101 protein-coding genes, 2 tRNA genes and 1 CRISPR repeat array (2 of these 104 running past the window's edge) are annotated in these 112,079 nt (G+C 64.6%); of the genes, 47 read left to right on the top strand and 56 right to left on the bottom strand.

The window, feature by feature from the left end:
• The 5 genes from ACTG4K_RS08365 to ACTG4K_RS08345 form a co-directional block, all read left to right on the top strand.
• Window positions 1-323, top strand: the 3' portion of a protein-coding gene (locus ACTG4K_RS08365) for a GNAT family N-acetyltransferase (protein WP_439113740.1). The gene continues 292 nt to the left of window position 1, outside the view; 323 of the gene's 615 nt are visible here — the last part of the coding sequence; its start codon lies beyond the left edge, outside the window; its stop codon occupies window positions 321-323.
• 10 nt (window positions 324-333) lie between these two features.
• Window positions 334-1,521 (top strand): vWA domain-containing protein, encoded by a 1,188-nt coding sequence (locus ACTG4K_RS08360; RefSeq protein WP_439113739.1) that lies wholly within the window; start codon window positions 334-336, stop codon window positions 1,519-1,521.
• 8 nt (window positions 1,522-1,529) lie between these two features.
• The gene (locus ACTG4K_RS08355; RefSeq protein ID WP_439113738.1) at window positions 1,530-3,587 is read left to right on the top strand and encodes an autotransporter assembly complex protein TamA; all 2,058 of its coding nucleotides are present in this window, start codon (window positions 1,530-1,532) and stop codon (window positions 3,585-3,587) included.
• A 6-nt stretch (window positions 3,588-3,593) separates the two neighbouring features.
• Complete coding sequence (locus ACTG4K_RS08350) at window positions 3,594-7,811, top strand: translocation/assembly module TamB domain-containing protein (protein ID WP_439113737.1); 4,218 nt, start codon at window positions 3,594-3,596, stop codon at window positions 7,809-7,811.
• An 88-nt stretch (window positions 7,812-7,899) separates the two neighbouring features.
• Window positions 7,900-7,974: transfer RNA gene (locus tag ACTG4K_RS08345), tRNA-Arg, on the top strand.
• A 1,049-nt stretch (window positions 7,975-9,023) separates the two neighbouring features.
• Here the strand turns inward: ACTG4K_RS08345 and ACTG4K_RS08340 are convergent.
• The 9 genes from ACTG4K_RS08340 to ACTG4K_RS08300 all read right to left on the bottom strand — a co-directional run bounded on the left by ACTG4K_RS08340 (window position 9,024) and on the right by ACTG4K_RS08300 (window position 16,497).
• Window positions 9,024-11,978: a DUF927 domain-containing protein gene (locus tag ACTG4K_RS08340; protein WP_439113736.1), complete on the bottom strand. Its 2,955-nt coding sequence runs from the start codon at window positions 11,976-11,978 to the stop codon at window positions 9,024-9,026.
• On the bottom strand, window positions 11,948-12,271 hold the full coding sequence (locus tag ACTG4K_RS08335) for a hypothetical protein (RefSeq protein WP_439113735.1): 324 nt from the start codon (window positions 12,269-12,271) through the stop codon (window positions 11,948-11,950). Before ACTG4K_RS08335 ends, ACTG4K_RS08340 begins: the two co-directional genes overlap by 31 nt.
• A 9-nt stretch (window positions 12,272-12,280) precedes the next feature.
• On the bottom strand, window positions 12,281-12,508 hold the full coding sequence (locus ACTG4K_RS08330; protein WP_439113734.1) for a hypothetical protein: 228 nt from the start codon (window positions 12,506-12,508) through the stop codon (window positions 12,281-12,283).
• On the bottom strand, window positions 12,505-12,723 hold the full coding sequence (locus ACTG4K_RS08325) for a helix-turn-helix transcriptional regulator (RefSeq protein WP_439113733.1): 219 nt from the start codon (window positions 12,721-12,723) through the stop codon (window positions 12,505-12,507). The genes ACTG4K_RS08330 and ACTG4K_RS08325 overlap by 4 nt, the downstream gene beginning before the upstream one ends.
• A gap of 123 nt (window positions 12,724-12,846) precedes the next feature.
• A complete protein-coding gene (locus tag ACTG4K_RS08320; RefSeq protein WP_439113732.1) occupies window positions 12,847-13,455 on the bottom strand; it encodes a hypothetical protein in 609 nt (202 codons plus the stop codon).
• 327 nt (window positions 13,456-13,782) lie between these two features.
• Complete coding sequence (locus tag ACTG4K_RS08315; RefSeq protein WP_439113731.1) at window positions 13,783-14,079, bottom strand: hypothetical protein; 297 nt, start codon at window positions 14,077-14,079, stop codon at window positions 13,783-13,785.
• Window positions 14,080-14,188: 109 nt separating this feature from the next.
• Entirely contained in the window at window positions 14,189-14,494 is a 306-nt protein-coding gene (locus ACTG4K_RS08310) for a HigA family addiction module antitoxin (RefSeq protein WP_439113730.1), read from the bottom strand.
• 19 nt (window positions 14,495-14,513) lie between these two features.
• Window positions 14,514-14,792 (bottom strand): type II toxin-antitoxin system RelE/ParE family toxin, encoded by a 279-nt coding sequence (locus ACTG4K_RS08305; protein WP_439113729.1) that lies wholly within the window; start codon window positions 14,790-14,792, stop codon window positions 14,514-14,516.
• A gap of 499 nt (window positions 14,793-15,291) precedes the next feature.
• Window positions 15,292-16,497 (bottom strand): tyrosine-type recombinase/integrase, encoded by a 1,206-nt coding sequence (locus tag ACTG4K_RS08300; protein WP_439113728.1) that lies wholly within the window; start codon window positions 16,495-16,497, stop codon window positions 15,292-15,294.
• 146 nt (window positions 16,498-16,643) lie between these two features.
• Here ACTG4K_RS08300 and ACTG4K_RS08295 point away from each other — a divergent pair, with 146 nt between their 5' ends.
• Window positions 16,644-17,192, top strand: coding sequence for a DsrE family protein (locus ACTG4K_RS08295; RefSeq protein WP_439113727.1), 549 nt, complete (start codon window positions 16,644-16,646; stop codon window positions 17,190-17,192).
• A 37-nt stretch (window positions 17,193-17,229) separates the two neighbouring features.
• Here the strand turns inward: ACTG4K_RS08295 and ACTG4K_RS08290 are convergent, their stop codons facing one another.
• Window positions 17,230-18,840: an ABC transporter permease gene (locus ACTG4K_RS08290; RefSeq protein ID WP_439113726.1), complete on the bottom strand. Its 1,611-nt coding sequence runs from the start codon at window positions 18,838-18,840 to the stop codon at window positions 17,230-17,232.
• 120 nt (window positions 18,841-18,960) lie between these two features.
• Between ACTG4K_RS08290 and ACTG4K_RS08285 the strand changes: the two genes are divergently transcribed.
• The gene (locus ACTG4K_RS08285; RefSeq protein ID WP_439113725.1) at window positions 18,961-20,088 is read left to right on the top strand and encodes an ABC transporter ATP-binding protein; all 1,128 of its coding nucleotides are present in this window, start codon (window positions 18,961-18,963) and stop codon (window positions 20,086-20,088) included.
• 69 nt (window positions 20,089-20,157) lie between these two features.
• Here the strand turns inward: ACTG4K_RS08285 and ACTG4K_RS08280 are convergent, their stop codons facing one another.
• The 9 genes from ACTG4K_RS08280 to ACTG4K_RS08240 all read right to left on the bottom strand — a co-directional run bounded on the left by ACTG4K_RS08280 (window position 20,158) and on the right by ACTG4K_RS08240 (window position 27,192).
• A complete protein-coding gene (locus tag ACTG4K_RS08280) occupies window positions 20,158-21,435 on the bottom strand; it encodes a hypothetical protein (RefSeq protein WP_439113724.1) in 1,278 nt (425 codons plus the stop codon).
• Window positions 21,386-22,585: an MbnH family di-heme enzyme gene (locus ACTG4K_RS08275; protein ID WP_439113723.1), complete on the bottom strand. Its 1,200-nt coding sequence runs from the start codon at window positions 22,583-22,585 to the stop codon at window positions 21,386-21,388. Before ACTG4K_RS08275 ends, ACTG4K_RS08280 begins: the two co-directional genes overlap by 50 nt.
• A complete protein-coding gene (locus ACTG4K_RS08270; RefSeq protein ID WP_439113722.1) occupies window positions 22,582-23,580 on the bottom strand; it encodes an MbnP family copper-binding protein in 999 nt (332 codons plus the stop codon). The genes ACTG4K_RS08275 and ACTG4K_RS08270 overlap by 4 nt, the downstream gene beginning before the upstream one ends.
• Window positions 23,581-23,719: 139 nt before the next feature.
• Window positions 23,720-24,133 carry a hypothetical protein gene (locus ACTG4K_RS08265; RefSeq protein WP_439113721.1) on the bottom strand — a complete coding sequence of 138 codons (414 nt, stop codon included), beginning with the start codon at window positions 24,131-24,133 and terminating at the stop codon, window positions 23,720-23,722.
• Between the two features lie 3 nt (window positions 24,134-24,136).
• Window positions 24,137-24,631, bottom strand: a complete 495-nt coding sequence (locus ACTG4K_RS08260) for a copper chaperone PCu(A)C (protein ID WP_439113720.1) — start codon at window positions 24,629-24,631, stop codon at window positions 24,137-24,139.
• Window positions 24,628-25,269 carry a hypothetical protein gene (locus ACTG4K_RS08255; RefSeq protein ID WP_439113719.1) on the bottom strand — a complete coding sequence of 214 codons (642 nt, stop codon included), beginning with the start codon at window positions 25,267-25,269 and terminating at the stop codon, window positions 24,628-24,630. Before ACTG4K_RS08255 ends, ACTG4K_RS08260 begins: the two co-directional genes overlap by 4 nt.
• Window positions 25,270-25,346: 77 nt before the next feature.
• A complete protein-coding gene (locus ACTG4K_RS08250; protein WP_439113718.1) occupies window positions 25,347-25,736 on the bottom strand; it encodes a DUF2946 family protein in 390 nt (129 codons plus the stop codon).
• A gap of 149 nt (window positions 25,737-25,885) precedes the next feature.
• Window positions 25,886-26,371, bottom strand: a complete 486-nt coding sequence (locus ACTG4K_RS08245) for a copper chaperone PCu(A)C (RefSeq protein ID WP_439113717.1) — start codon at window positions 26,369-26,371, stop codon at window positions 25,886-25,888.
• 416 nt (window positions 26,372-26,787) lie between these two features.
• Entirely contained in the window at window positions 26,788-27,192 is a 405-nt protein-coding gene (locus ACTG4K_RS08240) for a DUF2946 domain-containing protein (RefSeq protein ID WP_439113716.1), read from the bottom strand.
• A 134-nt stretch (window positions 27,193-27,326) separates the two neighbouring features.
• Here ACTG4K_RS08240 and ACTG4K_RS08235 point away from each other — a divergent pair, with 134 nt between their 5' ends.
• Window positions 27,327-27,971 carry a glutathione S-transferase gene (locus tag ACTG4K_RS08235; RefSeq protein WP_439113715.1) on the top strand — a complete coding sequence of 215 codons (645 nt, stop codon included), beginning with the start codon at window positions 27,327-27,329 and terminating at the stop codon, window positions 27,969-27,971.
• A 19-nt stretch (window positions 27,972-27,990) separates the two neighbouring features.
• On the opposite strand, the gene ACTG4K_RS08230 is transcribed toward ACTG4K_RS08235, so the two are convergent.
• From ACTG4K_RS08230 to ACTG4K_RS08205, 6 genes are all read right to left on the bottom strand, one after another.
• Window positions 27,991-28,743, bottom strand: coding sequence for a lysophospholipid acyltransferase family protein (locus tag ACTG4K_RS08230; RefSeq protein WP_439113714.1), 753 nt, complete (start codon window positions 28,741-28,743; stop codon window positions 27,991-27,993).
• Window positions 28,740-30,083, bottom strand: coding sequence for a dihydroorotase (locus ACTG4K_RS08225; RefSeq protein ID WP_439113713.1), 1,344 nt, complete (start codon window positions 30,081-30,083; stop codon window positions 28,740-28,742). The genes ACTG4K_RS08230 and ACTG4K_RS08225 overlap by 4 nt, the downstream gene beginning before the upstream one ends.
• Before the next feature lie 115 nt (window positions 30,084-30,198).
• A complete protein-coding gene (locus ACTG4K_RS08220; protein WP_439114026.1) occupies window positions 30,199-31,161 on the bottom strand; it encodes an aspartate carbamoyltransferase catalytic subunit in 963 nt (320 codons plus the stop codon).
• Entirely contained in the window at window positions 31,158-31,673 is a 516-nt protein-coding gene (gene pyrR / locus ACTG4K_RS08215) for a bifunctional pyr operon transcriptional regulator/uracil phosphoribosyltransferase PyrR (RefSeq protein WP_439113712.1), read from the bottom strand. The genes ACTG4K_RS08220 and pyrR overlap by 4 nt, the downstream gene beginning before the upstream one ends.
• Window positions 31,670-32,077, bottom strand: a complete 408-nt coding sequence (gene ruvX / locus ACTG4K_RS08210; protein ID WP_439113711.1) for a Holliday junction resolvase RuvX — start codon at window positions 32,075-32,077, stop codon at window positions 31,670-31,672. The genes pyrR and ruvX overlap by 4 nt, the downstream gene beginning before the upstream one ends.
• The gene (locus ACTG4K_RS08205) at window positions 32,074-32,664 is read right to left on the bottom strand and encodes a YqgE/AlgH family protein (RefSeq protein ID WP_439113710.1); all 591 of its coding nucleotides are present in this window, start codon (window positions 32,662-32,664) and stop codon (window positions 32,074-32,076) included. Before ACTG4K_RS08205 ends, ruvX begins: the two co-directional genes overlap by 4 nt.
• Window positions 32,665-32,725: 61 nt before the next feature.
• Between ACTG4K_RS08205 and ACTG4K_RS08200 the strand changes: the two genes are divergently transcribed.
• On the top strand, window positions 32,726-34,213 hold the full coding sequence (locus tag ACTG4K_RS08200; protein WP_439113709.1) for a cryptochrome/photolyase family protein: 1,488 nt from the start codon (window positions 32,726-32,728) through the stop codon (window positions 34,211-34,213).
• 75 nt (window positions 34,214-34,288) lie between these two features.
• Here the strand turns inward: ACTG4K_RS08200 and ACTG4K_RS08195 are convergent, their stop codons facing one another.
• The 6 genes from ACTG4K_RS08195 to ACTG4K_RS08170 form a co-directional block, all read right to left on the bottom strand.
• On the bottom strand, window positions 34,289-40,591 hold the full coding sequence (locus ACTG4K_RS08195; protein WP_439113708.1) for an Hpt domain-containing protein: 6,303 nt from the start codon (window positions 40,589-40,591) through the stop codon (window positions 34,289-34,291).
• Window positions 40,592-40,640: 49 nt separating this feature from the next.
• The gene (locus tag ACTG4K_RS08190) at window positions 40,641-42,890 is read right to left on the bottom strand and encodes a methyl-accepting chemotaxis protein (RefSeq protein ID WP_439113707.1); all 2,250 of its coding nucleotides are present in this window, start codon (window positions 42,888-42,890) and stop codon (window positions 40,641-40,643) included.
• Window positions 42,891-42,954: 64 nt separating this feature from the next.
• Complete coding sequence (locus ACTG4K_RS08185) at window positions 42,955-43,488, bottom strand: chemotaxis protein CheW (protein ID WP_439113706.1); 534 nt, start codon at window positions 43,486-43,488, stop codon at window positions 42,955-42,957.
• Window positions 43,489-43,532: 44 nt separating this feature from the next.
• Window positions 43,533-43,898 (bottom strand): response regulator, encoded by a 366-nt coding sequence (locus ACTG4K_RS08180; RefSeq protein WP_439113705.1) that lies wholly within the window; start codon window positions 43,896-43,898, stop codon window positions 43,533-43,535.
• On the bottom strand, window positions 43,898-44,293 hold the full coding sequence (locus ACTG4K_RS08175; RefSeq protein ID WP_439113704.1) for a response regulator: 396 nt from the start codon (window positions 44,291-44,293) through the stop codon (window positions 43,898-43,900). Before ACTG4K_RS08175 ends, ACTG4K_RS08180 begins: the two co-directional genes overlap by 1 nt.
• A 103-nt stretch (window positions 44,294-44,396) precedes the next feature.
• The gene (locus ACTG4K_RS08170) at window positions 44,397-44,570 is read right to left on the bottom strand and encodes a rubredoxin (RefSeq protein WP_304831625.1); all 174 of its coding nucleotides are present in this window, start codon (window positions 44,568-44,570) and stop codon (window positions 44,397-44,399) included.
• Between the two features lie 158 nt (window positions 44,571-44,728).
• On the opposite strand from ACTG4K_RS08170, the gene thiD reads away from it, so the two are divergent.
• Both thiD and hemL read left to right on the top strand, forming a co-directional pair.
• Entirely contained in the window at window positions 44,729-45,670 is a 942-nt protein-coding gene (thiD, locus tag ACTG4K_RS08165) for a bifunctional hydroxymethylpyrimidine kinase/phosphomethylpyrimidine kinase (protein WP_439113703.1), read from the top strand.
• 52 nt (window positions 45,671-45,722) lie between these two features.
• Window positions 45,723-47,021 (top strand): glutamate-1-semialdehyde 2,1-aminomutase, encoded by a 1,299-nt coding sequence (hemL, locus tag ACTG4K_RS08160; protein ID WP_439113702.1) that lies wholly within the window; start codon window positions 45,723-45,725, stop codon window positions 47,019-47,021.
• A 336-nt stretch (window positions 47,022-47,357) separates the two neighbouring features.
• Here the strand turns inward: hemL and purH are convergent, their stop codons facing one another.
• The 3 genes from purH to dusB form a co-directional block, all read right to left on the bottom strand.
• Window positions 47,358-48,956 carry a bifunctional phosphoribosylaminoimidazolecarboxamide formyltransferase/IMP cyclohydrolase gene (gene purH / locus ACTG4K_RS08155; RefSeq protein WP_439113701.1) on the bottom strand — a complete coding sequence of 533 codons (1,599 nt, stop codon included), beginning with the start codon at window positions 48,954-48,956 and terminating at the stop codon, window positions 47,358-47,360.
• Window positions 48,957-49,020: 64 nt separating this feature from the next.
• Window positions 49,021-49,254, bottom strand: coding sequence for a helix-turn-helix domain-containing protein (locus ACTG4K_RS08150; RefSeq protein WP_439113700.1), 234 nt, complete (start codon window positions 49,252-49,254; stop codon window positions 49,021-49,023).
• Window positions 49,251-50,288, bottom strand: coding sequence for a tRNA dihydrouridine synthase DusB (gene dusB, locus ACTG4K_RS08145; protein ID WP_439113699.1), 1,038 nt, complete (start codon window positions 50,286-50,288; stop codon window positions 49,251-49,253). The genes ACTG4K_RS08150 and dusB overlap by 4 nt, the downstream gene beginning before the upstream one ends.
• A gap of 138 nt (window positions 50,289-50,426) precedes the next feature.
• Here dusB and ACTG4K_RS08140 point away from each other — a divergent pair, with 138 nt between their 5' ends.
• Window positions 50,427-50,912, top strand: coding sequence for a YqaA family protein (locus ACTG4K_RS08140; RefSeq protein ID WP_439113698.1), 486 nt, complete (start codon window positions 50,427-50,429; stop codon window positions 50,910-50,912).
• Between the two features lie 62 nt (window positions 50,913-50,974).
• Entirely contained in the window at window positions 50,975-52,147 is a 1,173-nt protein-coding gene (locus ACTG4K_RS08135) for an MFS transporter (protein ID WP_439113697.1), read from the top strand.
• Here the strand turns inward: ACTG4K_RS08135 and ACTG4K_RS08130 are convergent.
• Together ACTG4K_RS08130 and ychF are read right to left on the bottom strand one after the other, a co-directional pair.
• On the bottom strand, window positions 52,132-52,905 hold the full coding sequence (locus tag ACTG4K_RS08130; protein WP_439113696.1) for an RNA pseudouridine synthase: 774 nt from the start codon (window positions 52,903-52,905) through the stop codon (window positions 52,132-52,134). The two genes, ACTG4K_RS08135 and ACTG4K_RS08130, sit on opposite strands and share 16 nt — an antisense overlap.
• 2 nt (window positions 52,906-52,907) lie before the next feature.
• Window positions 52,908-53,999: a redox-regulated ATPase YchF gene (gene ychF, locus ACTG4K_RS08125; RefSeq protein WP_439113695.1), complete on the bottom strand. Its 1,092-nt coding sequence runs from the start codon at window positions 53,997-53,999 to the stop codon at window positions 52,908-52,910.
• Between the two features lie 100 nt (window positions 54,000-54,099).
• Between ychF and ACTG4K_RS08120 the strand changes: the two genes are divergently transcribed.
• The 15 genes from ACTG4K_RS08120 to cas2 all read left to right on the top strand — a co-directional run bounded on the left by ACTG4K_RS08120 (window position 54,100) and on the right by cas2 (window position 71,238).
• Window positions 54,100-54,855, top strand: coding sequence for a LytTR family transcriptional regulator DNA-binding domain-containing protein (locus ACTG4K_RS08120; RefSeq protein WP_439113694.1), 756 nt, complete (start codon window positions 54,100-54,102; stop codon window positions 54,853-54,855).
• Between the two features lie 204 nt (window positions 54,856-55,059).
• Window positions 55,060-55,923 (top strand): FAD binding domain-containing protein, encoded by an 864-nt coding sequence (locus ACTG4K_RS08115; RefSeq protein WP_439113693.1) that lies wholly within the window; start codon window positions 55,060-55,062, stop codon window positions 55,921-55,923.
• A gap of 21 nt (window positions 55,924-55,944) precedes the next feature.
• Window positions 55,945-56,430 (top strand): (2Fe-2S)-binding protein, encoded by a 486-nt coding sequence (locus ACTG4K_RS08110; protein ID WP_439113692.1) that lies wholly within the window; start codon window positions 55,945-55,947, stop codon window positions 56,428-56,430.
• 25 nt (window positions 56,431-56,455) lie between these two features.
• Window positions 56,456-58,867 (top strand): aerobic carbon-monoxide dehydrogenase large subunit, encoded by a 2,412-nt coding sequence (locus ACTG4K_RS08105; protein ID WP_439113691.1) that lies wholly within the window; start codon window positions 56,456-56,458, stop codon window positions 58,865-58,867.
• A gap of 139 nt (window positions 58,868-59,006) precedes the next feature.
• On the top strand, window positions 59,007-59,651 hold the full coding sequence (locus ACTG4K_RS08100) for an SRPBCC family protein (RefSeq protein WP_439113690.1): 645 nt from the start codon (window positions 59,007-59,009) through the stop codon (window positions 59,649-59,651).
• A 112-nt stretch (window positions 59,652-59,763) separates the two neighbouring features.
• On the top strand, window positions 59,764-60,702 hold the full coding sequence (locus ACTG4K_RS08095; RefSeq protein ID WP_439113689.1) for an AAA family ATPase: 939 nt from the start codon (window positions 59,764-59,766) through the stop codon (window positions 60,700-60,702).
• Window positions 60,699-61,880 (top strand): VWA domain-containing protein, encoded by a 1,182-nt coding sequence (locus tag ACTG4K_RS08090; protein WP_439113688.1) that lies wholly within the window; start codon window positions 60,699-60,701, stop codon window positions 61,878-61,880. Before ACTG4K_RS08095 ends, ACTG4K_RS08090 begins: the two co-directional genes overlap by 4 nt.
• A gap of 16 nt (window positions 61,881-61,896) precedes the next feature.
• Window positions 61,897-62,865 carry an XdhC family protein gene (locus ACTG4K_RS08085; RefSeq protein WP_439113687.1) on the top strand — a complete coding sequence of 323 codons (969 nt, stop codon included), beginning with the start codon at window positions 61,897-61,899 and terminating at the stop codon, window positions 62,863-62,865.
• A 6-nt stretch (window positions 62,866-62,871) separates the two neighbouring features.
• Window positions 62,872-63,552, top strand: coding sequence for a nucleotidyltransferase family protein (locus ACTG4K_RS08080; protein WP_439113686.1), 681 nt, complete (start codon window positions 62,872-62,874; stop codon window positions 63,550-63,552).
• 13 nt (window positions 63,553-63,565) lie between these two features.
• On the top strand, window positions 63,566-64,258 hold the full coding sequence (locus ACTG4K_RS08075; RefSeq protein WP_439113685.1) for a TIGR02466 family protein: 693 nt from the start codon (window positions 63,566-63,568) through the stop codon (window positions 64,256-64,258).
• 302 nt (window positions 64,259-64,560) lie between these two features.
• On the top strand, window positions 64,561-65,685 hold the full coding sequence (locus tag ACTG4K_RS08070; RefSeq protein ID WP_439113684.1) for a hypothetical protein: 1,125 nt from the start codon (window positions 64,561-64,563) through the stop codon (window positions 65,683-65,685).
• A complete protein-coding gene (locus ACTG4K_RS08065) occupies window positions 65,682-66,683 on the top strand; it encodes an XdhC family protein (protein ID WP_439113683.1) in 1,002 nt (333 codons plus the stop codon). The genes ACTG4K_RS08070 and ACTG4K_RS08065 overlap by 4 nt, the downstream gene beginning before the upstream one ends.
• A gap of 194 nt (window positions 66,684-66,877) precedes the next feature.
• On the top strand, window positions 66,878-69,958 hold the full coding sequence (gene cas9 / locus ACTG4K_RS08060) for a type II CRISPR RNA-guided endonuclease Cas9 (RefSeq protein ID WP_439113682.1): 3,081 nt from the start codon (window positions 66,878-66,880) through the stop codon (window positions 69,956-69,958).
• A 5-nt stretch (window positions 69,959-69,963) separates the two neighbouring features.
• Window positions 69,964-70,893 (top strand): type II CRISPR-associated endonuclease Cas1, encoded by a 930-nt coding sequence (cas1, locus tag ACTG4K_RS08055; protein ID WP_439113681.1) that lies wholly within the window; start codon window positions 69,964-69,966, stop codon window positions 70,891-70,893.
• A gap of 18 nt (window positions 70,894-70,911) precedes the next feature.
• Window positions 70,912-71,238 (top strand): CRISPR-associated endonuclease Cas2, encoded by a 327-nt coding sequence (cas2, locus tag ACTG4K_RS08050; protein WP_439113680.1) that lies wholly within the window; start codon window positions 70,912-70,914, stop codon window positions 71,236-71,238.
• Between the two features lie 70 nt (window positions 71,239-71,308).
• A CRISPR array of direct repeats spans window positions 71,309-72,202; the repeat unit is 36 nt; unit sequence AGTCTAGACGATTGGGATATGAGCTCTGGCCGGAAC.
• Between the two features lie 205 nt (window positions 72,203-72,407).
• Here the strand turns inward: cas2 and ACTG4K_RS08045 are convergent.
• On the bottom strand, window positions 72,408-73,298 hold the full coding sequence (locus ACTG4K_RS08045; protein WP_439113679.1) for an MOSC domain-containing protein: 891 nt from the start codon (window positions 73,296-73,298) through the stop codon (window positions 72,408-72,410).
• Between the two features lie 112 nt (window positions 73,299-73,410).
• Here ACTG4K_RS08045 and ACTG4K_RS08040 point away from each other — a divergent pair, with 112 nt between their 5' ends.
• From ACTG4K_RS08040 to ACTG4K_RS08025, 4 genes are read left to right on the top strand one after another with little or no spacing between them, the layout of a single operon-like run.
• Window positions 73,411-74,586, top strand: a complete 1,176-nt coding sequence (locus tag ACTG4K_RS08040; RefSeq protein WP_439113678.1) for an FAD-dependent monooxygenase — start codon at window positions 73,411-73,413, stop codon at window positions 74,584-74,586.
• 46 nt (window positions 74,587-74,632) lie between these two features.
• Entirely contained in the window at window positions 74,633-75,346 is a 714-nt protein-coding gene (locus tag ACTG4K_RS08035; protein ID WP_439113677.1) for a DsbC family protein, read from the top strand.
• Between the two features lie 31 nt (window positions 75,347-75,377).
• Window positions 75,378-75,869, top strand: a complete 492-nt coding sequence (locus tag ACTG4K_RS08030) for a DUF3429 domain-containing protein (RefSeq protein WP_439113676.1) — start codon at window positions 75,378-75,380, stop codon at window positions 75,867-75,869.
• A complete protein-coding gene (locus ACTG4K_RS08025) occupies window positions 75,866-77,740 on the top strand; it encodes a M61 family metallopeptidase (protein ID WP_439113675.1) in 1,875 nt (624 codons plus the stop codon). The genes ACTG4K_RS08030 and ACTG4K_RS08025 overlap by 4 nt, the downstream gene beginning before the upstream one ends.
• 74 nt (window positions 77,741-77,814) lie before the next feature.
• On the opposite strand, the gene ACTG4K_RS08020 is transcribed toward ACTG4K_RS08025, so the two are convergent.
• The 4 genes from ACTG4K_RS08020 to ACTG4K_RS08005 all read right to left on the bottom strand — a co-directional run bounded on the left by ACTG4K_RS08020 (window position 77,815) and on the right by ACTG4K_RS08005 (window position 82,203).
• Window positions 77,815-79,254 carry an aldehyde dehydrogenase family protein gene (locus tag ACTG4K_RS08020; RefSeq protein ID WP_439113674.1) on the bottom strand — a complete coding sequence of 480 codons (1,440 nt, stop codon included), beginning with the start codon at window positions 79,252-79,254 and terminating at the stop codon, window positions 77,815-77,817.
• Between the two features lie 408 nt (window positions 79,255-79,662).
• Window positions 79,663-80,958: a phenylacetate--CoA ligase PaaK gene (gene paaK / locus ACTG4K_RS08015; protein WP_439113673.1), complete on the bottom strand. Its 1,296-nt coding sequence runs from the start codon at window positions 80,956-80,958 to the stop codon at window positions 79,663-79,665.
• Window positions 80,955-81,395, bottom strand: a complete 441-nt coding sequence (gene paaI / locus ACTG4K_RS08010) for a hydroxyphenylacetyl-CoA thioesterase PaaI (RefSeq protein ID WP_439113672.1) — start codon at window positions 81,393-81,395, stop codon at window positions 80,955-80,957. The genes paaK and paaI overlap by 4 nt, the downstream gene beginning before the upstream one ends.
• 1 nt (window position 81,396) lies before the next feature.
• Entirely contained in the window at window positions 81,397-82,203 is an 807-nt protein-coding gene (locus tag ACTG4K_RS08005) for an enoyl-CoA hydratase-related protein (RefSeq protein WP_439113671.1), read from the bottom strand.
• Between the two features lie 186 nt (window positions 82,204-82,389).
• Between ACTG4K_RS08005 and ACTG4K_RS08000 the strand changes: the two genes are divergently transcribed.
• The 3 genes from ACTG4K_RS08000 (at window position 82,390) to ACTG4K_RS07990 (ending at window position 83,977) form a co-directional block, all read left to right on the top strand.
• Window positions 82,390-83,178, top strand: coding sequence for an enoyl-CoA hydratase (locus ACTG4K_RS08000; RefSeq protein ID WP_439113670.1), 789 nt, complete (start codon window positions 82,390-82,392; stop codon window positions 83,176-83,178).
• 78 nt (window positions 83,179-83,256) lie between these two features.
• Window positions 83,257-83,333: transfer RNA gene (locus ACTG4K_RS07995), tRNA-Met, on the top strand.
• A gap of 83 nt (window positions 83,334-83,416) precedes the next feature.
• Window positions 83,417-83,977, top strand: a complete 561-nt coding sequence (locus ACTG4K_RS07990; protein ID WP_439113669.1) for a YaeQ family protein — start codon at window positions 83,417-83,419, stop codon at window positions 83,975-83,977.
• Window positions 83,978-83,990: 13 nt separating this feature from the next.
• Here ACTG4K_RS07990 and ACTG4K_RS07985 read toward each other — a convergent pair whose 3' ends face one another.
• From ACTG4K_RS07985 to ACTG4K_RS07975, 3 genes are read right to left on the bottom strand one after another with little or no spacing between them, the layout of a single operon-like run.
• Window positions 83,991-84,584: a carboxymuconolactone decarboxylase family protein gene (locus ACTG4K_RS07985; protein WP_439113668.1), complete on the bottom strand. Its 594-nt coding sequence runs from the start codon at window positions 84,582-84,584 to the stop codon at window positions 83,991-83,993.
• Between the two features lie 58 nt (window positions 84,585-84,642).
• A complete protein-coding gene (locus ACTG4K_RS07980; protein WP_439113667.1) occupies window positions 84,643-86,172 on the bottom strand; it encodes an FAD-binding domain-containing protein in 1,530 nt (509 codons plus the stop codon).
• A gap of 12 nt (window positions 86,173-86,184) precedes the next feature.
• Window positions 86,185-86,751, bottom strand: coding sequence for a lipocalin family protein (locus tag ACTG4K_RS07975; RefSeq protein ID WP_439113666.1), 567 nt, complete (start codon window positions 86,749-86,751; stop codon window positions 86,185-86,187).
• Window positions 86,752-86,884: 133 nt separating this feature from the next.
• Here ACTG4K_RS07975 and ACTG4K_RS07970 point away from each other — a divergent pair, with 133 nt between their 5' ends.
• The 3 genes from ACTG4K_RS07970 (at window position 86,885) to miaB (ending at window position 89,171) form a co-directional block, all read left to right on the top strand.
• Entirely contained in the window at window positions 86,885-87,250 is a 366-nt protein-coding gene (locus ACTG4K_RS07970; RefSeq protein ID WP_439113665.1) for a hypothetical protein, read from the top strand.
• An 86-nt stretch (window positions 87,251-87,336) separates the two neighbouring features.
• Window positions 87,337-87,702: a hypothetical protein gene (locus tag ACTG4K_RS07965; RefSeq protein WP_439113664.1), complete on the top strand. Its 366-nt coding sequence runs from the start codon at window positions 87,337-87,339 to the stop codon at window positions 87,700-87,702.
• Window positions 87,703-87,818: 116 nt separating this feature from the next.
• Window positions 87,819-89,171: a tRNA (N6-isopentenyl adenosine(37)-C2)-methylthiotransferase MiaB gene (miaB, locus tag ACTG4K_RS07960; RefSeq protein ID WP_439113663.1), complete on the top strand. Its 1,353-nt coding sequence runs from the start codon at window positions 87,819-87,821 to the stop codon at window positions 89,169-89,171.
• A gap of 165 nt (window positions 89,172-89,336) precedes the next feature.
• Here miaB and ACTG4K_RS07955 read toward each other — a convergent pair whose 3' ends face one another.
• Both ACTG4K_RS07955 and ffh read right to left on the bottom strand, forming a co-directional pair.
• Window positions 89,337-89,951 carry a hypothetical protein gene (locus ACTG4K_RS07955; RefSeq protein WP_439113662.1) on the bottom strand — a complete coding sequence of 205 codons (615 nt, stop codon included), beginning with the start codon at window positions 89,949-89,951 and terminating at the stop codon, window positions 89,337-89,339.
• A gap of 46 nt (window positions 89,952-89,997) precedes the next feature.
• Window positions 89,998-91,368 (bottom strand): signal recognition particle protein, encoded by a 1,371-nt coding sequence (gene ffh, locus ACTG4K_RS07950; RefSeq protein WP_439113661.1) that lies wholly within the window; start codon window positions 91,366-91,368, stop codon window positions 89,998-90,000.
• Window positions 91,369-91,551: 183 nt separating this feature from the next.
• Here ffh and ACTG4K_RS07945 point away from each other — a divergent pair, with 183 nt between their 5' ends.
• The 8 genes from ACTG4K_RS07945 to ACTG4K_RS07910 all read left to right on the top strand — a co-directional run bounded on the left by ACTG4K_RS07945 (window position 91,552) and on the right by ACTG4K_RS07910 (window position 102,087).
• Window positions 91,552-92,352 (top strand): cytochrome C assembly family protein, encoded by an 801-nt coding sequence (locus ACTG4K_RS07945; protein WP_439113660.1) that lies wholly within the window; start codon window positions 91,552-91,554, stop codon window positions 92,350-92,352.
• A 12-nt stretch (window positions 92,353-92,364) separates the two neighbouring features.
• Entirely contained in the window at window positions 92,365-92,613 is a 249-nt protein-coding gene (locus ACTG4K_RS07940; RefSeq protein WP_439113659.1) for a PP0621 family protein, read from the top strand.
• Between the two features lie 24 nt (window positions 92,614-92,637).
• The gene (locus ACTG4K_RS07935) at window positions 92,638-94,431 is read left to right on the top strand and encodes a sensor histidine kinase (RefSeq protein WP_439113658.1); all 1,794 of its coding nucleotides are present in this window, start codon (window positions 92,638-92,640) and stop codon (window positions 94,429-94,431) included.
• Window positions 94,432-94,464: 33 nt separating this feature from the next.
• Window positions 94,465-95,955, top strand: a complete 1,491-nt coding sequence (locus ACTG4K_RS07930) for a sigma-54-dependent transcriptional regulator (RefSeq protein WP_439113657.1) — start codon at window positions 94,465-94,467, stop codon at window positions 95,953-95,955.
• Entirely contained in the window at window positions 95,945-96,565 is a 621-nt protein-coding gene (ampD, locus tag ACTG4K_RS07925; protein WP_439113656.1) for a 1,6-anhydro-N-acetylmuramyl-L-alanine amidase AmpD, read from the top strand. Before ACTG4K_RS07930 ends, ampD begins: the two co-directional genes overlap by 11 nt.
• Window positions 96,566-97,027: 462 nt before the next feature.
• A complete protein-coding gene (locus ACTG4K_RS07920; RefSeq protein WP_439113655.1) occupies window positions 97,028-99,922 on the top strand; it encodes a ribonucleoside-diphosphate reductase subunit alpha in 2,895 nt (964 codons plus the stop codon).
• 143 nt (window positions 99,923-100,065) lie between these two features.
• Window positions 100,066-101,238 carry a ribonucleotide-diphosphate reductase subunit beta gene (locus ACTG4K_RS07915; protein ID WP_439113654.1) on the top strand — a complete coding sequence of 391 codons (1,173 nt, stop codon included), beginning with the start codon at window positions 100,066-100,068 and terminating at the stop codon, window positions 101,236-101,238.
• Window positions 101,239-101,466: 228 nt separating this feature from the next.
• Window positions 101,467-102,087: a histone gene (locus ACTG4K_RS07910; RefSeq protein WP_439113653.1), complete on the top strand. Its 621-nt coding sequence runs from the start codon at window positions 101,467-101,469 to the stop codon at window positions 102,085-102,087.
• 105 nt (window positions 102,088-102,192) lie between these two features.
• On the opposite strand, the gene ACTG4K_RS07905 is transcribed toward ACTG4K_RS07910, so the two are convergent.
• From ACTG4K_RS07905 to ACTG4K_RS07875, 7 genes are all read right to left on the bottom strand, one after another.
• Window positions 102,193-103,080, bottom strand: coding sequence for a carbohydrate kinase family protein (locus ACTG4K_RS07905; RefSeq protein WP_439113652.1), 888 nt, complete (start codon window positions 103,078-103,080; stop codon window positions 102,193-102,195).
• An 18-nt stretch (window positions 103,081-103,098) separates the two neighbouring features.
• On the bottom strand, window positions 103,099-104,454 hold the full coding sequence (locus tag ACTG4K_RS07900) for a DUF3426 domain-containing protein (protein WP_439113651.1): 1,356 nt from the start codon (window positions 104,452-104,454) through the stop codon (window positions 103,099-103,101).
• Between the two features lie 117 nt (window positions 104,455-104,571).
• A complete protein-coding gene (gene prmA, locus ACTG4K_RS07895; protein ID WP_439114025.1) occupies window positions 104,572-105,456 on the bottom strand; it encodes a 50S ribosomal protein L11 methyltransferase in 885 nt (294 codons plus the stop codon).
• A gap of 31 nt (window positions 105,457-105,487) precedes the next feature.
• Entirely contained in the window at window positions 105,488-106,837 is a 1,350-nt protein-coding gene (accC, locus tag ACTG4K_RS07890) for an acetyl-CoA carboxylase biotin carboxylase subunit (RefSeq protein ID WP_439113650.1), read from the bottom strand.
• Between the two features lie 14 nt (window positions 106,838-106,851).
• Window positions 106,852-107,310 carry an acetyl-CoA carboxylase biotin carboxyl carrier protein gene (gene accB / locus ACTG4K_RS07885; RefSeq protein WP_439113649.1) on the bottom strand — a complete coding sequence of 153 codons (459 nt, stop codon included), beginning with the start codon at window positions 107,308-107,310 and terminating at the stop codon, window positions 106,852-106,854.
• A gap of 281 nt (window positions 107,311-107,591) precedes the next feature.
• Window positions 107,592-108,119, bottom strand: a complete 528-nt coding sequence (locus tag ACTG4K_RS07880) for a TlpA disulfide reductase family protein (RefSeq protein WP_439113648.1) — start codon at window positions 108,117-108,119, stop codon at window positions 107,592-107,594.
• 2 nt (window positions 108,120-108,121) lie between these two features.
• Entirely contained in the window at window positions 108,122-108,742 is a 621-nt protein-coding gene (locus tag ACTG4K_RS07875) for a hypothetical protein (RefSeq protein ID WP_439113647.1), read from the bottom strand.
• A gap of 76 nt (window positions 108,743-108,818) precedes the next feature.
• Here ACTG4K_RS07875 and mpl point away from each other — a divergent pair, with 76 nt between their 5' ends.
• Complete coding sequence (mpl, locus tag ACTG4K_RS07870) at window positions 108,819-110,261, top strand: UDP-N-acetylmuramate:L-alanyl-gamma-D-glutamyl-meso-diaminopimelate ligase (RefSeq protein WP_439113646.1); 1,443 nt, start codon at window positions 108,819-108,821, stop codon at window positions 110,259-110,261.
• Between the two features lie 44 nt (window positions 110,262-110,305).
• On the opposite strand, the gene ACTG4K_RS07865 is transcribed toward mpl, so the two are convergent.
• From ACTG4K_RS07865 to ACTG4K_RS07855, 3 genes are all read right to left on the bottom strand, one after another.
• On the bottom strand, window positions 110,306-110,626 hold the full coding sequence (locus ACTG4K_RS07865; protein ID WP_439113645.1) for a hypothetical protein: 321 nt from the start codon (window positions 110,624-110,626) through the stop codon (window positions 110,306-110,308).
• A 77-nt stretch (window positions 110,627-110,703) separates the two neighbouring features.
• Window positions 110,704-111,768 (bottom strand): hypothetical protein, encoded by a 1,065-nt coding sequence (locus ACTG4K_RS07860; RefSeq protein ID WP_439113644.1) that lies wholly within the window; start codon window positions 111,766-111,768, stop codon window positions 110,704-110,706.
• A gap of 171 nt (window positions 111,769-111,939) precedes the next feature.
• Window positions 111,940-112,079: the final stretch of a 3-deoxy-7-phosphoheptulonate synthase gene (locus ACTG4K_RS07855; protein ID WP_439113643.1), read on the bottom strand. 994 nt of this gene lie beyond the right edge of the window; 140 of the gene's 1,134 nt are visible here — the last part of the coding sequence; the start codon falls outside the window, past its right edge; its stop codon occupies window positions 111,940-111,942.

Below are 112,079 nucleotides of genomic sequence, written 5' to 3'. Positions count from 1 at the left end.
CCACCTGGTACCGCCAGGCCGTGCAGCGCAGCGCCCTGAACACCGAATGCAAGGCCTTGCTGCTGACCCACGCATTTGAGGCGTTGGACTGCATCGCAGTGGAGCTCCGCACCCATTTTATGAACCACCAAAGCCGCCGAGGCATTGAACGGCTGGGCGCCAAGCTCGACGGTGTGCTGCGCAGCCACCAGATCAACCGCCACGCCGACGCACCGGGCACCCTGCGCGACACCTGTGTTTACAGCATCACCGCCGCCGAGTGGCCCACAGTGAAAGCGCACCTGACGCACCAGCTCGGCAAGCCCCGCGCGGGTGCAGCCTGAGGAAACCGCCATGCTGATCGACTTCTTCTACACCCTGCGAGCGGCCAAGCTGCCCGTGTCGGTCAAGGAATACCTGACCCTGCTGGAAGCCTTGGACGCCGACGTGGTGGGGCCGCGCAACCCCGACGCGTGCACCATGGACGACTTCTATTACCTGGCGCGCACCGCGCTGGTGAAGGACGAAAAACACTTCGACAAATTCGACCGCGCCTTTGCCGCCTATTTCAAAGGCGTGGAGATGCTGGCCGATTTCACCAAGCCCATCCCGGCCGACTGGCTGCGCAAAGAGATCGAGCGCATCCTGTCGGACGAACAAAAAGCCAATGCGCCCAAGATGGACTGGGACGAGCTGATGGAGACGCTGAAAAAGCGGCTCGAAGAGCAGAAAGAGCGCCACGAAGGCGGCAGCAAGTGGATCGGCACCGGCGGCACATCACCCTTCGGCCACGGCGGACAGAACCCGCAGGGCATCCGCATCGGCGGCAAGGGCGGCAACAAGAGCGCGGTGAAGGTGTGGGACCAGCGCGCTTACCGCGACTACGATGACACCCAGGAGCTGGGCACGCGCAACATCAAGGTGGCGCTGCGCCGCCTGCGCAAGTTTGCGCGCGAAGGCAACGACCTGGAACTCGACCTGCCCGACACCATCCGGTCCACGGCGGCCAACGCGGGCTGGCTCGACATCAAGATGATTCCCGAGCGGCACAACAACGTGAAGGTGCTGCTGCTGATGGACGTGGGCGGCACCATGGACGACCACATCCAGCGGGTCGAGGAACTCTTTTCAGCGGTGAAAAGCGAGTTCAAACACCTGGAGTTTTATTACTTCCACAACTGCGTGTACGACTTCATGTGGAAGAACAACCGCCGCCGTTATGCCGAAAAATTCCCCACTTGGGACATCTTGCGCAAGTACAACAAAGACTACAAACTGATCTTTGTGGGTGACGCGACCATGAGCCCGTATGAAATTTTGCAGCCGGGCGGCAGCGTGGAATACAACAACGAAGAAGCCGGCGCCGAGTGGCTGCAGCGCCTCACGCACACATTTCCCAAATTTGCCTGGATCAACCCGGAACCCCAGGGCGTGTGGCAGTATCGACAGAGCATCAGCGTCATACAACAGCTCATGGGCCAGCGCATGTACCCGCTGACCCTCAAGGGCCTGGAAGACGCCATGAGAATGCTGTCGAAATAAGCCATTGCATGAACCTTTTCTTTCAAAGCCGTGTGGTTGCCACACGGCTGCTCCTGCTGGCGCTGGTATGGCAGCTGCACGCAGCAGCGCTGGCCCAGACAGACCCGCCTGCGCTGGCCAAGCCGGTGGACACCGCAGCGCCGGTGCTGCCGGTCGATGCCCGCAATGGCACGGCGGTCGACACCACCGTGGACGGCACCACCACGCAGCGTCGCCGCAACGACCAGCCCCGCACGCCCGCCGAACCCCGGTTTGACATTGACCTGCAAGCCACACCCGAGCTGAGCGACTTTTTGCTCAGGCACCTGGAGCTGCAGCGTTTTCGCACACTGCGCGACCTGGACGCCAACGAGCTGGAACGCCTGCTGGAAGCTGCACCGAAGAACCTCCGCGATCTGCTGGGCACGCTCGGCTATTTCGCCCCGGTGATCGAAATCAGCCTCACGCCGGCCGCCACATCGACGGCGCCGGAGCCTGCGGTTGCCGAAAGCGGCCGGGGCAAGCTGGGCACGGTGACGGTACGGGTCGAGCCTGGGCCCGTCACACGGGTGGCTTCGGCCAACGTGTACTTCAAGGGCGACATTGCCACCGCCCCCGGAGCGGCCGAACAACGCGAAGCCATTCGCCGCAGCGGCACGCTGGCCACTGGCGTGGCCTTTTCACAGGCCGACTGGGACCGTGCCAAAACCACCGCGCTGCGCCAGCTGACCGCCCAGCGCTACCCGGCGGGCCGCATCGAGAACAGCCTGGCAGACATTGACGCGGCCAACCAAAGCGCGAATCTTTATATCGAGCTCGACTCGGGGCCTTTGGTACAGGTGGGTGGTGTTCGGGTGGAAGGTATCGAACGCTACGACCCGACCACGGTGGAGCGCCTGGTGCGGCTTGCCGGGCTCACCCCTGGCAGCGACTACGACCTTGAAAAACTGCAGGCAGCCCAACAGCGCATTGCGGAGAGCGGCTATTTCGACTCGGTGTTTGTGTATGTGGACCCGTCCAGCGACGGGCAAGCGGCCCCTGTGGTGGTGCAGGTGCGCGAGAGCAAGCGCAAGACGCTGGTGCTGGGCGTGGGCGGCAGCACCGACAAGGGCGCTCGGCTGTCCATTGAGCACACGCACCACCGCGTGCCTGGCATTGGGTGGCGGGCCTTGAACAAACTTCAGCTGGAACGTGACGACCAGCTGGCCAGTACGGTCTGGAGTGCCCCGGTGGACGAGCGGGGCTGGCGCTGGATCAGCAGCGGTCAGGTGGCGCGCCAGCTGGATGGCTTCAACACCACAACCAGCCAGCGCTTGCGTGCCGGCCAGGCCCAGGACACGGCCGACCTCGACCGCAGTTTTTTCTTGCAGTACGACCGCGCACGGGCGGTGAACAGCGCGTTGCGCAGCCTGTTGCCCGCGCCGGCCGAATCGTCGGTGTCGGCCAACTACGCCTGGACACGGCGGCGCTTCAACGACCTGGTGTTCCCCGAGTCGGGCCAGGGCCTGAGCGTGGAATTGGGCGTGGGCACCACGCTGGGCGACGCCCGGCTGCCATTCACCCGGGCACAGGCCCGCTGGCTGGGCTACTGGCCCATCAGCACGCTCAGCGGTGAACCACGCACCGCGCCACTGGGTGAAGCCCGCCCTGCCGAAGAGGACACCGGCCGAGCCGGCCGGTTGGCGCTGCGGCTGCAGGGCGGCGCGCTGTGGGCCAAACAAAATGCCCCGGTGCCGGAAACCCAGCTGTTCCTGACCGGTGGCGACACCACCGTGCGCGGCTACGGCTTGCGGGACATTGGCGTGCCCCAAATCGACGGCAGCGTGTCACCCGGCCGCTACCTGGCCGTGGCCAGCCTCGAATGGCAACGCCCGGTGTGGCGCAACGGCACGCGCTCACCCTGGGAAAGCGTGGTGTTTGTGGACGCAGGCGCGGTGGCCAACATGCCGGGCGACCTGCGCCCAAAATGGGGCGTGGGCGCGGGCATGCGCTACAACAGCCCGGTGGGCCCTTTGCAGGTGGACCTGGCCTACGGGCTGGACAGCAAGCGCCTGCGGGTGCACCTCAACGTCGGCTTCAGCTTCTGACGCAGCATGAACAGCGCCCCCCAAAAAGAAGCCAACACCACCACGGCACCCGTGGCCACCGCGCGCCGCCGGCCGCTGCGCGCGGGGCTGCAAGCGATCGTCTCCACGGCCCGCGGCGTGGGTTGGCTCGGTGTGTGGCTGCCCGGCGCCTTGGTGGCGCTGCTGCTGGCGGCTGCTGTGGCGCTGTGGTTGTGGGCGGCCACCCCCGGCTCACTGGCCCAAACCCTGGCCTGGGCCCAAAGCTACACAGCATCCCGCGCACACAGCACGGGCGTGCTGCAAGCCACCGATGTGCAGGGCAGCCTGCGCGCCGGCGGTCAGGTGGGGCAGCTGGTGTGGTCGCGCGACGGTTTGACGGTCAAGGCCACCCACGTGCGCTTGAGCCTGAGGCCTCGCTTGTGGATCGACGCCGCGCTGGGCCGCGGCCTGCATGTGGATGCGCTTGACATCGCGCTGCTGGACATCACCGACCAGCGCCTGCCCAGCCCCACCGAACCCCTGCAGGCATTGACCCTGCCGCTGGCGCTCACCCTGCCCTGGTCGGTGGACGAGCTGGTGCTCAACAGCGCACAGCCCCTGAACTTGCGTGGCGTCAAAGGGGTGTACCGCTATGGCCGCACCGACGCACCGCTGGCACCCGGCGTGTTGGACGCGCACCGCCTCACGCTGGAGTCGCTGCAGGTGGCGGGCGGGCGCTACCGACTGCAAGCGGCACTGGGCGCGCAAACGCCCATGCCGCTCACGCTCAACGTGCAGGGCGACGTTCAAACCAGCGTGCCCGGCGGCAGCAGCGTCACCCTGCAAGCCACCGCGCAAGCCAGCGGTTTCCTGGGCGGGCTCAGCGCCACGCTGGACGTGACCGCCCGCGTGCACCCGCAGACGGGCACGTCCACCCTCACCACGCCCACACTGGTGGCGCATGCCAAGGTCATGCCGTGGGCCACGCAGCCCCTGGCCCAAGCCGATGTCACGGCGCACCAGCTCAACCTGGCCACCCTGTGGCCGCAAGCGCCTGTGACCGCGCTCTCGGGCACGCTGCAGGCGCAACCCAATGGCGAAGCCTGGCGCGCGCGCGTGCGTCTGACCAACACCCTGAGCGGGCCTGCCGATCGGCAGCGCCTGCCACTGCAAAGCTTGCAGGCCGACGTGGAGCAGCAAGGCACCCGCTGGACCCTGTCCAACCTCGACGCCCAGCTCGGTGGCGGGCGCCTGCAGGGCGGTGCGCAGCTGCAGCTGGGCAGCCCGGCCACACCATCGGCACCGCGCAGCACCGCCACCACACCCTCACCACCCCCGCCAGCGGCCGACAGCTGGCAGGGCGACCTGCGCCTGAGCGGCATCAACCCCGCGCTGTTGTGGAGCACGCTGGCGCCCGCCGCGCTGGACGGCACCCTCACCGCCCGCACGGCCGACGCCGGCAACAGCCAGGCATCGATCGACCTGAACGCGCTCATCCAGCCGTCGGGCCGCCAGCCCGCCGGTGCGCAGCTGGCCGGGCTGCGCCTGCGCGAGCTGCGGATACAGGGCCGCTGGCAACCGACAGCGGGTGACCCCACCCAAGGACGGCTGGACCTGCTCGACGCCCAGATCCGGATGGCCGACGCGCAGCTGCAAACCAGCGGGCAGTTCGACACCACCAGCCGCCAGTTCAAGGGCCAGCTTGCACTGCAGGCGCCCGGTGCGCAGGCGCAGTGGCAGGGCCTGCTGGCCCACAGCGCCGGCGAAGGCAACAGCCGCCTGCAGCTCGACGATGCCGCCCGCCTGCTCACCTGGGTGCGCAGCCTGCAAACCCTGCCCGGGGTGGGGCCACCGCTGCGGGCCTGGCTGGACACCCGACCTGCCCTGGCCGCACAAGGCAGCGCCAACCTGACGGCACAGTGGCAAGGCGGCCTGGGCGCACTGGGCTACCCCGCGCCGGTGGCTGCGGCCGCCGCCGCGGCACCGCTCCCCAGGCTGCAAGCCGTGCTCACGGTGCCGCAGTTGGTGCTGCAGCCCGGCACCCGCAACAGCGACAGCAACGGCCAAAGCACCGCCACAACCGCCAGCATTACCCTGAGCGCCTGGCGGCTACAGGCCGAGGGTCGGCTGGACGATCTGCAACTGAGCGCACAGGGCACGGTGACCCAGGCCCCCTGGAGCGGCGCGCTGGACACCCAGGGTCAGCTGAAAATTGGCAGGCCAGGCGAAGCCGACTGGCAAGCGGGCCAGCTCAACCTGAACCACCTGCAACTGCGCGTGAGCGATGCGTCGCGCAACGACCGCACCACCGACTGGAACCTGCAAAACACCCAGCCCCTGGCCTTGCAATGGCAAACCACCGCGACCGGCCTGCGCCTGGACGCGGGCGCTGGCCGCCTGCAACTGTTGCCGGCCGTGCGCCGTACCGCCAGCACCCAGACGCCCGCCCCCGACCTGGGCACCACGCCGCTCAGCGTCGTCTGGGACAGCCTGATCTGGCAAGCCAACACCCTGCAAACGCGCGGGCGCCTGAGCGACCTGCCACTGGCCTGGGTGGAGGTGCTGGGCACCGCCGAAGGGGCCAAAAACGGCCCCCTCACCCGAGCCGGCCTGGGTGGCAACCTGGTGTTTGACGGCCAATGGGACGTGTTGTTGCCGGCCGACGACAGCACACCGCTGCGCCTGTCGGCTTCGCTGCAGCGCAGCCGCGGCGACCTCACGGTGCAAACCGACGGTGCCCAAACCAGCAACGGCCATCGCCTGCAAGCCGGCATACAACAGGCGCAGCTCAGCCTCCGCGCCCAGGGCAGCACCGTGCAGGCCAGCCTGCGCTGGGCCAGTGAACGCCTCGGCCAGGCCTCGGCCGACCTCAGCACCGAACTCAACCTGCGCAACGCTGCAACCAGCGACGCGGGTGCGCTCGACCACTGGTGGCCCGCCAGCGCCCCCCTGCGCGGTACGGCCACCGCGCAGTTGCCGCAGGTGGGCGTGTGGTCGGCACTGGCGCCGCCCGGCTGGCGTATGCGTGGCACCCTGCAGGCCAACGCCGCCTTGGCCGGCACACGCGGCGCGCCCCAGTGGAGCGGCACCCTGAAGGCCGACGAGCTGGGCCTGCGCTCGGTGGTGGACGGCTTTTCTTTCTCCAACGGCCAACTGCGCGCCATCCTGGCTGGCGACAAAGTCACCATCGAACGCTTCAGCCTGCAAGGTCCACGCGGTGCCGCGCAAGGCGGTACGCTGGAAGCCACCGGCACCGCCGAGTGGCGGGCCGTGGAAGGCAGCCTGTTGCGCCAGCCATTCATCGAACTCAAAGCCACTGCGTCCAAGCTGCGCGTGTCCAACCGCGCCGACCGCCGCCTCACCCTCTCGGGCCAGCTCAACGCCCAGCTCGCCGGGCCCCGTCTGCAAATACGCGGCCAGCTCACCACCGACGCCGCGCTCTTTGTGCTGCCCGACGAACTCGCCCCCACCCTCAGCAGCGACGTGGTGGTGCGCGGCACCTTCAGCGCCCCAGAGGGCACCGACACGGTGCGGGTACAACCCGACGTGCTGATCGACCTGAACCTGGGAGACCAATTTGAAGTGCGCGGGCGCGGGCTGCAAACCCGCCTGAGCGGCCAGCTCAGCGTGCGCAGCACACCGGCCGTGCCAGCGCCCAGGGTACTGGGTGAAGTACGCGCTGTCAGCGGAACCTACCGTGCCTATGGCCAGCAACTCAGCATCGAAACCGGTGTGCTGCGCTTCACCGGCCCCTACGACGACCCCACACTCGACATCCTGGCCGTGCGCCCCCAGCAAGGCACCGGCGGGCAGCGCGTGGGGGTTCAAATCAGCGGCAGCGCCCAAAGCCCAAGGGTGCGCCTGTTCTCAGACCCCGAACTGCCCGATAGCGAAAAACTCGCCTGGCTGGTGCTCGGCCGCCCCGCCACCGGCGCTGGCGCTGAGGCCGCCGTGCTGCAGCAAGCCGCCATGGCCTTGCTGGCCCGCAACAGCAGCGGCACCGAAGGCGGGCTGGCCAGCACACTCGGCCTGGACGAACTCGGCTTTAGGGGCCAGGCCACCAACGCCGACGGCACCACCGCAGCGGCAGCACTCACGCTGGGCAAACGCATCTCCAACGACCTCTACCTGGCCTACGAACGCAGTCTCGCCGGCACGATGGGAACCGTTTCCATTTTCTATGACGTGTCACGCCGGCTTACGCTGCGCGCCCGCGCGGGCGAAGAAAACGCGGTCGACCTGATCTTCACCGTGCGCTACGACTGACCGCGCACCCAGGCTCGCCGTCCAGCGCATCAACGCGCCTTTACAATCTCGACTCCCTTTGCCCGGCACCACCCGGGCAAAAAAGCGTGCCGCCATAGTTCAATGGATAGAACGAGTGCCTCCTAAGCGCTAGATACAGGTTCGATTCCTGTTGGTGGTACCACATTCAAAGCCGGAAGGGTTCAAAGCCTTCCGGCTTTTTTTGTTTTCCCCTATGAGGAGCGGGTTTAACAGTGCATTAACGTCCATCAAAGTCTAGCAGCATCCGGGGGTACATGGGGGTATATCTGGGGGTATGAAATTGGAATCTGGGGGTACATCACCAGCGCCCACCAACACCCCAGCCAGGGCAACCCCCTCCCCCTCTCAATTACGCGGTGTTGCGCACCAAGGTATGCGGGCGGTCTAGGGCGCGGCCCGGCTAGACTTTTTCACCCCCCGCCCCCTGTTGATGCGTAAGTGTTTACCCTTGTTCGGCATCGAATGTTCAGCACCAGGCAACCCAGCAATGCCAGGCGGGCGACTCAACTTCACCCCCTAGGGAAGCCCGTGCAACAGTCCACCATTGCGCAGCGAATGACCCGCACCAGCGCAGGCCAGGAAGAATCTAGACCGGGGGGTGCTTCGCACACCAGGGGCACAAGTTAAGCCCGCAAACGGGTTAAGGTGCTTTTTTTGCGTTGCCAGCCGTTTTTCTGAGGGGGCCGAATTACCCCCACAGCAAACCCGGCCGGGAGTACCTACAGGGGGTGGCAACCCAATATCACCCCCCTACAGCGGCCGGGCAACTTACCCGCCAGCGCCGCCGAATCCACCCGCACCAAGCCAGGCCGGGGAGTACCTTCACGCTGTTTCCTTCCGGCTCTCGTTCTTTTTTAGTGGGGGCAGTGGGGGCAAACTGGAAAAACACTCGTAAGTCGTTGTCACCATTGGAGAATTCTGCCCCCACTACCACTGGGGGCAGACTCGTTTTCAGTGGGGGCAGTGGGGGCAACTGAATCCAGCAACGTGCGCAGGCTTCCGGCCCTTGGTTGATGTACCCCCATCGCTGCCATTTGTACCCCCTTGGTTTGGTGTCTGGTGCCCCCAGCTCAGGCAAACCCAGCGCGAAAAAAACTCCCGCACCGCCGCCCATCGGCGGCCCGCCAGGCGCTCACGCCGTGGCCACTGCCGCCCACCCGGCCCGGATTGCACGGGCTCGGGCTGGGGGGCTCACAAATCAAGCTCAAAGATTCGGGCCGTTATGCGGTAACAGCGGGTGTTGCCCAGCCCAGGCAAGCGGGCTTTGCAGTCAAAGGCCCGGCCCTTGTCGGGGGTCAAGCATTCATGTTCCAGCAGCACGCGGGCCACGGCTTGAGGGTCGAAGCCTTGGCAAATTTCGCCCTTGAAGGTTTCAGCCAGCACAAAAAATTCCACCGTCACACCTTCACCCATGGCCGATGGCATCCGGTCGCCGTAGTCCGTGGCGTGGTCGCTGTTGGTCTTGATCGGTTCGCCCCTGTCGTTCAACATGCGGCGGAAGCCTGCCCGGTGCAATGTCTTGGTGTTGTGGTCGTCGGCTGCTCGGTGCCACCAGGTGAAGCGGCCTTCACCGTGCGCCTCAAGGAAGCGCCGCACCTGTCGCAGCATGGCCACCGCTTCACCGTTGCCGATGCCACCACGGGCCGCAAGCCAGGCGTTAAAGCATTCACGGGCGGCCCGGTCGCTCTCACCCGGTGCCCAGCCTGTCAGCCCCGCCGCTGTCGCCAGCTCACCAGCAGCGCCCACCAGGGCAAAGCGTGCGCCCACCCGTTCAACCTGCCCGCCTGCAGCCTCGGGCACGATCTGCAGCGCCAGGGCGTTGGATGCATCGCGGGTGCGGGCCTTGATGGTGTCCGCGTTGTCGGTCAGCCACTGCAGCCAGGCGCGGCCGGTGGCACCGTACACGCTGCCCGCTTGCCCGGTCAGGTAGCGGGAAAAGTTAGACCCGCCTTCGTGGTCGTGAAGGTTCTCAAAAGCGCCCATGCCCTGCCCTGCATCGGCTGGAATGTCCGCCATGCGCACTTCTTGCCCGGTGCGGGCTCGCTTCATGCCTTCCGCCATGTGGTCAGCTAAACCCAGCTCACCAGCGCTCAGGAACAGCAAGCGCCAGGACAGGCGGGCGCGTGGCGTGCCCGTGCGGGTGGCGCGTGCCTTGCTCTGTTCGTTCGCCAGCATGTAAGCGCATTCGCCCGCCGTCTTGGGGTCAACTTGCGCCAGTTCGTCCAGGATCAGAAGGCCGTCGCAGTGCTGCGCCGCGATGGCTTCCAAGGCGTTGTCGGTGGTGCGCCAGCGCTGCAGGTAGGAAGGCCCGCCGTAAACGCTGGCGGCTACCTTGAGGGCCGTTGTCTTGCCGCTTGAACTGTCGCCCCGGAAGTGAAAGCCCCCGCTTTCCATGCCAGCCGGGCGCATCAAAGGCCCGGCAAAGGCACACGCCAAGGCGAACACCAGGCGCGAATTTCCCGCACAAGGGGCCGCGATGCGTTGCGCCCATTGCTCGGGCGTGCCCTTGCTTCGGAAGGTGTTTTCCATGGCGCTCTCACTCTGGAAAACAACCCGCTCCGATTCGTCCCCGATGGTTTCATGTGGCAACACAAAGGCCCGGCCATGCCAGCCGATGCGGTCTGTACAGGTGGCGAACTCTGCAGGCTGGCGGGTTTGTATGTACTGCGTCAGCAGGTTGCGGGCGCGTGGGCTGGGGGCAATGCAAAGGCCCATACCCAGCAGCGCGGCCCGGTATTCGCCGCCGTCGCCCGACAACATGCGGGCGGGCATGGCCCATTGCTTGGGCTTGCCCACGGGGTCGGCAAAGGTCAGCAGATAACCCCACCCCTGCCCGTCTTGATCTCGGGTGCGGGCTTGCACATCCAAACGGCTGCACACCCATTCGGGCGCGGTCGGTTTGCCGTCTCGGTCAACCCCTTGAAAAAACACGCCGCCATCGGTCACGCTGAAACGGTCCCAATCGGGCGGGGCTTCGGTGTGGGGCTCGCTGGTGCCGTCAGGCGGGCCGCCAGCGCCGCCGCCGTGGGCTGGCCTTGCCTTGCCCTTTGCCGGGCTTGCCGGGCTCGCTGGCGCGGCTTGCGTGGCTGCGTGGGCATCTATCCCCGCCGCCACAATGCGCCGCACCGCCTCAAGCCCAGCGGCCCCGCCGTGGTGCTGGTGCAAGTCGTTGAAGTCGCTGCCCCCATCGGGCAAGCCATCGGGGAACAGCGCCAGGCCATGCACCGCACGGGCCGCCGCCGTGGCCTTCACGCGGCCGGGGTTGGTGCCTGTTGCGGCTTCGGTGTCTCGGTCGTCATCACCACACAGCACCAGCAGCGCAGCCGGGTACAGCTTGCGCAGGGCTCGGGCTACATGCTGCAGGTTGCCTGCATCAAAGGCCACTGCCACGGGGTGCCCGGTGGCTTGGTGCAATGTTGCCGCCGTGGCCACACCTTCAGCCACCAGCAGCACGGGCGGGGCGGCCGTGGTGGTGGTGGTGGTGGTGTCGCTGGCCACCGTGCCCACCATGTGCCACAGCCCCGACTTGCGCCCACCCTTCAGAAACAACTTATCGGGGCCGCCGTCTGCAGGTTTGGCGGGTGCGATGCGCTGCAGGTTCCACAGCTTGCCCGCCGCATCGGTCATGGGCACCAGCAGCCAGCCACCAGGCGCAAAGCGCACGCCGTAGGCTTGCACCCCCTTGCGCACCAGGTAAGGGCTTTCGCCGGTTTCGCTGGCGTCTTGCCATTGCGCCGCCGCTTGCTGGGCTGCAGCCGCGTGCGCCGCATCGGTGCGGGCTTTTTCTTCTTGCTGGCGCTGTGCCCGCTCACGTTCACGCCGCACCAGTTCATAGGCGCTCGGGGGCTCAGGGGCTTGCGCACCCTTGGGCAAGGTGAAACCGTGTTGTTTGGCCAGGTGCAACAGCGTGGCAATGCCCACACCGCCCCCCGCCTTGATGCTGCGCCAGGTGCTTTTTGTGTCTTGGGCGTTGTATCGGTCGGGATCGCTGGCGCTCCATTGCTCGAACAGGTCGAAGCCGGTGCCGTCTGGGTATTCGCTTTTGATGGCCATGCCCACCCGTGCCCATTCGTCACGCTGCAGGTTTGCGGGTAGGTGCGCCAGGGCGGCCCGGATCAGCTCGGGCGTGATGTTGGTTGGTGGCATGTGGGGGTGAATAGATCGGGCTGGGTGCGTGGGCGGTGCAACAGGACATAGGTGCGCACCTGTCGCGTGCGGCTTCCGTTCGCGCATGGCACGGTGCGCCAGCCATAGGCCAGGCCGTAGCCCATGCCCAACAGCTCGGGGCGCGGCATGTCCGACAACACCTTGGAAATGCACCCGGTGTCACACACCGCGTCAATTTCCTTTTGTGTGCTGTGCGGGTGCTGTTCCAGGTAGGCAGCAACCCGCACGGCTTGGGCGGGGCGGTCGTCGGGTTGCGGGGTTGGGGGTGCCACCTTTGCAGCCTATGAGGCTTCCGGCCCAAGGGCCGGGCCTTCAGTCAGCGTTTCACCGGTTCTCGGATCAACAACCCGGATACGCATCTTGCGTGTCAGTTCGACCCGCACCACCCGCCCAAATTGCGCCTGATAGGGCTTGATGGTGCGCTTCCATATTGGGTCAGGCGCTCGGGCGGTCAGCACCTTGCGGGCCTCCTGCAACAGCCGCTGTTTTTCATCGGGGCCGTGCATCATTGCCCCCCGGTTTGCAGGCGCTGGGCTTGCCATGTGGCAATGTCCGATTCACGCCAGGCCACCGCACGGGCAGAAAGGCGGATACAGCGGGGGAAGGTACCCGCTTTCATTCCGGCGTAAATGCTGGATTTTCGCAATGCTGTCAAAGTTTCGACGGCGGGTAGTCGGAGATACTTTTCAGGCTTCCGGGGCTGCTCGTTTGCGTTGGTTTGCACTTCTTACGCTCCATGTTGGTTGAACATGGGCGCGATGATTCAGCACGGCGCGGGCAGTGTCTATGTACAAAATCGCCTGAAGCATGGCTCGATTTCGTACATGGATAAGGCGCTCTGGTCGGGCTAGAGACAGTAGCCGTCAGCTTTGAGCCATGGGCGGATTTCCTTCATGAAGAGCCTCAGGGCTCTATCTGGCAGAGTCATTCCCCCCGCCAGAAAGACAGCATCACATAGGTCGCGGAAGCGCCCGGAGTTTGAGGGCGCAACACCGGCAGGCTTAAGGCTTTGAGCGATGCAGCGTATGAAGTCCGCTTGTCGCTCGGTCATAGGCGGAGCGCCCGCCTTTCCGACTCCGATAATGCCTTTTTGAACATGGGCGGCGGCTTGTTGCAGGCGGGGCAGCACGAAGCCCCCAAGGTCGAACTGTTCCGGTTCTGCACCAGCTTCCACCGCATCAAGAATTGCAGGCCTATCCGGCTCAAAGTAAGCGCCATCCAAAGCAAGTCGATCACCAAAGGGCAGGCCTTCAATCTCTTCCGCCAGCTTCTTTGCCATGGCTTCGATTCGCGCAAGTGCCTTTGCACGCCGTGTAGGCGTCAAGTCGTTTGGATAGATGCTTGAACGCCACTCCGCAATGAATTTAGCTTGCTGCGATAGCTTCACCTCTACTTGCTCTGAGATTTCGAACTCAGCACAACGTCGCCGCAACAGCTCGGGGCCTGTTTCGATCATGTGTGCAACCCTTCCGGTGCGGCCTTCGAAAGGTGCCAGCGCCAGGCCGGTGAAGGTGTCCGGCTTTTTGCCCTCGGGGATCAGCCTCGGGCTAGGCGTGGCGACACTCTCAACCCTTGCGGGTTTGCTCCATGAGGAAGATTGCAGCCACCCCCCATTCAGGGGGAACCGGCCCATCCTTACTGGCCAGGCGTTCCAGTGAGTGAGTGGGCATATCGGCCGGCACGCTTTGCGCAATGATCACAATCCGGTGCAGCCACGGCAAAAAGCCGGGTTCACGCGCACACGCAGGCCAGAAGGAAGCATCGTTTGCACTGCTTTCGGCTCTCATGCAGCCGCACCCCACCAGGCCGGGCCGTACACGGTCGCCCCGGCTTTTTTTATGTCGAAGGGGTTGACCTCGGAGTCAGTCAGTGCACCGTGAACCACTCGATTCAAGTCATGCACGCGCACCGCAACACTTCGGCGCACCAACTCGCTATCAATCGAATTGCCCAGCGTGCCCAGTACACGGGTCAACTGTTCGATTTCATCGCAAGCATTGGTCAGCAGGGCTACCCGTCGCGGCTCTAGGTAAACGTCGCAGGGTTCCGGGTTGGATGTGTTTACAGTCTGTTCAGCCATTGTCGAAGCCTCTTTTCGGTGGTGGTCAGGCGGGGCCGGTGTTCGTACCACCAGGCCCCGCCGCCTTTTGTGCCCAGCAAACACCGCCGCTGGGCATGGCGGGATGGGGTCAGGCGGGCACCAGGGCGGGCCGTATGCGCAGCGGTGCGGCCTTCAGCAACTGGCGGGCCTGCCATTCGTCGTAGGCGGCCTGTTGCACCAGCCACAGCCGGGCCGCGCCGCCATTGCCTACCCCTAGCCATACTTCCAGGCGCAAGGCCAGCGCAGGCGACACGGCCGCGTGCCCGTTCAGCACACGGGACAGGGCCACACGGGACACACCCAACTGTTCAGCGGCTTGCGTCACGCTCAAGCCCAGGGCGGGCAGCACGTCATCACGCAAGGTCAGGCCGGGGTGCGGGGGGTTCTTCATCATGGCGGCTCTCCGGTGTCGGTCAGTGGTAATCGAGATAGTCGAGTAGCACCGCGTCAGTGCCCTCAAAGGTAAAAGTCATCCGCCAGTTGCCGTTGACGGACACGGCCCAATGGTTGGCCAGGTTGCCGTGCAAGGGGTGCAGCCCCCAGCCGGGCAGGTTCATATCGGCGGGCACGTGTGCCGCGTCAAGCCGCGCCAGCAGGCGGGCCAGCTTGGGCGCGTGGGCGGCCTGAATGCCTGCCTTGGTGCCCCGCTCGAAATAGGCTTGCAGGCCCTTATGACGGAATGACTTGATCACGATTCAAAGTGTATAGCGTTGCGTTACAGGATGCAAGAATATCCCAGGGTGTCGGGACCGTTTCGCGCCGTTCGCCTGCCCGGAAGGGGGGCACCAGGGGAAGCCCTATCGCGCTGCATTCCGGCAAAGTGCGCAAGCGCTCGGGGCTGTGCTTATAGGTATGGGCGGGTATGGGCGAAATATGAATTCTGGCAACGTGAACACGTATGAACACCGCCAGCCACCAGGGCAAACAGCCCAGCCGGGGCCGCGATGGCGTGGCCAGCAGGCCAGCAGGTAGGCCGTGAAGGGCTCAACATGGGGCGGCTTTTGTATGTGAATGAATGAATTTTTTTCATCATATAAGAGTGCCCCCACTTTGCCCCCATCCTGCCCCCATCCTGCCCCCACCGCCCTACCCACCGCCAGGCCGCGCCGTTGCTGGGTTTTTGGGTTTTGCCCCCACTGCCCCCACGGTTTGGCGGGGAATGGTGGTGAAGGGAAGCGCCGGGCGCTCACGTCAGGCGGCCCGCTTGGGCATTTTCAGCACCTTGCCCGCCTTGCGGCCGTCTAGGTAGTCCGCCCACCACTGCAACAGCTTTTCGCGGTCTTGCATGTAGGTTGATCGGTGGTAAGCGGCCCGCACGCCGTTGCGTTCAACGTGGGCAAGCTGGCGCTCGATTACGTCAGGGTTCCAGCCGCATTCATTGGCCACGGTCGAAAACAAGGCCCGGAAGCCATGCGCCGTGGCGCTGCCTTTGTAGCCCATGCGGGCCATGGCCGAATTGAACGTGTTTTCGCTCAGGGACTTGCCGGGGTAGTAGGGGGAAGGAAACACCAGCTCCCGCCCACCGCTCAGGGGTTGCATGATGCGCAGCACCTCAACAGCTTGCCGGGACAGGGGCACGCGGTGTTCGGTGCGCATCTTCATGCGCTCGGCTGGGATGGTCCATAGCGCGGCCTCAAGGTCGAACTCTGCCCAGCACGCGCCGCGCACTTCACCGGGGCGGGTGGAGGTCAGCATCAACAGGCGCAAGGCCCGCACGGTGTGGGCGTCGCCTTCATAGGCTTCCAACTTGCGCAGGAACTCGGGCAACTCACGATCAGACAGGGCGGGCCGGTGGTTCACCTGTCGGGGCTTGAGAATTTCCGATGGCACCAGGTCAAGCATGGGATTCGATTCGATGCGCTCATGTGTCACAGCCCATCGGTAAATCGCCTTCACGCGCTGCAGCACCCGCGCCGCTTGGTCGGTTGCGCCGCTGGCCTCAACAGCCTTGATGGCGGCCATAACTTCACCGGGCCGGATGCTGGCCAGGGGGCGGGCACCCAGCGCCGGGAAAATGTGACCCTCAAGCGAAGCCCGCACCCTGTCACTGGTGACGCTTGCCCAGCGGCCCGACTGGTGCGCCAGCCAGTCACGCGCCACAGCTTCAAAGGTGTTTGCGGATTCGTAAGCGGCCTTCACCTTGTCCGCCTTGCGCAGCGCCCCCGGATCGTCGCCCGCCTGCAGCGCCGTGCGGGCCTCTCCCGCCGCATCGCGGGCGGCCTTGAGGGTCACAGCCGGGTACACCCCCAGGGCCAGGAGCTTTTCCTTGCCCCCGTGGCGGTATTTCATGCGCCAGTACCGGCCGCCCGCCTTGGTCAGTTCCAGGTAAAGCCCGCCGCCGTCAAAGTGTTTGCCGGGGTCGGTCAGGGTTCGCAACTTTGCATCGGTCAGTTTCACGGGGTATCCTTGAAGGTCTGGGGGTACATTTGGGGGTACATTTTGCACCGATCAAACCAAACCCCAGCATTTACGCGCCCTGCAGCGGCCTTTTTGGTTGCTGTTGGTCCACATTCGACCCGCAAGGGTCCACTGGGAGACACCGCATGCACACCGCCCCTCCCCGCCGTTTTCGCCAGTCCACAGCCCTCGTTTGCTGCCTAGCAGCCATTGCCGGCATGGCAGTGTTGGCGCCCAGCGCGCAAGCGCAAGCCCAATTTGTGCAAACGCCTTACAAAAACCCCAAGGCCTTGTTTGACATCTACCTGGACAACCCAGCCAAGATGGGTGCGGCCTTGTACTGGATTCGCTCGTTCATGAACCCGCTGACCGAAGCGCCCTACAGTTTGTTCAACGAGGACATGAGCGTGATCGTGGTGCTGCACGGCACCGAGCTGGTGACGGTGGCGAAGAAGAACGAGGAAAAATACGAAGAGGTGGTGCAGCGCATGCGCTACTACGCCGACCAGGGCGTGAAATTCAAGGTGTGCGGGCTGGCGCTGCAAGACTTTGGCTACACCCTGGCCGACATGCAACCCTTTGTGGAAGTGACCCCCTCGGCCATGACCGAGCTGGTGCACTGGCAAAACCAGGGCTACGGTCTGATCACACCGGTGGTGACCGAAAAACGTTTGTCCATCGAAGACATTCGCTGAACAGCGGCGCACAGGCCCATGTCAAAGCGCGCAGCGCCTATGCGCGCTGGCGCAGCGTGCGGCTCAGCAGCATCACAGGTACCAGACCCACCAGCACCAAGGTGAGCGCGGGCAGCGCGGCTTCGCCCAGGCGCTCGTCGCGCGCCAGTTGGTAGGTCACCACGGCGAGGGTGTCGCTGTTGAACGGGCGCAGCACCAGCGTGGCGGGCAGTTCCTTCATCACGTCCACAAACACCAGCAGCGCGGCGGCGGCGGTGGAGCGTCTGAGCAGCGGCCAGTGCACGCGGGCCGCCAGGCCGAAACCGGTGGTGCCCAGCATGCGGGCTGAATCGTCCAGGCTGGCCGGTATGCGCGCGTAACCGCTTTGCACCGACTGCAAGGCCACCGCCGTGAAACGCACCAGATAGGCCCACACAATGCCCAGCGCCGTGGCCGTGATCCAGTAGCCCACGCTGGACTCGGGCCGCACCATTTGCACCCAGCCCACCGGCAACAAGATGCCCACCACAATCACCGCGCCCGGCACCGCGTAGCCCAGGCTGGCCAGCTGCACCACACCGCGGGTGACTGCGCCAGGGCGCGCACGCACCGCAAACGCCAGCGCCAGCGCCAGTGCGGTGGCCAGTGCCGCGCTGAGCCCGGCCAGCCACACGCTGTTGCGCGACCACTGCACAAAGGCGGTCCAGGGCAGATCGTCCCAGCCACCGATGAGCGGGCGCAGCATGAAGAGCACCGGCAGCACAAAACCAAACAGGATCGGCAGCACACACACCAACACCGCCAGCGTGGCACGCCCGCCATGCAAGCGCACCGGCTGGGCTTCGGAGCTGCCCGCGCGCTGGCCGCGCAAGGAAGCAAAACGCATGCGCTTCTGTGCCCGGTGCTCCAGCCACAGCAACAGCGCCACGGTGGCCAACAGCATGGTGGCCAGCTGGGCGGCCGCGGCCCGGTTGTCCATGGCCAGCCAGGCTTTGTAAATACCAGCGGTGAAGGTCTGGATGCCGAAGTAGCTGGCCACACCAAAGTCGGCCAGGGTTTCCATGAGCGCCAGCGCCACGCCCGCCGCCACGGCCGGGCGCGCCAGCGGCAAGGCCACCTCGCGGATGCGGCGCGACAGCGGCGCACCCAGCAGGCGCGCCGCCTCCATCAGCTGCGCGGCGCGCTCGGTCAGCGCGGTGCGGGCCAGCAGGTACACATAGGGATAGAGCGAAAAGGTGAACACCCAGACCGCGCCGGGCGTGTTGCGAATTTCAGGAAACACGCGCCCGCGCCAGCCGAACGCGTCTCGCAGCCCCACCTGCAGCGGCCCACTGAACTGCAGAAAGTCGGTGTAGGCGTAGGCCACCACATAGGCCGGCATGGCCAAGGGCAGCAGCAGCGCCCATTCAAAAATGCGCCGGCCAGGGAAGTCAAACAGCGTGACCGCGCTGGCCGTGCCCATGCCCACCACGGCCACGCCCGCCGCCACGCTCAGGCACAGCAGCACGGTGGTGAGTGCGTACTCGGGCAGCACGGTTTGCGCCATCTGGCTCAGCACGTCGCGGGCGGCAGCGTCAAACTGCAGCCACGACCCGCCCAGCGACAGCACCGGCAGCGTGAGCACCAGCGCAAACAGCATCAAAGAAGCCAGAGCCAACCAGCGCAGCATGGGCAATAGGGAGTGAGTAAGTGACCGCCGGTGCGGGCAGGCCACCAACCAACAGGGCGCTGGAAGGCGGTTGACCCACATCAACACAAATGAGAATTGTAGTTATCTACAATAAGACCCATGTTCCTGAACGTCTCCCACCTCAGCGTGCAATACCCCGGTCAGCCGCAAGCGGCGGTGGATGGCGTGTCGTTGGGGCTGCGCGCAGGCGACATTGGCGTGCTCATTGGCCCGTCGGGCTGCGGCAAAACCACCCTGCTGCGCGCCGTGGCCGGGCTGGAACGCGCCAGCAGCGGCAGCATCACGCTGCAAGGCGAAACCGTGAGCGACGGCCAGCACCACATGCCCGCCGAAGAACGCCGCATTGGCATGGTGTTTCAAGACTACGCGCTGTTCCCCCACCTTGATGTGGGCCGCAACGTGGCCTTTGGCATCCACCGCCTGCCCCGCGCCGAGCGCGACCACCGGGTGGCCGAAGTGCTCAAGCTGGTGGGCTTGGACGGTATGCAGGCCCGTTTTCCGCACGAGCTGTCGGGTGGGCAGCAGCAGCGCGTGGCCCTGGCCCGTGCGCTGGCGCCCAACCCGCGCCTGCTGTTGCTGGACGAACCGTTTTCCAACCTGGACGTGGACCTGCGCGAGCGCCTGGCCCACGAGGTGCGGGCCATTTTGAAAGCCGCCGGGGCCACAGCGCTGTTTGTCACCCACGACCAACTGGAAGCGTTTGCCATTGGGGATGTGATCGGCGTCATGCACGAAGGCCACCTGCACCAGTGGGACGACGCTTACGCGCTCTACCACCGCCCGGCCACCCGCTTCGTGGCCGAATTCATTGGCCACGGCGTGTTTGCACCCGCGCAAATACGGCTGGTGGGCAACGAAGTTTCGGTGCAGACGCCGCTGGGTGCCCTACAAGATGTGGACGAATGCCCGCTGCCCAGCGCCTACGAGGCGGGCCTGTGCGACGTGCTGTTGCGGGCCGATGACATCGTGCACGACGACCACGCGCCGGTGAAGGCGCAGATCATCCGCAAGGCGTTTCGCGGCTCTGAATTTCTCTACACCCTGCGGTTGACCAGCGGCGAAACGCTGATGACCCACGTGCCATCGCACCACAACCACGCGGTGGGCGAATGGATCGGCATTCGCGCCGAGGTGGACCACGTGGTCACGTTTGCGCGCGGGGCCAGCGCCACCTCGGCGCCAGCCCCAGGTGTGGTGCGCCCTCCGGCCGACCTGATAGGGCATTGACGGCTGGCCATCAGATGCGGCGCTGTCGCGGTCGATTTTCAACGCCTGTCCACTGCTGCTGTTTCTGCGTCAACGGGCGCCGACAGGCAGGGTGGCGTGCTTGAGAACCAGCCGCAAGGCGGCAAACGACACACGGGTTCCGGCCACCGATTCGCGGCCAGCCTCCAGACGAATGTCGGCCCAATCCGTCGGGCTGTAGCCCAACATCAAGGTGTGGCGGCTGGATGGCGCGTACGTGTTGAGCTGCGTTTCGCTGGCCAACAGGCTGGCGCCAGCTCCGTTCAGCCGGTGCGAAGCACTCAAGCGCTCGCCGCGCCAACCCAGTTCCCACCGGGGACGCACATGCCACAGCGCCTCCAGCCAGCCCCCTCGGTTGCTCCCTCGGTAGTCAGCCAGTCCGTTGGCCGATTCGATAACACCCGTCTCATGCCGAAGCCAGCCAGCAGCGGTCAGGGTCACGGGCCAGGGTTGCTGGGCATCCAGGCCACGCCAGCGCCAGCTGGCTGCTGCCAACTGGCTTCGGCCACTGAAACACGCCACTTGGCTTAACGCGGCGTCGCACACCGGCGCGCTGTGGCTGTGCTCAGCCGTGCCGCCGATTGCGCTGCCACGCCCTTGGAGCTCGAAACGAGCGGCCACAGCATTCACCGCCCAAGGGCCGTGCGTCCAGCCTGCATGCAAACTGGGAACCACGCCTCCGTGTGCGGCCCCCGGAAAAACCTGGCCGCGCCACAGCCCGGCATCCACGTGCCAAGTGGATGTGCCCACGTCACGGCGCCAGCCCAGCTGCAGTCCGTCGTCGATCCACTGGCCGTTGACGGCCATGCGAGCGGCCAGCGGAACGAGGCCGAAGCGGTCCAGATGACCCGCACCGCCCAACACAGCACCCATGGCGGGTTGTTGTCGACCGGCGCTGAGCAACCACACAGCATCATCGGTGTCGCGTCGTGCCTGAAGCCAGGCCGCCTCCACATGAGCCACATCGCTGCCGTGCTTGCCCAGCACCAGTTGAGCGCCCCAGGTGTCGTCGAGCCTCGCCGCCAGACCCACCGTTGCGTGCTCCAACTGCGTGCCACGCAGCGCCGGTCCGGCATCGCCCTGCAGCAAATGGCCAGCCAGGCGTGCGGATGGCAGCACCGCGTCAGCGCTCAGGTAGCGCACGGCGGCAACGGCTTCAAACACCACGCCAGGTTCGGCGGGCAAGACATCATCGGCCTCACCGTGCGCAAAGACCGGGCAGGCACACACCAACAGCCCGGCCAGCAAGGCGCCCCGCGCGGCAGGCAGACCTATGGCCTCAAGGTTTGGCGAACGGATCAGAGAACTTGGGGTTGTGAATGAAGTCATGGTCGGTCAGGGTTTTGAGGAAGGCGACGATGTCGGCGCGCTCCCGGGCATCCAGGTTGATCAGCGTGATCAGGTCGCTCTTGTTGGGGTTCTGGCGGCCATCACCCGCGTGCGGGCCGCTGGTGATGTGGCGACCGCCTGCAGCGTAAAAGTCGAGCACATCGTCCAGCGTCTGGACGCTACCGTCGTGCATGTAGGGCGCGGTCACCTCGATGTTGCGCAAACTCGGCGCCCGGAACAGACCCCGGTCGCCGGGCTTGTTGGTGAACTCGAACAAGCCCTGATTGCCCTCGGGAAAATTGCCAGTTCCCCCAATGTTGTACAGCCCGGTGTTGTGAAACGGGGTGTCCAGCACCTGGGTAGACGCATGCACCACCTGGTCGTTGAAGTTGAAGCCCGCGTGGCAGTGAAAGCATTCGGCCTTTTCGCCAAAAAACAGGGTCTGGCCGCGTTGCTCGGCAGCGGTCAGGGTTTCCTGCCCCCGCTGGCTGCGGTCAAACTTGCTGTTGCCCGACATCAGCGTGCGCTGAAACGCCGAAATGGCCCGCCCGATGTTGCCCCACGACAGCGCACCAGCCTCAGACGGAAAAGCCGCGGCGAACATAGCCTGGTAACGCGGGTCTGCGTTGATGCGCCCCAGCACCTCGGCCTGGTTGTGGTCGTTAATGCCCATTTCCACCGGGTTCTCGCCAAACAAAGGCACCTGCAATTGGGCCTCCAGGCTCAGCAGCGAGGGGTTGACCCAGGTCAGCGTGGGGTGGTAGGCCGCATTGGCCAGGCTTTGCGCGTTGCGGGGGTGCAACTCGCCGGTGGAGCCGCGTGACACGGTCAGCCCGTCGGTGAAAGCCTTGCTTTGGTGGTGACAACTGGCGCATGCCTGGGTGCCATTGCCCGACAGACGCTTGTCGTAAAACAAAAACCGCCCCAGCTCTGCCTTGGCTTCGCTCATGGGGTTGCTTTCGGGCACCCGAGGCGCCGGGAAGCCACTGGGCAGCGCCCAGGCCCATGCACCCGGTTGGCCACCCCCCAGGGTGGTATCCACCACGGTGGTACCGCCGCCTCCACAACCAGTGAGCGTCGCCGCTGCCAGCGCAGCAGTGAGGCCCGCCAGGCCGAGCAGCGTGTGAATCAAACGCTGCCCGTTTTTCATTTGGCGGCCACCTTGAACACCGTTTGGGCCGCACCACCCGCAATGGGCAGACCGTAGTTGCTGGCATCACCCACCTTGCCAATGGTGAAGGCAGCACCTGCTGCTGCCGCGCCGTCGAAGCCGATTTGCAGCGCCTTGAACACGCCCGTGCATTCAAAGTCGGTCAGGCCAGACATGCAGCCCGTGGGGCCAGACACGTTTTGGGTGGCATCGTTCTCGGCCAATAGCGCACGCACATCGACGTTGATTTTTTGCGTCTCGGGGTTGAAGGCCGCAAAGCGAACAGTGGCCCGGTTGGGTTCGCTGCACGTGTCCACCCAACCCGCTGACGGGTTGGTGCCCGTGCAGTTGGTGGAACCCAAATGCATGTTGAACACCGATGCGGCCCACTTGCCAGCTGTGTCGGCAGCGGCATCGGCCAGCACATCGGTCAGCTCGATCTTGGCAAACTTGCGGCCACCCGCCCAAGCCCAAGCCATGCCGGGATGGACGGCGTTGTTGATGACGGCAGGGGTTTTGTCCAAGGCCGCCGTCTGGTCGGTGTGGTTCAGTGCGAACGGCACGCCCAGCGCCATGGTCACGCCCACATAGTTGCCCACAGGCACCATGCCTTTGACGCTGGGATTGGTATCCGTGGTTCCATTGCAAGCGCCAGTTTTGTCTTCCAGGTCGATCAGCGTGACGCGATCTGTGCCCACAGTGGCGTTCCAGTTGTTGTTGGCGGGCAGGGTCACGGGCACTTCCACACCGTCGGCCCGAATCAGGGCCAAGTTGCTGACGTAGAAGCGTGCATCGCGCAAACGGCCATTGGCGTTGGTGGTGCCCAGGTCGGCAATGGACGCGGTGGCACAAGACACGGCTGTGCTGCCCGCCACGGTGGCAAATTCAATCGCAACGGCTTGCGGGCCAGACGGCACGGCATCGCCGCCACCGCAAGCAGACAAAAGTCCCGCGCCAGCCAAAGCGGCGGCCAACAAGGAAAACGTGTTTTTCATGGACATCTTTCAAAAAAATACATCGAACGCGAACCGCCCAGGCGCACGCCAGCGCGCTGGCAAGCGGCCCAACGGAGGGAAATGGACGGGGAGATAGAAAGAGAAAGGGGAAAAGGCCGGCGCAACAAGTCGCCAGGCTTCAAGTCCGCGGCGGTGCCCGCATGGGGGCCATCAGCAGCACCCGCTCGGCGCGGTCGCTGGGGGGGTTGGTGGACTGGCGTCCCATGCACAAGCGGTCGGCAGGCTGGGGCGCGCCATGGCGCAGCGCGGGCGGTTGAGAAACCAGGGCCAGGTGCGCGCAGGCCCACACACAAGGCTGCACCCAACCTGGTACAGCGGGTTCAGCAGGGGCATCCGGCGCGTGCTCATCCAGCACCACCCATTGCATGCCCTGCGGCGTGCAAATTTGCACCGCAGCCTGCCCCGCCCACACCGGCACCACCCACGCGCCCAAAGTGCCGTGCAGTGCAGAAAACAGCGCGCACAGCCAAAGCAGGCGCAACCAGCGCCGTACCTGGGTCGCCGGCATGCGCAAAAGGCGCAAAGACTGCATCCCTCAGTGCTTGTGTTCGCCCGCTGGAGAGGCTGCGCCACTTCGCCTTGGCGTCTGCACCCAGACCATCACCTCGTGCACACCGGCCCGCTCAAAGCGCAGCTTGACTGGAAAGCGATCGCCATCCTTCAGGGGTGCTTTCAGGTCCCACAGCATCAGGTGGTGTCCATCTTGGGCGCCGTGGCGCAGCTTTACCTCGGACTTGGCGGGCAAATCCACCGTATCGACCGCGCGCATGCGCATCACGTCGCCATCGGTTTGCATGCGGTGAATTTCCACCCGAGCCGCCACGGGTGTGCTGGCCGAGAGCAGGCGGTCGTTCTGTGCACCCCGGTTTTTGATGGTCCTGAAATACACCGCACCGGTCTTCAAGCCCGGTGCGGTGGGTGTGGCGTAGGGATGGTCGACGCGCAATTCGCCCGCCTTGAAGTCATGTGCTCCAACAGGCGCAATGAGCCCAAAGCCCAACAGACCCAGCACCATGAGGCGCCTGTTCACGCCGCCGCCCCGAGGGGTGCCACGTTGGCAGCCCATGCACTGGCCAGGCGGCCCGGTGCAGCGGCTGACCACTCGCGCACAGCGCGGACCGGTCGGCCCTTGCGGCTGCGTGGGGGCAGCAGTTGCGCGAGCGCACGGCACACCGTTTCGGTCTTGGCGTCCACCAGCAGCGCCACCTCGCGCAGCGCTGGCAGGGCCTGTCGGATCACATCCGCTTCACCGGACTGGGCGTGGTCAAGCGCGGTCAGGTCCAGCCCCATGAGCGCCAGCAGGTGAGCCAGCCGCTGCAACACGCTTCCGGTGCGCAGCTGCGCCATGTCCTGGCTGCGGTGCAAGTGCTGCAGCAGGGCCTGCTGCAGCAATGGCTGGGGCAAGCCGTCGGGTGCACGGGGCACAACCTCCAGCTGGCAGGGCGTAAAGGCGCTGGCGCCGAGTTGGTAGGGCTGGTCACACAGCGACTCGGTACCGATCAGGTCACCGGGCAGAGCCAACTGCACCGGCTGACAAAACGGGCCACTGTGGCGATCCAGTCGCACCATGCCTTGAACCACGCGCCAAACCGGGCCGAATTCACCGGCCACAAAAACAGATTGCTGGCTGGCACAAACCAGCTCGACGGAAGAAAACACCGATGTCATGCATTGCTCCTGAGACGGGGCCGGCATGGATGCCAGGCCACTGAACCTGCGAACCCAAGCGGGGTCGCAACGAAGGTTCAGCCCAGCAGCGGGGGGCCACGGGCGCCTGGGCTGAGCGCGTTCAGCACAGTCCGCGCAGCGGCCAAGTAGGCAGGAGTGGCCCACACAGCATCGCCTGCCGGCACGGCGGGCAAGCTGGGCAGCAGCGGGGCAAAGCGCTCCGCCGCCAGGGCGCAATGCCCGCAATGGTCCAGCGCATGCTGCACATCGTCTGTGTGACCCGGTTCGGTCAGCGCACCTTGATCGGCCAGCTGCACCCAGTGCATGCCCTGAGCGCTGCAAACCTCGACCCAGTCGCCGGCCCCCCGCGTGCTGGCCAACGCGCGCGAGAGCGCGGGCGCCAGCACGGCGAGCAGCATCGCGGCCAGCAGGCCGCGCGTCAAGGTGCGCATCAATGGGGAAGACATGCGTGCGTCAGCAGATCAGGACAAACAACATTCGATCGCCGCAGGGTGAGCGGCCCCAGCCCAACCACCGGCATGGCGGCATCGCCAGGTAAGTTTTTTTGCACGGAGAGAAGCCTGTCCAATGCCAACAAAGGCACCGAGCAGTGCGTTCAATGCTTGTGGCTGCCGTGGCCCATGTCGTGCTTCATGGGCGCGGGGCCATTGCCGCCACCCAACGCGGTCACGGGTACCTGGATCTCTTGCGTGAAGCGCTTCTTGCCAGCGTCTTCAAAAACCAGCGTGAGCGGCACGCTGTCGCCGCCCTTCACTTGCTGCTTCAGGTCCATCAGCATCACGTGGTAGCCGCCCGGCTTGAGCTCCAGGGCGCGGCCTGCGGCCAAGTCCAGACCGGGAACCTGACGCATTTTCATCACGTCGTTTTCCATCGCCATTTCATGGATTTCAACCACGCCGGCCACAGGCGACTGTGCCGCCACCAGGCGGGCGTTGGCCGATGGCGTCAGGCGCATGAAGGCGCCCGTGGCTTTCTGGGTGGAGACGGTGCCGCGCACCCAGGCGTCTTCCACCTTGACGGTGGTCTGGGCCCAGGCGCTGGCGGTAACGGCGAGCAAGGTGGTGATGAGCAGTTTTTTCATGGGGACTCCTATTGCAATGGAAAAAAGAAAGGGAAAGGGAAAGGGAAAGGGAAAGGGAAAGGGAAAGGGAAAGGGAAGGGGGACGAAGCAACTCAGCAGGTCTTTTCTGCGAGCCACTTTTTGACCTCCAAGGCGCCATCGTCAGCCATCTGTTTGCGCCAACGGCGCCCCAGGAGCCTGCGCGGCAAATGGCATGAGAGCGAAACGGGCAGGAAAAGCGCCCCATTTGGCCCTGCTTTTGAGGACGGTGGCCGTTGCCACAGCCGGAAAAACAGGGACGAAGTGGGACTTTTCCCCATCCGTTGCAGCCAATGCGCCTCTGCCGCGCAGGCTCCTAGAAAGGCCATGAGGCATGGGGCCTCCTGAAAATCGTGAAACACACGCAGCACCCGCAGGGGTGTGCGACCGTGGTGATTTCAGGCGGCGAGAGGAGGCGCACGGGCGTGGGCCACAGCCCAGACACCCGCCAACGAGGCTGCATAGAAAAAGGCAGGGGGGCGCTCCATCTGGCGCGGCTGTGGAACGGCCACGCCAGCCGACGGCGGCAGGCCTGCAGCGCCACCGTGCAGGCTGCACCAGGCGCAGTGCTGGGCGGCGTCAGACACCGGCGCACTGTGCCCGCTGTTCTGCGGGTCTGCGGCGTTTACACCGGTGTCGGCCTTGACCCACACCATGCCGCTGGTGCTGCACACCTCGACCCATTGGGCGCCGCCAGACGAGGCCACCACCGCCTGCGCCAGCGTAGGCGCCAATGCGCTCAACACCATGGCCAGCATGGCCAGCCAGGTGGTGAATCGGCGGTGAACGCGGGTCAAAGACATCAATACAGTGTATCAGCGTGCGCCTTTTTGCAAGCCCTGCGGGCCGTGTTGCCTGCGCGACGGCTGCACCCGCCGGGCCAGCACTACCATCACGCAACCCATCCACCGACCCAACCAACCAACGGAGACAACCGATGCTCACACTCTGCGGCTTCGCGGCCAGCAACTACTACAACAAGGTCAAACTTGCCCTGCTCGAAAAAGGCGTGCCGTTTGAAGAAGAGCTGGCCTGGGTCGGCCAGACCGACACAGCCGCCAGCCCCCTGGGCAAGGTGCCCTACCTAAAAACCGACGAGGGCACGCTGTGCGAGTCCACGGTGATGCTGGAATACATGGAGGCCAAGTACCCGCAGCATCCGCTGCTGCCGGCCGACCCGTTTGCCGCCGCCAAGGTGCGCGAACTGCTGCGCTACCTGGAACTGCACCTGGAACTGGTCGCGCGCAACCTGTACCCCGAGGCCTTTTTTGGTGGCAAGGTGAGCGACAGCGCCAAGGAAAAGACGGGCCAGCAGCTGGAGAAAAACGTGGCGGCCTTCGCCAAACTGACCCGGTTTTCACCCTTCATTGCGGGCGACACCTTCACCTTGGCCGACTGCGCCGCACTGGTGCACCTGCCACTGGTGAGCAGCGCCACCAAAATCGTCTACGGCCGCGACTTCCTGGCCGAGCTGCCGGTGCGCGACTATCTGAAACGCTTGGGCGAGCGACCCACGGTGCAGCAAGTGGGCGCGGACCGTAAGGCCAACACCGAACTGATGCTCCAGCGCATGAAGGCTTGAGCAACTGGGCCTCGTGGGCTCAGCGCGGTGGCGGGTCGTGCTGCAGCAGCCGGTCCACCTCGTTGCGCAGGTCTTGCGCCCAGGCCCGGCGGTCACGGCCGTTGTGGGTTTGCGGCTCGCCATAGGCCACCATGGCATGCAGGCCACTGGCGCGCAGGGTGGTCCAGATGGAAGCGATCAGCGTGGTGTCGCCAATGAACACCGGGGCGTCGCTGCGCTGACCGCTGGCGCCGTCCACAAACCGCAGCGCCACCGGCACAACCGGTGCGTGGACCTTGATGGCGGCCTGAAACAGGTTGGCATGAAACGGCAGCAGCGTGCGGCCGTCGCCGGTGGTGCCTTCCGGAAACACGGCAAGGGTGTCGTGCGCCTGCAGCCGCTCGGCCATGTGGTGCACCACGCGCATGGCATCGCGGCGGCTTTCGCGTTCAATGTAGAGCGTGCCGGCGCCGGTGATCAGCGCGCCCAGCACGGGCCAGCGCTTCACGTCGGCCTTGGACACAAAGCGGGCCGGCTGAGCGGCATTCATCACCAAAATATCGAGCCACGACACGTGGTTGGCCACCAGCAGTGCCGGGCCTTCGCCGGGCGGGGTGCCGCGCACCACCAGTGCCACACCCATGATGTGCAGCATCTGGCGCGACCACTCTCGCACGTGCAGATGGGTTTGGGCGGGCGTGAGCTGGGCGAACTCGCTGCGGATGATCCACAGACCGCGCACCACGTGGCCCAGCGCCCGCACCGCGCGACCCGTGGCGCGCAAACGGCTCACGCGGTGGCCGCCTGTTCGGTGCCCGCAGCCTGGTGGGCCAGTTGCCCACCCACCAGCGTGGCACGCACCGACACCGGCATCTCGTGCCCTTCAAATGGCGTGTGTTTGCCCTGGCTGCGCAGCGCGCTGCGCTGCACCGTCCAGCCCTGGCTGGGGTCAAACACACACAAATCGGCCACACCACCCACCGCCAGCCGCCCCACGCTGGCCTGCAACGTGCCCAGGCTCGCACCCAGCACGGCCTGCGGCCCGCTGGTGAGCACAGCCAGCGCCTGCATGAGGCTGCGGCCGTCTTGCTGCGCCCATTTGCACGCAAGGCCCAGCAACAACTCGACCGCCGTGGCGCCGGGCTCAGCTTCGGCAAAGGGGAGAATCTTGGCGTCGCTGTCCACTGGGTTGTGGTCCGACACCAGGGCGTCGATGGTGCCGTCGGCCAGGCCGGCACGCAGAGCATCGCGGTCGCGCTGCTGGCGCACCGGGGGCTGCAGGCGCAGCCGGCTGTCGTAAAAGCCGATGTCCACGTCGATCAGGTGCAGGTTGTGCACGCTCACATCGCAGGTCACGGGCAAGCCTTCGGCCTTGGCCTGACGCACCAGGGCCAACCCGCCCGCGCTGCTGATGCGGCACAGGTGCACCCGCGCGCCCGGGCTACCCGCAGGCTTGCCTTGCACGGCGCGCATGAGTTCAAACAGCGTGTGCAGCGCAATGGTTTCGGCCGCCGCCGGAATGCCCGATAAACCCAGCCGCGTGGCCAGCGGCCCGCTGGCGGCCACACCCTTGCCGAGCCAGAAATCTTGCGGGCGCAGCCACACGGTGTAGCCAAAAGTGGCGGCGTACTGCAGGGCGCGCTGCAGCACCTGCACATTGACGATGGGCACCTCGGCTTGGCCGAAACCAATGCAGCCGGACTCGGTGAGCTCGGCCATTTCGGTCAGCACCTCGCCCTTGAGCCCGCGCGTGAGCGCGCCCAGCGGAAACACACGCGCCAGGTGCAGTTTTTCGGCACGGAACTTGAGCATGTCCACCAGGCCGGGTTCGTCCAACACCGGGTCGGTGTCGGGCGGGCACACCAGCGACGTGACGCCACCGGCCACGGCAGCGGCCATTTCGCTCTCCAGCATGCCGGCGTGTTCCTGGCCGGGCTCACGCAAACGCACCGACAAGTCCACCAGGCCTGGCGCCACCACGCAGCCACCGGCATCGATGGTGCGGTTGGGCTGGAAGTCGGGCGTGACCTGGCCAATAGCGATGATGCGCCCAGCGGCAATCGCCACGTCGGCCTGCTCGTCGCGCCCGGTGGCCGGGTCCATGACGCGGCCGTTTTGGATCAGGATTTTCATAGGTTGAACGCTCTCTCTGAAAGTATGCTGCCACAGCGCAGGGCCGCCCCAAGCAAGGCCCGACCCCTCGGGGGGCAGCGACGCGCGCAGCGGTGGAGCGTGGGGTTGGTCATATTCATGCGTCGTGACTGGCCACGATCCCCATCACCGCCATGCGCACCGCAATGCCAAACGTGACCTGCGGCAAGATGACGCTCTGCGGGCCATCCACCACGGCCGAATCGATCTCCACGCCCCGGTTGATCGGGCCCGGGTGCATGACGATGGCATCGGGCTTGGCCCAGCGCAGGCGCTCGGGCGTGAGGCCAAAGCTCTTGAAGTATTCCTGGCTGGACGGCAGCAGCGCACCGCTCATGCGCTCGTTTTGCAGCCGCAGCGTAATCACCACGTCGCAGTCTTTGATGCCTTCTTCGAGCGTGTGGCACACACGCACCCCCATGTGCGACATATCGCTCGGCACCAGGGTGCGCGGGCCGACCACGCGCACGTCCGGGCAGCCCAGCGTGGTCAGCGCGTGGATGTCTGAGCGCGCCACGCGGGAGTGCAGCACGTCACCGACGATGGCCACCGACAGCTGGGTGAAGTCTTTTTTGTAGTGCCGGATGGTGTACATGTCCAGCAGACCCTGTGTAGGGTGCGCGTGGCGACCGTCGCCCGCGTTGACCACGTGCACATGCGGGGCCACATGCTGGGCAATCAGGTAGGGCGCGCCCGACTCGCTGTGGCGCACCACAAAAATGTCGGCGGCCATGGCGCTCAGGTTGGCGATGGTGTCCAGCAGGCTCTCGCCTTTGGAGGCGGACGACCGCGCAATGTCGAGGTTGATCACGTCGGCGCTCAGGCGCGTGGCGGCAATCTCAAACGTGGTGCGGGTGCGGGTGCTGTTTTCAAAAAACAGGTTGAACACGCTCTTGCCGCGCAACAGCGGGACCTTTTTCACCTCGCGGCTGCTCACGCTCACAAAGTTGCCTGCGGTGTCCAGGATGTTGGTCAGGATGTCGCGCGACAAGCCTTCGGTGGAAAGCAGGTGAATGAGTTCACCGTTTTTGTTGAGCTGGGGATTGCGTGGCACGATCAGGCTTCCTTTCTTTCCAGCACGAAACTCAGGCGCCCGCTTTCCTCGCGTGCGAGTTCAAGCGACTGGTCTTCGGGCAGATTCAGTGTGGCAGCGCACACATTGGCCTCTATGGGCAATTCCCGCCCGCCACGGTCCACCAAGACGGCCAGCTTCACGCTGGCGGGGCGGCCATAGTCGAACAGCTCGTTGATCACGGCCCGCAAGGTGCGACCGGTGTAGAGCACATCGTCTACCAGCAGCACGTGGGCTCCGTTCACGTCAAATGGCAGCACGGTCTGCGCGCTGAGCGCCAGACCGCGCTGGGCAAAGTCGTCGCGGTGCATGCTCGATGAAATCACGCCAGCGTCGCCCTCCAGCCCCAGGTCTTTTTGCAGACGCATGGCCAGCCAGGCTCCGCCCGAGGTGATACCCGCCAGATACAGCGGCTGCGGCGTGACCGCCATAAGCTTTTTCACGCCACGCAAGAGCTCGGCGTAGAGCGCTTCAGCGTCCAGCTGGATCGATTGGGTCAAGACAAACTCCTCAAAAACTGTTCCAGAATGATGCAGGCCGAGGCGGCGTCGGCGTCTTTCGCGCCCAGCGCATGGGCTTCGGTGGTGCTGTAGCGCTCGTCCACCTCAAACACCGGCAGGCCATGGCGCCCACGCAGCTGGCGGGCAAACTTCAAGGCACGGGCGGTGTTTTCATGCGCTGCGCCATCGGGGTGATAAGGCACACCCACCACCAAAGCGTCGGGCTCCCATTCCTGAATGCGCGCAGCAATGGGCACAAACCGGGCATCGCCCACTGCCTGGATGGTGGCCTGCGGCGTCGCGGTGCTGGTCAGGCGGTTGCCGCTGGCCACGCCGGTGCGTTTGAGGCCAAAGTCAAATGCCAGAAAGCGCTGGCAGGTGGACGGAACATCCACCGCCATCATGCGTGACCAGCATCGGGCGACAGCATCCAGGGCTGCAAACCCAGCAAGGCCATGGCCCGCTCGTAGCGCTCGGACACGGGCGCGTCAAAAATCACGCTCGGGTCGGCCTCTACGGTCAGCCAGCTGTTTTCGGTGATCTCGGATTCCAGCTGCCCCTGCGCCCAGGAGGCGTAGCCCAGCGTCACAAACACCTTGCGCGGGCCAGCGCCAGACGCCATGGCTTCGAGCACATCTTTGGAGGTGGTCATTTCAAGGCCGCCGGGAATGGACAGCGTGGAGGCGTAAACCGACTCGCCCTCGCCGCCTTCAATGGCTTCGTGCAGCACGAAGCCGCGCTCGGTCTGCACCGGGCCGCCTTGAAATACCGGCTGCAAGGCCAGGTCGTCGCGGCCCATGGGCAGGTCCACTTTTTCAAACAGCCGGGGTAACAAAATGTCGCTGGGTTTGTTGATCACCAGGCCCAGCGCCCCACGTTCGCTGTGTTCGCACATGAACACCACGCTGCGGCCAAATAGCTCATCGCTGAGACCGGGCATCGCAATCAGAAAGTGATTGGTCAGATTGATGGGGGCAAAATCAGCAGACATGCGGTGATTTTATGCCGCCCACCCCGCTGCGCACGGCCGTGCCGGCATTCAATTGACTTGCATGAACACCTACACCAAAGGGCTGATGTGGTTCCGGCGCGATCTGCGCGCCCAAGACAACGCCGCGCTGTACCACGCGCTCAAGGTGTGCCGCCAACTGTGGTGCGTATTCGTGTTCGACACCGACATTCTGAACCCGCTGCCCCGGGCCGACCGGCGCGTGGAGTTCATCCGCGAGTCGCTGGTGGAGCTCGATGCCAACTTGCGCGCGCTGGGCCGTGCGAACGGCGCAGAAGGTGTGGGCCTGATCGTGCTGAACGACCAGGCGCTGAAAACCATTCCAGCGCTGGCCAAGCAGCTGCAGGTGCAGGCGGTGTTTGCCAACCACGACGATGAGCCCGCCGCGCTGGCGCGCGACGCCCACATTTTTGGCGCTCTGGCACACGCAGGCATCTTGTTTCACAGCCACAAAGACCACGTCATCTTTGAACGGCGCGAAGTGCTGACCCAAGCCGGTCACGCCTTTGGCGTGTTCACGCCCTACAAAAACGCCTGGTTCAAGCAGCTCACGCCCTACCACCTGAAGCCCTACCCGGTGTCGCGCTACGCCAAGTCGCTGGCGGCCGTGCCTGCGCAATGGGCAATGCCTGTGCCGCCGCTGCGCGACATCGGGTTTGAGAAGACCAACCTGAGCCAGCTCCCCATGCCCACCGGTGAAAGCGGCGCCCACCAGCTGTTCGAAGACTTTGTACAACGCATCGACCGCTACGACGAAGCCCGCAACTTCCCCGCCGTCAAAGGCCCCAGTTACCTCAGCGTGCACCTGCGCTTTGGCACCATCTCCGTGCGGCAGGTGGCCTCTGTGGCCTACCAGATGCACCTGCAAGGCATGGCCGGCGCCAGCACCTGGCTGTCCGAGCTGATCTGGCGCGATTTCTATCACCAGGTGCTGGCCAACTTTCCGCATGTGGTGGAAAAGGCCTTCAAGCCCGAGTACGACCACATCAAGTTCGAACACGGCAAACACGGCAAAGCGCTGTTTGCCGCCTGGTGCGAAGGGCGCACCGGCTACCCGCTGGTGGACGCCGCCATGGCGCAGATCAACCAAACCGGCTACATGCACAACCGCCTGCGCATGGTGGTGGCGAGTTTTCTGGTGAAAGACCTGGGCATCGACTGGCGCTGGGGCGAGCGCTATTTCGCCGAACACCTGATCGACTTTGACCTAGCCGCCAACAACGGCGGCTGGCAGTGGGCCAGCTCCAGCGGTTGCGACGCCCAGCCCTACTTCCGCATCTTCAACCCCGTCACGCAGAGCGAAAAGTTTGACCCGCACGGCAAGTTCATCCGCCGCTACCTGCCGCAACTGGCCGCGCTGCCCGATGCCGCCATTCACGCCCCCTGGAAGGCCAACGAAATCGAAATGGCCGAAGCCGGCGTGGTGCTGGGCACCCACTACCCAGCGCCCGTGGTCGACCACGCCGAAGCGCGCGAACGCACGCTGCTGCGCTACGCGGTGGTCAAAAAACCGGGGGCAACGCCGAAATGAAAAAACCCCGGTCGCTATGCCGGGGTTTTTGTTGTGAGGCGCCCTCCAACCTGAGAGGCATGCCAAGAAGCGCCCTCAGGCTTCGGCGGCGATCTTGGCGTAATGCGCAATCAGCGCCAGCAACTCGTCTTCCGAGTACGGCTTGCCCAGGTAGTGGTCCACGCCGAGTTCACGCGCGTGCTCGCGGTGCTTCTCGGCAATGCGCGAGGTGATCATGATCACCGGCAAGGCCGACAGACGCGGATCGCTTCGGATGTTGCGCACCAGATCGAAGCCATCCATGCGCGGCATTTCAATGTCGGACAGCACCACCGTGGGCCGCTCTTGCTGCAAGCGCTCGAGCGCCTGCAAACCGTCGGCGGCCAGGGACACGCGGTACCCTTCGCGTTGCAACAAACGCTGCGTCACACGCCGCATGGTGATGGAATCGTCCACCACCAACACCAGCGGTACCGCGTTGACCGCCATGTCCAGCGGGGCCTGCGCATCGCCCACAACAGGCGGTGCTTGGCGCTGCTGGCTGGCCACCCATTCATGCACCTGCGCGCCGTATACCGTGGCCAGCGCCACCGGGTTGTAGATCAGCGCCACCGCGCCAGAAGCCAGCACCGACATACCCGCCAGGCCCGGCAAACGCGACAGCTGTGGCCCCAGGTTCTTCACCACCACTTCCTGGTTGCCCAGCACCTCGTCCACATGCATGGCCACCCGCTGGGCGGCGCTTCGGAAAATCACCACGGGCAAGGTGCGGCCCTGGGCTTCCAGCGACTGTGCCGACGACTGCAGCAACGCACCGGCCCAGTAGAAAGGCACCTCTTCGCCACCCACCGTGAGGGTGCCCTTGGCGTAGGCCTGAGCCAGCTCGTCGCTGCTGACACGACGCACCAACTCCACCAGGTTCGACGGCACACCCAGCGTGAGCGGGCCCGCGCGCACCATCACCACCTGGGTGACAGCGGTGGTCAGCGGCAGCACCAGCTTGAAACTGGTGCCCTGGCCCGGCTGGGTGTGGGTTTCAATACGGCCGCCGAGCGCCACCACGTCGGTGCGCACCACATCCATACCAATGCCGCGCCCAGCCAGCTCGGAGACCTCGCGCGCGGTGCTGAGCCCGGCAGCAAACACCAGCTGGGCAGCTGCGTCATCACTGAGCTGGGCACCGGGCAACACAAAACCCTGGGCCTCGGCTTTTTCGCGCAGGCGCGGCAGGTCCAGACCGGCACCGTCGTCGTGGAACACCACCGACACATCGTTGAGTTCTTGCGCCAGCCGAATGTCGATGCGTCCTTCAGCCGCCTTGCCTGCCGCCAGCCGCACTTCAGGCGATTCAATGCCGTGCACCACGCTGTTGCGCAGCAGGTGCTCAAAGGCGGCGGTCATGCGGTCCAGCACGCCGCGGTCCATTTCAATGTGGCCACCAGTGATGTCCAGCCGCACCTGCTTGCCGGTTTCTTTGGATGCCTGGCGCACCACGCGGTACAGCCGCTCGGAAATGCCTTCAAATTCAACCATGCGCGTGCGCAGCAGGTCGCGCTGCAGTTCGCGGGTCTGGCGTGCTTGCGCCACCAGGCCGTCTTCGGTGCTTTCGACCGCGCGCTGCAGGTTGCGTTGCACCGTGGCCACGTCGTTCACCGACTCGGCCATCATGCGGGTGAGTTCCTGCACACGGGTGAAGCGGTCAAATTCCAGCGGGTCAAACGACTGGTCGGCATCGCGCGCCTGGGCCAGCCGCGATTGCATCTGGGTTTCGGCTTGCAGCTCGATGTCGCGCAACTGCTGGCGCAAGCGGTCCAGGTTACCGGTCAGGTCTTTGAGCGAGCCGCGCAGGGTCACCAGCTCGGACTCCATGCGCGAGCGCGTGATCATGACCTCGCCGGTCTGGTTGACCAGGCGGTCGAGCAGTTCGGGGCGCACGCGCACCGCAGCGCCGGCACGCACCTGCACCGGCATGGGCGCACGCGGCAACGACAGACCCGAAAGGCCTTGACCCTGAACAAGCTCACGGTCCACAGCCGTCGGCACTGGCGCTGCGGGGGTCGGTGCATCCACCGCAGTGGTCAGCAATGGTTCCACACCCGGCTGCGCCTGCTCGGGCGCGCGCTGAACCACGCCGTGCGACTCGGGATCGGTCCGGCGCAACAGTTCAAAGCGGGCATTGATGGCGTCAAACGCGGCCTGCAGCGGATCCAGGTCGGCGCTGCGCTGCACATCAGCTCCCAACCGCTCGGCTGCGGTTTCCATGCGGTGGGCCATTTCGCCCAAACGCAAGGCGCCCGCCAACCGGGCGCTGCCTTTGAGCGTGTGCAGGTTGCGCAGCACCTCGGAACGGGCACTGCCGTTGTCCGGGCGCGCCACCCATTGGCGCAGGGCACCGCCCAGCTGAGGCAACAGCTCCAGCGCCTCGTCGGCAAAAATCGGAAACAGATCAACGTCAATGGTGTCCAGCGCGTCGATGTCGTCGTCGATGTCTTGCACCGGGCCGGCCGGCAAGCGCGGCTCGGGCAAGCCAGCAAACTCGGTGGCAGGCTCGCCAAACACCGAGTCCTCAAACGCGGGGGGCGCCAGCGGCTGCGCTTCGGCATGGGGCGCCGCCAGCTCTTGCGGTGCGGCCAAGGGCTCAGCGCCCCACTGGGTAGAAAACTCAAAGTCGAGGTCGGTCGCGGGCACCTCATCCGGTGCGTCAGTGGCTTGCGGCGCCAGCCCGTCTGGCAGCGGCTCGTGCACCAAACGGTACAGCGCATCCAGCAGTTCGGGGTTGGGCTCCTTTAGGAATCCCGCCGCAAACTGGTGCAGCAGGCGCCGAATTTCTTCAGACGCGGCCACAAACAACTCGGCCTGTTCGGCGCTGGCGGGCCAGCCAGCCCGCTGGTGCAAGCCTACCGTTTCAATGGCGTGTTCCAGTGCGCGGGCCATGTCGGACAGCGACTGAAAGCCCACCGTGGCCGAACTGCCGGCCAAGGAATGCGCCAGCGCTTCGGCCTGCGCCGGCACGCGTTTGTGGCGCTCAAGTGCCCATTCGGCCAACTCGGTCCCTAGGCGGCGCGACCATTCGTCGGCTTCGTTGAGGTACACGTTGTAGAGCTTGAGCCCAATGCGCAAAGACCCAATGACCCGGGTTTGCTCGTCGGGTAGGTCACCGTAAGCCGAACCGGTCACCTCGGTTGCGGCACCCATGGGCCGCTTGATCGGCTCGGGGAAGCCATCTGCTGCATCGGGCTCAGGCCGGGCTGATGCACCCAACGCAGCGTCCATCCCTAGCGGCTCTTGCGCCGAATATTCATCGCCCAGCGCCATCGCTGTGGCGTCCGTCGGCGACCCGGTCGGTCGTTCGGCGGGGAACGCCAGGGCATCGGCATCCAGGTCGAAATCGAAGTCCACATCGGCGAGCGCGGACTCCGCCTCTGTTTCGGCGGCCGTGGACAGGCCATCGTCAAGGTCCAGCGACAGACCGTCCAGCACCGAGGCCAGATCACCCATCGGTTCATCGGCCCCTGCAGCGGGCTGTTCTGCCGCTGCCTCGGTTGCGGTGCCTGCTTCAACGTCTTCGGGCTCCGGCGTGGCGGGCTCCACAGACTGGGCGCGCGATGACAGGGCTGCCAGGCTCCCGAAGTCGATTTCTTCGAACATAGGCTGTTCTTGCACCTGGCCTGCCACCTGGACAAACAGCACGTCGGCGCCGCCATCGTCGCCATCGCCAAAAGGCGATGTATCGACAAAATCGGCGTGCCCGTGGCTGCGGTCTTCTGCTTCTGCTTCTTCTGCAGGCATCTCATCGTGGACCGGAAGTTCAAAGCCCATGTCTGGCGGCGCTGTTACCGCTTCGGTAGCCTCGGCCACGCCAAAGGCATCCGTGTCGACGGTCGGCACATCGGCGACCGGTGCCTGTGCCGCCTGAAGCACCGACGGCAAGGCCAGTGGCAGGTACTGGGCCTGGTGACGCCAGGCTTCGGCGCTGGCGCGAAACGGCTGTGCGCTCCATGCCGTATCGGTTCGGGCTGCAATGTCTTCCACCCAGCGCGACAGCGCGCCCATGGCCTCACCGGATACCCTGAGCATGTCGGGATGCGCGGGCTGCTGCTCAGCCAGCACGGCGTTGACGACTTGCTCCATGGCCCAGGCGGCTTCGCCAAACTCGCCCAGCCCCACCATGCGCGAGCTGCCTTTGAGCGTGTGAAAGGCGCGGCGCAGCGTGGTGAGGTGCTCCAGATCAGCAGGCTGCATGTGCAGCAAGCCCACTGCGTCCAGGCCATTGCCCACCACTTCGCGGGCCTCTTCCAGGAAGATATCCAGCAGGTCGTCTTCTTCGTTGTCTTCGCTGACCAAGGTGTTGGCCAGCGGCGCGCTGGCAGGCGGTGCGGTGTGAGACAGGTCAAGCAGCGCCTGGGCGCCTGCGGCTGCGTCGTCGCGCACCACGGCCTGGGCCGCATCGCGGGCAGCACGCGCTACACCGGTTTGCTCGGCCAGCGAGGCCTGGGTAGCCAGGCTGTCCAGCTGCTGACTCAGATCGGCCAGGTTCATACCGTCCTGAACCCCATCCACCACCCGCTTCACGCCGGCACTGATGGCTTCGACGTCCTGACGGGCCGGTGGCCGAGTCGCCTCAGAGGTCGGGGTGCGGCCCATCAGCGGCAGCAACTCGCCTTTTTCTTCGTCAAACACAAACAGCTTTTTGGCCAGCGCAGGCTGGTAGTTCAGCATGTCGACCAAAAAGCTCAAGGCGCTCAGGTTGTTGCCCAGCTGCTGGAAAGTGCCGGCCTCGCGGGCCAGGGCTTCGTCCACTTCGGTGTCCAGAATCTGGTCTACCGTGGTACGCATGCGCGCCACGGCCTGCACCGCCTGGTCCAGACCCAGCACGGACAGCACGCCGCGCATTTGCGCCAGCTGCGACACCGCCACATGCAGGCACCCTTTTTCTTGTGGGGCGCGGAAAAACTGGTCGAGCGATTTCTCAGCCTCACCCAGCGACACCTTGAGCTCGCCCACCACACTGCCCATGGTCTGGCGGTCACTCACGTGGCGGTAAAGCTGCTCCATCCAGGGGGCGAGTGGCTGCGCGGGCGCGCCGGCCAGCACATGCTCCAGGCGCGCGGCGAGCGCCTGGGTGCGCTCGGTCATTTCAGCGTCGTTCGGATCGAAGTCTTCAAACGCCGCTTCCAGATACAAGGTGGTCGTGGCCACCTCCATGGCAAGCTCGGGGCGCACGCCGCGGGGCTCGTGGGCGGCTTGATCGGCCGCCGTCAACAACGCCTGCGCCAGCGCGGCACCGGCCGGGTGCAGCTTGAGCAGCGAGTCCCCAATCAGGCCGAACTGGTCAACCGCCTGGCGCGCACGGCTGGCGTCACCGCCTGAGTACAGCGACCAGGCTTCCTTGGCTGCGTTGATGCGCTTGCGCGCCTGCGCCAGGATGGCCGGGTCGTAACGACCCAGCGTGGCCAGCTGGTAGTCCACCGCCTCGGCGGCCTGCAACCCAAAGGCCTCACGCACCACCACCAGATGCGGGGTCTTGGCCGGTGTGGCGCCGTGGGCTTGCGCGCAGAAAAAAAGCAGGTCATGCAGCAAAGTCTCAGACACCTGGTTTTGACCCTGCGCAAACGAGGCAAACTGCAACAAAACGCGCGAAGCGGCGCGCTTGACATACACATCGGTCGGCAGCAACTGGTTGGCCACCGCCTCGAAGTAGGCCGCCGCGACACGCCAGAAGGTCTGCGCGCGCGACTCGCCAGCGCCAGCCGACAGACCCGCACTGAGCTTGGCCAGCTGCTGCGCGCCCGCCGGGCTTTGTGTTTTGACGACCAGCAAAACCAAGCGGTCGAACAGCGATCGCAAGGGCGCATCGCAGCGCAAGGGGTTGGTGTTGGCGGGGGCGGCCACATCCACGCCACGCTGCTCATAGGGCCACAAGTCGGCCGGGTGCACCCGCTCCGCGGCGGCCAGTTCCTGCACGTCGCGGTACTGTGCAAACAGCGCCACCGGCTGCACCGGCTTGTTGTTGAGCACCGACTCCAAGTACTCAATGAGTGCGAAGCTGGCCTGCTGAACCTTGCGCGCGGCCTCTTCGTTGCACACCAAGGGGCGCTGCACAAAACGCTGCACCGCCGCTTCCATGGCGCGCAGCACCTGGGCGGGTGCACCCAGGCCCACCATTTCCAAGGCGCCCACGGCCTGGTGAATCTGCTGGCGCGCCACGCGCAACGAACTGGGGTCTACCGCTTCCAAGTCGTTGTTGCGCGATTGCTCGGTCTCACGGACGAAGCGCTTGATGGCTTTGTTCGCTGCGTCCAGTGATTTGCGCAACTCGTCAAACACCCAAGCCAGCGGACCGAGGTCGGCGAGCGGGGTGTCCGTCTGCGAACTGTCGGTTCGGGTGGTGTCCTGCATATGGGTGTGAGGTTGGGGCTCGAACGGGCGCTAAAAGGATTTAAGGGCGTCAGGCAATCTTGAAACGGGCCACCGACTGGCGCAACTCCTCCGCCATGACCGACAGCTCACGCACCTGCTGGGCCGTAGAGCGGGTGCCTTCGCCGGTCTGCTCGGTCACGGCAAAAATGTGCTGAATGTTGCCCGCCACCTCGTTGGCCGAATCGGCTTCGCGGGACGTGGCGCTGGAAATCTGCTCAATCAGCTCAGCCAGGCGGCGCGACACCCGGTCAATTTCAGACAGGGCGGTACCGGCGTTGTCCGACAGTTTGGCCCCTTCGACCACACCCTGCGTGGAGCGCTCCATGGCGGCCACCGCATCTTGCGTATCGGTCTGAATGGCCTTCACCAGCGCCGCAATCTGACGGGTGGCATCGGCAGAGCGCTCAGCCAGTCGCTGCACCTCTTCGGCCACCACCGAGAAGCCACGCCCGGCTTCGCCAGCAGACGCGGCCTGAATGGCAGCATTCAAAGCCAGCACGTTGGTCTGTTCGGTAATGTCAGAAATCAGCTCGGTGATTTCACCAATTTCCTGCGAAGACTCACCCAGGCGCTTGATGCGCTTGGAGGTTTCCTGGATCTGGTCCCGAATCGCGTTCATACCGCCGATGGCGTCTTGCACCGCCTGCAAACCCGACTCAGCCGCCTGCAGCGACACACGGGCCACTGCAGCCGACTCTTGCGCCTGACCAGACACCTGGTTGATGCGCTGCGCCATGTCCACCACCGACTGACCTGTTTCGCGAATTTCGCGCAGCTGTTCGTTCGAAGCCGCCAGCAGCTCAGTGGACGTGCTTTCCACCGCCGATGTGGTTTGCGCCACCCGTGTGGCCGTGGCCTGCACGTTGCCCACCAGCGAGCGCAGCTCTTCCACCGTGTAGTTCACCGAGTCGGCAATAGCGCCGGTAATGTCTTCGGTCACCGTCGCTTCTTGCGTCAAATCGCCCTCGGCCACGGTTTGCAATTCGTTCATCAAACGCAAAATGGCCGCCTGGTTGGCATCGTTGACGCGCTTGGCATCTTGCTCCTGCGACTCGGCAGCCACGCGCTGCAATTCCGCCACACCTTGGCGCTGGCGGCTGTCCAGCAGCTGCACGTAGGCCAGACCGGCACCGCAAGCCAGCGCAAACAGGGCCGACACCAGCAGCGCCACCAAGGCAGCACCGCCCAGACCCGAGCGCGAAGACAAGTCGCCTTGCAAGGTCTGCAAGCCCAGACGCAGCGGCTCGCTGTCGGCAATGATGCTGGCCTGCGCCTCTCGCGCTGACACCAGGCCCTGCAGGTTGCCCAGAATGGCGCCAGCTTCGGTTCGGGTTTCTTCGTAAAGCGCCAGCAGCGCGTCCAGACGCTCACGGATCTGCGCGTCCCTGGCCGGCGCCAAACGCAGCTCTTCGCTGCCCTTGAGCAGACCCTCGGTGATTTCCTTGAAAGTGTTCAGATCTTTGCCTAGCAAAAACACCGCCTCGGGGCTCACACCCTCCATGGTCAGGAACTCGTTGGCCGATTTGCCGATGCGCTGCGTCAGCATCACCAGCTGGCCCGACGCAGAGATTTCAGCGGCTGGCGCGTTTTGCTGCAGCTTGAGCGAGGAGATGGTCTCTGCGATCTCCAGCAAGTCAGAGGACTGGCGGTTGATGGTGCGCAAGGCATTGCCCACCTGGGTCAGGATGGCTTGCTGGCCCAGCACCGCCGCTGCGTTGCGCTCGGCGGCTTCCACCTTGGGCCGCAGCGCCTCCAGCTGGCCGGCGTACTGAGGGCCAAGCGAGTCAATGGAAAGATCGGCATCGCCCGCTTGCAGGCCACGCAGGTTGCGCGCCAGCACGTCTGAACTCTCCCGCACTTCGGGGAACGCTGATGGGCTGCCAATCAGGGCCTGCGAAACGCTCTTGGCCAAGCGCTGCGACTGCATCAGGGCCTGACCACTGGCGGCCACCTGCTGGCCAATTTTTTCCGTCTGGCTCAACGCGAAAAAAGTGAAGCCGCCCAGCACCACCAGACCAAAGGCCAACAAGGAGGCCAGGGTTCGCTGGTGCTGCTCAGCGGGTTTGCGACCCAGCAGGGGCAGGGCCACCAGGCCTGCCTGCGAAGGCAGGTCCTCGTCACCCGCCATGCGGCTATCGGCGAAACCACCAGCAGCAAGGGTGGGTGCCAGGCGAGCGGCGGCAAGTTCGGCAAGCTCCTGATCGGTGGCGCCGCTCAGATCGGGTTCGTCCCCGGCTTTTTTCTTGAACAGTCCCTGGATTCGATCAAGCATGGCCATGAAAAAAACCTTCCAACAGAAAACAAAGTACGTATCACCGGCCTCGGCCGACGGCGTTCAACCGTCAGGCAGCGATGGCCAGGAATTCAGGTTCGGCCGCGAGTGCCTGCAGATCCATTTCCTGCCAAGGCAGTCCCTGATGATCCACCAGGCAGCGGGAGAAATAAGGGGGCGCACCCGCAGGGGCTTCACCCAGGGCACTGAACATGGCGGGGTTGCGCAGGCCCAGCAAGCGGTCAATCCACAAAACGGCATTGACACCCAGAGCGGCATGCAGACTGACGAGCCGCGACTCCGATGTGATGCGGTCGGCCAACGGCGCCAAATCGGAAGATCGGTCAACCAGACGGCCTAGATCGACGACGCCGTGCAGACCGCCACGCAAACTGGCCACGCCCGCGTACCACGGTTTGGTGTAAGGCACCGCCTGCACCGAAGCCCAGGGAAAAATCTCACCCGACTGGACCAAGGGGAGCAGGTAGCGCTGACCATGCGCCTCCACGGCGAGCCAAGAGGCCGTGGCAGCCTCAGATTTGGCTGCTGTCAGACGCTGTGCCAGCCGTTCCTGCAAATCCCTAAGTGACTGTCGGTTGGCCATGCTGGGTATTTATCGGGTCGCTTGCAAGAGAGTGGCGGCGCCGCTCAACCCAGCGCCCGGATCTTGGACAGCAGCTCTTCAGCGCTCACCGGTTTCGTGACGTAATCACGCGCACCTTGGCGCATACCCCAGACACGGTCGGTTTCCTGATTTTTGCTGGTGCACATGATGATGGGAATACTCGAATACTGCGGGTCACGGGCAATCGCCCGCGTCAACTGAAAACCATTCTGACCCGGCATCACCACGTCCATCAAAATCAGTTCAGGCTTTTCCTCCCCTAACCGACGAAAGGCCTCTTCCGCATTCTCGGCGGTGCGCACGCTGTAGCCGTTTTTACCCAGCAGGTCCGACAAAACCATCAACTCGGTCTTCGAGTCGTCCACGATCAGCACTTTCTGGATGGGCATCAAACGGCTCCGTTGAGGTTGGCGCCAAACCGCTGCACCGCGCGCAACAGCTGGTCTTTGGTGAAGGGTTTGGTGAGGTATTCCTGTGAACCGACCATGCGGCCGCGCGCCTTGTCGAATACGCCGTCTTTGGACGACAGCATCACCACGGGAATGCTGGAGAAACGGGCATTGCGCTTGATGATGGCGCAGGTCTGGTAGCCGTCCAGCCGGGGCATGAGGATGTCGCAAAACACGAGATCGGGCTGGAAATCGTTGATCTTGGACAAAGCGTCAAAGCCGTCGTCGGCCAGCAGCACCTCGTGCCCGCCCTGCTTGAGAAAAATCTCGGCGCTGCGGCGAATGGTGTTGCTGTCGTCAACCACCAAAACTTTCAGTGCGGGTGTCGTGCTCACGGTGGGGTTGCTCCAGAAAACGGGTCAGGACAGGTGCCAGACACCAGGCGCCTTCGCCCGGTGCCCGAACCACGAAGACGCACCACCGCTTGGCGAGCCAGCGTCAGATTTGCACCATTTCGAAATCTTCTTTGCGCGCGCCGCACTCAGGGCAGGTCCAGTTCATGGGCACCTGAGCCCAGGGGGTGCCGGGCGCTACGCCGTGCTCCGGATCACCGGCGGCCTCGTCGTAAATCCAGCCGCAGATCAGGCACATCCAAGTCTTGGTTTCGGTCATAGTTATAGGGGTCATTGTCATAGAATGCAATCATTGTATCGACCCCTATAAGCCGCCCGCAGGCCGCTTGCAGGTCATTCATGACCGGTTGTCCGCTGGTTTTTCTTAGCATGCAGATCGGCGGCGTTCTGGTGCCCGCCCTGCTTTTCACCCCGCCCATGTCCGACACCCCTGAATCCCTTTCGCCGTCCCCGGCCGGTGTCCCCAGCGAAACCAGCCTGCCTTGCGTGATGGTGTTCAACGCCAACGACTCCAGCGGTGCCGGCGGCCTCAGTGCCGACATCACCGCCATGTCCAGCGCGTCGGCCCATGTGCTTTCTGTGGTCACGGGCGCCTACATCCGCGACACCACAGAGATCCATGACCACGTGACCTTTGACGAAGAGGCCGTGGGCGACCAGGCACGCTGCGTGCTGGAAGACATGCCGGTGCAAGCCTTCAAAGTGGGCTTTGTGGGCAGCCCGGAAAACCTCAGCGTCATAGCCGCGATCACGTCTGACTACGCCGACGTACCCGTGGTGACCTACATGCCCGACCTGTCGTGGTGGGACGAACTCGCTATTGAAACCTACCTGGACGCCTGCGCCGAACTGCTGTTGCCCCAGACCACCGTGCTGGTGGGCAACCACAGCACGCTGTGCCGCTGGTTGCTGCCGGAATGGGAAGGCGACCGCGCCCCTAGCCCACGCGAGATTGCGCGCGCCGCCGCCACCTATGGTGTGCCCTACACGCTCGTGACGGGTTTCAACGCGGCCGACCAATATCTGGAGAGTCACCTGGCTTCACCCGAAACCGTGCTGGCGACAGCCCGCTACGAACGCTTTGACGCGACCTTTGCCGGCGCAGGCGACACGCTGTCTGCGGCTTTGTGTGCACTCATTGCGGGTGGGGCCGACTTGCAATCGGCCTGTGCCGAGGCATTGACCTACCTGGATCAGTGCCTGGACGCCGGGTTTCAGCCCGGCATGGGCCACGCCGTTCCCGACCGCCTGTTCTGGGCCCACGATGACGATGACGACGACGAAGCCAGCGGCGCCGCGCCACCATCCGAAACCGCCCTGGATGTGAGCGACTTCCCACTGGACACCACCCGACACTGACCGGCGCGGGAACACCCCACGCCCCAGCCCCACGCCTTGAAGAGAACACCCTATGACCGATCGCAACCAAGAACTGTTTGAACGCGCCAAAGCCCTGATTCCCGGCGGCGTGAACTCCCCCGTACGCGCTTTCAAGGCGGTGGGTGGCACACCGCGCTTCGTGCAGCGCGCCCAAGGCGCCTATTTCTGGGACGCCAACGGAAAAAAATACATCGACTACATCGGCTCCTGGGGCCCGATGATCTTGGGCCATGGCCACCCGGCGGTGGTGGACGCGGTGCAAAAGGCCGTGCTGGAAGGGTTTTCGTACGGTGCGCCAACCGAACGTGAAGTGGAACTGGCCGAAGAAATCATCAAGCTGGTGCCGAGCATCGACATGGTGCGCCTGGTGAGTTCGGGCACCGAAGCGGGCATGAGCGCCATCCGCCTGGCGCGCGGTGCCACCGGCCGCAAGAAAATCATCAAATTCGAAGGCTGTTACCACGGCCACGCCGATGCGCTGCTGGTGAAAGCCGGCTCGGGCCTGGCCACGTTCGGCAACCCCACCAGCGCCGGTGTGCCACCCGAAGTGGTGCAACACACCATCGTGCTCGAATACAACAACGTCGAACAACTGGAAGCCGCCTTCATTGAGCACGGCCCCGAAGTGGCCTGCCTGATGATCGAACCGATCGCCGGCAACATGAACTTCGTGCGCGCCAGCGTGCCGTTCATGAAGCGCTGCCGCGAGCTGTGCACGCAGCACGGTGCGCTGCTGGCGTTTGACGAGGTGATGACGGGCTTCCGCGTGGCGCTCGGCGGCGCGCAGAGCGTGTACGCCCAGCTCATCCCCGGCTTCGAGCCCGACATGACGGTGATGGGCAAGGTGATCGGTGGCGGCATGCCGCTGGCGGCCTTCGGTGCCAAACGCGCGGTAATGGAACAGCTGGCTCCACTGGGCGGCGTGTACCAGGCCGGTACGCTGTCGGGCAACCCGGTGGCCACGGCCTGTGGCCTGGCCACGCTGAAAGAAATCCAGAAGCCCGGCTTTTATGAGGCGCTGTCGGCGACCACGCAGTCGCTGGTGAGCGGTCTGACCGCCGCTGCCACCGCAGAAGGCGTGACGCTGTGCGGTGACAGCCAGGGCGGCATGTTTGGCTTCTTCCTGTTCGATCAACTGCCACAGAATTACGCCAAGGTCATGACCACCGACAGCCCGCGTTTCAACACCCTGTTCCACGGCCTGCTGGACCGCGGCGTGTACATCGCCCCCGCGCTGTACGAAGCGGGCTTTGTAAGCGCGGCGCACACTGCGGAAGACATCGCGGCCACCGTGGCGGCGGCGCGTGAGGTGTTCAAGCAGCTGGCTTGACCACTCCCTCGTTTCATTGAAACGGCTGGAGTCTGCTCCGGCCGTTTTTGTTTGGGCTCGCCGCGTGTGGCGCGTTCACCTCGCGCAAGAACTTCCCTCCTCGCCTATCCACCCGTCAGCGGGGCTGGGGCTTGGGCTGCCCTGGCGCAGGCTCGACTCGCGGTTGCCTCAGACATCGGGTGCATGTCCGGTGTCGATGAAGTGAAAGTCGCGCACCCGGGCAGACGCCCGCGAGCGAGAGCTGGAGAACGGGCGCCCCAAGCCCCAGCCCTCCTGCAACAGCAGGCCGAAAAAAAAGGGCTCACCAGGAGCCCCTTTTCGGAAAGAGCACAGAGCTCAGTGGCGGAAATGACGAACGCCGGTGAACACCATGGCCACGCCGCGCTCATTGGCCGCGTCGATCACTTCTTGGTCGCGCATCGAACCACCGGGCTGGGCCACGCAGGTCGCGCCCGCGTCTACCACCACGTCCAGACCGTCGCGGAACGGGAAGAACGCGTCGCTCGCCACGACGGTACCTTGCAGCGACAGCTTGGCCGCCTCGGCCTTGATGCTGGCGATGCGGGCCGAATCCAGGCGACTCATCTGGCCAGCGCCCACACCCATGGTCATGCCGTTCTTGCAGAACACGATGGCGTTGGACTTCACGTACTTGGCCACCTTCCAGGCGAACAGCAGGTCCTGCAGTTCAGCAGGGGTCGGCTGCTTGACGGTGACGACCTTGAGATCGGCCAAGGCCAGCTCGTGGTTGTCGGCGGTCTGCAGCAGCAGGCCCGACCCCACGCGCTTGGCGTCCATGGCGTTGCGGCCCTGGTCCCAGGCGCTGGCGCCACCGGCCGGCAGTGCGATCTTCATCAGGCGCACATTGACCTTGGGCTTGAAGACTTCCAGCGCTTCGGCGGTGAAATCGGGCGCCATCAGCACCTCGACGAACTGCTTGACCACGGCCTCGGCCGCGGCCTTGTCCACCGTGCGGTTGAAGGCGATGATGCCGCCGAAGGCACTGGTCGGGTCGGTCTGGAAGGCCTTGGCATAGGCCTCGTGCGCATCCTGGCCCACGGCCACGCCGCAGGGGTTGGCGTGCTTGACGATCACACAGGCCGGCGCCTCGAAGCTCTTGACGCATTCCCAGGCGGCGTCGGCGTCGGCGATGTTGTTGTAGCTCAGCTCCTTGCCCTGCAGCTGCACGCCAGTCACCAGCGCGCCGGGGGCCGGGTACAGGTCGCGGTACAGCGCGGCCTGCTGGTGGCTGTTCTCGCCGTAGCGCAGGTCCTGCACCTTGATGAACTGGCCGTTGGACTGGCCGGGGAACAGGTTGCGGGACGGCATGTAGCTTTCGCTCAGCTTCTCTTCCTCGAACGTCACGGACGACAGGTAGTCGCTGATGGCGCCGTCGTACTGGGCGATGCGGTTGAAAGCAGCGACCGACAGCGCGAAACGCAGTTTGTCGGACAGCTTGCCGGAGGCCTTGAGCTCGGCGATCACGGCGGCGTACTGGCCGGCGTCGGTGACCACGCCCACATCCTTCCAGTTCTTGGCAGCGCTGCGCACCATGGCCGGGCCACCGATGTCGATGTTTTCGATCGCGTCGGCCAGCGTGCAACCGGGCTTGGCCACGGTGGCTTCAAACGGGTAGAGGTTGACGATCAGGATGTCGATGGTGTCGATACCGTGCTCTTTCAGCGCAGCCATGTGCTCGGGCACATCGCGCCGGGCCAGCAGGCCGCCGTGCACCTTGGGGTGCAGGGTCTTGACGCGGCCGTCGAGCATTTCCGGGAAGGCCGTCACTTCAGCCACTTCCGTGACCGGCAGGCCTTGCTCAGCCAGCAGCTTGGCGGTGCCGCCGGTGGAAATCAGGGCCACGCCCAGGCCGTGCAGGGTCTGGGCCAGTTCGACGATGCCGGTTTTGTCGGAGACGGAAATAAGTGCGCGCATGGGATGGTTCAGCGTTAGGGAAAAAGAATGGAGCCAGAAGAAAACCGCAGCAAGCGGCCGGGCTTCACAGCAGGTTGTGTTCGAGCAATTTTTTGCGCAGCGTGTTGCGGTTCAGGCCCAGCCACTGCGCCGCGCGCGACTGGTTGTTTTGCGCCTGTTCCATCACCACTTCGAGCAGCGGTTTTTCAACCGCTTTCACGAGCATGTCGTGCAGGCCCGCGGGGTCGGTGCCATTAAGGTCCTGGAAGAAGTCTTCCATGCTGGCACGAACACAGTCGTGCAGGTTGTGCTTGCTCATGCGGCCAGTTTCCAGTTGTCTTCTCGGGTCATTGTGTGTTCTGGTGCAGAAGCCCAGGCGTCGAAATGCTCACGCACGCAGTCCAGCTGGGCCTGCGCGGTCGTGAGCGTGTTGATTTGGCGGCGGAACACGGCCGCTGCGCCAGCAGGCAAGGGCAGTGCCTGCGCATACCAGCCCAGGTGCTTGCGCGCACTGCGCACGCCGGTGAACTCGCCGTAGAGGCTGTAGTGGTCTTCCAGGTGGTCGAGCAACCAGGCTTTCACGTCCAGCAGGTCGGGGGGCGGCAGCGTGTCGCCGGTGGCGAGAAAGTGCGCGATCTCGCGGAAGATCCAGGGGCGGCCCTGGGCCGCGCGGCCGATCATGAGGGCATCTGCGCCCGTGCGGGCGAGGACGTCGCGGGCTTTCTCAGGGCTGTCGATGTCGCCGTTGACCACCACCGGGATCTTCACCAGGCTCTTGATGTGTGCCACAGTGTCGTGCTCGGCAAAACCTTTGTACCCTTGCTCTCTGGTGCGGCCGTGCACCGTCAGCATCTGCACGCCCGCGTTCTCTGCCGCCAGCGCGATGGCCGGCGCATTTTTGCCCTCGGCGGACCAGCCAGTGCGCATTTTCAGCGTCACGGGAACACCCTGCGGCGTACAAGCGTTCACCACGGCTTGCACGATCTCGATCGCCAACGCTTCGTCCTGCATCAGCGCAGAACCCGCCCATTTGTTGCACACCTTCTTGGCCGGGCAACCCATGTTGATGTCGATGATCTGCGCACCACGGTCGATGTTGTAGCGGGCCGCATCGGCCATCATCTGAGCGTCGGTCCCCGCAATCTGCACCGCGATCGGCCCAGGCTCGCCACTGTGGTCGGCCCGGCGGGATGTTTTCAAGCTGTCCTGCAGGTCGGGGCGCGAGGTCACCATTTCGCTCACCGCATAGCCCGCCCCCAGCCGCTTGCAGAGCTTGCGGAACGGCCGGTCGGTCACGCCCGCCATGGGCGCGACAAACAAAGCGTTGGGCAGGGTATACGGACCCAATTGCATGGCGATGGGAGAATGGGTGGTGGTGCGCAGCAGCGCGGAGCCCAGTAAATCCTGGGCGGAAGGATGGGCATTGTATCTGCCTGTTTTTTCAGCAGACGATATGCTGCACCACGCCTTTGTTGAGACCCCTTCCCGAACATGCCCGACTGGATCGTTTCCCTGCTGCAACTGCTCGCCCTGCCCGAGGTCGGTCTGAGCACCGTGTTTGTGGTTGCCTTCATTTCGGCCACACTGCTGCCCATGGGCTCCGAGCCGGCGGTGTTTGCGCTCATCAAACTCAGCCCCGAACTGTTCTGGCCCGTGATCTTTGTGGCCACCGCCGGCAACACGCTGGGCGGCGCCGTCAGCTGGGCCATGGGTCTGGGCGCGCACAAAGTGGTGGACAAAGCCCGCCACACCCACACCCCGCACCCGCGCGCGCTGCGCTGGCTGGAGCGCTTTGGCCCCAAGGCGTGTCTGTTGTCGTGGCTGCCGGTGGTGGGAGACCCGCTGTGCGCCGTGGCCGGCTGGCTCAGGTTTCCGTTCTGGCCCTGCGTGGCCTACATGGCGGTGGGCAAGTTGGCCCGCTACCTCACCATGACGGGCGCGCTGCTCTGGGTGTTCCCGGGGGGACTCCCGCTCTGATGCACCCACCGCTTCCGGGCGATACTCGAACGCCCCACGCCCCACGCCACGCGCCCGCCCACATGACCCCCCCCCCACGCGACGCTGCCCTGCCACGCGCCCTCTGGGCGCTGATGATGGGCAATTTCGTCATCGGCACCGGCGTCATGGTGGTGCCGGGCACGCTGAACGACATCAGCCAGTCGCTGGGTGTGTCCATTCCGCAGGCCGGCCAGCTCATCACGGCCGGCGCCATTTTGATGGGCCTGGGCGCGCCCACCTTTGCCACCCTGGTGGCCGGCTGGGACCGCCGACGCCTGCTCACGCTCTCGCTGGTCTGGTACGCACTGCTCATGGGCATCTGTGCGCTGGCGCCGAGCTACACCGCCTTGCTGCCGCTGCGGGTGCTCGCCGTCATTTCGCCCGCTATCTTCACACCGCAGGCTGCCGCCTGCGTGGGTTTGCTGGTGCCGGCCTCGCAACGCGGGCGGGCCATCACGTTTGTGTTTCTCGGCTGGTCGGTGGCGTCGGTCATGGGCATGCCACTGGCGGCCTGGATCGGTGGCACGCTGGGCTGGCGCTGGGCCTTTGGTCTGGTGGCGCTGATGTCGGCCGCCAGCGCCGCCTGGGTCTGGCGCGACATGCCCAACGGCATCCGGCCGGCGGCACTCTCGCGCCAGGCCTGGGGCCAGACACTGGGCTCACCCGCCTTGATGCTGGCGGTGGGTGTCACGCTGCTGTCTGCATTTGGCCAGTTCACCCTGTTTTCTTACTTTGCGCCGTACCTGGTGCAAACGCTGGGCATCGGCGGCGGCACCTTGTCGCTGCTGTTTTTGTGGTTTGGCGCGTTTGGTCTGGCGGGCAACGTGGCGCTGTCGCGCTGGATCGACCGCATCGGCGCCGCGCGCGGCGCCCTGCTGATGATGGGCGGCATGGCGCTGAGCCTGCTGCTGTGGCCCCTGGGCCGCGCCGGCCTGTGGCAGCAAGCCTTGGTGCTGGTTCCCTGGGCCATTGGCTGCTTTGCTGCCAACTCGGCCCAGCAAGCCCGGCTGGTGCACATGTCACCGGCGCTGGCACCGGCCACAGTGGCGCTCAACACCTCGGCCATGTACGCCGGCCAGGGCATGGGAGCTGCGCTCGGCGGCGTGATGATTGCGCAGGGCCAGATGCTGCGCCTGCATGAGGTGGGGCTGGTGGTGATGCTGGCGGCCATGGCGCTGAGCGTCTGGGCCGCTCAGGTTCAAAAGCGCTCGTAAGGCATCAGATAGCGCCACTCGCCCACTGGCAGGCCGGCCAGGCCGATGCGGCCCAGCCGCAGGCGCCGCACGGCCTTGATCTTCAGGCCGGCGCGTTCGCACAGGTGCTCCACCTGGCCCGGCAGGTTGCCCTTGATGGCCAGGCGCAGCCGCAGCTCGCTCTGCCAGCTGGCGCGCGCCGTGGGCACCGTCCAGCCGTCAAAAAACAGCGCTTTCGACAAAGACTTGAGCACGGCATCGCGCCGAGCATCGTCTTCCAGCGCCGGGTCTTCGGCCACCTCGACCAGCCACTCGTGCTCGATCTGGGCCGACGCGTCGGTGATCTTGCGCGCCACGCTCGGGTTCTGGGTGAACACCATCAAGCCGCTCATGGCGGTGGACAGCGCCGCTACCGGCAGCAGCTTGTGGCGGTGCGCCTTGAGCGGGCGCACGCCCGAGCGGTCGCCCTTGAAACGGTTGGTGTTGGTGAACCATTTGACGGCCAGCGCGTCCGGCAGGAACGGCTCGTCGGGCAGCACCCGGTTGTGCGGCTTGTGCCAGATCAGCGTGACCGACTCCAACGGCTCCAGCTTGGCCTTGGGGTCCAGCGCCACCGTTTGCTCGACGCGCACGCGCTCCATGGGCTCTTCCACCACCACGCCGTCCACCCGCACCCAGCCCCCGGCGATGTAGCTTTCTGCGTCACTGCGCGAGCAGAGCAACTGGGCCGCCAGGCGCTTGGACAGGCGCTGGGGTTCGGGCCGCTGGGCGTTGTTCATGCTCAGCTGCTGAACAAAAAGTTCAGCACATCACCGTCTTTGACCACGTAATCTTTGCCCTCGGCGCGCATCTTGCCGGCATCTTTCGCGCCCTGCTCGCCTTTGTAGGTGATGAAGTCGTCAAATGCGATGGTCTGGGCGCGGATGTAGCCTTTTTCAAAGTCGGTGTGGATCACGCCGGCCGCCTGCGGGCCGGTGTCGCCCACATGGATGGTCCAGGCGCGCACCTCTTTCACGCCGGCGGTGAAGTAGGTTTGTAAGCCCAACAGCTTGTAGGCGGCGCGGATCAGGCGGTTCAAACCCGGCTCGCTCTGACCGAGCTCTTCCAGGAACATCTGGCGGTCTTCGTCGCTCATCTCGCTCATTTCAGCTTCGAGCTTGGCGCAAATGGCCACTACCGGCGCGTTTTGCGCCTCGGCAAATGCCTTCAGGCGGTCCAGCAGCGGGTTGTTCTCAAACCCGTCTTCGGCCACGTTGGCCACGAACATCGCCGGCTTGGCCGTGATCAGGAAAAACTGCTTCAGCAGCGGCAGCTCTTCCTTGCTGAAGTCGATGGTGCGCACCGGCTTCACGTCGTTCAAAGCGGCTTGGCACTTTTCCAGAATCGCCACCAGCTTGATGGACTCCTTGTCGCCCGAGCGTGCCGTTTTCTGCACACGGTGCAAGGCTTTTTCCACCGCTGCCAGGTCGGCCAGGCACAGCTCGGTCTGAATGACTTCGATGTCGGCGATCGGGTCGATCTTGTTGGCCACGTGGATCACGTTGTCGTCTTCAAAGCAGCGCACCACGTTGACGATCGCGTCGGTCTCGCGGATGTGGGCCAGAAACTTGTTGCCCAGGCCCTCGCCGGTGCTAGCACCAGCTACCAGGCCCGCAATGTCCACAAACTCGACGATGGCCGGCACGATGCGCTCGGGCGAGATGATCTCGGCCAGCTGCTGCAGCCGTGGATCGGGCACTTCCACCACGCCGGTGTTGGGCTCGATGGTGCAAAAGGGGTAGTTTTCAGCTGCGATGCCGGCTTTGGTCAGCGCGTTGAAAAGGGTGGACTTACCGACGTTGGGCAGGCCAACAATGCCGCATTGGAGACTCATGGATTACCTCGAAAAACAACCGTAAAGTGTATGCGATGGGCCACCTTGCGGTACCCTTCGAGCAGGTTGGCACCCATTCAGACCGGCCAGGAGACCGTTGATGGAGACACAGGCCGCGATCAACTCGCCCCTTTATCTGTTCGAGAAGTTCGAGGTCGGCGTGATCCACCTTGACGCCGCGCGCAATGTGCTGGCGATGAACGATTTCGCCCGCAAGGTGCTGCCGGTGGGCGAGAAACAGCCATTCGACAAGCTGGTCACGTCGTTCCACCCCGAACGATCCAAACCCAAGGTCAACTTTCTGCTGGACCAGGCGTCCAGCGGCTGCCCCATGGTAAGCGCGGTGCCCATGACGATGATCATCAACATCCCCGAACAGGTGCTGCTGATCAAAGTGACCCGCCTGGGCGACTTTGAGGGCAAGACCACCGGTTTCATCCTGGTCTTTTACGACGTGACGCAGGTGGTGAGCCAGGAAACCCCGGTGGCCGAACTGCCAGCGCCCAACCTGCGGCTCAACCGCATTCCCATGGTGGCCAACCACAAGGTGGCGTTTGTGGACACCAAAGACGTGCTGTGCCTGGAGTCGCAGGCCCATTACACGCGGGTGCTGACGCACAGCGGCTTTCATTTTTGCAACCTGAGCATTGGCGACCTGCAAGCCCGCCTGGACCCAACGCAGTTCATGCGGGTGCACCGCTGTTTCATTGTCAACCTGCATGCGGTGGCCGAGCTCGGGCGCGAGGGAAGCAAGACGCAGGTGGTGCTCAAAGGCAAGCACCGCGAGCCCATTCCGGTCTCTCGGGCCGAGGTGGGCAAGCTGCGGGAAGCCCTGGGGCTGCTGGCGCGTCATTGATATTGATCAATTTTTTACCTAGGGACATACCCGAGTTGCAAAATGCGGCGCGCCTGATCTGAGCATTTCGTGCAGTCCAGGTTGCACTTCGTGCGAAAAAAGCTGCATTTGATGCCTTCAAACGCTTATTCCCCGCAGTTCGTGTCGGGTTTGGGGACTCCATACACTGGTTCTGTCTTGGACAAAAACCATTTGGAGACAACCATGATTCCACCGCGATTCGAATACCACGCCCCCAAATCGGTCAGCGAGGCCGTGGCCTTGCTGGGCGAGCTTGGGTCTGATGCCAAGCTGCTGGCCGGCGGCCACAGCTTGCTGCCGATGATGAAACTGCGCTTTGCCGAGCCCGCGCACCTGATCGACATCAACCGTATTCCCGAGCTGCGCGGCATCCGCGACGAAGGCACGAAGGTGGTGATTGGTGCCATGACGGTTGAAAACGACCTGATTGCCTCGCCCATCTTGCAGGCCAAGGTGCCACTGCTGTGCGAAGCGGCCCTGCTGATTGCCGACCCACAGGTGCGCAACCGCGGCACGATTGGCGGCGACATTGCCCACGGCGACCCCGGCAACGACCACCCGGCGCTGTCGATCGTGATCGATGCGTCTTTTGTGCTCGAAGGCCCGAACGGCCGGCGCACCGTGGCCGCCGATGGCTTTTTCCTCGGCACCTACATGACGCTGCTGGAAGAAAACGAGGTGATGTGCGAGATCCATGTACCCTCCTTTGCGCCCGGCACCGGCTACGCCTACGAAAAGCTCAAGCGCAAGACAGGCGACTGGGCCACCGCAGGCTGTGCGGTGGTGATGCGCAAAACCGGCGACACGATCAGCCATGTGCGCGTGGCACTGACCAACGTGGCGCCCACCGCTCTGCGCGTGCAAGCCGCCGAGGCCGCGCTGCTGGGCCAGCCGCTGAACGCTGCCACGCTGCAAGCCGCGGCCGACGCCGCCACCGCCGCCTGCGACCCGGCCGAAGACTTGCGCGGCGACATTGAATACAAAACCGCCATGGCTGGGCAAATGGTCAAGCGCGCGCTGTCCAAAGCCTGGTCCCGTTGTTCCTGAACCGCCGCCGGAGAAACACACATGTCGAAAAAACTCATTTCCGTCAACGTCAATGGCCGCACCGAAGAGAAGGCGGTGGAGCCGCGCACGCTGCTGATCCATTTCTTGCGTGAAGAACTCAACCTCACCGGCGCCCACATTGGCTGCGAAACCAGCCACTGCGGTGCTTGCACGGTGGACATTGACGGCCGCTCGGTCAAGGCCTGCACGCACCTGGCGGTGCAGTGCGACGGCTCGGACGTGCTGACCGTGGAAGGCCTGGCCAACAAGGGCGTGCTGCACGCCGTGCAAGAAGGTTTTTACAAAGAACACGGCTTGCAGTGCGGCTTTTGCACGCCCGGCATGCTGATGCGCGCCTACCGCTTCTTGCAGGAAAACCCCAACCCGAGCGAAGAAGAGATTCGCCACGGCATGGCCGGCAACCTGTGCCGCTGCACCGGCTACCAGAACATCGTCAAGGCGGTGCAATACGCAGCCAAAAAGCTGCAAGAACCCGTCGCTGCCTGAAGCCCAAAACACACTGGAGACACACATGAACGCACCGGTACAAAACGCCGAAGCCCGTGAACTGGCACTGGCTGGCATGGGCGCCTCGCGCCTGCGCAAGGAAGATGCCCGCTTCATTCAAGGCAAGGGCAACTACGTCGACGACATCAAGATGCCCGGCATGCTGCACATGGACATCGTGCGCAGCCCCATCGCCCACGGCCGCATTGTCAAGATCAACAAAGAAGCCGCGCTGGCCATGCCCGGTGTGCACGCTGTGCTCACCGCCGACGACCTGAAACCGCTGAAGCTGCACTGGATGCCCACCCTGGCGGGCGACGTGGCCGCTGTGTTGGCCGACGAAAAAGTGCACTTCCAGATGCAGGAAGTGGCCATTGTGATCGCCGACGACCGCTACATCGCGGCCGACGCGGCCGAAGCCGTGGAAGTGGAATACGAAGAGCTGCCCGTGGTGCTCGACCCCTACGCCGCGCTGCAGCCCGGAGCCCCCGTGATCCGCGAAGACCTGGCCGGCAAAACCAGCGGCGCCCACGGCCCGCGTGACCACCACAACCACATATTCACCTGGGACGCGGGTGACAAGGCCGCCGCAGACGCCGCGTTTGACAACGCCGCCGTGACGGTGAGCCAGCACATGCACTACCCACGCGTGCACCCCTGCCCGCTGGAAACCTGTGGCTGCGTGGCCAGCTTCGACCCGATCAAGGGCGACCTCACCACCTTCATTACCAGCCAGGCGCCACACGTGGTGCGCACCGTGGTGTCCATGCTCTCAGGCATCCCAGAATCCAAAGTGCGCATCGTCAGCCCCGACATTGGCGGCGGCTTTGGCAACAAGGTCGGCATCTACCCTGGCTATGTATGCGCCATCGTGGCCTCCATCGTGCTGGGCCGCCCGGTGAAGTGGGTTGAAGACCGCATCGAAAACATCTCGTCCACCGCCTTTGCCCGCGACTACCACATGGACGGCGAGCTGGCCGCCACGGCCGACGGCAAGATCACCGGGCTGCGCGTGAACGTGGTGGCCGACCACGGTGCGTTCGACGCCTGCGCCGACCCGACCAAGTTCCCGGCGGGCATGTTTCACATCGTCTCCGGCTCGTACGACATCCCTGCCGCCCACGCCAGTGTAAAAGGCGTCTACACCAACAAGGCCCCCGGTGGCGTGTCCTACCGCTGCAGTTTCCGCGTGACCGAAGCGGTGTACCTTGTCGAGCGCATGGTGGACGTGCTGGCACAGAAGCTGGGCATGGACAAGGCCGAAATTCGGGCCAAGAACTTCATCAAAAAGGAACAGTTCCCCTACCGCAGCGCCTTCGGGTTTGACTACGACTCGGGCGACTACCAGGCCGCGCTGGACAAGGTGCTGGACGCGGTGGACTACAAGGGCCTGCGCGCCGAGCAGGCCGCCAAACGCGCCGACCCGAACAGCCCCACACTGATGGGCATTGGTCTGGTCACCTTCACCGAAGTGGTGGGCGCGGGCCCGAGCAAAATCTGCGACATCCTGGGCGTGGGCATGTTCGACTCGTGCGAAATCCGCATCCACCCCACCGGCTCGGCCATCGCCCGCATGGGCACGATCACGCAAGGCCAGGGCCACCAGACCACCTACGCGCAGATCATCGCCACCGAGCTGGGCATCCCGAGCGAGGTGATCCAGGTCGAAGAAGGCGACACCAGCACCGCGCCCTATGGCCTGGGCACCTACGGCTCGCGCTCGACCCCGGTAGCCGGCGCTGCCATTGCGCTGGCCGCGCGAAAAATCCACGCCAAGGCCAAGAAGATCGCGGCCCACATGCTGGAAGTGAATGAAAACGACCTCGACTGGGAAGTGGACCGTTTCAAGGTCAAGGGCGACGACAGCAAGTTCAAAACCATGGCCGACGTGGCTTGGCAGGCCTACCACCAGCCACCCGAAGGCCTGGAGCCGGGGCTGGAAGCGGTGCATTACTACGACCCGCCGAACTTCACCTTCCCGTTTGGTATCTACCTCTGCGTGGTCGACATTGACCGCGCCACCGGCGAGACCAAGATACGCCGCTTCTATGCGCTGGACGACTGCGGCACCCGCATCAACCCGATGATCATCGAGGGCCAGATCCACGGCGGCCTGACCGAAGGCTTCGCGGTGGCCATGGGCCAGCAGATGCCGTTTGACGCACAGGGCAACCTGCTGGGCAACACGCTGATGGACTATTTCTTGCCCACCTTCGTGGAAACCCCGCATTGGGAAACCGACCACACCGTGACGCCTTCGCCGCACCACCCGCTGGGCGCCAAGGGTGTAGCGGAGTCGCCGCACGTGGGTTCCATCCCCACCTTTACGTCGGCCATGGTGGACGCCTTTGCACACCTGGGCATGACGCACATGGACATGCCGCACAACGCTTTCCGCGTCTGGAAACAGCTCAAGGCACACGGCGTGAATTTGTAACCCCCCGCCGCGCTGCGCGCGCCCCCCTGGGGGGGGGGGGCGGCACTGGCGGTCCGGCAATGCCGGCCCGGCGGTGCGCTGGGCTGATGCCGCTCAACGTGCGGCAATTCTCTGATCTCTGCTTCAAACAAGGTATCCCATGGAAGTCAAACTCGACAAACGCTATCCACTCGACGTGGACCCGGCCCGCGCCTGGGCCATCCTGCAAGATTTGAAAGCCGTGGCCGGCTGCATGCCTGGCGCCGAGCTCACCGAGCAGCTGTCTGACACCTCTTACAAAGGTGGCGTGAAGGTGAAGGTCGGGCCGGCTGTGGCTCAGTTCGGTGGCCAGGTAGACGTGCTGGAGAAAAGCGAAGCCGAGCGCAAGATGGTGCTGCGCGGCAAGGGTGCCGACAAGGGCGGCTCGTCTGCCTCGATGGACCTGAGCGCCACCATTGAAGCCGACCCCGCCAACCCGGCGCACAGCGTGCTGCACGGCGACGCGGCGGTCATCGTCAACGGCAAGTTCGCTCAGTTTGGCGGCCGCATGATGGTGCAGGTCTCGGACATGATCCTGGTGCAGTTCGTCGAGAACTTCCGCCAGGCCGCGCTGGCCCTGCCCGCGTCGGTGGCTACGGCGGCCGACGCAGCGGTGGCGTTGGACGGCAGCGCAGCAGCGGCCCCGGCTGCAGCCCCCGCCGCCCCCCGGCAAGCCCCCCCCGTGGCCAAAGAGATCAACGGCCTGGCCATCGTCTGGGCCCTGATCAAGGGCTGGTGGCTGGGTCTGTTTGGAAAGAAGGCTTGAGAAGCCCCCCGCGCCGCTTCGCGTGCTTTGCAGGCCGCAGCCACCAGCCCCACGCAGGGGCGGGGTTTGTGGCATGCGGGGCGGGTCGCGCTCTGAATGACGGGTACTTGACATGAACACCAGCACCGCCAACTTGGACAACGAACGCGCCCTGCGCGAGCAGCTGCAGCGCGTGGGCTACCTGGCCGACGCCGACCTCGCCACCACCACCTGGCTGGCCGGGCGGCTGCAGCGCCCGCTGCTGGTGGAGGGCGATGCCGGCGTGGGCAAAACCGCACTGGCCACCGCACTGGCCCAGGCACAGGGTGCCGAGCTGGTGCGGCTGCAGTGTTTTGAAGGGCTGGACCTGTCGCAGGCGGCTTACGAATGGAACTACGGCCGCCAGCTGATGGCGATCCGCCTGACCGAAGCGCGCAGCGCCAGCGCCAAAGAGTCCGACGTGTTTGCGCGCGACTACTTGCTGGAACGCCCGCTGCTCAAGGCCATCAGCCAGAGCGGCCCCTGCGTGTTGCTGATCGACGAAATTGACCGCGCCGACGAGGCCTTTGAAGCCTATTTGCTGGAAGTGCTGGCCGACTACCAGATCACCGTGCCCGAGCTGGGTACCCTGCGCGCCCAGCACATTCCGCAGGTCATTTTGACCAGCAACGGCACCCGCGAACTCTCGGACGCGCTGCGCCGGCGCTGCCTTTACCACTACCTGGACTACCCCACGCTGGCGCGCGAAATTGCCATCGTCAAGTCGGCCGTGCCCGAGGCCAACACGCATCTGGTGGAAGACTGCGTGCAGTTTGTGCAGCGCCTGCGCACCGAAGACTTGGCCAAAACCCCCGGTGTGGCCGAAACGCTGGACTGGGTGCGCGCCCTGCACCAGCTCAGCCAGCACACCCTGCCCGAAGACACGGCGGTGCTGCTGAGCACGCTGGGCTGCCTGCTGAAAACCCGCGAAGACCGTTTCATGCTGACCGGCGAGCGCGCCCGCCAGCTGGTGGAAGGCCGGCGCAGCGTGGGCGTGGCCGAAAAAACCGACGCCGTGATGGCCGCCACATGAACGCCCAGGCCAGCGCCCCCAGCCAAAGCCTGGCCGGCTTTGCCGCCATGCTGCGCGACCACGGCCTGAAAGTGGGCGTGAGCGAGCAACAGGCCATGCTGCAGGCTGCGCTGGCGCTGGGCCCGCTGCAAGGCCAGCGCCTGTGTGCCGCCTGGCGCGCCATGGCCTGCCACAGCGCCCGCGACTGGCGCCAGTGGCCCGAGCTGTTTGAACGCTACTGGTACCCGCAGCGGCTCAAGGGCCAGGTGCGGGTGAGCGGGCACATGCGCCCTTCACGCGACCTGCGCCAGGCCGTGCAAGAGCTGCACAAAAACCTGGAAGCGCCCACCGCCAGTGCGCCCGGCAAAGCCGCACCCCACACCGCGAGCGACCAGCCCGCAGCCCACCCAAACACCGAAGACGCCGGCAGCCCCCGCGCCATGGGCGGCGCCAGCCGGCACGAGGTGCAGGTAGAAGCCCTGCACCAGCGCGACGGCCAGATGTGGCTGCCGCAAGAGCCGGGCGCGCTGCAGCAACTGGCCAAACACATCACCGCACAACTGCGCCCGCGCCCTACGCGGCGCTGGCACACCGCCCAACCCGGGCGCCGGCTCGACCTGCGCCAGACCCTGCGCCGCAGCGTGGCCTGGGGTGGCGAACCACTGCGTCCGGCCTGGATGGTGCAGCGCCGGGAACCGCCACGCTTGTTCATCCTGGCCGACGTGAGCCGCTCCATGGAATCGCACGCACCGCTGTTTTTGCGCGTTGCCCGCGCCTTTGCGCTGGCCGCGCAGGCGCGGGTGTTTGTGTTTCACACCCGACTGCTGGAAGTCACGCCGCTGATGCAGCGCGATTCGGCGGCCATCCAGGAAAAGATCAACGCCGCCACCGCCGGCTTTGGTGCCGGCACCCGCATTGCCAGCAGCCTGCAAGACTTTGTGCGCGTGCACGCCAAGGCCCAGCTCAACCGGGGTGCCCGGGTGTGGATTTTTTCGGATGGCTTTGACACCGACGCACCCGACGCCCTGCCCGCTGCGCTACAGGCGGTGCGCGCTCGGGGCGCCCGCATCACCTGGTTTCACCCTACGCGGGCGGTGCCCGCCGCCGCCGCGCTGCAGCGCTCTCGCGCCTGCATCGACCGCTTTTACCCCCTCGCCAGCCTGAACGACCTGGCCGCCGCCAGCCGCTCGCTGAACTGACACCCAGGAGAACACCATGAACACCGAATGGATCGCCGCCGCCACCCGGCTGCAAGCCCAGCAACAGCCCTTTGCCTTGGTGTCGGTGCTGCGGGTGCAGCCACCCGCCTCGGCCAAGGCGGGCGACAAAGCCCTGGTCACCGCCGACGGCGCCATCCACGGCTGGATCGGCGGCGGCTGCGCCCAGCCCGCCGTCATCAAGACCGTGCGAGCCGCATTGGCCGACGGCCAACCACGCACCATCCGCATCACGCCCACCAACGAAACCGCAGAACGCACGCTGGGCGATGTGCTGGAATTCGGCATGGCCTGCCACTCGGGCGGCACGCTGGAGCTGTTCATTGACCCGGTGCTGCCCGCCGCCCACCTGACCGTGCTGGGCGACTCGCCCGTGGCCCGCGCGCTGAGCGTGCTGGCGCCGCGGGTGGGCTTCACGGTGGCGGTGGTGGCCGAAGGTGCCACCGCGCCAGACTTTCCCGACGCGCAAACCGTGCTGCACAGCGACGACCCGGCCAGCGTGTGCGCGGCCCTGCCCGCCGCCGGCTTTGCCGTGGTGGCGACCCAGGGTCGGCGCGACCTGCAAGGCCTGAAGGCCGCGCTGGCGCTGCAACCCAGCACACTGTGGTTTGTGGCCAGTGCGCGCAAGGCCGGCGTGCTGAAACAAAGCCTGCTGGCAAGCGGAGAAGACGCGGCCCGCGTAGCCGCCATCGTGGCCCCGGCCGGTGAGCCCATTGGCGCGCAAACGGCCGAAGAAATTGCGCTCACCGTGCTGGTGGCGGTGGTGGCGGCACGGCGTGCGCCGCTGGCAGCCACTGCTGCGATGACGACCACGGCGGCTGCCGTGTTGGCGCCCACACCAGAGCCTGCAGCGGCCAAGTCGTGTTGCGGTGGTGCGGCGAAAAAAGCAGCCACCGCAGTGGCTGTGGAGGCACCGGTTGAAACGGTCGCCACCGCAGCACCCAAAAAATCTTGTTGCGGAAGCTAAAACACCATGGGCTGCATTCTCAAAGGTGGCGGTGGCCTGTACAGCCGCGTTTCAGTGGGTGCCATTTTGCTGGCCGCAGGCTCTGGCTCGCGCATGGGCAACCGGCCCAAGAGCCTGCTGGAACTGGGCGGTATTGCGCTGATCCGGCGCCAGATCATTGCGCTCTCGGGCGCGGGCGTGGACGAGTTGGTGGTGGTGCTCGGTCACCATGCCGAGCGCATCGCCCTGGCGGTGCAAGAGTTTCCCGTGACCGTGGTGCACAACCCCGACCCGGACGCCGGCCAAGTGTCTTCGCTGCGCACCGGCCTGCAGGCGCTCTCACCCAAGATCGACACGGTGCTGGTGGCGCTGGCCGACCAGCCGCTCATCAACTCGCAAGACATCAACGACCTGATCGGCGCCTACAAAAAACGCCCCGCCGGCACGCTGGTGGTGCAGCCCGAAGTGGACGGCCAACCCGGTAACCCAGTGATGTTCAGCGGCGAGGTGCGCGAGCAGATTTTGGCCGGCGAAGCCCGGCTGGGCTGCAAGCAGTGGCAGGCCGCGAACCCCGAGCAAGTGCACCGCTGGGCCAGCACCAACCAGCGCTACCGCACCGACGTGGACACGCCCGAAGACATCGAGGCGCTGGCCGCCAGGACGGGCCACCGCCTGCGCTGGCCCACAGACTTGCTAAGCGAAGCCTGAGCCAGGACCAACCATGGCACCCGATCCGCTCATGTCGCTCTGGTCCACGCCGCTGGGCGTGCACCGCTTCGCGCAGGCCGACGAAGTCAACAGCCTGTTGGTGCGGGTGTTCCAGTCGATGCGCGCCACCGACCCCGGCGCCAACCGCCAGGCCGCGTTTTACGCCAGCCGCGACGACCTGCTGCAGCGCGTCCGCCTGCCCGAGTGGGAGGCGCTGGTGGGCTTCATCGTGGACAGCGTACGCCAGACCGTGGTGCTGGCCAACCAGGGCGCCTGGCCCGAAGCCACGCCGGGCCTGCAGATAGCGCTGCGCGGCCTGTGGTTTCAAATCAGCAACCAGGGCAGCCACCACGACGTGCACACCCATGGCAACTGCTCGTGGTCGGGCGTGTACTGCGTGCAGGTGGACGCCGACGCGCTGCGCCGCACCCACCCTGTGCTGGGCGAGCGCAACGGCATCACCCGCTTTTACGGCCCGCACTTCAACCACCTGGGCGGTGCCCACATGGACTTTGGCAACGCCTACCTGCAGTCGGCCCACCTGGATGTGCCGCCCCTGCCGGGGCAGCTGGTGGTGTTCCCGTCGTGGCTGCCCCACCAGGCCATGCCCTACGCGGGCGCGGCCGACCGCATCATCGTGTCGTTCAACGCCAGCGTGCACGCCGCCAGCGGCAACGACCAGCTGCACGGCTACACCGCAACTTGAAATGAAACACCCCCGCAGCGCTGCGCGCTTGCCCCCAGGAGTCTGTCGGACCTGGATCGCCGATAGCGAAAATCGGCCCCAGCGAGGACCGTTTTCACTGGATTCGCAGGTCTATAGCCCCGCTATGGGTCAAGAAGACGGTGAAAAGTGGACCGCTGCGGTCGATTTGCAGCCGGCGACGTCCAAGTCCGTCAGGCTCCCGGGGGGCTGCACTGGCCGTCTGGCAGAGCCAGCCCGGCGGTGCCCTGGGCGGCGCGGTTTCACGCCTGGCGCATGGCGCTGCGGCGCCCTGAAAAACTGACATGGCCCGGTCCAGCGCACCCTACCTGGCCCAAGCGTTGGCGCGCTGGACCGTGCTGCTCATAGGCTGGGTGTGGCTGGGCCTGCAGGGCCAGCGGCTGGGCTGGTCGGTGGCCAGCGGCGTGCTGGCGGTGGCCCTGTGGTGGGCGTTGCGGCTGGTGTTCGCGCAAAGCCGCTTCATCAGGCACTTGCCGCCACACGCCCCGGTATTGCTGGGCGCCATCACGGCGGGCGGCGCGCTGGGTGTGGCGGGTTTGGCGGCCAGCACCACCGCGCACGCCCTGCTGCTGGCGCTGGCCTGCGTGTGGGCCTTGTGGTCTGCCGCGCTGGGGGCATCGAGTGGTCACGCCCGTTGCCCGGGCCACTGGGCTGGGTGGCCACCGCTGCTGGGTGCAGGACTCACTGGGCTGGCCATGGGCGCACCCGGTCTGTTGGCCACACTGGGCCTGCAACCCGCGCCGGGCACGGCCGCTGCCTGCGTGCTGCTGTTCGTTGCCGCGCTGCAACTGGGGGTTTCCAGCGCCCACAGTGTTGACCACCCCGCGCCGCAAACGGCCGCCGCCCTGCTGCCCCAGACCGCCATGGGCCTCATGATGGGCACGCTCTGGCTGGCCAGCGCCTGGTGCGCCACGGCCGCCCTGCCAGCCAGCACCGTGGTGGCGCTGCATGTGCTGCTCATGGCCGCGCTGCCTGGGCTGGCCCGGCTGCGGGCGCTGCCCCGCCAGCGACCACCCGCAGCGGCCCAAACCCTGCCGCTCTCCCTGGTGCTGCTTGGCACGGTCGTGTTGCTGTGGGGCAATGGCCCGGCCCACGGCTTCACCGGCATGGGCCTGCTGGCGCTGGCCTGGGCACTGCGTGGCGGGCGGTTTACTGCAACGACACCAACACACCCCCCATCGTGCTCTGCCTCTGCCCTGGCACGCCACTGTGCACCCCTGGGTGGCCCCGCACTGCTGCTGGCCGTGGGCTGGTTCAGCCCCACGCTGGGCCCGCAAGCCTTGCAAGCGGCTTATGGCCTGCTGGGCGCGTGCGCCCTGGTGGCCTTGCTGCACCAGGCGGTTCGCGCCTGGCGCGCGGGCCACACCCCGCTTTTTTCTACACCTTCCACCCAGAGAGACCCCGCATGAACAGCATGGACATTGATGTGATTCGCACCGCCCTCGACTGGCAGGGGCGCGGCCACCGCGTGGTGCTGGGCACGGTGGTGCGCACCTGGGGCTCGGCGCCGCGCCCGCCCGGCTCGCTCATGGTGATTCGCGACGACGGCCAGGTGGCTGGTTCGGTGTCGGGCGGCTGCATTGAAGACGACCTGATCGCTTGCGTGGGCCGGGGCGAGCTGGCGCTGCGCAAACCCGAGATCACCACCTACGGCGAAACCGCCGAAGAGGTGCGCCGCTTTGGCCTGCCCTGCGGGGGCACGGTGCAGATCGTGCTGGAGCCGCTGGGGCCGCAGTCACAACTGCGCGAACTGCTGGTAGCCATTGAAGGCCACCAACGCGTGCAGCGCCGCCTGGACATGCAAACCGGCCTGGTGCGCCTGACCCCTGCCACCGAAGGCGACCGCGTGGCGCTGGACGGCACCACCCTGAGCACCGTGCACGGGCCACGCCTGCGCCTGCTGATCATTGGCGGTGGCCAACTCTCGCGCTACCTGGCCAGCATGGCCGTGATGCTCGACTACCTGGTGACCGTGTGCGAGCCGCGCGAGGAATACCACGGCGGCTGGGACACCATGGCCGGCGTGACGCTGTCCACCGTAATGCCCGACGACCTGGTGCTGGCCATGAACCTGGACCACAACAGCGCGGTGGTGGCCGTCACCCACGACCCCAAGCTGGACGATCTGGCCTTGATGGAAGCGCTGCGCACGCCCGCGTTTTATGTGGGTGCACTAGGCTCGCAACAAAACAACGCCAAGCGCCGCGAACGCCTGCTCGAATTCGACGTGAGCCCCGACGAAGCCGCCCGCCTGCACGGCCCCGTGGGCCTGAATCTGGGCGCCCTGACACCCCCCGAAATTGCCCTAAGCATCGTGGCCGAAATGACCGCTCTGCGCCGCGGTATGGACCTGAGCGGAGCGCTGAGCAACTGGGAGGGATCGAAAACGGTTTGCAAGACCTGCTGAAGATGGGCGTAGCCATGTGCTTGACATGGTGACGTTAGCAAAACGAACAAAGACGAAGGGCCGCATATAGCGGCCCTTCCATTTGGTGCATCTTTCAGCTTGTTAGCGTCCAGAGCTCATATCCCAATCGTGTAACACCTAAATGTTATCACAATATGTTACAAACGTATTTCCAATTCAAGGGAGTACAAAAAATGTCAATGCGTATGCGCTATCGGCTCGCACTGGATTTGGGAAGCACATCTTTAGGCTGGGCCATGGTCCGTTTGAACGGCGACGGTGGGCCAATTGCGGTCATCAAGGCAGGTAGCCGCATCTTCAGCGACGGCCGCAACCCCAAAGACGGCTCGTCGCTGGCCGTCACCCGCCGCGAAGCCCGCGCCATGCGCCGCCGCCGCGACCGCCTGCTCAAGCGCAAGGCGCGCATGATGCGCACACTGATTGAACATGGCTTCTTTCCCGCCGACGACGCGGCGCGCAAGGCGCTGGAAACGATCAATCCTTACAGCCTGCGCGCCAAAGGGCTGGACGAAGCGCTCAAGCCAGAAGAATTCGCCCGCGCCCTCTTCCACATTAACCAGCGGCGCGGTTTCAAGAGCAACCGCAAGACCGACAAGAAAGACAACGACAGCGGAGCGCTGAAAACAGCCATCAAGCAGCTTCATGCGGCTATCGACACCTCGGGCGCCGACGGAAAGCCGCGAACCGTGGGCGAGTTTTTGCACCGCCGCGATCTGGCCGGGCAGACGGTGCGCGCCCGCTACCGCCAACAGCGGGTTGAAAAAGAGGACGGCAAGACCCGCATCGATAAGAGTTACGACCTCTATATCGACCGCGCCATGATCGAAGCCGAGTTTGATGCGCTGTGGGCTAAACAGGCCAACCTCAACCCACATCTGTTCAACGAGCGGGCTCTGGCGGAGTTAAAGGATTGCCTGCTTTTTCAACGCCCACTCACACCGGTCAAACCGGGCCGTTGCACCTTGTTGCCCGACGAAGCGCGCGCCCCGCTGGCCTTGCCCAGCCAACAGCGCTTTCGCATTTACCAAGAAGTCAACCACCTGTATGTGCTCCAACAGAGCTTGAAGGAACAACCTTTGACGCTGGAACAGCGCAACAGCCTGGTGGACGCGCTTGAGCGCAACGGTAAGCGCAGCTTTACCCAAATCAAGAAACTTTTAGGCCTGGGTGGCGCCGTTCAATTCAGCCTCGAAGACGCCAAACGGCAGGAACTGAAAGGCAATACCACTAGTGCCATATTGAGCAGGAAAGAGCACTTTGGCGAGGCATGGTTTAGTTTTTCGCCCGAGCAGCAAGATGCCATCGCCGCCCAACTGGTTTCGGAAGAAAACGAAACCCGCTTGGTTCGGTGGCTGATGGAGACAACCGCTGTTGAAGAGCCGCGAGCGGAAGCCATTGCCACCGCTGCTTTGCCCGAGGGCTACGGAAGTTTGAGCGCCCAAGCGCTGACGCGCATTCTTCCCGAACTGCGGCGCGACGTGATCACCTACGACAAGGCCGTGCTGGCAGCGGGGTTCGACCACCACAGCCACATCAGCCACGCCGCTACCGGCGAAATCTTGCCATCCCTGCCCTATTACGGCGAATACCTTCAGCGCCATGTCGGTTTTGGATCGGGCAAGCTCAGCGACACGCCTGAAAAACGCTTCGGCAAGATTGCAAATCCCACGGTCCACATTGGCTTGAACCAAGTCCGCGTGGTGGTCAACGCGCTGATCAAGCGCTATGGCCACCCATCTGAGGTGATCGTGGAGGTAGCGCGAGACCTAAAACAGAGCCAGGAACAGCGCAAGGAAGACAACGAGCGCCAAGCCAAGAATCAGCGCCGCAACGAACGCCTTCGCGCGGAAGCAGCAGCCATCTTGCAGACGGTGCCCGAGCGGGTGCGCCACGCCGACCTACAGAAACTCATCCTCTGGGAAGAGTTGAGCTTCGACCCGGCTGACCGACGCTGTCCGTACAGCGGCGTACAAATCAGCGCGCACATGGTGCTCAGCGATCAGGTGGAGATTGAACACATCCTGCCATTCTCCAAAACCCTGGATGACAGCCTGAACAACAAGACGGTCGCTATGCGCCAAGCCAACCGGATCAAAGGCAACCGCACGCCCTGGGAGGCTCGCGACGATTTCGAGGCCCAGGGCTGGCCCGTGGCCGCCATGCTGAACCGCGCTGAACAGATGCCGAAAAACAAGCGCTATCGGTTCGGCGAAGAGGGCTACCAGAAGTGGCTCAAGGAAGACAAGGACTTTCTGGCACGAGCTCTCAACGACACCCGCCACCTGAGCCGCGTGGCGCGCGAATACCTGAGCCTCATCTGTCCGCAGGCCACGCGCGTCATACCGGGCCAAATGACGGCCATGCTGCGCGCCAAGTTTGGGCTGAATAAAATCCTGGGACTGGACGGCGAAAAGAACCGCAACGACCACCGCCACCATGCGGTGGACGCCTGCGTGATCGCAGTGACCGATCAGGGGATGTTGCAGCGCTTTGCACAAGCCAGCGCCAGCACCCGCGAAAAGCAACTCAATCGCTTGGTCGAGGACATGCCACCACCGTGGGGAAACAACGAGGAAAAACATTACCTGCGGTCCGTAAAACGCGCGATAGATGCCATCTGGGTCAGCCACAAGCCGGACCATGGGTACGAAGGCGCCATGCACAACGACACGGCCTACGCCCTTCTGGGCAACGGCATGGTGAGTGTGCGAAAAACCGTGGATGGTGTGCGCCAAAAGGAAACGGCTGCGCTCAAAGTGATCGAGTTCACCAATGCGAAAGCCACTGCCCGACACGGCGCGCTTCCAGACGGCTCGCCGCGCCCTTACAAAGGCTACAAAGGCGATAGCAACTACTGCATCGAGATCGTTCGGAATGAGAAGGGGAAATGGGAAGGCGAGGTTATTTCGACGTTTGAGGCTTATCAGTTGGTGCGACAACACGGGTTGGCACGCTTGCGTCATCCGTCGTTGAGCCTGAGCGGGAAGCCGTTGGTGATGCGGTTGATCAACGACGATATCGTCAGGCTTGTGCTCGACGACGAGCCGAAGACACTGCGAGTGGCAAAGATAGCGGGTAACGGGCAGGTCTTCATGGCGCCACACAACGAAGCAAACGTTGACGCACGAAACCGAGATAAAAGCGACCATTTTCAATACGTTTCAAAGATGGCAGGCTCCTTTCAAAAAGCACAAACCCGTCGCATATCAGTTACTCCGATAGGGGAGCTCTGCGACCCCGGTTTCAAGGAGTAATCCAGATGATCGGCCGCATCGTTGAGGTGGCCGACGACCGACGCCACCTGTTCATGCACCGGGGTTTCATGGTGGTGCAAGGCACTGAGGGTGAGCGCAAGGAACTGGGCCAGGTGCCGCTGGACGACATTGCCGCCGTCATTGCCAACGCGCATGGCCTGAGTTACACCAACAACCTGCTGGTGGCGCTGGCCGAGCGCGGCGCGCCGTTTGTGCTGTGCGCAGCCAACCACAACGCGGTGGGCATGTTGCTTCCCATAGAGGGCAACTTCGAACAATCGCACCGCATCGAGGCGCAAATCGCGGCCAGCCAGCCCACCCACAAACGCTTGTGGGCGGCTATCGTCAGGTCCAAACTCGAACAACAGGCCGCTGCGCTCGAAGCCGCGGGCGCGCCAACGGCGCCGCTCACGGCCTTGGCGTCCAAAGTCAAAAGTGGCGATCCCGAAAACCTGGAGGCCCAGGGTGCAAGGCGTTACTGGACCCTGCTGTTCGGCACCGAATTTCGCCGCGACCAGAACGCTCCCGGCACCAATGCCTTGCTGAACTACGGCTACACCGTTTTGCGCGCGGCCACCGCCCGCGCCATTGTCGCCGCCGGCCTACACCCGAGCATTGGCCTGCACCACAGCCACGACAACAACGCGATGCGCTTGGTGGACGATGTTATGGAGCCGTTTAGACCCGTCATAGACCTCAAGGTCTGGCAGCTCAAACGCAACAACGAAGACCACGTGAACCCCGACACCAAGCGGGCGATGGTGCGCACGCTGTATGACGACATGCAAAGCGATGCCGGGGCGACGCCCGTCATGGTGTGCGTGCAGAATCTGGCCACCTCTTTGGCACAGGTTTACATAGGACAGCGCGAGAAACTCGACCTGCCATTGCCCGGGCTGCCGCTGGCGCTGGCAGCCGCCTTGCGCGACGAATGACGCGATGGGGCACACACCATGCTCACGGGGTACCGGCTGATGTGGATGGTGGTGATGTTTGACCTGCCGGTGGTGGAAAAGGCCGAGCGCAAGGCTGCCACAGATTTCCGAAACAGCCTGCTGGACCTGGGTTTCGACATGAGCCAGTTCAGCGTGTACATGCGGTTCTGCACCAGCCCAGCTCAGGTAGACACCTACTGCAAAAGGGTGGAGGCGGCGCTTCCCGAAGGCGGTAAAGTCAACATCCTGCAGTTCACCGACAAACAGTACGAACGCATCGTCAGCTTCCACGGCCAGGCCAAGCAACCTGCGAAAAAAGCACCCGACCAGTTCGACCTTTTCTGACTTTAGCGATGGTTTTACAACGCCTAGAAACGAAAAACCCCTTGACGAATCAAGGGGTTATCGAAGCTCTAGTCTAGACGATTGGGATATGAGCTCTGGCCGGAACGCCGGGCGCTGGTTGAGCAGCGGCGTTTCGAGTCTAGACGATTGGGATATGAGCTCTGGCCGGAACACGGCACCTGTAGCAATGGATGCGACTACCAGTCTAGACGATTGGGATATGAGCTCTGGCCGGAACTGTTTGCTGTGGACAGCCTGCAGCGCTCCGAGTCTAGACGATTGGGATATGAGCTCTGGCCGGAACTAGGACATGGGGCGCCCTCCTTACAGGCGAAGTCTAGACGATTGGGATATGAGCTCTGGCCGGAACTACATGGCCTTCGACCCGATACCGGGCGTGAGTCTAGACGATTGGGATATGAGCTCTGGCCGGAACCACCACATCGACGGCCTCAAACGACTTGATAGTCTAGACGATTGGGATATGAGCTCTGGCCGGAACTCAGGAGCGCAAAGACACACGACGCCACGAAGTCTAGACGATTGGGATATGAGCTCTGGCCGGAACCACGCAATGACAAAGGAGTGACCCCGTACCAGTCTAGACGATTGGGATATGAGCTCTGGCCGGAACTCGAATACGCTGATGGCGCCGCCATTGTATAGTCTAGACGATTGGGATATGAGCTCTGGCCGGAACTGCATGGCCACCGCTCCGACGTGGTCGAGGAGTCTAGACGATTGGGATATGAGCTCTGGCCGGAACTATCGAACTGTTGGGCAACCTCGCCCGCGCAGTCTAGACGATTGGGATATGAGCTCTGGCCGGAACATCTCGGCCATGCTGCTGGACCCCCCTCCAAGTCTAGACGATTGGGATATGAGCTCTGGCCGGAACACCATTTGGGGCGGTACTTTGCAGCAATGGAGTCTAGACGATTGGGATATGAGCTCTGGCCGGAACAGGGCAGACCGCCAGGGCGGGCGCAATGCATCGCTACGCTGGCATTACGCCCGCCCTGGCGGTCTGCCCCGCGCGCGCCGCGCGACTGTTTATCAAAATCGAAAGCAAGATCAGATCGGCCGCTTGATTGCATCAATATCGCAAACGATTTTTTGCGACCCAATACGCTCAAACAATGTGGTTTTCGTGATGCTGGTTAATGGGATCAAAACACCCAATCCGCCCGCACCGCCTGCCCCACGCGCAGCACCAGGCCGTCGCCTTGCAGCACGATGGCGTTCATGCCGAAGGTGACAGCGCCGTTCAGCCGGGCGTCTTGCCGGTAGCCCTGCAGGGTGTCGCCCACTTCGGATGACGATGCGGCAGTGGCGGGGTCGATGTTGGGTATGGGGCAGCGCGCGCAGGGTTTCACGGTTTCAACCACGGCCTCGCCTTCGGGCGTGGCGATGTGCATTGGCCCCAGGCGGTCTTCGTCGTGCGCTTCCACACCGGCCAAGACGATGTTGGGGCGAAAGCGCTGCATGCTCACCGGCGCGTGGGCGCCGGCAGCCAGGCGCGCATTGAGTTCGTCGAGCGACGCGGTGCTGGCCACCAGCAGGCCAAAACCGTCGGCAAACTGGGTGTGGGCTTCGCGCCCGCCGGTCCATTTCGGGCTGCAGGGGCGGCGCACGTCGGGGTCAAAGCGGGCCAGACGCAAGCGCTTCAGGTCGGCGGGGGCGTCGGGCCCCAAAAAGTCGCTGAACCATTGCGCGGCCACGTCGCCCATGTCGTAGGCGTCCACCGTGTCGTCCCACACGCGCACGCGCAGCGGTGCCTCGGCCGCGTCCAGCGCCAGATGCAGCGCCAGCATGCCGGGGGCGCGCAGCACCAACTGGCCCATTTTGAAAGCGGGCTGGATCAGCGCCATGCGAGGCAGCTCGCGCTGGGTGACGAACTCGCCCTCGCTGTCGACCACCATCCAGGTGCGGTCGTAGGCCAGGCCGGTGGGGGTCAGTTCCGCTTCGGGCAAGGCCACGCCTGCGCACGATTTGACCGGGTACACCCAGAGCTGGTCGATGGTGGCTTGCACGTCTTGAGGGGCTGGGGATGGGCTCATGGTGACTCCGGACAAACGGTCGGCGGGCACGCCGCACGGCTGCGCAGTGGGTGCCGTGGGGTCGTCGAAATGGGCAAAACCCCGGATTGTGCCCTGCTCCTAAAATCAGCCCATGTCTTCATCCCCTTCCGGTTCTTCAGCCCGCCGCCGTTTTGACGTCACCATCCGCGGTGGCGGCGTGGTGGGCCAGACCCTGGCCTTGCTGCTGGCGCGCGAGCGCCTGCGTGTGGCGCTGGTCAGCCCGGTGCCCCAGGCCAGCGGCACCGACGTGCGCGCCTATGCGCTGAACGCCGCGTCGCGCGATCTGCTGCAGTCGGTGAGGGCCTGGCCCGACGCTGCGGCGGCCAGCACCGATGCACCCGCCACCACCCCGGTGAGCGCCATGCAGGTGTGGGGCGACGACGGTGGCGAGGTGCAGTTTTCAGCCGGCGGCCTGGGGGCTGACGCGCTGACCTGGATCGTGGACGTGCCGGCGCTGGAGCGCCGCCTGGCCGACGCGGTGGGTTTTCAAAGCGGCATTGAACGCTTTACCGAAGCACCGCCTGCCGCGCTGACGGTGGTGTGCGAAGGCAAGCGCAGCCGCACCCGCGACGAACTGGGGCTGGAATTTGATGTGCGCCCCTACCCGCACAAAGCGCTGGCCGCCCGGCTGACCTGCGCGCAACCGCACGGCGGCGTGGCGCGGCAGTGGTTTCAAAACGGCGAGATCATGGCGCTGCTGCCCCTGGGCGGCGCCCAAGGGAACTCTGTGGCGCTGGTGTGGTCACTCCCCACGCAGCAGGCCGAGGCCTGGCTGGACGCACCCGCCGAGGCCCTGGCCGAAGCGGTGCAAACGCGTTGCGCTTCGGTGCTGGGGGCCATGCAACTGCAAGGCCCGGCGCAGGCCTGGCCGCTGGAGCTGTCTCGCGCGCGCCGCTGGATCGCCCGCATGCGCCCTGAACTGGGCGGTGGCGGTGTGGCCCTGGCGGGTGACGCAGCCCATGCCATGCACCCGCTGGCCGGGCAGGGACTCAACGTGGGCCTGGCCGATGTGGCCGAGCTGGCGCGGGTGCTGCACGCGCGCGAATACTGGCGCGAGCTGGGCGACCTGAAGCTGCTGCGGCGCTACGAGCGCGCGCGGCAAGCCGACGTGGCCGCCATGGGCTGGGTGACCGACGGGCTGTTTGGCCTGTTTTCCCACGCTGACAGCCGCATTCAAGCTTTGCGCAATTGGGGCATGAAGGGGTTTGAACGCAGCGGTGCGCTCAAGTCCTGGATCGCCCGACAGGCTTCCGGCATCAGCGGCTGACACCGTTTTTTTAATTCCTCTTACTGGCCACTACCCGGGCACCGCCATGAAACCCATCAAACTCCTCTTGCTCACCCTGCTGGCCACCCTGTCCATGGGCGCCATCGCCCAGGAAGCTGCCATTCGCAAAAACCTGGCTGAGCGCCTGCCCAACCTACCGAAGATTGACGAAGTGACCAAGACGCCGATGCCCGGCCTGTACGAGGTGCGCGTCAACCACAGCGAGATTTTCTACACCGACGAGCAGGGCAACTTCCTGATCCAAGGCTCGATGATCGATACCAAGGCACGGGTTGACCTGACCGAACAGCGGCTGGAAAAGCTCACCGCCATTGCCTACAAAGACCTGCCGCTCAAAGACGCCTTCACCATCGTGCGGGGCAACGGCAAGCGCAAGATGGCCGTGTTTGAAGACCCCAACTGCGGCTACTGCAAGCGCTTTGAACGCGATCTGGTGAAGATCGACAACGTGACGGTGCACGTGTTCCTCTACCCCATCCTCAGCGCCGACTCGGGTGAAAAGTCGCGCAACATCTGGTGCGCCAAAGACAAAGGCAAAGCCTTCCTCGACTGGATGGTGCGCGACGTGACGCCCCCGGCCGCCAGCTGCGACGCCGCTGCAGTGGCCCGCAACGTCGAATTTGGCAAAAAGGCCCGCATCACCGGCACACCCACCATCATCTTTGCCGACGGCTCGCGCGTGCCCGGCGCCATTGACGCGGCCCGCATCGAAAAATTCCTGACCGAAGCCAAGCCCTGAAGCACCGCGCAACCGAGCCCAAGTACCCCCCATGACCGCCGCCACCGCCCAACCCGTGCTGCACGACCCCAACGACACCGCCCTGGCCCGCACCCTGGGGCACGCCGGGCTCATTCCCTTTGTGCTGCTGGCCGCCCTGCTCTGGCTGGTGAACACCGAACTGCAAGCCTGGGTGGCCATTGCGCTGGCCGGTTACGCGGCACTCATCGCGTCGTTCATGGGCGGTGTGCACTGGGGCATTGCCTGGCTGGCCGCCCGCCACGGCGCAGCACACGGTGAAGCACCCCACCACGCCCAGCGCAACCACCTGCTCTGGGGCGTGGTGCCGTCTCTGCTGGCCTGGCCGGGGCTGCTCATGCCGCCGTTTGCCGGCCTGGCCTGGCTCGGTTTTGTGTTGGTGCTGTGTTACCTGGCCGACCGCACGCTCTATGTGCACGCCGGCCTGCAACACTGGCTCACGCTGCGCTTTCGCCTGTCCACTGTGGCCGCACTAAGCTGCTTTGTGGGCGCAGGCGCCCTATGAGCACCGCTCGCACCGCCAGCGCCAAGGCAACCGCCCGCCGCCCCAGCCGCAGCGTTCCCGCGCCAGCAGGGCTGCACTACGCCGTATCGGTACACAGCGCACAGGCCCACCTGTTTGCCGTCACGCTGCGCATTGATCAGCCCGCCAAAAACCAGCGCGTGAGCCTGCCGGTGTGGATTCCCGGCAGCTACCTGGTGCGCGAGTTTTCTCAACACCTGCAAGGCCTGAGCGCCACTCAGGGCGGCCAGCCGGTGGCACTCAAGCAGCTCGACAAACACCGCTGGCAAGCCGCTGCGCTGCCCGGCCAGCCGCTGGAGTTGCAGTACGCCGTGTACGCACTCGATGCCTCGGTGCGCACCGCTTTTCTGGACACCACACGCGGTTTTTTCAACCCCACCAGCCTGTGCCTGCAGGTGCTCGGCCAAGAACACCAGCCGCACGCGCTGGAACTCGTGTCCAACCCGGCCACCGCAGGCTGGCAAGTGGCCACCGGCCTGACGCCCCACAGCGTGGACAGCGACGGCTTTGGCCACTACCGTGCCCAACACTACGACGAGCTGGCGGACTGCCCGGTCGAAATGGGCCGTTTCTGGAGCGGCAGCTTCACCGCAGGCGGCGTGCCGCACCGCTTCGTGGTCAGCGGCGCGGGCGCCTGGTTCGACGGCGAGCGCCTGCTGGACGACACCCGCCGCATTTGCGAAGAACAAATCGCGTTTTGGCACGGCGATGAAGCGCCGCCTTTTGAGCGTTATGTGTTCATGATGCACGCCAGCGCCGATGGCTACGGCGGCTTGGAACACCGCAATTCCACCGCGCTCATTTGCCAGCGCGCCGACCTGCCGCGCCTGAACACATCAACCGCCAAACCCGCTGCACTCAAAGCCACCGACGGCTACACCACCCTACTCGGACTGATCAGCCACGAGTACTTTCACACCTGGAACGTGAAACGCTTGCGCCCGGCCGAGTTCGCGCGCTACGACTACACCCAAGAAAACTACACCGAACTGCTGTGGTTTTTTGAAGGCTTCACCAGCTACTACGACGACCTGCTGCTGCGCCGTGCGGGCCTCATTGACGACGCCACCTACCTGCAATTGCTGGCCAAAACCATCAACCAAGTGCTGCAGACGCCCGGGCGCCACCTGCAAAGCGTGGCGCAGGCCAGTTTTGACGCCTGGGTGAAGTACTACCGCATCAACGAAAACACGCCCAACGCCACGGTAAGCTACTACACCAAGGGCTCGCTGGTGGCCCTGTGCCTGGACCTGACCTTGCGCACCGAAGGCCACACCACGCTGGACGCGGTGATGCGCGAACTGTGGCAGCGCTGCAAGGGTGGCCCCATGCGCGAGGCCGACCTGCTGCGCGCGCTGAAAAAGCTGGGCAAGCGCCCGTTTGACGCCGAGCTGGCCCAGTGGGTACACAGCGCCGACGACCTGCCCACCAGCGACCTGCTGCAAAACCAGGGCGCCAAGCTGCACCACGACAAAGCACCGCTGGCCCAGCAACTGGGCTTGCGCGTGAGCGAGTCGAGCGGCCTCACCATCAAAACCGTGCTGCGCGGCGGGGCCGCAGAAGCGGCCGGCCTGGCCGCGGGCGACGAATGGCTGGGGGTGGAAATGCCTGCCGCCAAACGCGGTGCACCCGCTGAGGCCTGGCGCATCCACAAGCTCGACGAACTGCTGATGCTGCGCGGACAGCGCACCCAGCTGGTGGTCCTGGTGGCGCGCGACAAACGCCTGCTGCGCTGCACGCTGAACTGGCCCACCGAAAACCAAACCGTGCGCCTGACCGTGGCCGACGCGCCCAGACTGGGAAACTGGCTGGGCTCACCCGGTCCTGTCGCTCGGCCATACAGCCAAGCCTGATGCGCCAATTTTTGGTTTGGCTTTCACGGGCGGGTGAATGAATGCGGACAACGGCCTAACCTGCCGCTTCTTGTTCAAATCCACTTGAAGGCAGACGCCAAAAACCGGCGCACGAACGGCGGTACTTCACCCGCAGAGAACCACCGCGTGGCCAACGAAGACCGCGCGCGAACCACCGCTTTTTCATGGCTGAACGCCTTGAAACCAAAATGCCCGTGCGCATGGCCCAAGCCAGAGTTTTTGACACCGCCAAAAGGCAGCCGGCCGTGCAAAAAATGCACCAGCGCATGGTTCACGCAAGCGCCACCCGATGCCGTCTGCTGCAGCACGCGTTGAATGTTTTCACCGGTGGTGCTGTAGATGTACAGAGCCAACGGATGGGGCCCCGCGTTGATCTTGGCGATCACGTCATCGATGTTCGTGAACACCACCACGGGCAACAGCGGGCCGAAGATTTCTTCTTGCATGATGCGCGCATGCTCGGGAATGTTTTCGAGCAACGTGGGCGCCACAAAACAGTCGGCTTCGGCCACACCGCCACCAGCCAGCACACGGGCGCCCAGTGCCACGGCTTCGTCCATCAGCCCCTTGACGCGGGCGGTATGGCGGGCGTTGACCATGTGCGCAAGGTGCGGGCTTTTCTGCTGCTCCTCAAAGGTCTTTCCATAGGCTTTTTCAAGTATCGCGCGGCAACTGTTGACCCACTCGTCCTTCACACGTTCATGCACATAGACATGATCGGGCGCAATGCAGGTCTGGCCCGCGTTGGCCAACTTGGCCCACATGATGTTTTGCGCAGCCTGAGGGATGTTGGCGCTGGCGTCGACCACGGTTGGGCTCTTGCCGCCCAGCTCCAGTGTCACGCTGGTCAAATGTTTCGCAGCAGCGGCCATCACCACCTTGCCAATGGCGGGGCTACCGGTGAAGAAGATGTGATCAAACGGCAGGTTCAACAACGCTTGCGCCACGTCCGCTTCGCCCTCAACCAGGGCAACCTCGTTTGCAGGAAATGTTTCGCGCACAATTTTTGACATCAGCGCCGACAAATGAGGCGTCATCTCGGACGGCTTGATGATGGCCGTGTTGCCCGCTGCGATGGCTGAAATCAACGGCCCAAAGGTGAGGTTCACCGGGTAGTTCCAGGGCGAAATAATGAGGCAGCGGCCCCGTGGCATGTATTGCACCTGCGCGCTCGTGCCTGCCGTGAGCAGGGTGGGCCACACGCTTGTGGGCTTCATCCATTTCTTCAGGTGCGCCATGGCATCGTTGGCTTCAGCACAGACTGGCAAAATTTCCGCCAGATCCACCTCGCCTTTGGGTTTTTTGAAATCGGCGTAGGCGGCTGCGTACAGGGCCTCGGTATGCGCCAATACCGCGTCACGCAACCGCCTGATTTTTGCAACTCTTTCCTCAGCGCTGGAAACCCGCAAATGCAAGGCCGTGGCCGCCTGGCCGTCAAAAATGCGGTGAATCGTTGACGTGGTCGCCTGAGAGGTTGATGCAACGTTGGACATGGTTCGCCTTGTGGGTAGGGTGTGGGTCGACAAAAAGCCTGGGGCCGAAACCCTGCCCTCAAAAACACTCTGGACGCGCCAACCTCCCTGCGTTGAACGTGCCCTGTGTCAGGGGCGAGAACGGCTTCACGGGCATTCAAGCACAACACCAGCCGATCGCGCGCAGCAGGGTCGCTCAGAAGGCCCTTGGAGCCTGCGCGGCAGAAGGCATGCGAGCGAACCGGGTGGGAAAAGCGTTCCATCGGGCCCTGCTTTTGAGGACGTTGGCCCTTGCCACAGCCGGAAAAACCGGGGCGAAGTGGGACTTTTTTCCATCCGTTGCAGCCAGTGCGCTTCTGCCGCGCAGGCTCCTGGGGCACCCGATGCGCCACCTTGGCGGGGACAAACCCTTGGCGAAAAATGGTCGGTTCAGCGCGGGCGCAAGTCCACCACGCGCTTGGCCTTGCCCTGGCTGCGTTCCACGCCCCCTTCTGGCTTGAGCGTCACTTCTACGCTGCTGCCCACAAACACCTTCACCTCGTGTTGCAGCAGCTTGGCGGCAGCCCGCGCTTCAATGCTCTCGGGCGCCAAACCGGGGCGCGTTTCCACCACCACGGTGAGGTTGTCCATGGGGCCTTCGCGGCTCAGCACACACTGGTAGTGCGCGCTCAGCTCGGGGCGCTTCAAAATGAGTTCTTCAATCTGGGTCGGGAACACGTTCACACCGCGCACGATCATCATGTCGTCGCTGCGGCCGGTGATCTTTTCCATGCGGCGCATGGTGCGCGCCGTGCCGGGCAGCAGGCGGGTCAGGTCGCGCGTGCGGTAGCGGATGATGGGCAGCGCTTCTTTGGTCAGGCTGGTGAACACCAGCTCACCCATTTCACCGTCGGCCACCGGTTCCCCGGTTTCGGGGTTGATGATTTCGGGGTAAAAGTGGTCTTCCCAGATGGTGGGACCGTCTTTGGTTTCCACGCATTCACTGGCCACGCCGGGGCCCATCACCTCGGACAGACCGTAAATGTCCACCGCGTCCATGCCCATGCGCTGCTCGATGGCCAGGCGCATGTCGTTGGTCCAGGGCTCCGCGCCGAAAATGCCCAGGCGCAGACTGCTCTGGCGCGGGTCCAGGCCCAGGCGCTCGAACTCGTCGGCAATGGCCAGCATGTAACTCGGCGTCACCATGATGATGGTGGGCTTGAAGTCCTGCATCAGCTGCACCTGGCGCTCGGTCTGACCGCCACCGAACGGCACCACCGTGAGGCCAAGTTTTTCTGCGCCGTAGTGCGCACCCAGGCCGCCGGTGAACAGGCCGTAGCCATAGCTCACGTGCACCATGTCACCCGGCCGGGCGCCGCCCGCGCGGATGGAACGCGCCACCACGGTGGCCCAGGTGTCGATGTCTTTGAGCGTGTAGCCCACCACGGTGGGCTTGCCGGTGGTGCCGCTGGACGCATGGATGCGCGCGCACTGCTCACGTGGCACCGCAAACATGCCAAACGGGTAGCTATCGCGCAGGTCGTGCTTCGTGGTGAACGGAAATTTGCCCAGATCGGCCAGGCTGCGGCAGTCGTCCGGGTGCACACCAGCGGCGTCAAACTTGGCGCGGTACACCGGCGAGTTTTGGTAGGCGTGGCGCAGCGTGGCTTGCAGCCGTTTGAGCTGCAGGCCACGCAGTTCGTCGATACTGGCTTTTTCAATGGGCTCGAGTGGCAAGTGGCTCATGCGGGCACCTCTTCAGGAAAAACTTGGCCAGGGATCACCGCGCTCTTGCCACGGAACATCGCGATCACTTCGCCCTTCTGGTTGCTGACCTTCATGTCGTAAATGCCATGGCGGCCCTGCAGCACCTGCTCCACGCCTTCGCAGGTCAGCACATCGCCGTCCTGCCCAGGCTTGAGAAATTCGATGCTGCAGCCTGCGGCCACCGCGTTCTTGTTGTAGCTGTTGCAGGCGTAGGCAAAGGTGGTGTCGGCCAGGGTGAAGATGAAGCCACCGTGGCAAATTTTGTGGCCGTTCAGGTGCAGTGGCTTCACCACCATGCGCAGCACGGCGCGCCCGGGCGCTACGCTCACGATTTCAATGCCCATGGTTTCGCGGGCCGCCACATCGGCCGCAAACATGGCTTCACCGACCTTCACGGCCCGTTCTTGCGGCGTCATCTCATTCCCCCTTGAAGTGCGCCGGGCGCTTCTGCCGGAAGGCCATCACGCCTTCGATGTAGTCGTGCGTGCGGCCCAGCGCCGACTGCGTGTCGCGCTCCACGTCCAGTTGCTCGTTGAGCGTGCGCGTTCCCGCGTCGCGCAGCAAAGCGCGGGTGGCCACCAGCGCCTGCGTGGGCAGGGTGGCCAGTTTCTCGGCCATGGCCAAAGCAGCCGCCAGTGGGTCGTCTTGCACGTCCCAGATCATTCCCCATTCTTTGGCTTGCGCGGCGGGCAGCTTGTCGCCCGTCATGGCCAGCGCCATGGCGCGCGCCAGGCCCAACCGCTCCACCAGAAACCAGCTGCCGCCCGCGTCGGGAATGAGGCCGATCTTGCTGAACGCCTGAATGAAGCTGGCGCCTGGGGCGGCGATGGCGATGTCGCACGTCATGGCCAGCGAGGCACCGGCGCCTGCGGCCACGCCGTTCACGGCCGCCACCACCGGCATGCGCAGCGACTGGATGCGCCGCGCCGTGGGGTTGAAGGCCTGGTCGATCACCGGACCGGGGTCGGCGCGCTGCACCAGGTCGGGGCCGGGCTCGAAGTCGAATTCGGCCAGATCGGCCCCGGCGCAAAAGCCACGCCCCGCGCCCGTGAGCACCAGCGCGCGGATGGTTTTGTCGGCCTCGGCGCGGTCCAGCGCGGCCCACAGATCGCGGTGCATCTGGCGCGTGAAGCTGTTCAGGGCTTCGGGGCGGTTCAGGGTGAGCAGGGCCACGGCCCCACGCGTTTCATAGAGCACGGTAGCGCCTGCGGCGGGGGCATTCATGGGTGGGGGTCTCCTCGGGCCGCCGTGGTGCGGCACTGGTGGTGGTTGGTTTTTTGCCAATTTACCATTAACCGACCGATGAGTCGGTTAATGTTTTCCCTTGGTTGGCCACGACCACCCAGACCTCTCGGTCCGGCTATAGTTGACGTGTACGTCAACCACAGCACCACCCATCAAAGGACATCCATGAGCGAAACCACCACCCCCGAACTGATCCAGGTGCGCACGGAAGGCCGCGTCGGCATCGTCACCCTGAACCGGCCCAAGCAGCTCAACGCGCTCAACGATCAGCTGATGAACGAACTGGGCGCGGCGCTGAAAGCGTTTGATCTGGACGACAGCATTGGCTGCATGATCGTCACCGGCAGTGAAAAGGCGTTCGCAGCCGGCGCCGACATTGGCGCCATGGCCACCTACACCTTTGCCGATGTGTACAAGGGCGACTACATCACCCGCAACTGGGAAACCATTCGCGGCATCCGCAAGCCGGTGATTGCGGCCGTGAGCGGCTTTGCCCTGGGCGGCGGCTGCGAGCTGGCCATGATGTGCGACTTCATCATCGCCGCCGACAACGCCAAGTTCGGCCAGCCCGAGATCAAACTCGGCATCATTCCCGGCGCCGGCGGCACGCAGCGCCTGCCGCGCGCGGTGGGCAAGTCCAAGGCAATGGACATGGCTCTGACCGGCCGCATGGTGGACGCCACAGAGGCCGAACGCGCCGGGCTGGTGAGCCGCGTGGTGCCACTGGACAAGCTGATGGACGAGGCCCTGGGTGCGGCGCTCATGATTTGCGAGTTTTCGCTGCCCAGCGTGATGGCGGCCAAAGAATGCGTGAACCGCGCTTTTGAAAGCGGCCTGGCCGATGGCGTGATGTTTGAACGCCGGCTGTTCCACGGTCTGTTTGCCACCGAAGACCAGAAGGAAGGCATGGACGCCTTCGTGAACAAGCGAAAGCCGGCGTTCAAACACGCCTGAGCCCTATGCCGTGGCCCGACACAGCACAATGCTGCCTGAAAAATCGGGCAAAAAAGTCGCTATAATTCTGCCTGCTTCGGCGATATAGCTCAGTTGGTTAGAGCGCAGCATTCATAATGCTGATGTCGGTGGTTCAAGTCCACCTATCGCCACCAAAATTAAAAAGCGGACTCTGGCAACAGGGTCCGCTTTTTTGTTTTTTGCTTTCGTTGTTGCCTCTCGCTTCTCATCCAGCCGCATGGCCATCAAATCCACCATCTTCAAGGCGAATCTGCAGATTGCAGACATCGACCACGGTTATTACGCTGACCACGCGCTCACGCTGGCTCGCCACCCGAGCGAAAACGACGAACGCATGATGGTGCGCCTGGTGGCGCTGGCGCTGCATGCGCACGCACTGCAAGACACCTGCCGCGGCGACGGCACACTGGCGTTTGGCGCCGGGCTGTCCGACCCGGACGACCCGGACGTCTCGCTCACCGACTACACCGGGCGCAAACGCCTGTGGATCGAGGTCGGTCAGCCCGAAGACAAACCCCTGGCCAAAGCCTGCAGCAAGGCCGACGCCGTGGTGCTTTACGCCTTTGGCTCGGCGGCCGACGTGTGGTGGCGCAGCATGGAAAGCAAGCTCACACGCCTGGACCGGCTGCAGGTGTGGCGCCTGCCCACCGAGGTGGCGCCCGCGCTGGCGGGTATGGCCGAGCGCAGCATGCAGCTGCAGGCCACCGTGCAAGAAGGCGCGCTCACCCTCTCCAGCACGCTGGGCAGCGTGCACATTGAGCCAGTTCGCTGGAAATAAGCCGCGTTGGGCGCTATGCGCCGTGTTTGCCGGCGTTCCAGCCCTGAGCGCCCAGCGCATCCTGGGCCAGTGCGGTGGGCACCGCTTCCAGCGGCGTGGCCATGGTGTCGTTCCAGCGGTTGAGAAACGCGAACATGGCCACCACGCCCAGCAACTCCACAATTTCGCCGTCGTTCCAGTGCTGTTGCAGCTCGACAAACTGGGCGTCGGTCACGGCGTTGGGCTGTGAGGACGCGGCCAGGGCAAAGTCCAGCGCCAGGCGCTCTTTGGCGCTGTAGTGCGGGCTGCTGGCATAGGTCCACACGTCGGCCAGCTTGGCGTCGCTGACGCCGAAATTTTTGGCTCCCAGCAGCGTGTGCGCCTGGCAATACAGGCAGCCCGAGACCTTGCTCACCACATGCCCAACCAGGCGGCGAAAGCCCAGGTCCACCTCGCCGTCGGGGTCCATCACGGCGGCGTTCATCACCGCCAGCGCCTGGGCCAGCTTGGGCTTGCGCTGCATGGTGAGCACGCTGTTTGGCGTGAAACCAAGCGTGCCCAGAAAAAAGTCGAAATGGGGTTTGAGCTCGGGCGTGGTGCTTGGCGGCAGGGGTTGCAGGCGGGCCATGGTGTCTCCGGTTTGTGGCAAGTTGGCCGGATTGTCGCGCGCCGGCGTGCCCGCGTTTTCAAAACAACGAAGCTTGGCCTGGGTTGTCCGGTGGGCCAGACCGGGCACGCGCTGGGGCGCTGCGTTTTCGTGAGCCGTGCTTTTCCACAATCGCGGCTTTGGCCGCCCGCACCTCGGGCTGGGCGCGGCGCGCATGCAGCCGGGCCTTGGCTTCGCGGGTGGCGGCCTCCAGCTCCACCAGCGGCATGGCAATGTCCACCCCCACCTGCACACCACAGCGCGCCTGCACGTCGGGCGGCATGCGCCAGGGCTCAAACAGCCAGGCGTCGGGCACGCGGCGCATGGCCGGCAGCCAGTGGCGCACAAAGTGGCCGTGGGGGTCGTGGTCGCGCGCCTGTTTGAGCGGGTTGTAAACCCGGGTGGTGTTGATGCCGGTGGTGCCGCTTTGCATCTGCAGCTGGCTCCAGTGGATGCCGGGTTCGTAGTCGAGAAACTGGCGCGCCAGCCACAAGCCCACCGGGCGCCAGTGCAGCCACAGCGGGTAGGCCGCCACCGACACCAGCATGGCGCGCATGCGGAAGTTGAGCCAGCCGGTTTCGCGCAGCATGGCCACACAGGCGTCCACCATGGGCCAGCCGGTGCGGCCTTGCATCAGGGCGTCCAGATGCTCGGGGTGGGCGGCTTCGTCGCGCAGGCCGTCGTAGCCCCGGTGCAGGTTGCGCCATTCCAGCTCGGGTTCGTCTTCCAGTTTTTGAATGAAGTGGCAATGCCACACCAGGCGGCTCATGAAGGCGCTCAGACCCTGGCGCTGGCGGGCGGCTTCGGGGGGCAGCTGGGCCAGCTGGTGCTGGGTGGCTTGCACCACCTCGCGCAGGCTCAGGCAGCCCAGCGCCAGGTACGGCGACAAGCGCGAGCAGGCGCTGGGCGCCCGCAGCGGCGACGAAATGCCGCCCCGGTACTGGGCGCTGCGCTCACCCAAAAAGGCGTGCAGCACGGCCTGCGCTTCAGCCCGCCCGCCGCGCTGGCGGTGGGGCGGGTCGGCGCCCGGCAAACCCAACTGGTCGGCGCGGGGCATGGCGGGTTCGCGCCAGGGCAGCGGCACGGGCTGCAGCGCTTCGGGCGTGGGCAGCATGGGCGCGCGGGTGTGCGCGGCCCACTGGCTTTGCCAGCGCTGGCGGCTGGGCAAGCGGCGCACCACGCCAAACTGCGGCGTCTCAACCCACGCCACACCCTGGGCTCGGCACCAGCGGCCCACCGCCTGGTCACGCCTGTAGGTGGCGGCGTTGCCGGTTTCTTCGTGGGCGTAAAGGGCATCAAACGGCGCCAGCGCCATCAGGCGCGACAACACATCGGTGACCTCGCCCGTCACCACATGCAGCCGTGCGCCCAGGGCTTTCAGATCGGCATGCAAGTCCAGCAGGCTCTCGCGCAAAAAATGCAGGTGCTGTGTGGCGGCGTCGGGCTCGGCCCACAGGCTCGGCTCCACCACATACAGGCACAGCACCGGCCCGCGCGCGGCGGCCTGCTGCAGCGCGGCGTGGTCGTGCACGCGCAGGTCGCGCTTGAACCAGACCACACTGTAAGCCATGGCGGTGCGCGGTCAGCCGCCTTTGGCGCCGTGGTCCACCCAGATCAGCGCCCGGGTGTCCACACCCACGCGAGCGGCTTGCTCCAGCAGCTGAGCGCGCACATCGGCGGGCAGCGTCTTGTCACGCGCCAAAATCCACAGGTAGCCGGTGTCGGGCCCGATCACCATGGCCCAGCGGTAGTCCGGGTCAAGCGCGATGACGTGGTAACCGCCGTAAAACGGCCCAAAGAACGACACCTTGAGCGAACCGGTGTTGCGGTCGCCCGTGAACACGGCCCGGCCCACCGCCTCGCTCCACGCACCTTGGGCGGCGTTGTAACCCCGGTTGGTCACCGACACGCTACCGTCAGGCTGCAGCGCGTACGTGGCGCTGACCTGGCTCAGGCCGCGCTCAAAACGGTGGTCCAGCCGAGCGATTTCAAACCACTGACCCATGTAGCGCGCAGCGTCAAACGGGCTGACCACGGCCACGCCAGGCGGCGGCGCGGTGGCACAGGCGCCCAGCCCCAGCAACAGCCCAAGCGACAGCACGGCCAACCCCAGACGACGCGAACAACGGGACATTGCAAGACGAAACATGTGAGAACTCCTGAAAAACCACCGGTGAGGGAACATGGAACAAATGCATTTTGTCCTGGACAAAATGGATTGTGCGCCCTATATTGAAACGCTGCAGCGGGTCACCATTGCCCGGTTTTAACGAGCGCGCCCCATGAACCTCTTCAACGTCTGGCCCGGATTTCAGCAAACCCCTGCGGGACTGGAGCGCGTGGTTTTGCGCAAGCTGCCCCGTGTTTTGTGGCTGGGCAGTGCGCTGCCCGCGCTGGTGGCACTGCTGGCGCGCGGATTCCCCTGGAGCGGCAGCGACGTGGACGTGGCCACCCACATCCAGACCATCGACATTCTGGCCATTGGCGTGGTGGTGCTGCACTGGACCCTGGTGCTCACCGTGGCCATTGGTGCGTTCATTGTGATGGTGATGAAGGGCCCGGCCTATGTGGCCGATGCGTATCCGCTGGAGCACGCCGACCACCCGGCGCCAGACTCACGGCCAGAAGCCGCACCCGACAGGCGCTGAACCGGGGGTCGTGAGACAATGCGGGCCGCCGCCCGGGCCCGCCCGGCGGCGAACCGCCTGCCTTTCACAGCCTCTGGATGGACACCATGAACCGCTGCTTTTCCCCTCAAGCCGCTGGGCGCCGCGCCGCCGCGCTGGCCCTGTGCATACTGGCCCTGAGCTTCTGGCCTGCCGCGCAGGCCCAGACCCAGTCGCGCAACTTCCCCGCCGCCGCCCTTCGTGGCACCTTGGTGGTGGTGCAACCCCCTGTCATCAGCCTGGACGGCAAGCCCGCGCGGCTTTCGCCTGGTGCTCGCATCCGCAGCAACACCAACATGCTGGTGATGTCGGGCGCGCTGGTGAACCAGGAACTGACGGTGAACTACCTGCTGGAACCCAACGGCATGGTGCACGAGGCCTGGATCCTCACGCCCGCCGAGGCCGCTGAAAAGCGCCCGCGCGCACAACCCTGATTTTCCCCAACCACACAGGCCCCATTCAGCACACGCCTTGGAACCGGCTTCGCCGGACCACAGGCGTGGTCCCCCTTCCAGGGGGAAGCCGCGCAGCGGCGCAGGGGGTAGCCCATATGTCCAAAAAAGTCTTTATCAAAACCTTTGGCTGCCAGATGAACGAGTACGACTCGGACAAGATGGCCGACGTGCTGGGCGCGGCCCAGGGCTACACCCAGACGCAGGATGTGGACGAGGCCGACCTGATCCTGTTCAACACCTGTTCGGTGCGCGAAAAAGCGCAGGAAAAGGTGTTCTCCGACCTCGGCCGCGTGAAGCACCTGAAAGACAAAGGCGTGCTCATTGGCGTGGGCGGCTGTGTGGCCAGCCAGGAAGGTGCCGAGATCATCAAGCGCGCGCCCTATGTGGACGTGGTTTTTGGCCCGCAGACCCTGCACCGCCTGCCCGAGATGCTCAACCAGCGCGCGCGCCAGGCGCTGCCGCAGGTAGACATCAGTTTTCCCGAGATCGAAAAATTTGACCACCTGCCCCCGGCCCGCGTGGAAGGGTCGTCGGCCTTTGTGAGCATCATGGAAGGCTGCTCCAAATACTGCAGCTACTGCGTGGTGCCCTACACACGCGGCGAAGAGGTGAGCCGCCCGTTTGACGACGTGCTGGTGGAAGTGGCTGGGCTGGCCGACCAGGGCGTGCGCGAGGTGACCCTGCTGGGCCAGAACGTGAACGCCTACCGCGGCAAGATGGGCGACACCGCCGAGATCGCCGACTTCGCGCTGCTGCTCGAATACGTGGCCGACATTCCCGGCATCGAGCGCATCCGCTACACCACCAGCCACCCCAACGAGTTCACGCCGCGCCTGATCGAGGCCTACGCCCGCATCCCGAAGTTGGTGAGCCACTTGCACCTGCCGGTGCAGCACGGCTCGGACCGTATCTTGATGGCCATGAAGCGCGGCTACACCGCCATGGAATACAAGAGCACGGTGCGCAAGCTGCGCGCGATCCGCCCTGACCTGTCCATGAGCAGCGACTTCATCGTCGGCTTCCCCGGCGAGACCGAAGACGACTTCGGCAAGATGATGAAGCTCATTGACGATGTGGGCTACGACATCAGCTTCAGCTTCATCTTCAGCCCGCGCCCAGGCACACCCGCAGCCAACCTGCCCGACGACACGCCCCATGCGGTGAAGCTCAAGCGCCTGCAGCAGTTGCAGGCGGCCCTGGAGGCCAACGTGACCCGCATCAGCGCCAGCCGCGTAGGCACGGTGCAACGCATCCTGGTGGAAGGGCCATCGCGCAAATCCACCACCGCCGTGCCCGAGCTGATGGGCCGCACCGAATGCAACCGCGTGGTCAACTTCCCGGCCGGCCCGAACGCAGCCCGCCTCGTGGGGCAGATGGTGGACCTGACCATCACAGAGACCAACGGCTACACCCTGCGCGGCGAAGTGCTGGTGCGCGAAACCGCCTGAAATTGGGCGTAACGACCTGCACGCAGTGGGCCGCGTGGGGGGACAGCGAAACTCACAGCGTGGAAGTATCGAGGGACCGGGCCAGCCGCCGGGCCGCCCCAAGGCAGTCCCAGCCCCCCGGGGGGCAGCGAACCACACGAAGTGGGGAGCGTGGGGGCTCCACCCTTACTTCAAATAGCGCTCATCCGACCAAGTCGCCAGCCACTGCGGCGCAAAGGCCACGCAGATGGCGGCGAACATGCCGGTCAAAAACGCATCGCCCCAGGCCATGAGCCAGCGGGCCACCAGGGCTTGTTCCAGTGCAGGTGCACCGGCCAGGCGGTGCAGCAGCTCCATCAGCAAGCCTGACGCAAAAACCGCCACGGCGGTGCCCAGGAAGCCACGGCCCAGGGTGTAGATGAAGGGGTTGGGCGGCAGCCAGCGGCGTAGCAGCACGCCGATGCCCAGCGCCAGCGTGGCAGGCACCAGCCCGATCCAGACCCATTGCGACAGCACCGCCCAGGTATCGGCCGGTCCAATGCCCCACACGGCCAGCGCGACCAGCGACAACGCCAGCACAGCCAGTGGCCAGCCGAGCATGAGCACCAGCAGGCTCGCGCCCGAAAACTGAATCGCCAAACCCTGGGGCAGTGCTTGGGGCAGCAGCCACAGACCGGGCAGCAACACCACAGCGGCCAGCGCCGGTGTCAGCAACGCGCCGTGCAGCATGCGCCAAGGGCGAAGCCAAAGGGCGACCGCCAAGGACACCAGAGCAAACAGAATTTCGAGACCAAACAACATGGGGGCGAAGTATGGGCTGCCAAGCCCGCAGACCGCTTGACTTCGGTCAACCCATGCCGGGCAACTTGGGCATGCCTTTCATGCCGCCCATGCGCTTCATCATTTTCATGAGGCCGCCGCCCTTCATCTTTTTCATCATGCCCTGCATCTGCTCAAACTCTTTGAGCAAGCGGTTGACCTCTTGCACATGCACACCCGCGCCAGCGGCAATGCGGCGCTTGCGCGTGGCCTTGATGATCTCGGGCTTGCTGCGTTCGCGCTGCGTCATGCTGCAAATGATGCCTTCCTTGCGCTTGATGTCTTTCTCGGCGCGGGTCAGGTCGGCTTCGCTGGCCTTGGCGGCCATGCCGCTGGGCAACTTGTCCATCAGGCTCGACAGCCCGCCCATCTGCTTCATCTGGCGAATCTGGTCCAGAAAGTCGTTCAAGTCAAAACCTTCGCCGCTTTTGACCTTGGCCGCGAGCTTCTGGGCCGAGGCCATGTCGACCCCCGCGGTGACCTGCTCCACCAGCGCGAGAATGTCGCCCATGCCCAGAATACGGCCGGCGTGGCGCTCGGCGTCAAACACCTCCAGGCCGTCGATCTTTTCGGACACACCCGCGAACTTGATGGGCGCACCGGTGATCTGGCGCACCGACAGCGCCGCACCACCGCGCGAATCGCCGTCGAGCTTGGTCAGGATGATGCCGGTCAGCGGCAGCGCCGCGCTGAAGGCTTTGGCGGTGTTGATCGCGTCCTGACCCTGCATGGCGTCCACCACAAACAGCGTCTCCACCGGGTTCAGCACCGCGTGCAGTTCCTGGATCTCGCGCATCAGCGCTTCGTCAATCGCCAGGCGGCCGGCGGTATCCACCAGCAACACATCGAAGTAATGGCGCTTGGCGTAGTCGATGGCGGCGCGCGCAATGTCCACCGGTTTCTGGTCGGGTGTGCTGGGGAACCACTCGGCGCCGGCCTGCGCGGTCACGGTCTTGAGCTGCTCGATGGCGGCCGGGCGGTACACGTCGCCCGATACCGTGAGCACCTTTTTCTTGCGCTTCTCAATCAGGTGCTTGGCCAGCTTGGCGGTGGTGGTGGTTTTACCGGCGCCTTGCAGGCCGGCCATCAGAATCACCGCCGGCGGCTGGGCCGCGAGGTTGATGTCGGCCACGCCAGCGCCCATGGTGGCGGTCAGCTCGCGGTTGACGATGCCCACCAGCGCCTGACCCGGAGACAACGAACCCACCACCTCCTGGCCCAGCGCCTTTTCTTTCACCCGGGCAATGAAGTCGCGCACCACCGGCAAGGCAACGTCGGCCTCCAGCAGGGCCATGCGCACCTCGCGCAGCATGTCGGTGACGTTGCTTTCGGTGATGCGGGCCTGGCCACGCATTTCCTTGACGATGCGTGAGAGGCGGTCGGAGAGGGCTGAGGCCATGGGGTGCTCGGGACGGTAAAGGGGCCGCGGCGGCGGCGTCTGCGGTGCGGGCCCCAAGGCCCGCGTGCAATGAAGGAGACTGACCGGGCCCCGACGGGGTCTTCCCGGGCAAGACCGTTAAACTGTACAAATGATTTTAGCTGTGCCCTGCGCTGCCTGACTGCGGCGCCCAACGCCGACCCGATGAACCTGCTGCCCGCTCTTTGGTCCAACCCGCCTGCCGCCCTGCTGTCTGCCGTGGCGGCGCTGTCGTATGCCGTGCTGGCCTGGGCACACCCCCGCATGACGCCCCCGCAAACCCGCGCCGTATTGGCTACAGCCTGGTTGCTGCACCTGCTGGTGCTCGTCACGGGCTTGTTTGAGCAACCGGCCCGCTTTGGGTTTGCGCCGGCCCTGTCGGTCACGGCGTGGCTGGTGCTCACGGTGTACCTGGTGGAAAGCCGCCTGTACCCGCAGTTTCGCGCCCGCTGGACGCTGGCGGCGCTGGGCACCGTCACGGTGTTGCTCGCTTTGCTGTTCCCGGGCTCGCCGTACCCGGCGCTGCGCTCATCTTGGCTGCCGCTGCACTGGGCGCTGGGCATCGCATCCTACGGTCTGATTGGTGTTGCCGTAGTACACGCCTGGCTGATGCAACGGGCCGAAAAAGCCATGCGCCAAGGCGCCATGCCCGACACCGCCATGCCCCTGTTGATGCTGGAGCGCCTGACGTTTCGCTTTCTCGCCGCCGGGTTTGCCTTGCTCAGCGCCACGCTGCTGGCCGGCTGGTGGTTTTCCGAAGCGCTGAACCACCGCTGGGTGTGGGACCACAAATCCGCATTTTCCGTGCTCTCATGGCTCACCATGGGCGTGCTGCTGTGGGGCCGCTGGCGCCTGGGCTGGCGCGGTCGCATGGCGGCGCGCACACTTTATTTGGGGGCCGGTTTTCTGCTGCTGGGTTACGCCGGTTCCCGCTTTGTGCTTGAAGTGGTGCTGCAACGCGCCTGACCGATCGATTTCATGAAATACCTGCTCGTTCTGGCCGTGGTCCTGGTGGCCTTCTGGGTCTGGCGCAATAACCGCCTGACCGATGACACCGACGCACAGCGCCCGTCGGCCCGAAAAAAACCAGCGCCGCGCCAGCCCACCATCATGGTGGCCTGCCTGCACTGCGGCACCCATCTGCCCCAGAACGAAGCCGTGCAAGGCCGCCAAGGCGCCTATTGCAGCGCCGAACACCGGCAGCTGAGCGAAGGCGCGAAGCCGTGAACCCGGCCGCCCGAAGGCGCTGATATGGCGCAGGAACGCCCATCGCAATTTACCCCGTCGTGGTTTTCAGTGCTCGAAAGCCACAAAACCCATGGGCGCGAGCAGCGCGTGCGGTCGTTTGTGCGCCTGTGGCGCACCTTTATGCGGGCACGGGTGTTCATTGCTGCGGTGCTGCTGGCGCTGCAGGTGTTTGTGGTCGTCACGGGCACAGGTGGGCCGCCCTGGCTCGTGGTGGTCTGCGCGCTGCACCTGAGCGCTGCGCTGGCGGTGCTGATCTGGTCGCGCCCGATCCAGCAAGGCAAGCCGTTTCACCTGCAGTGGCTGCTGACGATTGGTGTCGACGTGGTTGTGTTTGCGGTGCTGCAGTACGTGCAGCAAGGCGGCATCAACTACACGCCCCTGTTTGCGCTGCCGGTGCTGCTGGCCTCCATTTTGGGTCCGCTGATCCTGGCGCTGGCCACGGCGGCCAGCGTGACCCTGTTTTTGCTGGGCGAAGCCTGGCTCAGCGCGCAGCTGCTGAGCGACGTGTCCACAGCGCGCCTGCTGCAAACGGGCCTCACCGGCACCGGCTTCTTTCTGGTGGCTGTGCTGGCCAACCAGCTTGCGCTGCGCTTGGCGCGCGAAGAAGCGGTAGCACAAAGCAGCCAGGCAGCGGCCCGCACCCAAGCCCAGGTGAACGAATTGGTGATCGAAAGCCTGAGCGAAGGCGTGCTGGTGGTCGACACCCATGGCGTGGTGCGCAACGCCAACCCGGCTGCGCAATCCATGCTCATGGGCGAGGCCTACCCCCACGCGGCCAAGCTGCTGCTCTCGGCCCGGCCCAGCTGGGCGGGCTTGTCCAGCCTGGTCCATGAGACGTTTTTGCTCGGGCACCCGCTGGAGGCTGAAATCACCATCGCCCACGACGAGCACAACACCCACCGGCTCTTTGCCCGCACACGGCTGACCGCGCAAGGCGGCCACGGTGCGGGTCTGTGCGTGCTGTTCTTGGAAGACCTGCGCGAGGTGGAGGCAAGGGTGCGCACCGAAAAGCTGGCCTCCATGGGCCGCATGTCGGCTGCCGTAGCGCACGAGATCCGCAACCCGCTGTCGGCCATCACCCAGGCCAACGCCCTGTTGGACGAAGAAGTACAAGACCCAGGACAAAAGCGGTTGACCCGCATGATCGACCAGAACGCCCAGCGCCTGGCCCGCATCGTCGACGATATCCTGAACGTAGCCCGCGCCGAACCCTGCCAGGACGAAGCCGCTGCGCTGGCGCTGCCGCTTGACCAGACGGTGCGCCAGATCACCCTCGAATGGTCGCGACAAAATCAGGCACAGGGCATGCTGGGCGTGCACCCGCACGCACCCACCGCCCATGTGGCGTTTGACCCCGAACATATCCGGCGCCTGCTGGTCAATTTGCTGGACAACGCCAAGCGCCACGCCAGCGGCACCCCGTCTTCCATCCGCGTCATCACGCAGCCAGCGGGCACAGACCGCATTCGCCTGTCGGTCTGGAGCGATGGCACACCGCTGGAGGCCAGCGTGCGGCGCCACCTGTTTGAACCGTTTTTCTCGTCTGAAAGCCGCTCCAGCGGGCTGGGCCTCTACATCTGCCGCGAGCTGTGCGAGCGCTATGGCGCCCAAATTGCCTACCAGCGGAACCCGCTGGACCAGCGCGACGGCAACGAGTTTTACGTGGTCATGCCCACAGCCCACGGCCACCGCACCCCAGTGCAGCAAAGCCTGTCGTACCCACCTGGCGACTCGGTGCCCAGCCGCACCCCCTCCAGCCAACTGCGCCAGGGCGACGCCCCGCTGACCACCCGCTAACGGCCCGCCAAGCCGCCTTATCAGCCCGTGAACATGTCCGCCACACCCCGCGCCTCCATCCTCGTTGTTGACGACGAGCCCGACCTGCGCACGCTGTACGAGCTGACCCTGCTGCGCGAGGGCTACGAGGTGGTGTCGGCCCCCGACCTCACCCAGGCCCGCGAGTCGCTTGCGCAGCAGCGCTTTGACGTGCTCATCACCGACATGCGCCTGCCCGACGGCCTGGGCCTGGAACTGCTGCGTGAGCTCAGCACCCAGCAACGCAGCGAAAAAAGCATTGTCATCACGGCTTACGGTTCTGCAGAAAATGCGGTGGAAGCGCTCAAAACAGGCGCCTTCGACTACCTGACCAAACCGGTCGACCTTAAACAGCTGCGCGCGGCCGTGCAGTCGGCATTACAAAGCCAGCGCCTGCCCCCTGCAGGAGGCCAAAACAACGCGGCCAACGGCATGGCACGCGCCGTGGCGCCACCACCGCCGAGTGGTGTGGCGTCGCTGGCACGCATCGTCGGTGCGTCACCTTGCGTGGTGCAGATCAAAAGCCGCATTGAAAAGGTAGCTACCAGCATGGCACCGGTGCTGATCCTGGGCGAATCGGGCACCGGCAAAGAACTGGTGGCGCGCGCGGTGCACGAGTGCAGCCACCGCGCCAAAGGCCCGTTTGTGGCGGTCAACTGCGGCGCCATTCCAGAAAACCTCATCGAGTCAGAATTTTTTGGCACCCGCAAAGGCGCCTACACCGGCGCGACCCAGGACCGCGAAGGCTACTTTCAGGCTGCCAAGGGCGGCACCCTGTTTCTCGACGAAATCGGCGACTTGCCCCTGGCCATGCAAGCCAAGCTGCTGCGCGTCATTCAGGAACGGCGGGTGCGCTCGCTGGGCGGCGTACAAGAAGAAGCGGTGGACGTGCGGCTGGTCAGCGCCACCCACCGCGACCTAGCTGCGTTGGTGCACAGCGGCGATTTTCGACAAGACCTGTTTTACCGCCTCAATGTGATCGAACTGCGCACGCCCGCCCTGAGGGAGCGGCGCGAAGACCTGCCCGAGCTGGCCCACGCGCTCTTGCAACGCATTTGCACCGAGGCGGGGCTGCAGGTCCCAGCCCTCTCGTCGGCTTCGCTGGCTTGGCTGCAGTCGCGCGCGCTGCCCGGCAACGTGCGCGAGCTTGAAAACCTGCTGCAGCGGGCCATGGCGCTCAGCAGCGGCGACGCCCTGGAACCGAGCGACTTTGGCGACGCCGAACAGCGCGCCGCACACCACACACCCCCGGCCGCTACCGCTACCGCCACAACCACCATCACAGCGCCTGCCGAAAGCCCCGCCGAGATTCCCCGCGACCTGCAAACCTACCTCGACGAGCAAGAGCGTCAGGTGTTGCTCAAGGCGCTCAAAGAGTCCGACTTCAACCGCACCGCAGCGGCCGCACGGCTGGGGCTTAACCTACGTCAGATGCGCTACCGCATCCAGCGCCTGGGCATTGCCATGCCCTCAGACGCCGAGCCAGACGACAGCGATGCCAACTGACCGCGTCGACCCGCCAGCACCCGCGCTTTGGCAGGGTGGCTGGCTCCAGGCCGCCCGGGCTTGCCCTTCCCCCAACTTCGGGCCGCGCCCGGCCGGCGCCGCCATCGACCTGGTGGTGATCCACTCCATCAGCCTGCCGCCCGGCACCTACGGCGGCCCCGAGGTGGAACAGCTGTTCACCAATCAGCTCGACTGGACCGCCCACCCGTACTTTGAGCAGATTCGTGGGCTGCAGGTGTCAGCGCATTTTTTCATCCGACGCGACGGCGAACTGCTGCAGTTTGTCGACGCCGATGCCCGTGCCTGGCACGCCGGCACCTCGAGTTGGCGTGGCCGAAGCCAATGCAACGACGACTCGGTTGGCATTGAACTCGAAGGCCTGGAAGGCGAGCGTTTCGAAGCCGCGCAATACGCCACCCTGGCACAGCTGTGCCGCAGCTTGGGCACCCGCTACCCCATCGCGCATATTGCCGGCCATGAGCACATTGCACCGGGCCGCAAACAAGACCCGGGAACGGGTTTCGACTGGGCTGAGCTGCAAACCCGGCTGGGTTGGTCGGTCAGCTGTTTCCCAGAAGACACATTTTTTTCACCACAGCGAACAACCTGAAGACCGGTCTTCTGCCGGCGCCAGGCGCTGGACCGTCTCGCTTGGTTTGGCGGGGGTTTGCGCGCCAAATCCGCCGGAAATCCGCGTCGATATTGAAGAAAAGCCAGCCAATGCAGGCTGCGCCAGCGCGTGTACGGCATGACGCAGGTGCGACAGAAGGGCCCAGCCGTATCGCATTTTTTACCAGACGAAAAGTGCCATCCGCTCCACAGCGCAAATCCCCACAAACACTACCGGTAGTGGCTTGAACAGCCCCGACACACCAGATATAGTGTGTGCTGAGCTTTCGGGTAGCCGAGCACTTCACACCAACAATATCTGCTGCGACGCGCTGACAACGCTGTTCGTGCGCCACGCAGCACCGTCCCAAGCGCTTGTGACCCCGGCCTGCCCAGCCATTTCGCCACCCGCCTGCGCCCAGCAGCGGGCCAGCCCCACACAACAACGACTGAAACAGGAACCATGCAGACCACTCCATCCACGACCCCCCTGTCGACCGCACCCGCCCTGTCTGGCACAGGGGCTGCCAGCGCCGTGTCCCTGGCCACCTCCAGCGCGGTTTTCGCCCACTACCAGATCATCCGCCGCAACGGCGCGGTGGTGCCCTTTGAGCCCAGCAAGATCGCCGTGGCGTTGATGAAAGCCTTTCTGGCGGTGCATGGCACCCAGGGCGCTGCGTCTGCCAGCGTGCGCGAAACGGTGGACGGCCTGACCCAGAACGTGGTGCGTGCGCTGATGCGCTCGCGCCCGGGCGGCGGCACCTTTCACATTGAAGACGTGCAGGACCATGTGGAACTCGGCCTGATGCGCAGCGGCCACCACGAAGTTGCCCGCGCTTATGTGCTGTACCGCGAACGCCGCACCCAGGAACGCGCCCACCAGGCTGAGGCCTCGCAACCCGCCGAGTCCCTGCTGCACGTCACGGACGGTGGCCAACGCGTACCGCTCGACCTGCACCGCCTGCAGCACCTGATTGAAGACGCCTGCAAGGGTCTGGGCAAGGACGTCAAGGCCGATCCGATCGTGGCCGAGACCAAACGCAACCTGTACGACGGCGTGCCCATCGAAGAGGTTTACAAGGCGTCGATCCTGGCCGCCCGCACGCTGATCGAAAAAGACCCCGACTACACCTACGCCACCGCGCGCTTGCTGCTGCACACCATCGTCAAGGAAGTCATTGGCGAAGAGGTGCCGTCCAGCGAGATGGGTGCGCGCTACGCGGACTACTTCCCCCAGTTCATCAAAAAAGGCGTGCAAAACGACCTGCTGGACGAACGCCTGCAGCAGTTCGACCTGGCCCGCCTGGGCGCTGCGCTCAAACCCGAACGCGACCTGCAGTTTGACTACCTCGGCCTGCAAACCCTGTACGACCGCTACTTCCTGCACGTACGCAAAAGCCGCATCGAGCTGCCTCAGGCATTTTTCATGCGCGTGGCCATGGGCCTGGCGCTCAACGAAATTGACCGGGAAGCCCGCGCCATCGAGTTCTACGAGGTGCTGTCTTCGTTCGACTTCATGTCGTCCACGCCCACGCTGTTCAACAGCGGCACGCTGCGCTCGCAGCTCTCCAGCTGCTACCTCACCACCGTGCCCGACGACCTCGACGGCATCTACGAGTCCATCAAGGAAAACGCGCTGCTCTCCAAGTTTGCCGGCGGTCTGGGCAACGACTGGACACGTGTGCGCGCGCTGGGCAGCCACATCAAAGGCACCAACGGCGAGAGCCAGGGTGTGGTGCCGTTCCTGAAGGTGGTGAACGACACCGCCGTGGCCGTGAACCAGGGCGGCAAGCGCAAGGGCGCGGTTTGCACCTACCTGGAAACCTGGCACCTGGACATCGAAGAATTCCTGGAGCTGCGCAAGAACACCGGCGACGACCGTCGCCGCACGCACGACATGAACACGGCGAACTGGATTCCCGACTTGTTCATGAAGCGCGTGATGGAAAAAGGCGACTGGACCCTGTTTTCACCCAACAACGTGCCGGATCTGCACGACCTGTTTGGCGCCGACTTTGAGCGCGCCTACCTGGCCTACGAAGCCAAGGCCGAGCGCGGCGAAATAAAACCCAGCCGCAAGGTGCCCGCGTCTGATCTGTGGCGCAAGATGCTGACCATGCTATTCGAAACCGGCCACCCCTGGATCACATTCAAGGACGCCTGCAATGTGCGCAGCCCGCAGCAACACGCCGGCGTGGTGCACTCCAGCAACCTGTGCACCGAGATCACGCTCAACACCAGCGACTCCGAAACTGCGGTGTGCAATCTGGGCTCGATCAACCTGTTGCAGCACCTGAAAGACGGCGGCATTGACCACGACAAGTTGCAGCGCACGATCAAGACCGCCATGCGCATGCTCGACAACGTGATCGACATCAACTACTACGCGGTGAAGAAGGCGCGCGACTCCAACATGCGCCACCGCCCGGTGGGTCTGGGCATCATGGGCTTCCAGGACGCGCTGTACGAACTGCGGGTGCCCTACGCCTCAGCCGACGCGGTGAACTTTGCCGACCGCTCAATGGAAGCCGTGTGCTACTACGCCTACTGGGCCTCCACCGAACTGGCCCGCGAGCGTGGCCGCTACGCCAGCTACAAAGGCTCGTTGTGGGACCAGGGCGTCTTGCCGCTCGACACGCTGGACATGCTGGCCAACGCACGCGGCGGCTATGTGGACGTAGACCGCTCCGCCACCCTCGACTGGGACACCCTGCGCCAGAAGATCGCCACCGACGGCATGCGCAATTCCAACTGCGTGGCCATCGCACCGACCGCGACCATCTCCAACATCATCGGCGTGGACGCCTCCATCGAGCCCTGCTTCGGCAACCTCTCGGTCAAGTCCAATCTGTCGGGAGAATTCACCGTCATCAACAGCTACCTGGTCAAAGACCTCAAGCGCCTGGGCCTGTGGGACGACGTGATGGTCATGGACCTCAAACACTTCGACGGTTCACTGCGCCCCATCGACCGCGTGCCGCAAGAAGTGAAGGCACTTTACGCCACCGCGTTTGAAGTGGAGCCGCTGTGGCTGGTGGAAGCCGCAGCCCGTCGCCAGAAGTGGATCGACCAGGCGCAAAGCCTGAACATATACATGGCCGGCGCTTCGGGCAAGAAGCTCGACGACACCTACAAGCTGGCCTGGCTGCGTGGCCTGAAGACCACCTACTACCTGCGCACCACCTCGGCCACACAGGTTGAAAAATCCACCGGTCGCACGGGCCAGCTCAACGCGGTGTCCATGTCATCTACCGACACCAGCAGTGCAACTGCACAAGCCGCCGCTGCCGCTGTTGAGCCGGCCACCGACATCAAGTTTTGCGCCATTGACGACCCCGGCTGTGAAGCCTGCCAGTGATCACTGACGCGGCCTTTCGGATGTGTTGTGGTGTCGAACTTCGTGCTTTCGATGCGACACCGCAACACAAACCACCACCGTCACGCATGAGCCCTTTGCTTTTGCTCCAGACACTTTGATAATTCGCAGAATTGGAACCATCTATGTTGACCTGGGACGATCAAATCACGCCCTCATCGAAGCCAGCGAACAGCCCCGTGGCACCTTCCACGATCGGCTTCCAAGCGCCCCCTTTGGGTGCGCTGAATTCAGCATCTTCGTTTGCAACATCCACCCCCACCGGCCAGGCGCCTGCAGCGCGCCGCGTCAACGCGGCCGACAAGCGCATCATCAACGGCCAGACCGACGTCAACCAGCTGGTGCCGTTCAAGTACAAGTGGGCCTGGGAGAAATACCTTGCCACCTGCGCGAACCACTGGATGCCGCAAGAGGTGAACATGAGCCGCGACATCGCGCTCTGGAAAGACCCGAATGGCCTGACCGAAGACGAGCGCCGCATCGTCAAGCGCAACCTGGGCTTTTTCGTCACCGCCGACTCGCTGGCAGCGAACAACATTGTGCTGGGCACCTACCGCCACATCACCGCGCCCGAGTGCCGGCAGTTCCTGCTGCGCCAGGCCTTTGAAGAAGCCATTCACACGCACGCCTACCAGTACATCGTTGAGAGCCTGGGCCTGGACGAGTCCGAGATCTTCAACGCCTACAACGAGGTGCAGTCGATCCGCGACAAGGACCAGTTCCTGATCCCGTTCATCGAAGCGATCATGGACCCCAACTTCCACACCGGCACACCGGAAGACGACCAGACGCTGCTCAAGAGCCTGATCGTGTTTGCCTGCCTGATGGAAGGCCTGTTCTTCTACGTGGGCTTCACGCAGATTCTGGCGCTGGGCCGCCAGAACAAGATGACCGGCGCGGCCGAGCAGTACCAGTACATCCTGCGCGACGAGTCGATGCACTGCAACTTCGGTATCGACCTGATCAACGCACTCAAGCTTGAAAACCCGATGCTCTGGACCCCCGAATTCAAGGCCGAGATCAAGGCCTTGTTCATGCAGGCGGTCGAGCTGGAATACCGCTACGCCGAAGACACCATGCCGCGCGGCGTGCTGGGTATGAACGCTTCCATGTTCAAGGGCTACCTGCGCTACATTGCCAACCGCCGCGCCACGCAAATTGGCCTGGAACCCATGTTTCCAAACGAAGAAAATCCGTTCCCCTGGATGAGCGAAATGATCGACCTCAAAAAGGAACGCAATTTCTTTGAAACCCGCGTGATCGAATACCAAACCGGTGGGGCGCTTTCCTGGGATTGACATCCCCCGGCCAGCCAGGGCCGCGTTGCCCCATTCAACCTTCACATGCACAACAAATATTCAAAACCCCACCCCTATCGCAACCGCGCCAGCGGCGGGGTTTTGTCACCCGATTCAACGCTCTGGGGTCCACTGTGGATGCATCCGCGAGACCCCATGGCGCTGAATCACTTCACCGGCACAAAGACTGGATGAAGTGCTCTTTGCAACTTGATCAAGGAGAACACTATGGCAACTGCGAAAAAAGCCCCGGCTAAAAAAGCCGCCCCGGCAAAGAAAGTTACTGCACCCGTGAAAGCGGCAGCACCTGAAAAGAAAGCCGCTCCAGCCAAGAAGGCTGCTGCACCGGCGAAGAAAGCCGCTCCAGCCAAGCAGGCTGCTGCACCGGCGAAGAAAGCCGCTCCGGCCAAGAAGGCTGCTGCACCGGCGAAGAAAGCCGCTCCGGCCAAGAAGGCTGCTGCACCAGCAAAGAAAGCCGCTCCGGCCAAGAAGGCTGCTGCACCGGCGAAGAAAGCCGCTCCAGCCAAGAAGGCTGCTGCACCGGCGAAGAAAGCCGCTCCGGCCAAGAAGGCTGCTGCACCGGCGAAGAAAGCCGCTCCAGCCAAGAAGGCTGCTGCACCGGCGAAGAAAGCCGCTCCGGCCAAGAAGGCTGCTGCACCGGCGAAGAAAGCCGCTCCGGCCAAGCAGGCTGCTGCACCGGCGAAGAAAGCCGCTCCGGCCAAGAAGGCTGCTGCACCAGCAAAGAAAGCCGCTCCGGCCAAAAAGCCAGCAGCGCCTGCGGCTCCAGCAGCACAGACGAAGCTGAACCCCCAGGCCGCCTGGCCGTTTCCAACGTCCAGCAAGCCCTGAAGTCGTCCCTGAGATGACCCCAAGCCCGGTGCATCAGCGCCGGGCTTTTTTATGCCTGCCGGCGCGCAGCCTGTGCCCGAAAGACGACAAAGACTCCGCGAGCGCTCAAGCCGTGAACTGGTAGTTCTGACCGCCGCGGCTGGCGATTTTGGCCGCACCGATACGGTTGCCGAGCTCGGCACAACGCGGCAATGACCAACCTTGCGCCAAACCGTGCAACAAGGCTGCACGAAACGCGTCACCGCACCCGGTGGGGTCCAGCACCTCGGCGGCCTTCACGCCGGGTACCACGGTCTTTTGTCCACTTTCCCAAACTTCACAACCCTGCTCACCCAAAGTCACGATCAACCCGCTGACACGGGCAGCGATGTCCTCGAAACTCAGGCCCGTGCGGTCGCTGAGCATCTTGCCTTCGTAGTCGTTGACCGTAACCCAGGTCGCAAGCTCGATGAAATGGGCGAGCTCGTCGCCGTTGAACATGGGCAGACCCTGGCCCGGATCGAACACAAACGGGATGCCTGCGGTGTGCAATTGTTGTGCGTGCTGCAGCATGGCGTCTCGCCCGTCGGGCGAAACGATGGCCAGCTGGATGCCCGCATCGGTGGGCACCGCGTTGACATGGGCGTCGGACATGGCACCAGGGTGAAAGGCCGTGATCTGGTTGTTGTCCAGGTCGGTCATGATCATGGCCTGTGCGGTGTAGTTGCCCGCCGTTGTGCCGATGCAGTGCGTATCCACCCCCAGGCCCTGCAAGCGGGCGAGGTAGTCCTGCGCATCATTGCCCACCATGGCCAGCGGCACGACCGGCGAACCGAGCTGGCGCAACCCATAGGCGATGTTGCCTGCACACCCTCCGTATTCACGGCGCAAAGCTGGCACCAGAAAAGACACGTTGAGAATGTGCAGCTGGCTGGGCAGAATCTGCTCGGCGAAGCGCCCCTCAAATGTCATGATGGTGTCAAAAGCCAACGAACCGCAAACGAGGATGGACATAAAAATGGAGTTCCAGAATCAAGGGTAAAAAACGAGGGCCCGGTAGCCCGCCATGGGCATAGATTCACCCAATGCAAGCGACAAGCGCAGGCTGATGGTTACCGAGCCTTGTGCTGGCAGCAGCGCCGGCGCACCGGGCAGTTCTTCGGGCAAAAATACGCGCCGCGCGATCACGGTGTCGCGGGTATCGGTCAGGCTCAGTTCAAGCGCGGGCACCGCCAGCGCCACCGACCCGGTGTTCTTCAGCACGAAGTCAAACAAATAAAAATTGCCTAAGCGTCGCACCAGTGCCGAGCTGTCGATCACGACAGCGTCGATGCGGCGCACCGGCATGACTTCACAACCCAGCGGGGCGCACAGCTGGTTGAGCGCAGGTGCCAGACCCGGCTGCCAGGCCGCCACAGCATCCCGCTCGTGCAAAGCCCACTGCAACACCAAAACCAGACCGAGGAGCAGCGCAAGAACCGACAACAGCGCCCGCATGCCTGGCGAGTGCCAGAACGCCCGGCGACGCGCCTGCCGGACAAAACCCGGCTCGGGTTCGACTGGGATCACATCCTCAGGAGCAAATGGCGGCGCGGGCGGCTCATTCAGGTTGGCGGACTTCTCAGCGTTGGCTGGGGGTTGCGCATTCATGGGCGCACAAGCGCCAACGGCGCCCAATGTGCTGGCGGCAAACTGCTGCAACTCGGTGTGAAAATCCGTATCGGACTCTTGGCGTGCACGGACCACCCGGTCTTCTGAAGCCACGGTAGGCATGCCAATCGCTTGAGCCGTGTCGACTTCGTTGGCTCGCTCATCTGTCGCGTCCTGTGCGGACCACTCGTCCTCTGCGAGGGGTGCGGGCGCGGTCAGCCACTTACCTTCATCGACACGTTCAAGGGCCTCCCTGGGTCGGTCGTCCAAGCCATGGGCGAACTTTGCGGCCTTGTCGAAACGCGGGTCCTGCACCGGTTCAGCCTCGGGGTCTGGTTCCCAAAACGAAACCGGCAGGTCCAGCACATCAGGCGCCTCGGCCGGTGCGTCCATGTGCGACGGGTCATCGCTTTCGTCCGTAGCCGGCGCATGGCTGTCGAGCGTCACAGTGGCCTCAGACCCATCCGGGGAAGGATCTGCTGAGCTGTGCACCGCTGCGTCCTCATCCAGAGGGTATGGCTGCTCCACGGACTCTGGCGCGGCAGCTGCCAACGAAGCCGCTGCGTCGCCGTTGCCCTCGGGTGGCGGCACCACGGGCACCCAGGTTTCGAGGTACAGCGTAGCGTCAAACACGTCTGCGCAGTGGCCACAACGCACCCATCCGTCGGAGATCTTCAGCTGGTCGGGTACGACCCTGAACATCGTGCCGCAAGCGGGACAGCGTGTGGTGAAACTCATGCGCAGATTATTGCAGGCGAGCAGCGCTCCATGCCGCAGGTGGCAGCGCCGAGCCTGCCGAGAAATGGGCCCGCATGAACGGCCAGAACAGCATGCGAGAACCCACGGGAAAGACGCTCAGTCCTTAACCGCGGTCATGAGAATCCAGCCATCCGCCTCGTCGCTCACGTCCAGTGCCACCCAAGGTGCATAGGCTTCGCGCAGTTCGTCGGCCTGGCGCGCCAGAATACCGGCGAGCACCAGGTGACCTCCCGAGCGCACATGGGCGCACAGCAAAGGTGCCAGCACCTTGAGCGGCGTGGCCAGAATATTGGCAAGCACCAGGTCAAACGTGCCATGGGCCAGATCGGGCAAGCCCGCAGCCAACGTCACGTGGTTGGCTGTTGCGTTGAGGCGGGTGGATTCGACGGCGGCGGGATCGATATCCACCGCCACAATGTCCTGGGCGCCAAACTTGGCTGCACCAATGGCCAAAATGCCCGAACCACAACCGTAGTCCAGCACGCGCTGGGGCACCGCACCACGCTGTGCTGTCCAACGCAAACACATGCGCGTGGTGGGATGGGTGCCGGTGCCAAAAGCCAGCCCCGGGTCGAGCCGGATCACCTGCTCTGCCGCTGCGGGCGGTTCGTGCCAGGTCGGTACGATCCAGAAACTGGGGGTGATTTCCACCGGGGCAAACTGAGACTGTGTCAGCCGCACCCAGTCCTGATCGGGAACCGCCTGCACGCCTTGCACGGCGCAGCCTTCAAAGAAGTCTTGCAGCGCCAGCAACGTGGCCGCTTCGCGGGCCGCAGCCTCTTCGGGGAACAGCGCCACCACACGGGAACGCTGCCAGCCCTCTTTGGGCGGTGGCATGCCCGGCTCGCCAAACAGGGCCGACTCGGCCGCTGTCATAGCGTCGGCGTCTTCCACCGAAACGCTCAAGGCATCCAGTGCCACCAGCGCATCGCCGACCGCCTCCACCGCCGCCTCGGGCGCCAGCAGCACCAGTTCAAACAAAGTCCCTGCGGGTGGGGGCACGGTATCGGGTTCAACGCTCACGCTGGGACAACCATTCTTCAAGGTAGTGAATATTGGTGCCACCGGCGATGAAGCTGGCATCCACCATGAGCTCACGGTGCAGCGGGATGTTGGTCTTGATTCCCTCGATCACCGTCTCGGCCAACGCCGTGCGCATGCGGGCAAGCGCCTGCTCGCGGGTATCGCCGTGCACGATGATCTTGCCGATCATCGAGTCGTAGTTGGGTGGCACAAAATAGTTGGTGTAGGCGTGCGAATCCACGCGCACCCCAGGGCCACCCGGCGCGTGCCAGGTGGTGATGCGACCGGGCGACGGCGTGAATTTGTAGGCGTCTTCGGCATTGATGCGGCACTCAATCGAGTGGCCGCGCAACTGCACCTGGCGCTGCGTGAACGGCAGCTTTTCACCCGCAGCCACCGCGATTTGGGTACGAACAATGTCCACACCCGAAATCCATTCGGTGACCGGATGCTCCACCTGCACGCGGGTATTCATTTCAATGAAATAGAACTCGCCGTTTTCATACAGGAACTCAAAGGTACCGGCGCCGCGGTAACTGATCTTTTTGCAGGCTGCAGCACAGCGCTCACCGATCTTTTCGATGAGCCGACGCGGAATGCCGGGCGCTGGCGCCTCTTCAATCACCTTTTGGTGGCGCCGCTGCATGGAGCAGTCGCGCTCACCCAGGTACACGGCGTTGCGGTGCGTATCCGCCAGAATCTGAATTTCAATGTGGCGCGGGTTCTGGAGAAACTTCTCCATGTAAACCTCGGGGTTGCCAAACGCAGCGCCGGCCTCAGCCTTGGTGGTTTGCACCGCGTGCAGCAAAGCCGCCTCGGTGTGCACCACGCGCATGCCACGGCCGCCGCCACCGCCCGCCGCCTTGATGATCACGGGGTAACCCACCGCTTTGGCGGTGCGTTTGATGATCACTGGGTCGTCTGGCAGAGCGCCTTCAGAGCCGGGCACACAGGGCACACCAGCGCGGATCATGGCCTGCTTGGCCGACACCTTGTCACCCATGAGGCGGATGGACTCGGGCGTTGGACCGATGAAGGTGAAGCCGCTTTTTTCCACGCGCTCGGCGAAGTCGGCGTTTTCCGACAGAAAACCGTAGCCGGGGTGGATGGCCTCAGCGTCAGTCACCTCAGCCGCCGAGATGATGGCCGGCATGTTGAGGTAGCTGTGGGTGCTGGACGCCGGCCCAATGCAGACGGCCTCGTCAGCCAGGCGCACATATTTGGCGTCGCGGTCGGCTTCGGAATACACCATCACCGCTTTGATGCCCATCTCCCGGCAAGCCCGCTGCACCCGCAGTGCAATCTCCCCCCGGTTGGCGATCAGAATTTTCTTGAACATGCGCGCCGAGCCCTTTATTCGATCACGTACAAAGGCTGGCCGTATTCCACCGCCTGCCCGTTGTCCACCAGGATCTTGGTCACGGTGCCAGACTTGTCGGCCTCGATTTCGTTGAGGATCTTCATTGCTTCAACAATGCAGATGGTTTCACCTTCTTTGATGGTGTCACCCAGCTCCACAAAGGGCTTGGCACCCGGACTGGAGGCCCGGTAAAACGTGCCGACCATGGGCGACTTGACGATATGACCCGTGGGCTCTGCAGCGGCTGCCGGTGCCGCGGGAGCCAGCGGCTCAGCAGCAGCAACAGGCGCGGCCTGAGGGGCTGGAGCCACGGTGTACGACACGGGTGCTGCGAATCCGGCGGGAGCGCTCTTGACGATGCGCACTTTGCCCTCGGCCTCGGTAATTTCCAGCTCAGACACGTTCGACTCTGAAACGAGGTCGATCAGGGTCTTCAGTTTTCTTAAATCCATGGTTTCTCCAACGAAAATCGCTTAAGTTGAATCAACTGCCTTCAACTTCTGATAAATAGAGGCACATCAACCCATCGGGTGCCGCAGTGTACACGATGGAAACCCGGTTGGCGCCGCCGCATGTCAGCCCAGAAAACCAGGCTTTTGCCGCGCACAGGCATGCGAGTGACACCGATGTTGTCGAACTTTAACCGTTTTTCAATGGATGTTGTCGCATGTAACAGAATGAGGGCGCCGCAGGGCACAGCGGCCCTGGCAACTGCTCGCCCAAAGGTTCGCGCTCAGACCAGTTCGGCCCATTGGGCCAAGTCGGCCTCGGACACCTTGCCTATTTTGCGGTGCAGCACGGTCCCAGCGGCCCCCATGACCACCGTGTAGGGCAGGCCCCCGGTGGGATTGCCCAGCTCCCGGCTGAGCTGGGTACCGGCCAGACCAGCCATGCCCACCGGGAAGTCCAGCGGCAATTTCTGCAAGAAGCTGCGCACGGCACTGGGCTGGTCCACCGCCAGTCCGAGCACCTGCCAGCCCTGGGGGGCGTGGGCTCGGTAAAAAGCGTTGAGCAACGGCAACTCTTCCACACACGGCGGACACCAAGTGGCCCAGAAATTCACCAGCAGCGGCTTACCGCGCCAGCTGGCCAAGTCCAACACCTCGCCCTGCGGGCCTTCAAACTGGCTTGCCCAGAAGGCGCCTTCGGCGTCGGTAGCCACAGGATTGGGCTGGTAGCGCCACCAGGCAACGCCCACACCGGAGGCGCCCGCCGCAGCGGCCACACCCGTCATCCACAGCGTGCGTCGATTCAGGATCATGGCTAATGCTCTTGTGTTTTGGTAGGGGTTGGCGCCATCAACGTTCGCAGGGCTGGCGCATCGCCACGGGGTTTGCGGCCTTGTGCGTCGGGCTTGAGGGCGCCGCGCAGATCATCGAGGTCATGCACCATCAGGTGCACCAGCACCCATTGGCCCAAGGCATCGCAGCGGGTGCGCAGCGTGAGCGCCTGCACCGGCTCGCCGCGCCAGCCGTTGACCGAACCCGGGTGGTATTCCACCCGGTGGTCCAACAGCGCCAGCTCGGCTGCCTTGGGATCGTCGCAAAACAGTTGCAGGTAAATATCGCTATGGCGGGTAGCGGTGCCATGCCAGACCGCGCCACCCAGGTGAGGGCGGAACTCGGCCAGTCGCCCCATCCACAGCAAGGCCATATCGCGCAGCGCCAGCAGTTCGGCGGCCTGGGTTTCAGGGCAAAACACCGCAATGTATTCGCGCACGGCGGCGTCTAGGGTCACGTTGTCGGGCAAGGCGGTACGCGTATTCAGGCCCAGCTGCTTGACGGCACGGCGCTTGGCTGCGGCGTATTCCAGCCCTTCTTCCACCACCAGACGCGCCGCCACGGCGGCCATTTCGTTGTTGATGCTGTCCCGGTAAGCGTCCATGTTGTGATTGTGCCCGCTGCCAAGCAGGCTTGCGGGCTTCACCGGGCATACCCGCATGGGCGCCTAAAATCGCTGGATGCATATTCATATTCTGGGCATTTGTGGCACGTTCATGGGCGGCCTGGCCGCGCTCGCCCGCGAGGCGGGGCACCGGGTCACCGGCTGTGACGCTGGCGTCTACCCCCCCATGAGCGACCAGCTGCGCGCACTGGGCATCGACCTCATCGAAGGCTTTGAAGCCGACCAGATGGCCTTGGCACCCGACATGTATGTGGTGGGCAATGTGGTCAGCCGGGCCAGGCGCCCCGACGGCACGCCCAAGTTTCCGCTCATGGAAGCCATCCTGGAAGCCGGTGCGCCGTACACCAGCGGCCCACAGTGGCTGGCTGAACATGTGCTGCAGGGCCGCCACGTGATGGCCGTTGCCGGCACCCACGGCAAGACCACCACCACCGCCATGCTGACCTGGATCCTGGAGTCGGCAGGCCTGCAGCCGGGCTTTCTGGTGGGCGGCGTCCCGATGAATTTCGGCGTCTCGGCACGACTGGGCGCGGCGCAGCGCCCGCAAGCGGTGGCTTCGCCAGGCAGTGGCTCCGGAGCAAAAGCGCCGGTGTTCGTGATCGAGGCCGACGAGTACGACACGGCGTTTTTTGACAAACGCAGCAAGTTTGTGCACTACCGGCCGCGAACCGCCATTTTGAACAACCTGGAATTCGACCACGCCGACATCTTTGACGACCTCAGCGCCATTGAGCGCCAGTTTCACCACCTGGTGCGCACCGTGCCTGGCTCGGGCCGGGTGGTGGCCAACGGACTGGAGGAGTCGCTGGACCGGGTGCTGCACATGGGGCTGTGGAGCGAACTGCGCAGCTTTGGCGCGGCGGTGAGCGACTTCACGGCACAAGGCGAGGCGCACGCTTTTGATGTGCTGCAACGCGGCCAGGTGGTGGCGCGTGTGGAATGGGCGCTGACCGGCACCCACAACCAGCTCAACGCGCTGGCCGCTATCGCCGCCGCCGAACACGTGGGCGTGGCCCCGGCGCTGGCGGCCCAGGCGCTGGCCCGCTTTGAGAATGTGCGCCGCCGCATGGAAGTGCGTGGCACCGTGGCGCGCGCAGGCCAAACCATCACGGTGTACGACGACTTCGCCCACCACCCCACCGCCATCCGAACCACGCTGGACGGGCTCCAGCGGCGCTTGGGCCTGGCGCAAGGGGGCGCAGGGCGCATTCTGGCGGTGTTTGAACCCCGCAGCAACACCATGAAACTGGGCACCATGAAGTCCCAGCTACCGTGGAGTCTGGAAGCTGCTGATCTCGCGTTTTGCCACGCGGGCGGATTGGACTGGGACGCCACCGAAGCCCTGGGGCCCATGGGAGCGCGTGCGCAAGTGGCGCTCAACCTGGACGAACTGGTGGCCCAGGTGGTGGCTTCAGCGCAGCCGGGCGATCACATCGTCTGCATGAGCAACGGCGGCTTCGGCGGCGTGCATGCTCGCCTGCTGGCCGCATTGGGCTGAGCGCCTGTCGAGCTTGCCGGTCGCGGCCTCTCGGCGGGCGCCAATCAAAAAGACAGCGCCTGGCCCCGTACGTCAACCGATACCACCGGTTTGGCGAGTGCGGCACTGGCCGCTTTGGCAAAAGCCATGGCCCAGGGGCGGTGCGCCTCGTCCCGAAAGCGCTCTTCGCCAGCCGCCTGCGCCACACACAACACCTTGTCGGCCATCAGCACCTTGCCGGTTGACCGGATCGGGTCGCAACCCAAAAAGATGAATTGTTCGTCCAGCCAAGTGCGGGCCAGATCGTGCGGCATGGGCTGCACTTCCTCCAGATCAAAACGGTAGGTGGACGACTCACCCCAGGTCACGGTCACTTGACTGCGCATGCGGACAACTCCTTGGATACGGTGCAGGGTACTGAAAACTGCCTGCATTGTGCCTTGAGCACGGCAAGCTGACGCGATCAGGGGCTACCGGGCAAAGGCATGGACTCGGTCAGGTCGCCGGATACCCGCAGCGGCGAATGGTGCGCCTCTCTGAGGATGCTGGACGTTGCAAACACCTCGGAATGACCCGGACGGGTCATGACCGGGGTGTCGGGCAGCGCTTGGTCGAGCTGCATGGCCACCAGCGCGCGGCGCACCGTGGGCTCAGCACGCCGGGCGCTGTCGGGGTCGCTGGTGATGCCGCCAGCGCAGTACAACGAGGCCAGATGATGCGCCAACTCGGCAGCAGGCGCACCAGTGCGTTCATGCAAAGCATCCAGCGTGGCGGGCTTCACCATCAGTTCCCGCATGATGAGCAGGTGCAGATCGTCGAACCAGCGAGCCGGCATGGAAGGCACCCGGCGCAGGTAAATCGTTTGCTGGCGGTAGCGTGCAGGCAGCACATCGCGCAGGGTGCGCACCGCGTAGGTCCACATGACACGGTGCAGCGGCAGCCGGATGAAGGACGAAGGGATGTCGTTGGGCTGGGCCGGGCGGCGCACCCATTCGGCCATGGAAAGGTCCACCGGACGCGCCGGAATGAGCAGCCCCACCTGCCTGCGGTCCAGATCGATCACCGCCAGCAGCTTGTTGTCGTGGGTAACGTGGACCATACCCTCTTTGTATTGAGCCACGCGCTCAACCAGCTGCGCGCCAAGCGCGAACTGGGTGCGCAAAGGACGCAACCATGCCTCAAAGCGCTGCAGGCGCTGGCGCACACTTTTTTCGCTATCGGCTTCAAAGAACTCGGCTGACGCAAAGCCTTCGGGCAAGGGGCTGGCAAACGCCAGCGGTCGGTCCACCTCGGCCCGGTTGAGCGTGAGGCGCTCGCCCGTGCCGTGCGGATGGCGAATCACTACCGCGTCGCGCCCCAACACATCCACCGACTCACCGTAGATCATCCAGGCATCGGCCATGTGCGGATCGCAGATGCGCCACTCGGGCCAGCCCGGCTGTGCCTGAGACGCCGCCCAGGCCACCAGCCGCTGACTCAGCAACTCGGGAAACCCCAGCAAACCCAGGCGCAGCACCGGTTGTTCCACACACATTCCCTCAATTTTCGAACACACAGACCAACCAGCCCCTGTTTGCACACCCGTTTACAGACCCGTCGCCTTGCAGAATATCAAGGGGCTGCGTATCCGGCAATGGCGCTGTCTCTCAGCAGCGTCGCCAGCGCGCGCGCCGAGGGCACAAACGGGGGATGCGTCACATCAGCCGGCTTTTTGGCGGACGGTTTGAACCGCCTGCGACAGCACCTCCAGCGCTTGTAGGGAATCGCCCCAGCCGAGGCAGGCGTCCGTGATGCTCTGGCCATAGGTTAGCTTGCCCATGTCGTCTTTGCCGGGCGTGA

It is taken from the genome of Hydrogenophaga sp. (assembly GCF_965657535.1).
Classification (GTDB): Bacteria; Pseudomonadota; Gammaproteobacteria; order Burkholderiales; family Burkholderiaceae_C; genus Hydrogenophaga.
Note: the sequence above shows the minus strand (reverse complement) of the source record. Positions and strands in the feature narration are given on the sequence as shown.

What these genes read in the sequence shown, in the direction of transcription:
- ACTG4K_RS08360 (WP_439113739.1), top strand. Translation starts at nt 334, where the DNA reads ATGCTGATCGACTTCTTCTACACCCTGCGAGCGGCCAAGCTGCCCGTG.
- ACTG4K_RS08355 (WP_439113738.1), top strand. Translation starts at nt 1,530, where the DNA reads ATGAACCTTTTCTTTCAAAGCCGTGTGGTTGCCACACGGCTGCTCCTG.
- ACTG4K_RS08350 (WP_439113737.1), top strand. Translation starts at nt 3,594, where the DNA reads ATGAACAGCGCCCCCCAAAAAGAAGCCAACACCACCACGGCACCCGTG.
- ACTG4K_RS08340 (WP_439113736.1), bottom strand. Translation starts at nt 11,978, where the DNA reads ATGCCACCAACCAACATCACGCCCGAGCTGATCCGGGCCGCCCTGGCG.
- ACTG4K_RS08330 (WP_439113734.1), bottom strand. Translation starts at nt 12,508, where the DNA reads ATGATGCACGGCCCCGATGAAAAACAGCGGCTGTTGCAGGAGGCCCGC.
- ACTG4K_RS08320 (WP_439113732.1), bottom strand. Translation starts at nt 13,455, where the DNA reads ATGATCGAAACAGGCCCCGAGCTGTTGCGGCGACGTTGTGCTGAGTTC.
- ACTG4K_RS08315 (WP_439113731.1), bottom strand. Translation starts at nt 14,079, where the DNA reads ATGGCTGAACAGACTGTAAACACATCCAACCCGGAACCCTGCGACGTT.
- ACTG4K_RS08310 (WP_439113730.1), bottom strand. Translation starts at nt 14,494, where the DNA reads ATGATGAAGAACCCCCCGCACCCCGGCCTGACCTTGCGTGATGACGTG.
- ACTG4K_RS08295 (WP_439113727.1), top strand. Translation starts at nt 16,644, where the DNA reads ATGCACACCGCCCCTCCCCGCCGTTTTCGCCAGTCCACAGCCCTCGTT.
- ACTG4K_RS08290 (WP_439113726.1), bottom strand. Translation starts at nt 18,840, where the DNA reads ATGCTGCGCTGGTTGGCTCTGGCTTCTTTGATGCTGTTTGCGCTGGTG.
- ACTG4K_RS08285 (WP_439113725.1), top strand. Translation starts at nt 18,961, where the DNA reads ATGTTCCTGAACGTCTCCCACCTCAGCGTGCAATACCCCGGTCAGCCG.
- ACTG4K_RS08280 (WP_439113724.1), bottom strand. Translation starts at nt 21,435, where the DNA reads ATGACTTCATTCACAACCCCAAGTTCTCTGATCCGTTCGCCAAACCTT.
- ACTG4K_RS08275 (WP_439113723.1), bottom strand. Translation starts at nt 22,585, where the DNA reads ATGAAAAACGGGCAGCGTTTGATTCACACGCTGCTCGGCCTGGCGGGC.
- ACTG4K_RS08270 (WP_439113722.1), bottom strand. Translation starts at nt 23,580, where the DNA reads ATGAAAAACACGTTTTCCTTGTTGGCCGCCGCTTTGGCTGGCGCGGGA.
- ACTG4K_RS08265 (WP_439113721.1), bottom strand. Translation starts at nt 24,133, where the DNA reads ATGCAGTCTTTGCGCCTTTTGCGCATGCCGGCGACCCAGGTACGGCGC.
- ACTG4K_RS08255 (WP_439113719.1), bottom strand. Translation starts at nt 25,269, where the DNA reads ATGACATCGGTGTTTTCTTCCGTCGAGCTGGTTTGTGCCAGCCAGCAA.
- ACTG4K_RS08250 (WP_439113718.1), bottom strand. Translation starts at nt 25,736, where the DNA reads ATGTCTTCCCCATTGATGCGCACCTTGACGCGCGGCCTGCTGGCCGCG.
- ACTG4K_RS08245 (WP_439113717.1), bottom strand. Translation starts at nt 26,371, where the DNA reads ATGAAAAAACTGCTCATCACCACCTTGCTCGCCGTTACCGCCAGCGCC.
- ACTG4K_RS08240 (WP_439113716.1), bottom strand. Translation starts at nt 27,192, where the DNA reads ATGTCTTTGACCCGCGTTCACCGCCGATTCACCACCTGGCTGGCCATG.
- ACTG4K_RS08235 (WP_439113715.1), top strand. Translation starts at nt 27,327, where the DNA reads ATGCTCACACTCTGCGGCTTCGCGGCCAGCAACTACTACAACAAGGTC.
- ACTG4K_RS08225 (WP_439113713.1), bottom strand. Translation starts at nt 30,083, where the DNA reads ATGAAAATCCTGATCCAAAACGGCCGCGTCATGGACCCGGCCACCGGG.
- ruvX (WP_439113711.1), bottom strand. Translation starts at nt 32,077, where the DNA reads ATGATGGCGGTGGATGTTCCGTCCACCTGCCAGCGCTTTCTGGCATTT.
- ACTG4K_RS08205 (WP_439113710.1), bottom strand. Translation starts at nt 32,664, where the DNA reads ATGTCTGCTGATTTTGCCCCCATCAATCTGACCAATCACTTTCTGATT.
- ACTG4K_RS08200 (WP_439113709.1), top strand. Translation starts at nt 32,726, where the DNA reads ATGAACACCTACACCAAAGGGCTGATGTGGTTCCGGCGCGATCTGCGC.
- ACTG4K_RS08195 (WP_439113708.1), bottom strand. Translation starts at nt 40,591, where the DNA reads ATGCAGGACACCACCCGAACCGACAGTTCGCAGACGGACACCCCGCTC.
- ACTG4K_RS08190 (WP_439113707.1), bottom strand. Translation starts at nt 42,890, where the DNA reads ATGGCCATGCTTGATCGAATCCAGGGACTGTTCAAGAAAAAAGCCGGG.
- ACTG4K_RS08185 (WP_439113706.1), bottom strand. Translation starts at nt 43,488, where the DNA reads ATGGCCAACCGACAGTCACTTAGGGATTTGCAGGAACGGCTGGCACAG.
- ACTG4K_RS08180 (WP_439113705.1), bottom strand. Translation starts at nt 43,898, where the DNA reads ATGCCCATCCAGAAAGTGCTGATCGTGGACGACTCGAAGACCGAGTTG.
- ACTG4K_RS08170 (WP_304831625.1), bottom strand. Translation starts at nt 44,570, where the DNA reads ATGACCGAAACCAAGACTTGGATGTGCCTGATCTGCGGCTGGATTTAC.
- thiD (WP_439113703.1), top strand. Translation starts at nt 44,729, where the DNA reads ATGTCCGACACCCCTGAATCCCTTTCGCCGTCCCCGGCCGGTGTCCCC.
- hemL (WP_439113702.1), top strand. Translation starts at nt 45,723, where the DNA reads ATGACCGATCGCAACCAAGAACTGTTTGAACGCGCCAAAGCCCTGATT.
- purH (WP_439113701.1), bottom strand. Translation starts at nt 48,956, where the DNA reads ATGCGCGCACTTATTTCCGTCTCCGACAAAACCGGCATCGTCGAACTG.
- ACTG4K_RS08150 (WP_439113700.1), bottom strand. Translation starts at nt 49,254, where the DNA reads ATGAGCAAGCACAACCTGCACGACTGTGTTCGTGCCAGCATGGAAGAC.
- dusB (WP_439113699.1), bottom strand. Translation starts at nt 50,288, where the DNA reads ATGCAATTGGGTCCGTATACCCTGCCCAACGCTTTGTTTGTCGCGCCC.
- ACTG4K_RS08140 (WP_439113698.1), top strand. Translation starts at nt 50,427, where the DNA reads ATGCCCGACTGGATCGTTTCCCTGCTGCAACTGCTCGCCCTGCCCGAG.
- ACTG4K_RS08135 (WP_439113697.1), top strand. Translation starts at nt 50,975, where the DNA reads ATGACCCCCCCCCCACGCGACGCTGCCCTGCCACGCGCCCTCTGGGCG.
- ACTG4K_RS08130 (WP_439113696.1), bottom strand. Translation starts at nt 52,905, where the DNA reads ATGAACAACGCCCAGCGGCCCGAACCCCAGCGCCTGTCCAAGCGCCTG.
- ychF (WP_439113695.1), bottom strand. Translation starts at nt 53,999, where the DNA reads ATGAGTCTCCAATGCGGCATTGTTGGCCTGCCCAACGTCGGTAAGTCC.
- ACTG4K_RS08120 (WP_439113694.1), top strand. Translation starts at nt 54,100, where the DNA reads ATGGAGACACAGGCCGCGATCAACTCGCCCCTTTATCTGTTCGAGAAG.
- ACTG4K_RS08115 (WP_439113693.1), top strand. Translation starts at nt 55,060, where the DNA reads ATGATTCCACCGCGATTCGAATACCACGCCCCCAAATCGGTCAGCGAG.
- ACTG4K_RS08110 (WP_439113692.1), top strand. Translation starts at nt 55,945, where the DNA reads ATGTCGAAAAAACTCATTTCCGTCAACGTCAATGGCCGCACCGAAGAG.
- ACTG4K_RS08105 (WP_439113691.1), top strand. Translation starts at nt 56,456, where the DNA reads ATGAACGCACCGGTACAAAACGCCGAAGCCCGTGAACTGGCACTGGCT.
- ACTG4K_RS08100 (WP_439113690.1), top strand. Translation starts at nt 59,007, where the DNA reads ATGGAAGTCAAACTCGACAAACGCTATCCACTCGACGTGGACCCGGCC.
- ACTG4K_RS08095 (WP_439113689.1), top strand. Translation starts at nt 59,764, where the DNA reads ATGAACACCAGCACCGCCAACTTGGACAACGAACGCGCCCTGCGCGAG.
- ACTG4K_RS08090 (WP_439113688.1), top strand. Translation starts at nt 60,699, where the DNA reads ATGAACGCCCAGGCCAGCGCCCCCAGCCAAAGCCTGGCCGGCTTTGCC.
- ACTG4K_RS08085 (WP_439113687.1), top strand. Translation starts at nt 61,897, where the DNA reads ATGAACACCGAATGGATCGCCGCCGCCACCCGGCTGCAAGCCCAGCAA.
- ACTG4K_RS08080 (WP_439113686.1), top strand. Translation starts at nt 62,872, where the DNA reads ATGGGCTGCATTCTCAAAGGTGGCGGTGGCCTGTACAGCCGCGTTTCA.
- ACTG4K_RS08075 (WP_439113685.1), top strand. Translation starts at nt 63,566, where the DNA reads ATGGCACCCGATCCGCTCATGTCGCTCTGGTCCACGCCGCTGGGCGTG.
- ACTG4K_RS08070 (WP_439113684.1), top strand. Translation starts at nt 64,561, where the DNA reads ATGGCCCGGTCCAGCGCACCCTACCTGGCCCAAGCGTTGGCGCGCTGG.
- ACTG4K_RS08065 (WP_439113683.1), top strand. Translation starts at nt 65,682, where the DNA reads ATGAACAGCATGGACATTGATGTGATTCGCACCGCCCTCGACTGGCAG.
- cas9 (WP_439113682.1), top strand. Translation starts at nt 66,878, where the DNA reads ATGTCAATGCGTATGCGCTATCGGCTCGCACTGGATTTGGGAAGCACA.
- cas1 (WP_439113681.1), top strand. Translation starts at nt 69,964, where the DNA reads ATGATCGGCCGCATCGTTGAGGTGGCCGACGACCGACGCCACCTGTTC.
- cas2 (WP_439113680.1), top strand. Translation starts at nt 70,912, where the DNA reads ATGCTCACGGGGTACCGGCTGATGTGGATGGTGGTGATGTTTGACCTG.
- ACTG4K_RS08045 (WP_439113679.1), bottom strand. Translation starts at nt 73,298, where the DNA reads ATGAGCCCATCCCCAGCCCCTCAAGACGTGCAAGCCACCATCGACCAG.
- ACTG4K_RS08040 (WP_439113678.1), top strand. Translation starts at nt 73,411, where the DNA reads ATGTCTTCATCCCCTTCCGGTTCTTCAGCCCGCCGCCGTTTTGACGTC.
- ACTG4K_RS08035 (WP_439113677.1), top strand. Translation starts at nt 74,633, where the DNA reads ATGAAACCCATCAAACTCCTCTTGCTCACCCTGCTGGCCACCCTGTCC.
- ACTG4K_RS08030 (WP_439113676.1), top strand. Translation starts at nt 75,378, where the DNA reads ATGACCGCCGCCACCGCCCAACCCGTGCTGCACGACCCCAACGACACC.
- ACTG4K_RS08025 (WP_439113675.1), top strand. Translation starts at nt 75,866, where the DNA reads ATGAGCACCGCTCGCACCGCCAGCGCCAAGGCAACCGCCCGCCGCCCC.
- ACTG4K_RS08020 (WP_439113674.1), bottom strand. Translation starts at nt 79,254, where the DNA reads ATGTCCAACGTTGCATCAACCTCTCAGGCGACCACGTCAACGATTCAC.
- paaK (WP_439113673.1), bottom strand. Translation starts at nt 80,958, where the DNA reads ATGAGCCACTTGCCACTCGAGCCCATTGAAAAAGCCAGTATCGACGAA.
- paaI (WP_439113672.1), bottom strand. Translation starts at nt 81,395, where the DNA reads ATGACGCCGCAAGAACGGGCCGTGAAGGTCGGTGAAGCCATGTTTGCG.
- ACTG4K_RS08005 (WP_439113671.1), bottom strand. Translation starts at nt 82,203, where the DNA reads ATGAATGCCCCCGCCGCAGGCGCTACCGTGCTCTATGAAACGCGTGGG.
- ACTG4K_RS08000 (WP_439113670.1), top strand. Translation starts at nt 82,390, where the DNA reads ATGAGCGAAACCACCACCCCCGAACTGATCCAGGTGCGCACGGAAGGC.
- ACTG4K_RS07990 (WP_439113669.1), top strand. Translation starts at nt 83,417, where the DNA reads ATGGCCATCAAATCCACCATCTTCAAGGCGAATCTGCAGATTGCAGAC.
- ACTG4K_RS07985 (WP_439113668.1), bottom strand. Translation starts at nt 84,584, where the DNA reads ATGGCCCGCCTGCAACCCCTGCCGCCAAGCACCACGCCCGAGCTCAAA.
- ACTG4K_RS07980 (WP_439113667.1), bottom strand. Translation starts at nt 86,172, where the DNA reads ATGGCTTACAGTGTGGTCTGGTTCAAGCGCGACCTGCGCGTGCACGAC.
- ACTG4K_RS07975 (WP_439113666.1), bottom strand. Translation starts at nt 86,751, where the DNA reads ATGTTTCGTCTTGCAATGTCCCGTTGTTCGCGTCGTCTGGGGTTGGCC.
- ACTG4K_RS07970 (WP_439113665.1), top strand. Translation starts at nt 86,885, where the DNA reads ATGAACCTCTTCAACGTCTGGCCCGGATTTCAGCAAACCCCTGCGGGA.
- ACTG4K_RS07965 (WP_439113664.1), top strand. Translation starts at nt 87,337, where the DNA reads ATGAACCGCTGCTTTTCCCCTCAAGCCGCTGGGCGCCGCGCCGCCGCG.
- miaB (WP_439113663.1), top strand. Translation starts at nt 87,819, where the DNA reads ATGTCCAAAAAAGTCTTTATCAAAACCTTTGGCTGCCAGATGAACGAG.
- ACTG4K_RS07955 (WP_439113662.1), bottom strand. Translation starts at nt 89,951, where the DNA reads ATGTTGTTTGGTCTCGAAATTCTGTTTGCTCTGGTGTCCTTGGCGGTC.
- ffh (WP_439113661.1), bottom strand. Translation starts at nt 91,368, where the DNA reads ATGGCCTCAGCCCTCTCCGACCGCCTCTCACGCATCGTCAAGGAAATG.
- ACTG4K_RS07945 (WP_439113660.1), top strand. Translation starts at nt 91,552, where the DNA reads ATGAACCTGCTGCCCGCTCTTTGGTCCAACCCGCCTGCCGCCCTGCTG.
- ACTG4K_RS07940 (WP_439113659.1), top strand. Translation starts at nt 92,365, where the DNA reads ATGAAATACCTGCTCGTTCTGGCCGTGGTCCTGGTGGCCTTCTGGGTC.
- ACTG4K_RS07935 (WP_439113658.1), top strand. Translation starts at nt 92,638, where the DNA reads ATGGCGCAGGAACGCCCATCGCAATTTACCCCGTCGTGGTTTTCAGTG.
- ACTG4K_RS07930 (WP_439113657.1), top strand. Translation starts at nt 94,465, where the DNA reads ATGTCCGCCACACCCCGCGCCTCCATCCTCGTTGTTGACGACGAGCCC.
- ampD (WP_439113656.1), top strand. Translation starts at nt 95,945, where the DNA reads ATGCCAACTGACCGCGTCGACCCGCCAGCACCCGCGCTTTGGCAGGGT.
- ACTG4K_RS07920 (WP_439113655.1), top strand. Translation starts at nt 97,028, where the DNA reads ATGCAGACCACTCCATCCACGACCCCCCTGTCGACCGCACCCGCCCTG.
- ACTG4K_RS07915 (WP_439113654.1), top strand. Translation starts at nt 100,066, where the DNA reads ATGTTGACCTGGGACGATCAAATCACGCCCTCATCGAAGCCAGCGAAC.
- ACTG4K_RS07910 (WP_439113653.1), top strand. Translation starts at nt 101,467, where the DNA reads ATGGCAACTGCGAAAAAAGCCCCGGCTAAAAAAGCCGCCCCGGCAAAG.
- ACTG4K_RS07905 (WP_439113652.1), bottom strand. Translation starts at nt 103,080, where the DNA reads ATGTCCATCCTCGTTTGCGGTTCGTTGGCTTTTGACACCATCATGACA.
- ACTG4K_RS07900 (WP_439113651.1), bottom strand. Translation starts at nt 104,454, where the DNA reads ATGAGTTTCACCACACGCTGTCCCGCTTGCGGCACGATGTTCAGGGTC.
- accC (WP_439113650.1), bottom strand. Translation starts at nt 106,837, where the DNA reads ATGTTCAAGAAAATTCTGATCGCCAACCGGGGGGAGATTGCACTGCGG.
- accB (WP_439113649.1), bottom strand. Translation starts at nt 107,310, where the DNA reads ATGGATTTAAGAAAACTGAAGACCCTGATCGACCTCGTTTCAGAGTCG.
- ACTG4K_RS07880 (WP_439113648.1), bottom strand. Translation starts at nt 108,119, where the DNA reads ATGATCCTGAATCGACGCACGCTGTGGATGACGGGTGTGGCCGCTGCG.
- ACTG4K_RS07875 (WP_439113647.1), bottom strand. Translation starts at nt 108,742, where the DNA reads ATGGACGCTTACCGGGACAGCATCAACAACGAAATGGCCGCCGTGGCG.
- mpl (WP_439113646.1), top strand. Translation starts at nt 108,819, where the DNA reads ATGCATATTCATATTCTGGGCATTTGTGGCACGTTCATGGGCGGCCTG.
- ACTG4K_RS07865 (WP_439113645.1), bottom strand. Translation starts at nt 110,626, where the DNA reads ATGCGCAGTCAAGTGACCGTGACCTGGGGTGAGTCGTCCACCTACCGT.